The sequence below is a fragment of the Pseudoalteromonas sp. McH1-7 genome (genome assembly GCF_013366255.1).
GTDB classification, from domain to species: Bacteria; Pseudomonadota; Gammaproteobacteria; order Enterobacterales; family Alteromonadaceae; genus Pseudoalteromonas; species Pseudoalteromonas peptidolytica.
Genome location: NZ_JABWPQ010000016.1, coordinates 1 through 115343, shown reverse-complemented (window position 1 = coordinate 115343; position 115343 = coordinate 1). Strand labels below are relative to the sequence as shown.

Annotated in this window: 85 protein-coding genes (1 of these 85 running past the window's edge); 29 read left to right on the top strand and 56 right to left on the bottom strand. The window is 42.1% G+C overall.

Annotated elements, in window-relative coordinates; translation table 11 throughout:
* The 7 genes from HUZ36_RS12810 to HUZ36_RS12780 all read right to left on the bottom strand — a co-directional run.
* Positions 1-5143: the 5' end (the start) of a non-ribosomal peptide synthetase/type I polyketide synthase gene (locus tag HUZ36_RS12810; RefSeq protein WP_176033050.1), read on the bottom strand. The gene continues 11804 nt to the left of window position 1, outside the view; the window shows 5143 of its 16947 coding nt (coding positions 1-5143); the start codon lies at positions 5141-5143; the stop codon falls past the left edge of the window.
* A gap of 40 nt (positions 5144-5183) precedes the next feature.
* Positions 5184-8126, bottom strand: coding sequence for an AMP-binding protein (locus HUZ36_RS12805; protein WP_176033049.1), 2943 nt, complete (start codon positions 8124-8126; stop codon positions 5184-5186).
* A gap of 97 nt (positions 8127-8223) precedes the next feature.
* Positions 8224-16908 (bottom strand): non-ribosomal peptide synthetase, encoded by an 8685-nt coding sequence (locus tag HUZ36_RS12800; RefSeq protein ID WP_176033048.1) that lies wholly within the window; start codon positions 16906-16908, stop codon positions 8224-8226.
* 22 nt (positions 16909-16930) lie between these two features.
* Positions 16931-17950, bottom strand: a complete 1020-nt coding sequence (locus HUZ36_RS12795; protein ID WP_161972749.1) for a TauD/TfdA family dioxygenase — start codon at positions 17948-17950, stop codon at positions 16931-16933.
* 41 nt (positions 17951-17991) lie between these two features.
* Positions 17992-26046 carry a non-ribosomal peptide synthetase gene (locus tag HUZ36_RS12790; protein ID WP_176033047.1) on the bottom strand — a complete coding sequence of 2685 codons (8055 nt, stop codon included), beginning with the start codon at positions 26044-26046 and terminating at the stop codon, positions 17992-17994.
* Positions 26047-26193: 147 nt separating this feature from the next.
* Positions 26194-27525 carry an N-succinylarginine dihydrolase gene (gene astB / locus HUZ36_RS12785; protein ID WP_176033046.1) on the bottom strand — a complete coding sequence of 444 codons (1332 nt, stop codon included), beginning with the start codon at positions 27523-27525 and terminating at the stop codon, positions 26194-26196.
* A gap of 521 nt (positions 27526-28046) precedes the next feature.
* Positions 28047-30146, bottom strand: coding sequence for a winged helix-turn-helix domain-containing protein (locus HUZ36_RS12780; protein ID WP_147388744.1), 2100 nt, complete (start codon positions 30144-30146; stop codon positions 28047-28049).
* 260 nt (positions 30147-30406) lie between these two features.
* Here HUZ36_RS12780 and HUZ36_RS12775 point away from each other — a divergent pair, with 260 nt between their 5' ends.
* The 3 genes from HUZ36_RS12775 to HUZ36_RS12765 are packed head-to-tail and all read left to right on the top strand — an operon-like array spanning position 30407 to position 31835.
* Complete coding sequence (locus tag HUZ36_RS12775) at positions 30407-30598, top strand: hypothetical protein (protein ID WP_147388745.1); 192 nt, start codon at positions 30407-30409, stop codon at positions 30596-30598.
* 23 nt (positions 30599-30621) lie between these two features.
* Positions 30622-31386 carry a 4'-phosphopantetheinyl transferase family protein gene (locus tag HUZ36_RS12770; RefSeq protein ID WP_176033045.1) on the top strand — a complete coding sequence of 255 codons (765 nt, stop codon included), beginning with the start codon at positions 30622-30624 and terminating at the stop codon, positions 31384-31386.
* Positions 31383-31835 (top strand): hypothetical protein, encoded by a 453-nt coding sequence (locus HUZ36_RS12765; protein ID WP_176033044.1) that lies wholly within the window; start codon positions 31383-31385, stop codon positions 31833-31835. Before HUZ36_RS12770 ends, HUZ36_RS12765 begins: the two co-directional genes overlap by 4 nt.
* Before the next feature lie 236 nt (positions 31836-32071).
* On the opposite strand, the gene HUZ36_RS12760 is transcribed toward HUZ36_RS12765, so the two are convergent.
* The 5 genes from HUZ36_RS12760 to HUZ36_RS12740 all read right to left on the bottom strand — a co-directional run bounded on the left by HUZ36_RS12760 (position 32072) and on the right by HUZ36_RS12740 (position 39996).
* Entirely contained in the window at positions 32072-34159 is a 2088-nt protein-coding gene (locus HUZ36_RS12760) for a winged helix-turn-helix domain-containing protein (protein WP_176033043.1), read from the bottom strand.
* A 143-nt stretch (positions 34160-34302) separates the two neighbouring features.
* Positions 34303-34842, bottom strand: coding sequence for a hypothetical protein (locus HUZ36_RS12755; RefSeq protein WP_128732785.1), 540 nt, complete (start codon positions 34840-34842; stop codon positions 34303-34305).
* 10 nt (positions 34843-34852) lie between these two features.
* Positions 34853-35035 (bottom strand): hypothetical protein, encoded by a 183-nt coding sequence (locus tag HUZ36_RS12750; RefSeq protein ID WP_128732786.1) that lies wholly within the window; start codon positions 35033-35035, stop codon positions 34853-34855.
* A gap of 617 nt (positions 35036-35652) precedes the next feature.
* The gene (locus tag HUZ36_RS12745; protein WP_176033042.1) at positions 35653-38781 is read right to left on the bottom strand and encodes a lantibiotic dehydratase; all 3129 of its coding nucleotides are present in this window, start codon (positions 38779-38781) and stop codon (positions 35653-35655) included.
* A gap of 9 nt (positions 38782-38790) precedes the next feature.
* A complete protein-coding gene (locus HUZ36_RS12740; protein WP_176033041.1) occupies positions 38791-39996 on the bottom strand; it encodes a lanthionine synthetase C family protein in 1206 nt (401 codons plus the stop codon).
* 402 nt (positions 39997-40398) lie between these two features.
* Between HUZ36_RS12740 and HUZ36_RS12735 the strand changes: the two genes are divergently transcribed.
* A complete protein-coding gene (locus HUZ36_RS12735; RefSeq protein WP_147388751.1) occupies positions 40399-40599 on the top strand; it encodes a hypothetical protein in 201 nt (66 codons plus the stop codon).
* Positions 40600-40657: 58 nt separating this feature from the next.
* Here HUZ36_RS12735 and HUZ36_RS12730 read toward each other — a convergent pair whose 3' ends face one another.
* The 25 genes from HUZ36_RS12730 to HUZ36_RS12610 all read right to left on the bottom strand — a co-directional run bounded on the left by HUZ36_RS12730 (position 40658) and on the right by HUZ36_RS12610 (position 66250).
* Positions 40658-41407 carry an outer membrane lipoprotein-sorting protein gene (locus HUZ36_RS12730; protein ID WP_176033040.1) on the bottom strand — a complete coding sequence of 250 codons (750 nt, stop codon included), beginning with the start codon at positions 41405-41407 and terminating at the stop codon, positions 40658-40660.
* Positions 41400-42614 (bottom strand): ABC transporter permease, encoded by a 1215-nt coding sequence (locus tag HUZ36_RS12725; RefSeq protein WP_176033039.1) that lies wholly within the window; start codon positions 42612-42614, stop codon positions 41400-41402. Before HUZ36_RS12725 ends, HUZ36_RS12730 begins: the two co-directional genes overlap by 8 nt.
* Positions 42614-43309, bottom strand: coding sequence for an ABC transporter ATP-binding protein (locus tag HUZ36_RS12720; RefSeq protein WP_128732792.1), 696 nt, complete (start codon positions 43307-43309; stop codon positions 42614-42616). The genes HUZ36_RS12725 and HUZ36_RS12720 overlap by 1 nt, the downstream gene beginning before the upstream one ends.
* Positions 43309-43839, bottom strand: coding sequence for a hypothetical protein (locus HUZ36_RS12715; protein WP_128732793.1), 531 nt, complete (start codon positions 43837-43839; stop codon positions 43309-43311). The genes HUZ36_RS12720 and HUZ36_RS12715 overlap by 1 nt, the downstream gene beginning before the upstream one ends.
* A gap of 446 nt (positions 43840-44285) precedes the next feature.
* Positions 44286-45056: a LytR/AlgR family response regulator transcription factor gene (locus tag HUZ36_RS12710; protein WP_176033038.1), complete on the bottom strand. Its 771-nt coding sequence runs from the start codon at positions 45054-45056 to the stop codon at positions 44286-44288.
* Positions 45040-46062 (bottom strand): sensor histidine kinase, encoded by a 1023-nt coding sequence (locus HUZ36_RS12705; protein ID WP_176033037.1) that lies wholly within the window; start codon positions 46060-46062, stop codon positions 45040-45042. The genes HUZ36_RS12710 and HUZ36_RS12705 overlap by 17 nt, the downstream gene beginning before the upstream one ends.
* Before the next feature lie 26 nt (positions 46063-46088).
* Positions 46089-47231 (bottom strand): hypothetical protein, encoded by a 1143-nt coding sequence (locus tag HUZ36_RS12700; protein ID WP_176033036.1) that lies wholly within the window; start codon positions 47229-47231, stop codon positions 46089-46091.
* Positions 47232-47359: 128 nt separating this feature from the next.
* Positions 47360-49504, bottom strand: a complete 2145-nt coding sequence (locus tag HUZ36_RS12695) for a peptidase domain-containing ABC transporter (RefSeq protein WP_128732334.1) — start codon at positions 49502-49504, stop codon at positions 47360-47362.
* A gap of 17 nt (positions 49505-49521) precedes the next feature.
* Positions 49522-50766 (bottom strand): HlyD family secretion protein, encoded by a 1245-nt coding sequence (locus HUZ36_RS12690; RefSeq protein WP_125250817.1) that lies wholly within the window; start codon positions 50764-50766, stop codon positions 49522-49524.
* Between the two features lie 154 nt (positions 50767-50920).
* Positions 50921-52279: a bifunctional UDP-N-acetylglucosamine diphosphorylase/glucosamine-1-phosphate N-acetyltransferase GlmU gene (gene glmU, locus HUZ36_RS12685; protein ID WP_176033035.1), complete on the bottom strand. Its 1359-nt coding sequence runs from the start codon at positions 52277-52279 to the stop codon at positions 50921-50923.
* A 339-nt stretch (positions 52280-52618) separates the two neighbouring features.
* Positions 52619-53035, bottom strand: a complete 417-nt coding sequence (locus HUZ36_RS12680) for a F0F1 ATP synthase subunit epsilon (protein WP_147388757.1) — start codon at positions 53033-53035, stop codon at positions 52619-52621.
* Positions 53036-53048: 13 nt separating this feature from the next.
* Positions 53049-54434: a F0F1 ATP synthase subunit beta gene (gene atpD, locus HUZ36_RS12675; RefSeq protein ID WP_128732332.1), complete on the bottom strand. Its 1386-nt coding sequence runs from the start codon at positions 54432-54434 to the stop codon at positions 53049-53051.
* Between the two features lie 32 nt (positions 54435-54466).
* Positions 54467-55327 carry a F0F1 ATP synthase subunit gamma gene (gene atpG, locus HUZ36_RS12670; RefSeq protein WP_125253643.1) on the bottom strand — a complete coding sequence of 287 codons (861 nt, stop codon included), beginning with the start codon at positions 55325-55327 and terminating at the stop codon, positions 54467-54469.
* 52 nt (positions 55328-55379) lie between these two features.
* Positions 55380-56921, bottom strand: coding sequence for a F0F1 ATP synthase subunit alpha (gene atpA / locus HUZ36_RS12665; protein WP_125253644.1), 1542 nt, complete (start codon positions 56919-56921; stop codon positions 55380-55382).
* 14 nt (positions 56922-56935) lie between these two features.
* Positions 56936-57469 (bottom strand): F0F1 ATP synthase subunit delta, encoded by a 534-nt coding sequence (gene atpH / locus HUZ36_RS12660; RefSeq protein WP_125253645.1) that lies wholly within the window; start codon positions 57467-57469, stop codon positions 56936-56938.
* 15 nt (positions 57470-57484) lie between these two features.
* Positions 57485-57955, bottom strand: coding sequence for a F0F1 ATP synthase subunit B (gene atpF / locus HUZ36_RS12655; protein WP_010376882.1), 471 nt, complete (start codon positions 57953-57955; stop codon positions 57485-57487).
* Between the two features lie 49 nt (positions 57956-58004).
* Positions 58005-58238 carry a F0F1 ATP synthase subunit C gene (gene atpE, locus HUZ36_RS12650; RefSeq protein WP_010376881.1) on the bottom strand — a complete coding sequence of 78 codons (234 nt, stop codon included), beginning with the start codon at positions 58236-58238 and terminating at the stop codon, positions 58005-58007.
* A 78-nt stretch (positions 58239-58316) separates the two neighbouring features.
* A complete protein-coding gene (atpB, locus tag HUZ36_RS12645) occupies positions 58317-59174 on the bottom strand; it encodes a F0F1 ATP synthase subunit A (protein ID WP_125253646.1) in 858 nt (285 codons plus the stop codon).
* Positions 59175-59189: 15 nt separating this feature from the next.
* Positions 59190-59570: an ATP synthase subunit I gene (locus HUZ36_RS12640; RefSeq protein ID WP_125253647.1), complete on the bottom strand. Its 381-nt coding sequence runs from the start codon at positions 59568-59570 to the stop codon at positions 59190-59192.
* Between the two features lie 334 nt (positions 59571-59904).
* Entirely contained in the window at positions 59905-60843 is a 939-nt protein-coding gene (locus HUZ36_RS12635; RefSeq protein ID WP_128732330.1) for a ParB/RepB/Spo0J family partition protein, read from the bottom strand.
* Between the two features lie 15 nt (positions 60844-60858).
* Positions 60859-61644 carry a ParA family protein gene (locus HUZ36_RS12630; protein WP_147388759.1) on the bottom strand — a complete coding sequence of 262 codons (786 nt, stop codon included), beginning with the start codon at positions 61642-61644 and terminating at the stop codon, positions 60859-60861.
* A gap of 14 nt (positions 61645-61658) precedes the next feature.
* Positions 61659-62279 (bottom strand): 16S rRNA (guanine(527)-N(7))-methyltransferase RsmG, encoded by a 621-nt coding sequence (rsmG, locus tag HUZ36_RS12625; RefSeq protein WP_176033034.1) that lies wholly within the window; start codon positions 62277-62279, stop codon positions 61659-61661.
* A gap of 15 nt (positions 62280-62294) precedes the next feature.
* Positions 62295-64184 carry a tRNA uridine-5-carboxymethylaminomethyl(34) synthesis enzyme MnmG gene (mnmG, locus tag HUZ36_RS12620; protein ID WP_176033033.1) on the bottom strand — a complete coding sequence of 630 codons (1890 nt, stop codon included), beginning with the start codon at positions 64182-64184 and terminating at the stop codon, positions 62295-62297.
* Between the two features lie 421 nt (positions 64185-64605).
* A complete protein-coding gene (locus HUZ36_RS12615) occupies positions 64606-65043 on the bottom strand; it encodes a flavodoxin domain-containing protein (protein WP_147388761.1) in 438 nt (145 codons plus the stop codon).
* A gap of 409 nt (positions 65044-65452) precedes the next feature.
* Positions 65453-66250, bottom strand: a complete 798-nt coding sequence (locus tag HUZ36_RS12610; RefSeq protein WP_176033032.1) for an isocitrate lyase/PEP mutase family protein — start codon at positions 66248-66250, stop codon at positions 65453-65455.
* Positions 66251-66689: 439 nt separating this feature from the next.
* Between HUZ36_RS12610 and HUZ36_RS12605 the strand changes: the two genes are divergently transcribed.
* The 3 genes from HUZ36_RS12605 to HUZ36_RS12595 all read left to right on the top strand — a co-directional run bounded on the left by HUZ36_RS12605 (position 66690) and on the right by HUZ36_RS12595 (position 71077).
* Positions 66690-66890 (top strand): hypothetical protein, encoded by a 201-nt coding sequence (locus tag HUZ36_RS12605; protein WP_128732327.1) that lies wholly within the window; start codon positions 66690-66692, stop codon positions 66888-66890.
* A 166-nt stretch (positions 66891-67056) separates the two neighbouring features.
* The gene (locus HUZ36_RS12600) at positions 67057-67362 is read left to right on the top strand and encodes a hypothetical protein (RefSeq protein WP_176033031.1); all 306 of its coding nucleotides are present in this window, start codon (positions 67057-67059) and stop codon (positions 67360-67362) included.
* Positions 67363-67489: 127 nt separating this feature from the next.
* The gene (locus HUZ36_RS12595) at positions 67490-71077 is read left to right on the top strand and encodes a hypothetical protein (RefSeq protein WP_176033030.1); all 3588 of its coding nucleotides are present in this window, start codon (positions 67490-67492) and stop codon (positions 71075-71077) included.
* A 114-nt stretch (positions 71078-71191) separates the two neighbouring features.
* Here HUZ36_RS12595 and mnmE read toward each other — a convergent pair whose 3' ends face one another.
* Entirely contained in the window at positions 71192-72556 is a 1365-nt protein-coding gene (mnmE, locus tag HUZ36_RS12590) for a tRNA uridine-5-carboxymethylaminomethyl(34) synthesis GTPase MnmE (protein ID WP_125253657.1), read from the bottom strand.
* A 352-nt stretch (positions 72557-72908) separates the two neighbouring features.
* Between mnmE and HUZ36_RS12585 the strand changes: the two genes are divergently transcribed.
* Positions 72909-75098: a winged helix-turn-helix domain-containing protein gene (locus tag HUZ36_RS12585; RefSeq protein ID WP_176033029.1), complete on the top strand. Its 2190-nt coding sequence runs from the start codon at positions 72909-72911 to the stop codon at positions 75096-75098.
* A gap of 70 nt (positions 75099-75168) precedes the next feature.
* Here HUZ36_RS12585 and HUZ36_RS12580 read toward each other — a convergent pair whose 3' ends face one another.
* The 8 genes from HUZ36_RS12580 to HUZ36_RS12545 all read right to left on the bottom strand — a co-directional run bounded on the left by HUZ36_RS12580 (position 75169) and on the right by HUZ36_RS12545 (position 80150).
* A complete protein-coding gene (locus HUZ36_RS12580) occupies positions 75169-75906 on the bottom strand; it encodes a TlpA family protein disulfide reductase (RefSeq protein WP_176033028.1) in 738 nt (245 codons plus the stop codon).
* Positions 75906-76364 carry a TlpA family protein disulfide reductase gene (locus tag HUZ36_RS12575; protein WP_147388765.1) on the bottom strand — a complete coding sequence of 153 codons (459 nt, stop codon included), beginning with the start codon at positions 76362-76364 and terminating at the stop codon, positions 75906-75908. Before HUZ36_RS12575 ends, HUZ36_RS12580 begins: the two co-directional genes overlap by 1 nt.
* A 16-nt stretch (positions 76365-76380) precedes the next feature.
* Positions 76381-77052: a cytochrome c biogenesis protein CcdA gene (locus HUZ36_RS12570; RefSeq protein WP_125253660.1), complete on the bottom strand. Its 672-nt coding sequence runs from the start codon at positions 77050-77052 to the stop codon at positions 76381-76383.
* 160 nt (positions 77053-77212) lie between these two features.
* On the bottom strand, positions 77213-78847 hold the full coding sequence (gene yidC, locus HUZ36_RS12565) for a membrane protein insertase YidC (RefSeq protein WP_128732034.1): 1635 nt from the start codon (positions 78845-78847) through the stop codon (positions 77213-77215).
* Between the two features lie 8 nt (positions 78848-78855).
* Positions 78856-79158 carry a membrane protein insertion efficiency factor YidD gene (gene yidD / locus HUZ36_RS12560; protein ID WP_211091617.1) on the bottom strand — a complete coding sequence of 101 codons (303 nt, stop codon included), beginning with the start codon at positions 79156-79158 and terminating at the stop codon, positions 78856-78858.
* Between the two features lie 173 nt (positions 79159-79331).
* Entirely contained in the window at positions 79332-79763 is a 432-nt protein-coding gene (rnpA, locus tag HUZ36_RS12555; RefSeq protein ID WP_128732033.1) for a ribonuclease P protein component, read from the bottom strand.
* 6 nt (positions 79764-79769) lie between these two features.
* Complete coding sequence (gene rpmH, locus HUZ36_RS12550; protein ID WP_010376846.1) at positions 79770-79904, bottom strand: 50S ribosomal protein L34; 135 nt, start codon at positions 79902-79904, stop codon at positions 79770-79772.
* 84 nt (positions 79905-79988) lie between these two features.
* Positions 79989-80150, bottom strand: a complete 162-nt coding sequence (locus HUZ36_RS12545) for a hypothetical protein (protein WP_176033027.1) — start codon at positions 80148-80150, stop codon at positions 79989-79991.
* Between the two features lie 362 nt (positions 80151-80512).
* Between HUZ36_RS12545 and dnaA the strand changes: the two genes are divergently transcribed.
* The 7 genes from dnaA to HUZ36_RS12510 all read left to right on the top strand — a co-directional run bounded on the left by dnaA (position 80513) and on the right by HUZ36_RS12510 (position 90214).
* Positions 80513-81913: a chromosomal replication initiator protein DnaA gene (dnaA, locus tag HUZ36_RS12540; RefSeq protein ID WP_176033026.1), complete on the top strand. Its 1401-nt coding sequence runs from the start codon at positions 80513-80515 to the stop codon at positions 81911-81913.
* A gap of 10 nt (positions 81914-81923) precedes the next feature.
* Positions 81924-83027: a DNA polymerase III subunit beta gene (dnaN, locus tag HUZ36_RS12535; protein ID WP_176033055.1), complete on the top strand. Its 1104-nt coding sequence runs from the start codon at positions 81924-81926 to the stop codon at positions 83025-83027.
* Positions 83028-83031: 4 nt separating this feature from the next.
* The gene (gene recF, locus HUZ36_RS12530; protein WP_176033025.1) at positions 83032-84120 is read left to right on the top strand and encodes a DNA replication/repair protein RecF; all 1089 of its coding nucleotides are present in this window, start codon (positions 83032-83034) and stop codon (positions 84118-84120) included.
* Between the two features lie 12 nt (positions 84121-84132).
* Positions 84133-86550, top strand: a complete 2418-nt coding sequence (gene gyrB / locus HUZ36_RS12525) for a DNA topoisomerase (ATP-hydrolyzing) subunit B (protein WP_125253665.1) — start codon at positions 84133-84135, stop codon at positions 86548-86550.
* A 173-nt stretch (positions 86551-86723) separates the two neighbouring features.
* Positions 86724-87623 (top strand): glycine--tRNA ligase subunit alpha, encoded by a 900-nt coding sequence (gene glyQ, locus HUZ36_RS12520; protein ID WP_125253666.1) that lies wholly within the window; start codon positions 86724-86726, stop codon positions 87621-87623.
* A gap of 2 nt (positions 87624-87625) precedes the next feature.
* Positions 87626-89695 carry a glycine--tRNA ligase subunit beta gene (gene glyS, locus HUZ36_RS12515; RefSeq protein WP_128732031.1) on the top strand — a complete coding sequence of 690 codons (2070 nt, stop codon included), beginning with the start codon at positions 87626-87628 and terminating at the stop codon, positions 89693-89695.
* Positions 89696-89767: 72 nt separating this feature from the next.
* Entirely contained in the window at positions 89768-90214 is a 447-nt protein-coding gene (locus HUZ36_RS12510) for a hypothetical protein (protein ID WP_128732030.1), read from the top strand.
* Positions 90215-90242: 28 nt separating this feature from the next.
* Here HUZ36_RS12510 and tusA read toward each other — a convergent pair whose 3' ends face one another.
* The 3 genes from tusA to fadB all read right to left on the bottom strand — a co-directional run bounded on the left by tusA (position 90243) and on the right by fadB (position 94199).
* Complete coding sequence (tusA, locus tag HUZ36_RS12505) at positions 90243-90482, bottom strand: sulfurtransferase TusA (protein ID WP_128732029.1); 240 nt, start codon at positions 90480-90482, stop codon at positions 90243-90245.
* A 383-nt stretch (positions 90483-90865) separates the two neighbouring features.
* A complete protein-coding gene (gene fadA / locus HUZ36_RS12500) occupies positions 90866-92035 on the bottom strand; it encodes an acetyl-CoA C-acyltransferase FadA (protein ID WP_147390602.1) in 1170 nt (389 codons plus the stop codon).
* 1 nt (position 92036) lies between these two features.
* Positions 92037-94199: a fatty acid oxidation complex subunit alpha FadB gene (fadB, locus tag HUZ36_RS12495; RefSeq protein WP_176033024.1), complete on the bottom strand. Its 2163-nt coding sequence runs from the start codon at positions 94197-94199 to the stop codon at positions 92037-92039.
* Positions 94200-94482: 283 nt separating this feature from the next.
* Between fadB and HUZ36_RS12490 the strand changes: the two genes are divergently transcribed.
* The 6 genes from HUZ36_RS12490 to HUZ36_RS12465 all read left to right on the top strand — a co-directional run bounded on the left by HUZ36_RS12490 (position 94483) and on the right by HUZ36_RS12465 (position 101569).
* Positions 94483-96372, top strand: a complete 1890-nt coding sequence (locus HUZ36_RS12490) for a transglycosylase SLT domain-containing protein (RefSeq protein ID WP_176033023.1) — start codon at positions 94483-94485, stop codon at positions 96370-96372.
* A gap of 93 nt (positions 96373-96465) precedes the next feature.
* On the top strand, positions 96466-97788 hold the full coding sequence (pepQ, locus tag HUZ36_RS12485) for a Xaa-Pro dipeptidase (RefSeq protein WP_128732401.1): 1323 nt from the start codon (positions 96466-96468) through the stop codon (positions 97786-97788).
* Between the two features lie 67 nt (positions 97789-97855).
* Positions 97856-98473 (top strand): YigZ family protein, encoded by a 618-nt coding sequence (locus HUZ36_RS12480; RefSeq protein ID WP_147390599.1) that lies wholly within the window; start codon positions 97856-97858, stop codon positions 98471-98473.
* A 62-nt stretch (positions 98474-98535) separates the two neighbouring features.
* Entirely contained in the window at positions 98536-99987 is a 1452-nt protein-coding gene (locus HUZ36_RS12475) for a TrkH family potassium uptake protein (RefSeq protein ID WP_125253675.1), read from the top strand.
* 140 nt (positions 99988-100127) lie between these two features.
* Positions 100128-100664 carry a hypothetical protein gene (locus HUZ36_RS12470; RefSeq protein WP_241651711.1) on the top strand — a complete coding sequence of 179 codons (537 nt, stop codon included), beginning with the start codon at positions 100128-100130 and terminating at the stop codon, positions 100662-100664.
* A 221-nt stretch (positions 100665-100885) separates the two neighbouring features.
* A complete protein-coding gene (locus HUZ36_RS12465; RefSeq protein ID WP_176033022.1) occupies positions 100886-101569 on the top strand; it encodes a PilZ domain-containing protein in 684 nt (227 codons plus the stop codon).
* Positions 101570-101580: 11 nt separating this feature from the next.
* Here HUZ36_RS12465 and trkA read toward each other — a convergent pair whose 3' ends face one another.
* From trkA to def, 4 genes are read right to left on the bottom strand one after another with little or no spacing between them, the layout of a single operon-like run.
* The gene (gene trkA / locus HUZ36_RS12460) at positions 101581-102957 is read right to left on the bottom strand and encodes a Trk system potassium transporter TrkA (RefSeq protein WP_125253677.1); all 1377 of its coding nucleotides are present in this window, start codon (positions 102955-102957) and stop codon (positions 101581-101583) included.
* A 20-nt stretch (positions 102958-102977) separates the two neighbouring features.
* Positions 102978-104261 carry a 16S rRNA (cytosine(967)-C(5))-methyltransferase RsmB gene (rsmB, locus tag HUZ36_RS12455; protein WP_176033021.1) on the bottom strand — a complete coding sequence of 428 codons (1284 nt, stop codon included), beginning with the start codon at positions 104259-104261 and terminating at the stop codon, positions 102978-102980.
* Positions 104258-105205, bottom strand: coding sequence for a methionyl-tRNA formyltransferase (gene fmt / locus HUZ36_RS12450; protein ID WP_176033020.1), 948 nt, complete (start codon positions 105203-105205; stop codon positions 104258-104260). The genes rsmB and fmt overlap by 4 nt, the downstream gene beginning before the upstream one ends.
* Before the next feature lie 33 nt (positions 105206-105238).
* Positions 105239-105751 (bottom strand): peptide deformylase, encoded by a 513-nt coding sequence (gene def / locus HUZ36_RS12445; protein ID WP_125253680.1) that lies wholly within the window; start codon positions 105749-105751, stop codon positions 105239-105241.
* Between the two features lie 127 nt (positions 105752-105878).
* Between def and HUZ36_RS12440 the strand changes: the two genes are divergently transcribed.
* From HUZ36_RS12440 to hemF, 6 genes are all read left to right on the top strand, one after another.
* Positions 105879-107018, top strand: coding sequence for a LysM peptidoglycan-binding domain-containing protein (locus tag HUZ36_RS12440; RefSeq protein WP_128732397.1), 1140 nt, complete (start codon positions 105879-105881; stop codon positions 107016-107018).
* Between the two features lie 46 nt (positions 107019-107064).
* Positions 107065-108147 carry a DNA-processing protein DprA gene (gene dprA, locus HUZ36_RS12435; protein WP_176033019.1) on the top strand — a complete coding sequence of 361 codons (1083 nt, stop codon included), beginning with the start codon at positions 107065-107067 and terminating at the stop codon, positions 108145-108147.
* Positions 108148-108151: 4 nt separating this feature from the next.
* The gene (locus HUZ36_RS12430) at positions 108152-108625 is read left to right on the top strand and encodes a DUF494 family protein (protein ID WP_125253683.1); all 474 of its coding nucleotides are present in this window, start codon (positions 108152-108154) and stop codon (positions 108623-108625) included.
* 509 nt (positions 108626-109134) lie between these two features.
* Complete coding sequence (locus tag HUZ36_RS12425) at positions 109135-109701, top strand: DNA topoisomerase family protein (protein WP_125253684.1); 567 nt, start codon at positions 109135-109137, stop codon at positions 109699-109701.
* Positions 109698-110276 carry an L-threonylcarbamoyladenylate synthase gene (locus HUZ36_RS12420; protein WP_128732405.1) on the top strand — a complete coding sequence of 193 codons (579 nt, stop codon included), beginning with the start codon at positions 109698-109700 and terminating at the stop codon, positions 110274-110276. The genes HUZ36_RS12425 and HUZ36_RS12420 overlap by 4 nt, the downstream gene beginning before the upstream one ends.
* A gap of 4 nt (positions 110277-110280) precedes the next feature.
* Positions 110281-111192 (top strand): oxygen-dependent coproporphyrinogen oxidase, encoded by a 912-nt coding sequence (gene hemF, locus HUZ36_RS12415; protein ID WP_125253685.1) that lies wholly within the window; start codon positions 110281-110283, stop codon positions 111190-111192.
* A gap of 79 nt (positions 111193-111271) precedes the next feature.
* Here hemF and HUZ36_RS12410 read toward each other — a convergent pair whose 3' ends face one another.
* Positions 111272-112879: a methyl-accepting chemotaxis protein gene (locus HUZ36_RS12410; protein WP_125253686.1), complete on the bottom strand. Its 1608-nt coding sequence runs from the start codon at positions 112877-112879 to the stop codon at positions 111272-111274.
* Between the two features lie 105 nt (positions 112880-112984).
* Complete coding sequence (locus HUZ36_RS12405; RefSeq protein ID WP_176033017.1) at positions 112985-113434, bottom strand: group II truncated hemoglobin; 450 nt, start codon at positions 113432-113434, stop codon at positions 112985-112987.
* Between the two features lie 28 nt (positions 113435-113462).
* Here HUZ36_RS12405 and aroE point away from each other — a divergent pair, with 28 nt between their 5' ends.
* A complete protein-coding gene (gene aroE / locus HUZ36_RS12400) occupies positions 113463-114275 on the top strand; it encodes a shikimate dehydrogenase (protein ID WP_147391423.1) in 813 nt (270 codons plus the stop codon).
* A gap of 2 nt (positions 114276-114277) precedes the next feature.
* Positions 114278-114511, top strand: coding sequence for a DUF1488 family protein (locus HUZ36_RS12395; RefSeq protein ID WP_125253689.1), 234 nt, complete (start codon positions 114278-114280; stop codon positions 114509-114511).
* On the opposite strand, the gene HUZ36_RS12390 is transcribed toward HUZ36_RS12395, so the two are convergent.
* Positions 114497-115042 (bottom strand): gamma carbonic anhydrase family protein, encoded by a 546-nt coding sequence (locus HUZ36_RS12390; protein WP_147391422.1) that lies wholly within the window; start codon positions 115040-115042, stop codon positions 114497-114499. The genes HUZ36_RS12395 and HUZ36_RS12390 overlap by 15 nt on opposite strands.
* Positions 115043-115343: the final 301 nt, after the last annotated feature.

Sequence of the window (115343 nt, the reverse complement as noted above, 5' to 3'; positions counted from 1 at the left end):
CCTTAATGGTGAAAAAGCGCATGAGTCCAGGAACTGAAAAATCAAACCCTTGCTGTTTGTCTTCTTGCAACAAGTCAGCGAATTCATGTTCTACCTCAGTTGCACTTTTGGCACTCCAATCTAGGTGTGTCCAATCCATTTGAATTGACTCAGATACAAGCTGCAATGGTGTTTCACGATCTAACCCAACAAACGCCGTTCTTAAGATATTGTGCCGCTGGATCACGGCTAACCACGCTTTTTTAAACAGTTCTATCTCAAACTTGCCTTTAAACTCAATGTTTAGCTGATTAATATAAGAATCTTTCTCAGTATTTAATAGTCCATGATAAATCAATCCCGCTTGCATACTAGTTACAGGATATAACTCTGCGATATTGGTATAACGAGACTGTAGCGTATCTAATTCACCTTGACTCAATTGACATAAAGGGAAATCCGCAGGTGTTAGTCTTTCTACATTAGGCTGTTCACAATACGCCGATACTTCCATCAGTGCAGATTCGAAAAATGAACAAAATTTCTTAATGTCTGCATTATCAAACTTTTCTGCATGATAGTTTACTTGGAACTTCAACTCGCCATTAAACACCATGCCATTTATATCCAATAAATGACTGCGAGTATGTTGGGCACTAATATCTGCGCCGGTAAAATCCCCTGCGCCTTTGAATAGTGCTTGCTCACCAGCTTGTTGATCAAATTGTCCTAGGTAGTTAAATAAGATGCTATTTTCATGTTGCTCACACGCACGCTTAATATCTTGGTCGTCAAATATATAGCTAAGCGCACCAAAACCTATTCCATTATTTGGTACTTTTCTTAGCTGCTCTTTAACTGAGCAAATAAGATTTCCAAGTCCACCACTGGCTTTACAATCTTGGTGACTAAGCAGGACAGGATACATACTCGTGAACCAGCCCATTGTTTGAGACAAACTCACGTTTTCATGAAACTCTTCTCGCCCATGACCTTCGAGTGTGACATTGATCGCAGTAGAACCACACCAGCGGTTAAACGCAAGTGCAAGCGCACTTAGGAGCAACTCGTTCACTTTGGTTTTAAATGGTGCATTGCTCTGACCTAATAATGACTGTGTTGTTTTAGCATCTACAACAACCTCTTGATTTGCAGCTTCTGCATAAGTATCGCTGGAATCAGTATCTTGATATGGAAGTACTAGATCACCATTTTGCAATTGATGTAGCCAGTATTGCTTTTCTGATTCAAAGCGCTGCTGGCTATCTTGATTGCTTAACATCGCCGCATAATCTTTGTAAGAAGTGCCACTAGCTGTAAGAGACACACTGCCATCAGCCAAATACTGTTGATAAGCCGAATTCAAATCCTCTAATAAGATCCGCCAGCTGACACCATCCACAATAAGGTGATGGATAATAATTAATAAGCGTCTGTTTTCAGGTTCTTGGCTATCAATATACACGATATTAAGGAGCGGCCCCGATGAAATATCAAATGATGATTTAAACTCAAAGCCTATCTCTTCATAACGCGTTGCTAACTCACCATCACGAGTGTCTAAGTTTACCTGCTTAACTACCTGACTTAATTTGTCAGTATCCATGTGTGCAAACTTACCCTGCCACTTCTCATCTTGCTTTGCAAAAGTTAACCTCAACACGTCATGTCGTTGGTATAAAGCTGAAACAAATTCATCCAAAAACTTAATATCAAAATCTGTTGGTACACTCAAGCATGCGGATTGATGGAAGTGATTGTGATCTGTATGTTGTGTTGAGAAGAAATTAGCTTGGATTGGGTGAAGTATCAGTTTACCACTGCTCACCTTGCTAGCAGATACCATATCATTTTCAGCACACTTCTTCGCAAGTTCAGCGATTGTTTGTGCTTCAAATATATCCCTTGTATTAATGCTAATACCTTGTCGATTTGCTTTAGATACCAGTTGAATTGAAATAATTGAGTCACCGCCACAAGTAAAGAAATTATCATGGATCCCCACTTTCTCAAGACCCAAAATTTCTTGCCAAATTTCGCAGAGTATCTTTTCATTGGTGTTACGTGGTGCTTCAAAGTGGCTCTGATTCTGTCCTGTAAGTGTTGGCTTCGGCAGCGATTTTTTATCTACTTTTCCGTTTACTGTTAATGGGATACTTTCAAGCTCCTCAAACAGTGTTGGTACCATATAGCTAGGCAGTTTGGATTTTAAATATTTGATTACTTCGTCTAAATTACTTTCACTGTCATCACGATAAACAATATAGCCCACTAACTTTTTGTCACCAGGTTCATCTTCTCTGACGATGACAGTACTGTCTTTTAATATAGGACAAGACTGTAGTGTTGTACTGAGCTCATCTAGCTCTATGCGGAAGCCTCGGATCTTTACTTGGTTATCAACACGACCAACAAATTCAATGTTACCATCACTTAGGTAACGTACCGTATCCCCTGTTTTATAGAGCGTTGCTGCACCACTGTGATTAAAAGGGTTAGGAATGAAGCGCTCATCCGTTAAGACTTCACGTTGCCAGTATCCACACGCAACGCCATCTCCGCCGATATATAGCTCACCAACACTACCAACAGGTACAGGTTCTAACTGTGGGTTCAGTACATAACATTTATGATTGCTCAATGGCTTACCGATTGGCGCACTCGCGTAGCGGCGAAACTCATTACAGTCAAACTTAAACGCTGTCGCAAATGTCGTTGTTTCTGTTGGCCCGTAAACATGTACTAATTGCTGTGGTGATTTACCCAATAGAATGTTTCCAATCGCTTTTAGAGAGTGTGCCTCTCCCCCAAATAAAACTTTTCTCAGCGATTGGAAAGTGTCCGGTTGCTCGTCGGCAATACGATTAAACAACGCCGTAGTAACAAACATGACTGTAATCTTATCTTGTTCAATTTGCGCTTTTAAAAGTTCAGGAGAAAGTAGAGTCGTTTTGTTTACCCCACATATCATCGCGCCTTTAGTCAATGCTCCCCAAAATTCATAGGTCGCGGCATCAAAAGCGGCGTTGGATGCCTGAGCCATAACATCTGATGGTAATACTTCGATATTTTTATTGTCCTCGACAAGGCTAACGACATTATTATGTGTTACTGCCACACCTTTAGGTTTACCCGTGGAGCCTGAGGTATAGATAACATAAGCAAGCTGCTGTTCGCTAGGAAGTAACTCTGAGTGATGTAGGTTGGTACTCGGTAGCGTAGATAAATGTTGAAGATCCCACTTTTCTTCTCCAAAAGAGTCTAAGCAAATCATGGTATGTGAATTAGCTGGTAATTTTGATTGCAACGTTTTGGTGCTAATAACAAGATTTAACTGTGTGTCTTCAAACATATATTCCAAGCGTTCTTGGGGATAGTCAGGATCTAACGGTAAATACGCCCCTCCCGCTTTTAGGATCGCGGTCATTGCGATTAAAGACTCAACGGAGCGTTCTAAGCAGATACCGACTAGTTCGTTATTTTTTAGTCCCAACTCCACAAGACAATATGCCAGCTGGTTAGCTCTTGTATTTAGTTCCCCATAAGTAATAGACTCATCGTCATATTTTGCAGCAATTTTATCATGGTAAAGCTCAGCACAACGCTCAACCATAGTGTGAATATGTAAAGTACGGTCATACTCCTGTTCATGTTGATTCCACAATACTAACTGCTTTTCTTTTTCATCATTGCTCAAAAAACAGCTACTTGCATGGGGGTTATCTAGGTTTTCAACTAAGTCCTTCATCAGTCGAACGTAAACTTCCATATAACTTACAAATTGCGACTTAGATACTTTATTAAGGTTTACCTCACCAAGAAATTCTATGTTGTACTTATCGCTCGGATCCATACAGAACACAGTAGATAAATCAAAGTTGGTCTTTGATAAGTCGACATTGCTTATTTTTTCTACATTCCCCTCGGCGATTTTATCTGCCATCGAGTGAAAGTGAAGAAACCCTAAATGAGTATGAAAAACAGGCTGAGTTCCGTACTTTTTCTGGATCGCACCAAATGGGTATCGACGAAATGGTACTAGCTCTAGCTCAGACTGATGCGAAGCAAGAATAAGATCGCGCCAACTCCCCGCGGACAGATCCATGCTTACCGGCAAAGTGTTGAGGAACATTCCGCGCATTTGCTCACTGTTTTCCGCTTCTAGCCGACCATTAAATGCTAAACCAGTTGTCACATTGCTCTGACCGGTGACAATACTTAAAAACTTAAAGTGAATAGCCAGCAGAATTCCTTTGAATGGCACCCCTGTTTTTTTTACCACTTCATGCAGTTGCTTAACGATGTCACGGGGTAATTTAAATGGGTATTTATGGCTATATATGTCTACTTCTTGTGTCGCGACTTCTTTTTCTAAGAAAGGTAGCTCTGTATTAACGCATTCTTTAAGCTTTGCATCCCAAAAATCAATGGCTTCTTGAGATTTCAATATTTTCAATTCTTCGTGAATAAAATCACTATATTTCAGCGCCGGTTCTGGCAAAGAGAAGGTCTGCCCTCTTTGCAGCGCGAAATAAATATCAAAAATATCCATGACGGTTAAGTGTGTACTCCAACCGTCGGATACAGAATGAGGCTCCGTAAAGGATAGACTGATCACATCATCTTCTATTTGATGTACATGAAAACGCATCAGTGGAGCCTGAGTAATATCAAACATATTTTTATTTTCGAGTTCGATATATCTACTAATTTCAGCTTCTTGCTCTGCTTCAGACAAACCTCTAAGGTCGTCATACCCCATTTCCAAAGAGGCTTCACGATGCACTAATTGAAGCGGGATACTAAAGTTCGTTAAGTCAAAAGTAGTTCTAAGGTTATCGTGCTCCTTTACGATGATATTGATACTTTCTTGAAAAAGCGTTTTATCAAAGGCGCCTTTTATGCGCCCTCTAAAGGTAGTCAGGTTATGGTAATCAGCAGGACTTTCTTCACCATTACTCATATCCATGTGGTGAAGCATGCCCATTTGTAAGACACTGATCGGATAAGCGTCTACAACATCATCGGCAAGCAAGCTCTTATCATGGTCACTAATTAAGCTAAAAGGAGCTACCGGTTCTACGTTATGTTGGGCATTTTCTTTTAGTTTTTTTTGCTTTAGTAGTGCTAGTAATTTTTTTTTGTTGTTCGAAAGATTATTCATAATTGTTATACTTATTCTGCCTGTCCGATTACCAAACCTTTTAGCCTTCAGCCAAAAGCCTCTCCACTTCTTCTTCTGAAAGCATTTCTATTTCCGCTAGCAACTGCTCTGTTAGCTGTGCTTCATCAGCAGCCTGACGTTTCTGTCGCGTTTCAATCAAGTTGGCCAGTTTTGCAATAGTAGGCGCTTGAAAAACATCTTCAGAAGAAATTTCCAATTGTTGCTTTTTAGCACCTCCAACAATCTGTACTACTCGAATAGAATCTCCACCCAAGGAAAAAAAGTTATCGTTTATCCCTATTCGCTCAACCTTTAAGCTCTCTTGCCAAATACTCACCAACTGCGCTTCAAGGGGCGTATTAGGTTCTACATACGCAACGTTACTAAGCTTTGAATCTGCATGAGCCAACAGCTTTTGAATATCGACTTTACCGTTGGTGTTAAGCGAGAACGCATCTAAGGTTATCACTTTGTCGGGTATCATATAGTGTGGAAGAAATTCCTCTAATTGATACGGTAGCGTTTCCTCTAGATCCTGCTCTGGAGTCTCTAGAAAAGCACAAATCGACAATTTGGATAGTTGATTTTCTCGAGTAGTAACCAAGGTATTCTTACCGCTAACTTGACTAATAACGCGCTCAATCTCATCTAGCTCAATTCTATAGCCATTAATCTTAATTTGTCGATCATTACGTCCTAGAAATACTAACTCTGCACCTTGTTTCGTGCGATTTAACTTAGCAACGTCACCCGACTTATATAGTCGCTTATCCTCGCCAGCTATACGCACTGTCAAAAAGCGCTCACGCGTGAGTTGTTCTTTTTCAAAGTAGCCGGCAGCAAGTCCTGTACCACCAATATAAACTTCACCAGCAATACCATAAGGTGCAACTCGCAGGGCGTTATCTAGCACATACATTTGCATATTGTCGATTGGCAGACCAATTGCAGCGTTGCCCTTACCACCACGCTCTAATCTAGCTACACAACAACCTACAGTTGCTTCTGTGGGGCCATATTCATTGAACACCTTGATATCTGGATTGTGTTGGAACAAAGGAGCCAAATCTTCATGCTGTAAGGATTCGCCACCAACAACCAAATGGGTTATACAAAGGCTTTCCAACTCCCCTGAGGCGAGCCAGCTGTTTACTAGCTTCAGGTGTGATGGGGTAATTTTAAGTAAGTTGATATTTTTGATATCAACCAGCGCACGTTTAAAATCATCAGTCTCATCGCCCTCAACCAGCTGAACGCTGCCACCAACAAGTAAAGGAGAAAACAACGAGGTTACAGTCAGGTCGAAGCTTATGGCGGTATGAACTAAGCTGTTACCTTGATGAGATAAGTAATGCTTAGCTGCATAAGATAAATAATTTGCGAGCCCTTGACGAGTTACTTCGACCCCTTTTGGTTCACCTGTAGAACCAGAAGTATAAAGTCGATATGCAATATCAGTGTTGTCAGTGATATCTTGCAGCAAGACCTCAGAACATTCACTAATACTTTGCCATGCCGAATCAATATCAAAGACCTTCGTGTCGTGACATACACTATCTAGCACCTCTACACAGGAGTGCTTCACAAACGTGCATTTGAGACCTGTCAGCAAACGCTCTAGACGTTTACCCTTTGTTTTAGGGTCAATGGCGCAATAGCTAACTCCTGAATATATAGATGCAAGGAGAAGTACAAGTAACTCATAGCTTCGAGGCAACATCACACCTATCGTGTCGCCACGTCCGTAGCCATGGGATGTTAGAAAGGCTATACATTTACCCACATCGGAGCCTAGCGTGGCATAATCATAACTAACCTCACCATTTGTTACAGCGATATCTTTTGCATATGCAGCAAAAGAGTCAGAAAACAAACTCGTCAAGTTAGGTGTGGTAGATGGTGTAGGGTTAAGCTGTGACAGTAAGCTTTGCTCTTTTTCAGCATCTAAAAGCTGAGTCGCCAACAGTGCCTTATCGTCATCTTGATGAGACAACGCACATAAGAGCATATTAGCTAAGTCTTCAATCTGTTCTGTCGTGTATTGATCTTCTGCATAATCAAACTTGGCTACTCTTTTGCCATTTTCAAAACAAAGCAACTTTAGCACAATGCCTTGATAAGTATGGCAACAGTCTAGATCTACAATAACGAACTCAGCCCCTTCAGAAGCCTGCACATTGTGAATTTGTATCTCTTGAAAAGCAAATGCCATAGAACTACTGATCGCTTCAGGTGCATATAATTGATACGCGCTGTTCGCCTTGAGCTTATCGGCGAGTTGCAACGCAACATCTTTTACAGATTCAGTTTCACCTATGGTTAGCTGTAGAGGTAGCGCTCGCGCATACAAGCCCACCGCATCTCGAAGCTCTGGGTTCACACGACCGTCTAGTACCACATTGATAGATAATGGGTTGTTCCCCGAGTACTGAGCCAATACACCAGCCCACTGCGCTAGAACAATATTACTTTCGACTGAATCAGGTAATCCAACTTCATAATTACCACGCTCAGAAGGTGCTTGAATATCCTCGACTTCATTTTCATGATATGACCAAAATTCGGTAGCTTGATTGTCTTGTTCAATCATTTCTTGCTGCCAAAGTCCATAATCAATATATTCTGTTGAAGCCAATGAGGGAGCTTTACCATTGTACCGAGAAACTAATTGCTTAAAGATATTCTGTAAACTCTGGCTATCTGTAAACAATACTGGCACACGGATAGCTAGCTGATGTTTATCAGTCGCGAGTGCTGTTAGTGTCGCATGAACGCCGTAGCTTCCACTTGTAGGTATTTGATTATCATCACCCTCTGGCGTCTCCTGCCATATTAATTTAGGTGATACGACACTCTGTCTTGGCTGATGATACAGCTCATCATGTACCAGCTCCATACGCAGTGATTCATGTTCATTAATCACTTCATGTAAGCTGTCTCTAAGCCGCTGTCTATCAATAATACCATTGATGATTATTGACACTGAATTATACTTTTCAGTTACAACCTCCGGGCGTTGAGCCCAGAGGTTGCGTTGCTGAATTGTCATTGCATAACAATTTTCGTTCAAAATATTACCCTTAGCTTTCAAATGTGATTAGGTTGCCCATTGATACAAGAAGCTTTCTGTCACCTTTATACGGGTTTCGCCCATGAGCCATCATGACATTATCGACTAATAAAGCATCGCCGTCCTGCCAAGCAAATGACGATTCAAGCTTTTTATATAGCGCTAATAAATCTGATACAAACCCATCTTCTATTTTGTCCCCATTACCAAAATAGCAGTTACGAGGATATTCACTTTCGCTGTAAACAGTCGCTATTGATTGCCTAGTATTGTCATCCAAACAAGAAAAGTGCCAATGCTGGATTTGAGCTACCCAATAACATTTATTTTCTTGGTCTGTTACAAAAGCAGGTCTTACCGCATAAGTCCGCAGCTTGTCTTTCTCTAGCCATTCAAAGCGGATGTTTTGCTCTTTACATTTTCTTTCAACAATTGCTTTATCGGTTGTACAGAATACGCTCTCCCAACCTAAGCCTACATCATCAGTACGAGAATAATTTCGAACATACATCACACCATGCTGTTTAAACTTTTCAACAACCTCAACAGGTAAAGCTTGATAAACCGCATTCGTGTCTACCAGTGGCGTTTCTCCCCCCTCAAGGGCGGCGACTTGGCACCCAAACATAATTCGAGAAGGCCATGTGCTATTAAATGTATTTTCATTGTGCCACAACAAATGATGTTCGCTCGAGTACTGAACTGGAGTCTGTACAGTCGCGTGACCATCAACTGGATTGTGCTCGCCATTATCTTCAACTAAATCACTGATTAGCAGATTCGCTATGCTGGAGAAGTTTTCTACTGATCCAACATTGAAATTTCTAAATAGGATAGCACCATACCGTGAATAATAAGAATCTACAATAGCTTTATTGCTATTTATCCAATTCCTTAAGTTCACACCAGGCTGTGAAGCACTGATAGACATTGGCTCACTGATGTTGCTTGGGGGCGTTAATACAATCGCAGAACCGTTATTATCCGCCCCCCTGCGGCGCCCTGTTATCTTAAGTGTTGACTGTTTTTCTAGTAGTGCATTTTCTTGATTCTGCCGTTGTGTCGCAAGATTTTGTTGCAGAGAATTAATTAACTCACCTACTTTTACTGTATCTGCGCCTGCCGCAATCTGTCTTAATGCAGCTTCAAAGATTGCCAATAGTTCATCAACTCGCTTTTCGCTTATCACATTCGCATTATAGACAAGCTTACCTTTTATCGTATCTGAATACTCTAATAGACCTAGTGTTAAATCAAGACGAGCTTTGGGCTCACCGATATCTAAAACTTCACAATGCACGTTTTCTAATGCAATTTCGGTGTCTGGCGCTTGATCTAAAAATAGCTTGATCTGAAAAATCGGTGACTTTCTATTTGCTTGCGTTCCTCTTAGATGATTGACAACTTTTTCAAATGGCACCTCTTGATTACTCAACACATCTAAGGTGTTAGATTTAACCTGATCAAGAAATTCTGAGACCTTGCTGTCATGATCTACAGCATTTCTCAATGCCACCTGATTTACAAAGAAACCCATTGTATTCTCAAGTTGATAATGCTCACGATTTGCCACATCTGTCCCGATAACAATATCTTTTTCTCCAGTTAATGCTGCAAGCGCAAGATTGAATGCGGTTTGAAGCAGCATAAATGGTGAAAAGTGTGTCTGATCACTAAATCGTCTTAGCTGTGACGTCAAATCAGCGCCTAACTCATACTGTTGGGAGCCTGTAATCACGTCACCGGCTTGCGGTACAGACTTATCACTCAGTGCTAGCATCGTGTTTGGCATATCTGCCAAATACTGTTGCCAAAAGCGTAGCTGTTGGAGCTCATCTTTACGCGTATCTCTTTGCCAAACGGCGTAGTCAATATAGCTTACAGAATCGCAGGTATCTGTAGTAGATTGCTCATTATGTCCTTGCTCATAGAAGCGACACAACTCACTGATGAACAGACGCGTTGTCCAACCATCAGTAATAATGTGATGGAAGTTAAGCACCAAAATAAACTTCTCTGGTGAGAGCTGTAATAAACGAGCCCGCCATAAAGGCGCAGCAGATAAGTTAAACTGGTAAGCTTCCTCTTCGGTAACTACTTTATTGATGGCATCCGGCTGTTCAAACTCCGGTAGGTGGTGCAGCGGCTCAATTGGTAATGCAACAGTTCCAATTGCAGCCAGTTTTTGATGAGGGATGCCTTTTTCTACATCCATCATAATCGCAGTGCGCAGTACCGCATGTTTTTCCACCACACAATTGATTGCTTGCTCAAGCTTCGCAGTATTGAGCGAGCCAGTTAAGGCAATAGCTGCAACATTATTATACCTAGTGTGATGGTTATCTATTTGATCTGCTAGCCATAAGCCTTGCTGAGCAAAAGAAAGCGGCCCCTCTGTTGCTGATGTATTACGGATTATTGCCTCTTGTTTATTCCCCCCTGATGTATGCCTATCGATCAAGCTTGCCATCTGCTCTAATGAATCTGCTTCAAACAGATCTCGCAGTGAAAAGGTTACATCAAAGTGGGCCTTGATCCGTTTATACAGACTGGCCAATTTTAATGAGTGGCCTTTTAGTTTGAAAAACCCGTCTGTTTTGCTCACGTGTGAGACACCAAGAACGTCACACCACATTACCGATAGCTCTTGCTCTGTTTTAGACTTTGGTAGCTCGTATGTTTGCACCTCGTTTGCGACAGTAAACTGATTAGCTAACGCCTTTCTATCCACTTTACCACTTGGTGTTTTCGGAAGTTGCTCAAGTAGCTGAATATAATTAGGTACCATGTAATGCGGTAGCTGCTGCTTTAATATTGTTAGCAAACTTTGCGTATCAACACTTCCGCCATCAATTACCTGCACAAACGCTTCTAATGTGGTCATATCTCCTTTGCCACTAATCATAGCGACTGCTGCAGAGACATCAGCCTGTTGCTCAAGGATTGATTCAATTTCGCTCAGCTCAATCCTAAATCCACGAACTTTAACTTGAGTATCCTTTCGGCCAAGATACTGCACACTTAAGTTATCTCGTTCACCGACCCAACGGCCCATGTCTCCTGTTTTGAATAATCGACCCCAAGGTGAGTCTATAAAGCTCTGGCTATTTAAATCATCACGAGCAATATAACCAGTTGAGAGGCCGGCACCACCAATATAAATTTCTCCCTGCGCGCCTTGTGGGCTTAATGAAAGGTTCTCATCAAGAATATACAAGTCTGTATTCAAGATAGGCTGACCTAACGCAACAGACTCGTCACGACTAATTTTAGTGCAAGATGACCAAATAGTCGTTTCTGTTGGGCCGTACATATTCCAGGCATCACTCGTCACATCTAACAACTGACGCTTCAGTTGTGTTGGCATGCTTTCACCACCACAGAGCGCACGAATGCTGTTAGGGAGGTCAATACCGAAATTGAGCAATGCACTCCAAGTTGAAGGCGTCATTTGTAATACGCTGGGTTTGACATCAGAGATGGTGTTCGCCAATGACTCAATATTAGCTAACTGAGCGTTTGAGCCAATCACACAAGTTCCACCTGATACAATAGGCAAAAAGAGCTCAAGTAGCGCTATATCAAAGCTGTATGGTGTAATGGCAAGAATGGAGTCGTCACGGTTAAACCCAGGCTCTACTTGCATACTCATCAAGAAGTTTACAAAGCTTCCATGTGATATTTGAACCCCTTTAGGCTTTCCTGTACTACCCGATGTGTAAATTGCGTATGCCAGTTGCTCTTGCTCTAACTTTTTACTGGCAGCAGCTCTACTGAGATGCTCAGTTTCGCTTATACGGCATACTGTGACCTCATCTCCATACTGGCTTGCCTGAACACTTAGCGTGTCACTACAAATCACTAAACGCATGTCGCTATTTTCAACGATATATCCCAATCGCTCAGCTGGATAGGTAGGATCTAAAGGAACAAACGCACCTCCCGCTTTGATGATCCCTAACATGGTGATCAATATATTCTCAGAGCGCTCCATCAAAATACCGACAAAGTCTCCTTGTACAAACTGAGAAGACTGGAGCAGCATATTTGCCACTTGGTTGCTTCGAGCATCTAGGGTTTCATAGCTAAATTCCATCCCTTCGCATTTGATCGCCGTTTTATGGCCAGATACCTGAACTTGCTGAGCAAATAAGTCTTTCACAGATGTAGCAGCTAAATCGCTTTTCTTACCTCTACTGTGACTTAAGATAGCGTTTTTATCCGCTTCACTTAGATATGAAATATCCTTTATTGGACTTAGCCACTGCGCTTGTAGCGATTCTAATAGGTATAATAGTTGCTCACCAATTTTGTCAATTGTACTTCTGTTATATAAGTCCTGAGAATACTCGATTTGTAGTTCAAGCCCACCAGCATCCGTATTGGCAAAGTCAAAAGTTAAATCAAATTTGGCCGATATTTGTAATGGCTCTATCAGCTCGGCATCACACCCTGCAAAGTCAATATTATTATTTAGGTCAAGATAGTTAACTAATACTTGGAATAGGGGGTTTCTGCTAAGGTCTCTGTCAGGCTCAACGAGCTCTACAACCTTTTCAAAAGGCAGAGCTTGGTTGGACTGTACCTCTAGCATCTTCTCCTGTGTTGTTTCAAGAAAACGGCCAACCGAACTGTCTTGAGAAATACCTTTTAAATTAAATGCGACTGTATTTAAAAATAGTCCAACAGTATCTTGGATTTGAGATTGCTCTCGATTTGCAACCGGGATACCCAGACAAAAATCCGTTTGATTTGAATATCGTTGTAAAAGGAGATGAACCGCACTGATTAACATACTAAATACGGTTAATTGACGGCTATCACATAGAGATTTTAAGGAATCAAATTGTCCTTTGTCTAGATTGAAAAGTACTCGCTCCCCTTTACCTGACAGTACTTTAGGTCTTGGGTGATCTGTTAGCATTTCTAAGTTTTGATAGCCACTTAATTCCTTATTCCAAAACTTCACTTCATTAGCTAATGTCTTCTCGTTGATAAAGTCGCGCTGCCACTTCGCATAGTCAGTATATTGAATGGCAGGATGCACGACCTCCACATCTTTTTGTTGTACAAAATCTCTATAGCTAGACGTGATATCATCAAGAATAATATTCAGAGACAACCCATCTGCCACAATATGGTGCATACATAGTCCTAATACCCATTTATCTTCTGCAAAACGAACAAGTAATGCACGGATCAAGGGCAACTCACCAAGGTTAAATGGTTTTTCAACCCAGCTTTCTAATGTCGCTCTATAGCTTGATAGATCAGTAATATCAGCCTCTGTAGACATATCTAGCTGTTGTAATGGAAGCTGAATATGTGGCTCCACAATTTGGCAAAGTCGCTCGCCTAACTCACTAAACTTAGTTCGCAGCGAATCGTGTCTTGCTATTGTGTAAGCAATGGCTTTTTCCAAAGCCTTAGTATCAATCTGGCCACTAATCTTAACAAAGCCTGTCATATGGTACTTTGTACTTTCACCAATTTTATCAAGGAAGTACATTCGCTCTTGACCATAAGATAAAGGAATATCCTCTGTGCCGCTGAGCGGCTTAATCTCAGGCAACTGAGTTTGTTTACTCGTCGCTTTACCTTTTTTCTCATCAATAAGTGCGGCCATCGACGCTAAGCTTTCTGAATCATATATTTCTTTAATTGTCAGCTTAACTTCCAATGCGTCACGAATGTTTGCAATCATCCTCATTGCTTTGAGAGAGTTTCCATATAGCCCAAAAAAGCTACTATTGATACTCACCTTGTCTTGTGAAAAGACACTCTCCCATACCTTAGCTAATACAGTTTCTGTTTCTGTTGTTGGCGCAAGGTAGGGTCGACTTTCTTCCTTTTGATACTTATCTATTTCGCTTACCAAAGCTTTTCTGTCCACTTTTCCACTCGGTGTCATCGGAAAGCTTTCAACCTGAAATAGTGCATTGGGTATCATATAGTCCGGCATTTTGCTTTTTAGCGTGTTCTTCAGCTGCTCTACATCTATTGTGGCAGCTTCAGCCGTGAAGAATGCCATAAGCTCAACACTATCTGCATCACCGTTCGATGGGTGTCCTATAACAACCGCCTCTGTAACTCCTGCAATAGCATGTACCTGCGATTCAATCTCACCAAGCTCAACGCGATAGCCCTGAACTTTCAACTGCGCATCGTTTCGGCCTGTGAAGTAGAATAAACCATCTATGTCGTAATACCCTCTGTCACCTGTACGATACAATCGCTTCCGTTGTGAGCCAATTTCACAGGTTACAAACTTAGCACGTGTTTCTTCATCACGGTTTATATAGCCTTTAGCAAGGCTCATCCCACCTAAATATAGCTCGCCAACAAAGCCTGGGGGCAAAGGGTTCATTTTTTCATCTAAGATATAAGCCTCCCTTCCCTGTAACGGCTGCCCGATTGAGATAGCGTTACTTTGGTCGCGACCAACTTCATGCGCCAGTGCCGTTACCGTTGCTTCCGTTGGGCCATAAGCATTTATTAATCTGACAGTGTTTTCAAATAGCTCGTTCCAACTATTCGCTTTGTCAGCTACCATCCGATCTCCACCGACGATCATGAGCCTTAGGCTACTTACCTTTTCAAGTGATGGTAAGTTTTGCCAATCATCAACCACATGATTCCAATATGCTGTAGGTATATTAACCACGCTCAACTGATACTGTGCAATCTTTTCAGCTAACTCAGCAGGACTCCAAACAACGGGCCCTCTAATACATAGTGTCGCTCCACTCGCCAACGCAACATAGATTTGTTCAATAGATGGATCAAAGTTTGCTGGTGCAAATAAGAGCGAACGATCAGCTACGCTCATTTGATAGTACTCAATCATGGATAATGTATGTGCTATCACTGAGTGATGTGGTATTAAAGTCCCTTTTGGGTTCCCTGTCGAGCCAGACGTATAAATCATATAGGCATCGTCATCTTGACAATATTCATGATTTTTATTGTATGCTATTGATTCACAGGGTTTATTAACCGTAATCAGCTGTAAGTTGTATTTCTCTAGCTGTTGTTGATCATCTGCTAAACAAATAACCTTGCTGACGTTTGAATCTTCAATCATGTATTTGATGCGTTCTTCTGGGTACTCAGTATCCAGTGGTAAATAGACTGCATTTGCTCTTGAAATCCCTAACATAGCAGCGATCAGTAAAAATGAACGCGGTGCAAAAACGGCAACTACTTCCCCTTTTTCTACCCCATTGTCATCTAACTTTTGCGCAATAGCATTCGCCCAATTACCCAATTCTTGATAGCTAAGCGTGTCCGAATCATGCTCTAGTGCCACTTTATCGGGGCATTGTTTGATTTGCTCTGCAACTAGTTGGTGGATCGCTTTGTTTACTGTATTGCCTGTCGATGTTTTAACTTTGGTATTATCTAGCGCTGCTTCTTCTAACTCGAATATCGGTATATTGTGCAACCCATCAACTTGTGCTGATAACAAGTAACGCATTTGGGTAATAAACGCATTGTTTATTTGTTGGATTACTTGTTCAGTATAAGCATTACTGTCAAAGCGCCAACATAGCTCGATATTATTGTCGATGTTTACTTCGGCATGCAAAGCTAGCTTGTGTAGAGAAGGAGCCAGCTGGATATGTTTAGGGGCCCAACTTAACTCGCTGTTGGAACAAGTAAGTGTAGAGGCGCTGTTATAAAAAGCGAAACCGATATCTAACGATTCCGATGCTTCTTCTCTCCAACACTCAGGCCATTTATAAAAGTCTTGCCAACTTTGAATAGAAGTTAACTGCCTAGAAAGTTGCTTAACAAGTGGTAAAAATGATTTAAACTCAGTGATGTCCACACAAATTGGTATGTCTTTTTGAACTATACCCATGACACTTTGTAGCTGCTCATCATCTCTCCCTTCAACCCTGAATGAGACAGCTTGATTGGATTGCCCACTCATGCGTGAGACAATTAAAAGCCACATCGAGCAAAGCACGTCTTGAGCCCGCAAATCATGTTGTGAACAATACGCATTAAGCTGCTCTGTATACACACTAGGTAAGTTAACAACTTGACTGTGTTGGGTGTACGCACGCTCTGTTGTTGGCTCTTCAAGCGCAAAGCTAAAACGTGGGGAAAAGTCTTTGCAATAATTGCTCCAGAACTTGTTTCCTTCAAAAGCATCATCTGACATTTGAAGCTCATCTAACCATGCTGCATAGTCGATATACTGTAGAGGCTCCTCCAGTTCAGGACACCCTGATCCGTGTATAGCATCGTAGCAATAGGACCACTCTTTTAGCATAGTCATTACGGCTTGGTAGTCCATAGCCAGGGCATGACAGCAAAGAATGATATGATGCTTATTCTCGGCTTCTTTTACTAAAGAGATATATACTGTGCTGCTATTACCACTTTTTTGGAACTCTTCATTTTGTACTTTAGCAATCTCTGTTAGCGACGATTCACTCAATTCATGCTCGCTCCATTCGAGGTTTGCTCCCGCTAGCACTTGCAGTGGGTACTTCATCCCTGGAATAACAGTGTAATCTGTCTGAAAGATCTCATGCCTTTCCACGACAGTGCTTAAAGATTCTTTTAAAGCAGCAATATCTACACTACCTTTAAGCTCTACTACAATTTGTGCACCAGAGCGATCATGCTCAAGTATTTGAAAAAGATCCCTCTGCTGTGGTGAAGTCAGAAATCCATCAGACATAATTTTCTCCTAATTATTATTATTAAAATTCAGGTCTTGAATAAAGGTCAGCCATGGCTACACGTACTTTTCTTGGGCCTGTAAATGCCTCCCTTCCGTGAACAGAGAGCACATTATCAATAAGTAGTACATCCCCTTTTTGCCAATCAAACATTTTCTTTTCTTTTAAATATGCTTCTTTCAAGTGTCTCGCTACATCATCTGGGATCCTTGTACCGTCACCGTACAAGGTATCAAATGGTAACCCTTCTTCACCCACTTGACTTAACATGCTTTCAAGTACAAACGGTGGCAAATTTGCACGATGCCAGAAGGCAATGTGATTGAACCAACATTCTTCATTAGTCTGCGGGTGAATAATCGTGGCAGAGCGAGTTTGGCTAGTGAAGAGGCCGTCGTCTTCTTTCCATCGAAAGTCAATTTGATTCACACGGCAGTATTCTTCAACTTCACTTTTAGAACGTCCAGCGAAAGCATCTTTCCAATCATATGCCAAATACTTTCCATAATTTCGATGTAGTGTCCAGCCTACTTTTCTAAACTTATCTAATACATCTGGGTCTATATGTTGCAATATACGCTTGCTGCAACCTATTGGTGTAGCTCCCCCAGTGATCGGCTCTTCTTCACAGAAGAACCATACTTTTAATGCGAATGAAATTGACGCTGTATTTTCATTGTGTAACGCGATAGTTTCATCATCTGGGTACAATGTTGAAGTAAACACATTATTCGCGATCGTCTTTCTGGGTGAAGAACGTTCTACATATTCAATTAATTGATACTGTGAGTCTCGAACATATTCAACAAACTCCTTATCACCATAAACATCAAAGCCTCTAAACAATATTGCACCATGCTGCAAAAGTTTTTGATCAATAAAGCTTTGGTTCGTACGAGTCCAATCTTTAAGGCTAACGCCTGGAACCTGGGGGGTGATTAACAGTGCATAAGAGTCACCTTGAAACAGTTCAGTACAAGCCACTAGATCTAAACTAGAAATAGGAGCTTGACGACTTCTTGTTATTGTTCTTTTTGCCATTTTAGGGCTGCTTTTTAATTCAATCATATACAATTTCTCTACTAAATATTACTAGGTTCGCGTCTAGAAGTTCCTGTTCTAATGACTCGTTTTCGGCTTGTTGCTGAGCGCAGATTCCGTTTACGCTCATCTAGATTTTGCAAGACTTCTGTCACTGATGTATCTGGCTGGTCACATATCAGCTCTGCAAGATAATGAATATCATCCAGTAAGTTTGTAATCGCTACTCGAGAAAAGCGACGAACGTCGTAACAGAAATAAAGCTGTATATTATCTCGTGGTATTACTATCAGTGTTAATGCTGTCGGACTTTCACCATGATGTTCAATATCCTGAAGATCTATCAAAGTAGACTGTTCAAGTGTTTTATTATCAATTGGATAATTATTAACGTTCAACAGAATTTCAAATAACTGTGAGCTACTAAAGTTAGTCAATTTATATAGCCTATCTTGCTCAATATCTAAATGACCATTTTTACTGCTTTGCTCACTTTTTTGCTTCTGCAACAGGGAGTTTATTGTCTCACCTGCCTCTAATCGTTGCCTAACTGGCAGAGACTTAACAAATAGACCCGCCAACTGTTCAATCCCTTTAACTTCAGCAGGTCGGCCTGAGTATGTTTCGCCATACATGATATCCTTACTGCCGCTATGACTGGCAATGAGTAAAGTGTACAGGGTGTGCATAAAGTGATTAAGCGTTAACTTTTCCTTCGTCAAAAAGCGATGTATTTTTTCACTTTGAGCAGGTGTAAAATCTTTAGCAAAATTCTCTTTTTCTTCAAGATCTTCATCTAGTTTGGGGTCATTGTACCTATCCGCGAGCAGTGTGGTTGCCGTAGAAATACCTTTTAGATAATTAGACCAAAAACGCTCTGTTTCTTTCTCTTTAGATGTATTAGTAAGTTTAAACTCAACGTAATCTTCTAGCTTTGCAGCAACAGGTAACTCTTGTAACTCTCGACCAAGACGCTGCTCATATATAGTAAGCACTTCTTTGATAATGTTGGCCATCGACCAACCATCAAGAATACTATGGTGGAAGTTCCAGACAAATACGAATGATGAATCACTCATTTTGTATAAATGATATTGGCTCAATGGCACATCTTCTAAATTGAACCCTTTTTGCCTTTGTGCATTTAATTCATTGGCAAGATAGGTAACTTTCGTAGACGCATCCAAGTGACTAAAGTCATACTCCGTCATTGAGAATGGCTGCTCTTCATATACAACCAGCAGTGGGTTTGCACAGTTTTTATAGACAAAACCCGACCTCAATATCTGATGCCTCTCAATTACCTGTTCCCAAGCTTCTGCCCAATATTGCGCATTTAGTTTCTTTGTAAAGTTAAACTTAACTTGTTCAAAGTATAAGCTCTTGTTCAAAGAGGATAGGCAATGGAATAAAATAGACTCTTGCGTTTCAGTAGTCGGCAATATATTGCTAATTTTTTTATTAGTGCTCAGTTTTAAATCATGAATTAGTGAATTAAATTTATGCTCCGGCAGTTCAATCAACGGGAAATCGCTCGGCGTATAAAAACACGTATCTTGATCTAGACAAACACGACTAAATTGCTGTAGCTGAGTGTGAATATCGTTTACCAACTGTCGAGCTGTTGTTTCACTCAGTGTTAGCTCATCATAAAGTAACTCAATACAAAGCTGACCATCTTGTACCTTAGAAAGCACCTCTATTGGGTATGCTCTCTTGTCGGCAGGATTTCTATCGCCCTCCTCAACAAGCTGTATTTTATTAAACGCATCACTTTGTTGTAGTGAATAATCCAGCTGACCAAGATAATTAAACAAAATTGGGGCTCGATGATTTTGTTGTATGTCATTAGCTAGATAATTGATCACAGAGTAATTAAATCCTGCTTCAGGCACGTTTCTTAACCGTTCCTTCGTCTCAATTACCGTTTGCCCTAAAGCACTGGGATCAGAGATACGTAGACTGAATGGATAAATGCTTGTAAACCAGCCAATTGTTCGGCTTAAATCAATACGTTCATTGAGACTAGCGCGGCCATGCCCTTCTAAGTCAATCATAAAGTCAGAGCCACCGGACCATGAGTGTAATGCAATTCCAAGCGCACTCAGCAATATATCTTGCATCTCTGTATTGAAAGTATCCTTGGCTTTTTTGAGCAATGTCTGCGTTTCACTTTGTCCTAACTCAACCGTAACTTTCTTCTGCTCTTCATAGGTTGCTTGCATTTCGGAGCGAAACGGTAAAGCAGAGTAGTGTTTATCAATAACACCTTGCCAATATGGGATCTCTTTGGCAACCGAGTCTACGTCGCTGTAAGCATGTAATTCCGCAGCCCACTGAAAATAAGAAGTCGTATTTTTTCGCTCCGACACGACATTATTAACACGATCTAAGATTGCATGGGAGAAGTCTTCAATTAGGATCCGCCATGAAACAGCATCGACAATCAAATGATGAATAGTAATAAAAATATAATCAGGAGTGTCTTGTGAACAAATATAACTTGCAGCAACAGTATTACCGGTCTCAATATTCAGACTACCTTGTAATTTAGCTTCAAGAAGTCTGGCCTCCTGAGCAGAACCTACCGTGTTATATTCTAAAGAAGCAAGCGCATTCTCATCAAGGTAGTGTTGAGCATCACCTGAAAATCCAGTTTTGAATATTCGATGTGCTTGTATCAGCTGTTTAAATGCGGCTTGATACACCTCTTTTGAGATCCCTTCTTTCACTTCTAGCCTTAGTGACTGTGTCCAACGAGAATGGTCAACCAAATCCAACGAGAAAAACCACTTTTGAATGGCAGTGAGTGGAGCACTACGAGATTCTGTTTCACATTCTATTAAGACCTCACTTTCCTTATCACCTACTACGGCTTGCATTTCAATCGTTGGGTGCTTGAAAATATCATTTGGTGTAAGTGATAAGCCAGCCAATTTAGCCTGAGAAGATAGTTGAATAGCTAAGATTGAATCACCACCCAAAGAGAAAAAGCTATCATTTTTTGAAATATTCTCTTTCGGCACGCTCAATAGTCTGGCCCAAATATCCAGTAACTCAAGCTCCAAAGGTGTGACAGGTACAGTATCAGATTGAACATCATTGCCATGATGATAAATAGGCTCAGGCAATGCTCTTTTATTTAACTTACCATTGGCAGTAAGTGGGAGATTATCGAGCATCATGATTGATGCAGGAACCATATAATCCGGTAGGTACCTTTTCAAATGTGTAAATACACCTTTAGAATCAACCCCTTGATCTGCTACAACATAGCCAACAAGCTTTTTGCTTTCATCATGTGTCACGCACAAAACAGCGGCTTCTTTCACACCATCTAGCGCTTGAATACAGCCTTCAATCTCTCCTAATTCTATTCTAAAGCCACGCACTTTGACCTGATCGTCTGCACGAGACACATAACAAAGTTCGCCATCATGTCGCAAATACGCTAAATCTCCTGATTTGTATACTGGTAAACTTTGTTGACCAGGAAACTGATGATTAAAGAATCGCTCACTCGTTAGTGTTTCATTATTTAAGTAACCTTTGGCGACACAATCCCCTGTGAGGTACATCTCCCCGATCACCCCAAAAGGCTGTATTTGCATACTGTCATTACAGATGTAAATCCCAATATCACCCAAAGGCTGGCCGATTAAGTTACCTGTAGATTTTAATGCGGACGCTCCAATTTCTTTAAACGTAGAGTGGACGCAAGTTTCTGTAATGCCATACATGTTTACTAGTTTGGTTTGAGAGTTTGAGTTTGCTTCGAACCAAGGTTGTAATTTCTGTAGCTCTAATTTTTCTCCTCCAAAAACCACGTAACGGAGTTCATGATGATAACTTTCGAGTCCTTCAACAGCCATGAAAGGATAAAAAGCCGATGGCGTTTGAGAAAGTACAGTTACCCCATAGTGTTGCACTAAATTACGCATTGCAAAGGAATCTCGAGCAATTTCAAGCGGCATCACTATTAATTTAGCTCCTGTAAACAAGGCTCCCCACATTTCCCACACTGAGACGTCAAAGCTATAAGAGTGGAATAAAGTCCATACATCCTGATCTGAAAAAGAGTAGAGTTCACAAGCTGAGTCGATAAGTCTCATGACATTATTATGCGTTACCATCACGCCTTTAGGCTTACCGGTAGAGCCAGATGTATAAATTACATAAGCTAATGCATTGTTCTCAATATCAACTTGTAAGTTTTGGCCACTATACTCTGCCAATTTTTGTGACTCAGCATCTGCATCAATAATGAATTTTTTACCATCAAATATCGTATGTTCGGTATTAGATTCACAAATCATAAAATCAACTTGAGCATCTAATAATATCCCCTCCAAACGAGACGAAGGATTAGTCGTATTGAGCGGGACATAAGCAGCTCCAGCTTTTAATACCGCAAGAATAGCAACAACGGTATTAATGTTTCTATCAATCAACAGCGCAATCTTATCTCCAGCTCGAATGCCCTGCGCTTGCAAGTGGCGAGCGAGCTGGTTCGCTCGCTTATTGAGCTCAAGATACGTGAGTTTATCGCCATTTGTTGACTCTACAGCAATTTGCTCAGCCCCTCTTTCTACTTGCGCTTCAAATAAAGACTGAATGGTATTTGATGCGTTATTGAAGCGTCTACGAGGAGCCAGCATAGCTGCCACTTTATGCTCCTGCGATTCACTGAGTATAGCGACTTTATCTAAGGTCTCATGCTGGTTTTGTATTACTGCAAATAGCAACTCTTTAATACTGTTGAGCATATTCTCAGCTGTCGCACGCTCAAACAAGGAAGTGTTATAGTTAATTTCTAACTTTATACTCTGATCGAACTCTGTTGCTTCTAACATTAAATCAAACTGAGCCGTCGACTTATCGCGTTGCACCGGGATCAGTCTTTCATTTTCACTCAAGGCAAGTGCGCCACTATTATTGAGCAGTATATCAAGTACTTCATAGTCTTTTGCATCGGTTGTTTGGTACACAAACATGGTTTGGAACAAGGGTGCAAAATTTTCAAGCCGAGTACTTAGGGTACTATTTACAATATGTTCAAACGGTACCTGGCTATTTGCCATTGCAGACAATAGATTTTGTTTTATATCTGTGAGTAGCTGTTGGAAAGTCAGATCTCGACTTAAACTGCTTCGAATAGGGAGAGGGTTAACAAAATACCCAATTATTGAGTTAAAACAGCTAAGATGCCTACCCATACTTGGAGTGCCAACTACAATGTCATCTTGGCCTGTATATCTATATAGGAAAAGAAAATAAATAGATAGAAGCAGCTGGTTCATCGTAATGTTATTACTCACTGCAAACTGCTTAACAGCCTCTTTTTCATCGCTATTTAGCATCAACGAGGCCACTTCACCATCATAACAGTATGATTTAGGACGAACAAAGTCCGTAACTAGCTCTAGATTAGGGTTTACGTTACTTAACCTATCTTGCCAGAATTCGTGCTGCGTTTGATAGGGTTCAGAACGCTCCACTTTGCTTTGCCACAGTGTAAAGTCAACATAAGAAAATGCGTTCGTTTGTTCATACTCCTCTACTGTATTGGCTGTATAAAAGCACTTGAAGTCTTCGATTAAGATCATCATTGAGTGCATATCTGTCACAATGTGATGAAGTGTAATCGCTAAATAATTGTCTTCACTGGAACTGATTAGTTCAATTCTAATTAAAGGGCCATTCTCCAAATCAAAATGATACGAAGCGGCTTGCCGTAATGCGTCCTCTACTGCAACAGAGTTATTACAGTGTTTGTGCGTAAAATATTCACCGAGATCAGAAGAAATCTTTTGATTTAGGATGCCATCAGCAAATTGAAATTGCGTACGTAACGCCGCATGTTTGGCAATCACCTTATCCCAAGCACACTTTACCCGATCAATCTCCAAGCTTGATGACTCGAACTTAAAGGCATAGTGAATATTGTAGGCTGTTTGTAATGGCGTTCTTTGATGTAGCGACCACAAAGACCTTTGATTTGCGCTTGCAGGGTAAAGCTTACCTTCAATGATCTGTTGAGGTTCAATGGATTGCTCAGTTTTAACGTTATTTAATTTTAATAAAATGGTATCAATTAAGTCTTTGACCTTAGCAACTGCGAGTAATTCGGCAAGTGGCAAGGAAACGGAAAATGTTCTTTCTAATCTAGCTTGTAATTGCGACGCTCGCAGTGAATTCATCACTAATGACAATAAAGAACTATCATAACTCACGTTATCAATAGGCTGTTTAGTAACAGATGATATCTCAGCTTGTAAATATTCGAATAGTGTAGTGCGCTCTACAGCGTTAGCTTGTATCTGACGAGTTAATTCAAGATTATCTGCCAATTCACTTGGTGTATCCTTAAATGTTACACCATGATATTCTCCAAGATCTCCATTTAAGAATGACTCTTTTGTCGCTTGCCTTTTCACTTTGCCACTAGAGGTTTTTAAAAGCTTACCTTTGCGTACCAGCTTGATACTGTAAATATCTAGCCCTATACGTGTACTGATAGCCTCACTGATTTTATGAATAACCGAGTCTAATTCTTCTTTGATATCTTTGCTTGGGCGTAACTCTTGCACAAGCACTAACTTTTCTGTTGCTTCATCTTCTATTGAAAATGCAGCAGCATTCCCAAGAGGCAACCCTTCTAGCGCTTGTTCTGCGACAAACTCTATATCTTGTGGGTAATAATTAGTTCCGTTGATGATGATGGTATCTTTTATTCTACCCGCGACATATATTTCACCATTATAGATAAAGCCTAAATCACCTGTTCTGAGGTATTTGGCATCACTCCCCTTTGGCTGTGCACCGAATGTCTTAGCAGTTTCTTCCTCTCGACCCCAATAACCTAGCGCCACACTACTACCACTGGCCCAGATTTCACCAATCTGATTATCTGGTAAAATTTCAAGTGTTGTGGGGTCTACAATGATTGCACTATGGTCTGTATATGTTTGACCACACCCCAAAAGAGTTGTCGAGTTTACTGCTGTTGCACCAGTATCCAAGGCCTTCGCAATTCCCGCACCAAGGGACTCGGTACAAAAGTGAGTTGTTATTGCACAATTAGCACGCAGTGGTGCACTTAAGAACACTGTGATTTCAGCCATTCCATAGCTAGGATAGTAAGCTTCTTTTGAAAAGCCTGCTAATTTAAACTTATCGTGAAACTTCTCAAAAGTCTTCGCCCTGATAGGCTCTCCAGCATTGAATGCAACTTGCCAACTGCTGAGGTCTAGCTGTGATACCTGCTCATCCGTAACATGCTTACAACAATGATCAAACGAGAAGTTTGGACCACCACATATCGTCCCTTTATATTTATCAATGGCGGACAACCACGAAAATGGGTTTCTGATAAAGTCAGAAGGAGACATAATAACTGACTGGGCACCAATATAAGCAGGTAGGAATAGCGTATTTACTAACCCTAAATCATGAAACAGAGGCAACCAATTTACAAAAACATCCTTTTCACTGCTATCACTCGCTGCAATTAATGCATCTAAGTTTGCCGCGATGTTTCCATAGGTAATGATTGCTCCCTTCGGGATCCCTGTAGAACCTGATGTATACTGTAGATATGAGATGTCGTCAGCATCAATTTGGGTGTCAATTTCTATCGCATCACCTTCTAACAATGCTTCAAACGTTACGATGTTACTGTGAAAATCATAGCTGCTACTGTCAAAGTAAGCTTTTGTATTTTCAAGATTATCACTTAATGTAACTATGATAGTTGAATTACAGTTATCAACAACAGCATCGATTCTGGAGTGCTTATCTTTCGCTCTTGCGGGATAGAGGGGGACTGATACCAAGCCAGCAAACATACATGCATACATCGAGATAATATATGCCGCTCCATTTGGAAGTAGAAGTGCAACTCTATCGCCTTTCTTTCCGTTATCTAAGAGCTGCTTAGCCATTACTCTCGCTTGATGTTCCAGCTCTTTAAAAGTAAGTTCTACTTCACCTTGCGCTTCGATAAACGTGAAAGCCACCTTATCAGGATAGTTTTGACTATTCTCAATCAACTTTAGTAGCACTTTGGGAAGTGGCTTATTTTGTTGTTCAATCAACTTCTTTTCCTCTTAACTCTATGACAATCTTAGTATTAAAGCGTAGGTTCTAATTCTTCTGTTACACTTTAAACACTACTCATTGATAAATAATGATTAATTAAATTTGTATGTGATATAGCACTCCCCAATGAGTGCCATATCTTTTTATATTTCGCTCTGCTGAAAAAAATAAAGCGAATTTAAATCTAAAATTTGCGACAGGTTATCCAATGCTTCACAGCTTTCTACATATAGATTAGGGTCAGCTAAATCTTCTACACTAAGCTGATCTCTATAGTATTTTTCAATCCACTGACGAAGCTGTGCATACAGTTCAGGTGTCAGGATAACCCCTGAATGCACCGCCGCGAGCTCTCTTTCTGTCAGCTGTACACGCAAACGTAAACAAGCTGGCCCACCTCCATTTAACATGCTTTGCCTAAGATCGACATAATGTATCGACTTCACAGGGTTATCAGAGGTGATAATGCTATCCAAAAATTGTTTAACTGTTGGTTCCATACTGCATTCAATCGGAGCGATTAATGCCATATGTTCACTATTTATAGAAATAAGCTGAGAATTAAACATATACGTTTTCAAAGCCAAGTCTAGGCTGATCACTTCTGAAGGTACGCAGATAGGGTAAAAGTTTGACCTACCCCCAAAATATTCGGCTATCTTTGTTGTCAATTCATCATGGTGTATATAAGCCATTTCATGATAGAGAAAAACATTTTTATTATTTACAGCAATAGTATCGTTGTGGAAAAAACCTTTTGACACAACTTCAGGGTTTTGCATTAAGTGGATGGTTGTATCTGAGTTTAACTGATGTAATCTCCGGATACTTTCATGCGCTTGACGCGACTGTCTACCTTCATTCTCCGCAACCGTTGCACATTGGTTATGAACGAATACGTTTAAACCAGCGTCACCATACTCATTGCAAAATCGCAGTTGGTTTGCAGCGCCTTCATCTTTAAATAACTCAGCAGGAGGCAATGCTGGATGGTGCACGAATTTATCACTATCTTTAAAAATCTTCTTTAGTGCTAACTCTGTACCTTCTACTTCTAAACTCCGATGAAACTTAGATGCAAGGTTAGCAGCCGTAATGTGTAGCTTACCATCACTCGTGTCAGAGCTGGGAGAAATTGTAGCGCTATTGGCGGCCCACATTGATGACGATGAATAACATAGGCTCAGTAGTTGTGGCTCTATTTTGGAAACTTTATCAATGATATGGTGCTCACTTCCCGTAAAGCCACACCGTCTTAGCATGCTAATATCAGGCCTCAGCTGAGGCGGAAGTATCCCTTGTGTTAAACCACTATCCATCAACAACTTCATTTTTTCTAACCCTTGTAAGGCAGCTAATTTTGGGTTGGATATGCGTCCTTTATTAAATTGTGAAGCGCGATTTCCTGATGATAAACCCGAAAAGTTGTGACTTGGGCCGACCAAGCCGTCAAAATTTACTTCTATTGTTTTCATTATTTTTCCTGTAAATAGTGAACTGATACAGCCTACTGTTCATTGTGTTTCCGACTTACTTAACCAAATGTTCTATCCGCAGATAGTGAAATTTTGTTAATAACATTGAAACCACTAAGGTTTCCTGGTCCGTGCACATAAAGCACAACTTTTCGTTTTGGTTACACTTAATACCTGCACTTTTGCTAACTATCGCCTCTTTGGTATCCAACCATAGCGCTAGAGGCGTTAAATTCACTTCCAATAGCCGAGTTATTGACCCATAAATTTTCCTCGGTATCCCTAAACTAGGTAAATAATTAAGGTGAGCGATAAAGCATTCAATTAGCTCATTCCTTACATAAACCTCAGGTCAGGTGCGAGATTTTATCTTTTTTGGCGTCAGCCTTAGTTTCTCAAATTTATTGCACATTAAATGAAAGTGCTATGATGCGTCACCATGTTGCGTGAACAACACATCTCACACGTGAGACATTCATCTATTTTGTTCAGCAATTAACAAAAGAGGAAAACCGTACATACTAGCGTAACCTTTCAGCCATCACGATGTCAGACTCAACCTCTGTCATATTATTTGTATAAATAACATATTTCCCATCAAATGAAACGCTAAATCCTTTATCGACTTCACCTTTGATATTAGCAAATTGCTCTAGCTCATCATTTTCAGTATCAAACCGAAAGACAATAAACCCGTCTTTGGTATTTTCTTTATAGTAAAGGTACTTTCCTAATATTTGAAACCCGCCAGTATTCAATAGATCAATATCGGGGATCACTAACTCTTCGTTACCGACATCGATAGCGGTTCGCCAGAGCCCTTTCGCTCTAAACTTACTAAAATAAAGATACTTCCCGTCATCACTTTCGATGCCATAATACCCTCCTTTATCTGTTACTTGCTCAACTTGATTGTCGCCTACCTTATATATCTGCCAATCCAATTTATGGTCGGAAGACAGGTAATACGAACGACCTTCTCGAGCTACATCACTGAATGCGTAATAAGGTTGGTATAACTCAGTCACTTCATGCTCGCCAGTGTTTGCATTCACTGAGTATATATCTTGTTCGAATAAAAATAAAACTTTTGAATCATCTGCTGACCAAACTAAGCCTGTTGGGCGCACTTCTTCAGGTAACTTACTCGTAGAAATCACCTTACCTTGCATATTAACAACAAACACTTGCGGTGAACCATTACGATTGGAGACGAACGCAAGTAACCCTGTCTTGTTGGCAAACCTAGGGCTATAGTCGTCCCTAGAAGTGTTGAGGGTTTTAAGTAGCGCAGTTGGCACATCCTTATTATGTGAGAAAACTTCTAAATCTCTCCCTTTTATCGATTCCACCATGAATAGCAGCTTGTTATCATCAGCGAATATCTGTGGGTGCTTTATCGGAAAAGAAGCTCGATATGCAGAATGTTGTTTCGTAGTTAATAAATCAAAATAATCAAAGGAGTACTTGCTACTGGAAAACAGCGGATAACCGGCTTCGGTTAGCGTAAAATATTTGATTAATCTATCTTTTTTAAATAAGTGCGTTATCTCTTGTTTGAGAGGATCTAAGCTATAAAAATCAGTGCTCTTCTTCCAATGCTCGTTGCGGAGAAAATATAACAGACCTAAGTCATATGAATAGTTTAAACGGTAATCTCCAAAGCCACTAACGATTGGATTAGTTACTTGTACTTTTCGTCCAGTATTTAGGTTTAACTGAAAGATTGCCGCGGGCTCAGTTAGGTATGGTTTTTCATTAAAGTAGATAAGTTCGATTTTCTTATCCCAAGCAAAATCCATAGCATGGCTGAATAGTTCACAAGTATAAACGCTTTCTTCACTCCAAGTACTTTCACGCAAGCCAGCTATATAGATTTCACAAAAATCCTCTCCTATTCTATGAAATATAATTTTATCACTGGAAAATGACCATGCTGGAGCCGTAAATTCAGAAACGTCTAAGATGCGATGTACAATTTCCCTAGAAGATGACAACGATATATTGATATCCCACCTTTTCTCATCAAGGTTGAAAGATAAGTAACTAATAAACTTCCCATCCGGTGAAGCTCTAGGTGTTTTCTCAGGCCCCTCTAAACTAGTGACCGGGTGCATACCTTGAAACTTTAACGGCTTCTCTACAACATGGTTCTCTTTAACAATGGATAAGGTATCTGCGCTATAAAACACCACCAAAATAACAACAAGTGCAAATATCAATACGACTGATACCTTGATCAGTTTGATATTATTCGTACTCGTTGCCGATGTATGGCTCGTAGTTTCAGTTACCTCTTCTTTATTGCAGATCGAAACATATACCTGCTTGGGGATACGGTAACCGCGCTTGGAGATAGTTTCAATATATATTGGAATACTCTGATCTTGAGAAAGCACCTTTCTTAGTTTTGCGATACAAGATGTCACCGCATGATCACTGACGACCATACCATCCCATACACTTTCTATTAGAGCATCCTTAGACATGATATTACCCTGATTTTTAGCCAGGCATACCAATAAGTCCATCGTTTTGGGCTCTAGTTTAAATGTCTCATCGTGGATCTGCACAACGAGATCATCAACAAAGACATCCCAATTCCCACACTTAATTTCCATCGCAAACAATACCTTTACCAGAAGATTTTGTTTCCTTTTTTCTCACCGCCTTAATGCCAGCAAGAAAAAAAGCTTTAAATTCAATACCGTGACAATTCCGCGAGATTATAAATAGCTATTCCCACGATTTAAAAGTAAGAACCAAAAACATTCCGAGAGTTTTAATCATCCTACCTTGAGTACCTTGAAATGGAGCTTTAGAGAGCGACCTGAAGCCTAGTTAAACAATTCAACTATGTTCCATTATTAAGGATTAACACATGAAAAACGTAACAAAAAAATTAGCAGTAATCTTAGCAACAACTCTACTTTCTTTTAATACATATGCGAGTGAAGCTAACACAACAAACAACGACCAAGAATTACAAGCAGCTTTGCTTAGCGACTTATATACATTGGCATACTGTCGCATCGTTGATAAGTGCGAACCTTCAATTTCAAAAGACCAGTAGTTCTTTTGAATATGGAGATGCTTATGCAACAGTTACATTTTCACAACCGTAAAATATCAGAAAGCCATTGTATAAACAATGCCTTTATAGAAGCCACTGAGTCGTATACTTTACCACATTTAAAGGACATACAGCTTTATAAGTGCCAATTTAACAGTGATAACTTTAACTCAATGCAGTTTGATGAATTAGGTATCGAGTTTCCTGAATCACTTCACTCAGCGGTAAAAAGTCGCCAAAGTGAATTTTTAGCAGGCCGTTTTTGTGCATCGCAAGCTGTAAAATCTCTAAACAGGAGTTGTAAGCAAATACCTATTGGAGAAAACAGACAACCAATTTGGCCTGAAGGACTTCTAGGCTCTATCTCTCATGTTGATACAAGTGCTATCTGTGCCGCAGCAATTGAAAGTGAGTACGAATACTTAGGAATCGATATAGAACACTGGATGAAAGAAGATATATCAAATGAAATCAGAGACTTAGTAATTTCACAAGAAGAGGAATTAGCCTTTAAACATAGTAATTTTAATGACTCCGATCTAGTGACATTACTATTTTCTGCTAAAGAGAGTTTATTTAAAGCTATCTATAAATATGTGGAAAAATACTTTGGCTTTGATGCGGCAAAGTTAGTCATGTTAGACACTGAAAAACACTTGCTAGAGCTGGAAATAGTTGAAGATTTATCCGATAAGATCCGAGCAGGTAGTAAATTTACTTGCCACTTTGTACTCCATGAAGAGAGTGTTTTTACCATAGTTTGCGGGAATTTAGACGTTAAGATATGAATAGTAAAAAAGAAGACTCTAATACTGAAATTATTATCAAACTACGAAAGAAAGCAATAACAATGAACCAAGTATCGTCAATACAAAGCAACCATAAAGGCATACAGCTAGGTGTAATAGAAGATGAAATTGCAAATAAAATTATCCGACGTGATATTAGCATAGAGGCAATTAAGACACTTTTTCCGCTACAAAATGGGATCCTTGTAGGTAAAGGTGTTGCCTTAAATACAGCACAGAGAAACACCAAGCAGTGGCATCACATCAATCAGGAGATCATGCGCTTGATAAACTCATCAACACAGCAGACCTGTACTGTCTTAGGTGCCAATGCAACCGGAGAGTATAAGTTGATTTGCGGATATGAAAAACTCTTCAAATGGGTATTCAACAAAGGACGCTTAGCACCTTGTGAAGTGTATGTCGTAGAAAACAATATAAGCCATTGATTTAAAAGGATAGAAAATGAAAATAGGGTGTACCATTGGCTAATGCGTAAAACACTTACAAGAACAAAAGATGAGTGCACAAGCACAGACAAAAAGCAAATACTAGATACTATGGTAGTCGCTAATTCATAGCAACTATCAGCGAGCAGTTATTTTTAAGTTTTGATAATTCACATGATTTCTTGGATAACATTACGTAGTCATACGGTAATACATGTTGCTAGTAAAGATTTATCTTAGTGTCCAACTCGGCTAATATCTGCATAAATTAGTGAGTTTGAAGATACACTAACAATATCTAGAACCAGCTTTGAGCTACTATCAACAATGTGAATATCATTAATAAACATGTTCTTAGAAAGTTCTGATGAAATGAGTTTGGGCTGAGAACTATCCAATTCGAGTTCGTATTTAAATATGTTTTTTCCATCCGAGTGGAATAGTTCGCCTTCCTTTAACGCAAAAGAGTCTTTAAAGTAGCTTTTTGTAATATTGGCAACATTTTTAGTGCTCCCATCACTCTGTTTAATCCATACTCTGCCCTCTACATCAATATAAACATAGCTGCCGTTTTTGTAAGGAGAAAACCAACTAACCTTATCTAGAGGTAAGAGAATCATCTTCATCGCATTTAGGTCATAGAGAAAAGCTTGATTTTGTCTTAGCTTGTCGTTCTTTAGTAGGCCATAAACAACGCTATCACTTTTGAATCCGATACTTATTGGATGATTTTTTAGCGCTATATCTGCTTTCAACTCTCTAGTTATCAGGTCATAGACTTTGAACGAATCTTTATATAGTAACAGTAGCTTTTGTGACCTCTCATCAAGATCAAAGTCTAGAGCACCTCCTACCTCCCAAGGCGTGTCCTTATCTATTTCAGGCCCACTAACTATTAATTGTTTTAAACCATTATTATACCTTTTGAGATAAGCGCTGAACTGACCTTTATGGACCGCTTTAAATTCATCTTCCGCACTCACGTGTAAAGGACTGAGTTTCCAATCTTCTAAATCGAAGTTATAAATATCAAAAGAATACGGAACACTCACAGCTATGATCTTATTATTACTTAAGTTATATGCCAATGAATAAGCGCTTTTCTTTTCTAATTCTTCAACTTTGGATACTGAAAGCTTACTCAATGAAAAGTAAACTAAAGTTTGATCTATGTTATCAAACCACGATATCGAGTTGCTCTCTTTGTCGTAGCTAACTCTCCATATTCTACCTTCTGTTTTATATAAGCTTTTCACCTCCGTGCCCTCGATATCAGTCACCATTAATTCGGTAAAACCAAACTGAACTCGTTCAAAATATACCTTTTTGGCTAACTCATCGAAGTAAAGAAAGTTATCCCCAAATGAACTAAGACTCGGCGAGGTAATTTGATATTCGTCACCAGATTTTATGTCTCTGATAACGACTGTAGATAAGTTATTATTGTTTCTGTAACCAAATTTAGAATAAATTATTGTTTCGTCACTTATTCCGACCATGACGCGCTGTCGCTCGTCACAGTTCATTATAAACTTTTGAGATCTTTCTTTGTCCTCTAAGTCTATTTTCCAAATTTCACATTGGTTGTCTTTAATCTTTTTGACGAAAAGCTCACTCGACTTTAATGACCAGCCGGAGGGAGAAAGATTAACGTTTGGGTGGGCAAGCTTATTTTCTTGATTCGTCACTAGGTCTCTAACGATAACACTAGAAAACTCCTCTCCCTCTGCCGTAAATTCAAAAGCAAGAAACCGTTCAGAAGGATGTATGATAATTGAGTTATAGCTACCTTCAAGCCAAGAAATCGTTTTTTCATCAACACTAACTTCTCTCACATCTACTCCCTGTTTCTCGAATGAGATAAAGACAGATGCTAAACCCGCAAGTAACATGGTGAATAAAAAGTAGAAAATGAATATTCGGTGGTTAGATGTTTTTTTTGGCGGCTTATCTTGAGAGCGAGACTCTGAGACGTTTTCAAAGTAAATAATTTCGGGTTCGAGAAAAAAACTATAACCCTTGCTGTAGTGTGTTTTGATTACTGTGCTTTGCTGCTTATTTGAGCGTAAAATTTTTCTTAACTCAGACATCGCACGATTGATGGCGTTGTCATCAACGTAACGTTGACACCAAACATTTTCAGCAAGGTCTTGCCGAGTTACAACAGCCTCATGATTAACAATAAAGTAACAAAGTAGTTTAAAGATAAGCGGCTCTAATTCTCTGGCTACTTCGCCATCAAATATTCTTTGTGACTTGGGGTCTAAAACCCATTCACCAAATCGAACTTCTGTAACTTTCCTTGAAAAACTAACTTCGTTCATTATTTACTTTTTGCTATAAATACCCACAGAGTTATTCTACCCGATAAGAACAATAACTCAATAGTAACACAGCGCAAAAGACTATTAGTTTAAAAAACCACCAAACAACAAAGAGAACAATATATTAACTAATGCAACAAATATCATACGCAACCATGGTTATCCTCCTTGATATTTATACCAATTTTTGATTGCCATTCAAATGAAGCATCGTTAGCTACAAATGTATAATTTCCTTTTTCTTTACTCTGGATCACGATATTTGCAGACATTCCCCTATTACACAACGTTACTAATTGTCCAACCTTAAAACTTTCATCAGCGTTATCTGGCATCCTGATAACGCCATAAATTGTTTTGCTTTTCAGTTTCATAAGTAAATCTCCAGAGTTAAACCTTTGTTGAGCAAGACTATGCTGCCTTGTCCATTTGACTAAACTCGGAGATGTAGCAACTATTTTCTTTTCTTCATTTTTTTCATTGAGATATTTAATTAGAATATCCCCTTCAAAAACCTCTACATTTTCCGACGCTAAAAACTCAAAGTCTATTGCATTCTCATACGCATATACGAGTTCGATTCTAGGTGGCTCTACCTCAATAATGATGGATGGTGAAGTAGAAGCAGAAGCCATCAAAGAATACGCCGTGAACCCTCCAAATAATGTTTTTCTTACATTCATTGCTAGACTTCTAAAGCTGAGGCTTTGTTAAAGAGTTGGAGTGATACGGATCAGGCTCAGGTTGACTGATATGTGACGTAGTCTTAATACCATCAGTATTACCACCTGCAATCTTTTTAGTCATCGATCCATCGATATGAGCTTTATCGTTTAACTGTTTTAAGTTTTTCTTTATAAGTTTTAATTTAAGCATGACGTCTACACCTTTTATTTATGTTTATTTTTGTAGTTTTAGTCTCAATCAGCCTTGAACCTTTATGAGAGCCATTAAAGAGTACAAACAAAGTGTAAAAAATGGTAATTATCAATCCTTAGAAAGGCTTAAGCTAATGATACTTATGCTTTTATTCTGGTTTCAAGATAATGTTTAATATGATTTCTTTGGTGAGTTTATACAGCAATATTAATGAATATTTGCAAAAGTTAGGTTGTGTTATCAGCTTATTGTTGTGACCCTCTAACGCAACACATATTGGAACAAGCTCTATCACTACAAAAAGCATTCAGCTTAAGCTGCAAACAACTATTCCCTTTTTAATCACTGGTGTGAGCGCTAACGGTGTTGGGAACACCTTCAGTAACCAGCAGGAGTAAAGTAAAATTCATCATTACCGCAAGGTTCTCTGACTAGGCAAATTAAAGTAAATTTTGAAAAGTAATTGATTAACTGACTTTTTATCCAGCCTCAAGTTATCATCATTGAACTAGTATTGCTAAAGCTCACTTTGATTCATAGTGAAGGTAAAGCACCAACATGGTGCTTTACCTAGTGAAAAATACGAGAGAGTTGCGGCTAGACTTCCCTCTAATCTACAGACTTTTAGACTCAGAAAAATATTTTCTTCTTAGCATATCGTGGATCACAAACTCTTGCTCTCGGCCATATGCTTTGAACATACGGTTATTGTGCATATGCAGCAACGAGCTAAGCAATGAGTCCGTACTCAAATTCAGTTCACCGCTGCGCTCAAGCTCGAGGATCTCTTTTATCACCGGCTCAGCCTGTTTTTGCCAAGCTTCCAAAAGCGCTAAAATAGCTTGCTGGGTTTCATCACACTGAGCAAGTTGCGACACCTGTAACTTCACAAAGTCATCATCGAGTTGCGTTTGATGATCACGATAACGGTTCCCCAGCTGCTTTCTTAGCATGCTATTTTCATTGAACTCTTTGCCAAAGCCTGCCCTTAACGAGGAAATAAGGTTAAGCTTGCGCTCGGCATCATAGTCAAATAGCGAGAGTAATCTATCAGTACAAGCCAATGCGACACGCCAGCGAATATCTTCTCCAAACTCTTCGACTAATTGGCAGCTTTTGGCAATGAGTATACTGTCGAACATAAATAAGTTCTCAACTAACACCATAGACTGTGGACCGCCATAGCGTTCGACTTCTCGTTCATAAGTCATTAGCTCCACTTTGTGAAGTTGCGAGCTTTCGATCATTGGCGCCAGCAGCTGATTAAGCTTTGGCAGTAGCTCTCCACAAAGTACTTCTGGCTGACCATAAAAACGCAATCGTATATGCCAATCAGGATCGCCATAGCGAATGAAGAACCACTTCTCAAATAACGCGCTATTTTCTTCAATCAATGGTACTAGTTGTTCATATAGTAGCTGTTCGACAATCGTATTACCGGAATAAATCTTTAAACTCAGCCACTCTGAACCTGCACTAAAGCGCCGCGAAATAGGTGTTGCGGTAATATTTTCTAGCGGCTTTTCAATATAATGGCGATATGGTTTTGCTGTCTCTGTAAATAAAGGAACAATGATTTCATTGGCGTAGTGCCGACCTTGCTTATCGGTCACGCGGGACGTAAAGCGTGAAGTGAGTACTTCACTTAGTTCGACCACAGTGCGCCCTTTTGTCTCCATTAGCAGAATTTCGACCATGCTACTTTGATTTAAGTTCAAGGTGAGAATGTTGTCTCCAGCAGCAAAGCTTACCCAATCATCAAGGAGATACTGTGCTTTTAATTGTGCGAGTTTAGCACTATCTACTTGCTGGTTAACTAATATCGCCTCTAGTGCTTTACGTTCAACTCGCCACGTTTTTTCTTTTAAGATCAGGTTGTCCAGCATAATACGAGGTAAATAAGCTGCGCTACTCAAATTAGCTGGCATCGAAAACCTTGGAGGATCGGTTTCTTGATACTGCATCATACACAAGAATTTATAGGCACTGAGGCTTCTTGCTGAGAAGTTATGTGCACTCGAAAGCCTTGGGATCACTCGCTTATTTAGACGTTTACTCCAAAGTTTAACTTGTCTATTTTCCACCCATACATAAAGATCATGCAGAGGAATTTGGTATTCAGGGTCTAATACACTGTCCGCCATAAATACAATTTCGTATTGACGTAAGTGTGGTCGAGCGATGACGTTACCAGGACGTCCTTCAGGAACATGGACAATTTCGGCAAAAATTACGTCATCGCTATGGTTATGTTCTTGCGCTAAATGTGCGACTACCGACTTGTTTAACGTGTCATCTAGGTGACAAAAACGACCTAACAAGTTAGCCGCCGAAGGGCCATAGCAGCCATTTAGTTTGACTACTGAGTTTGACTTTTCGTCCTCAAAAAGGCTCAGCATAACCGCCATTGAGTAGGGGAATTGATAGTCGACCTTATTTTTTACTCGCTGTTTTAACTCACTGCTTTTTAGCACGATACAGTCTTTACCTAAATTACTGGGCATAGACACGGCTTGCTCAATAATAAAGTCCAACTCAGATTGGGTTTGCGTAGATGTCTGGTTACTGTTTGCTTTACCCAGCTGTAACCCCCCCACCAGCGGCGCATCATAGCCAGTCTCAGTTGAAACACTAATACCTGATTCGTCATCTAGTACCACATCTAATGGCACAAACTGCCCTTCAAATCGAGTGTTAAACTGATTGATAAACTTCTCTAGCGGATTATTTTGGCTCGTTTGACTCAAGCTTGTGATCAGCTGTAACTGCTTGGTGACTCTGCTCACCTCTTGTTGAGATAATTCGCACTCAATAAATGCACGATAAGTATCTGACTGAAAGAGTTTATTTTCCTGAACTTTGATGGGGAGTTCTGACAAGTAACGATAAATGTCATGATACTGTTGCGGACTTGCTTCCCCAGCTTCGTCCATTGCAGCCAAATCAGTAATGGCTTGTGATAATTTAGTTGTAATAGTTTCTGGTGCAAACTGCTGTAGCGCCTTTAAAAGTGCAGTGTCAGGGCTTTCACCCGTAAGCGGTAAAGGGATATTAGGCACAAGTACCCCTTCATCTATCAATGCTTCGAGATACTGAGTGACTTCCTCATACTCAGCATCAGGATAACGCAACTTAAATTGCTCAACTAACTGTGAAAAGCTCAGACCTTGCTTCGCCAAATCAAGCATCGTATTGAAATACTCGTCACTATCCACAGCGCTTAAACGATACTGCATCGCATCATCGGATAAATAAGTTTCAATATATCGGCATTGATCGGCAATAAAGTAATGTGACGGATTTGGGTGATACTGTAAGTTGTCTGATTTTGCTTCAGTGTCAGCAAGGTGTGAGCGTATTGCTGACAATAAGAACATGTCTAGGCGTGTTTTTCGTGTATCACGCTGTGCACTGTCACTGACTAAACGTGTTTCAGTACCTAGTTTGCCGGTATGGATCCCTGAAAACAATCCAAATGGTGTAGGCCTAGAAGACATACGTATTAAATATCGTAATAAGGCTAAGGCAACTTTTTTGCCTTGCTTGGAATGTGGCTTTTCACGCCATTGGTCCAACCGCTCCACCAATGACGGACTCGCCACATAGAGCGCTTCCATCACCCCAGGGGTTGCAAGCCATTGGCTTAGCATAAGGTTACTGTCTTGCTGATCAAATAATGTTTCAACTGGCAGCTTTGGTGCCCTTAATACAAAAAAAGAGTCTGTTGTTATTTTTGCTGACATCGTTATTCCTTAACTCATTAAGAGACAATCAGTCCAATCCAAGTTGTCGTCTAGCGCGCCGATGAGCGCAAGACCAATTCCGGCATAGCCCATTAAAAAACTAAAGTCTTGCTGATGATCTTGATCAACACCATTAAATGAATATAGTGCTTTAAGACCGCTTTCTTCATACTTGGCAAGGCCATAATCAAGCCATGTTTGCGCTGCTTGTAGTAATTTTGGATGTGGCATTTCTTGATTTAGGCGCTGATAAATTGTCACCAAACCAAAAAAGCCATGACAAAGGCCAGCATCATTAATATGACCTTGCTCTGCATCTCTGTCGACATTAAAAAGCGCAATCTCTAGCGCACGATCAAGATAACTGGGTTTATCCAAAGCATGCCCAGCTCTGGCCAAGGTCAGTGCAATGGTTAAATCACCGTAACACCAACCTAAACGAGATTCATGCTTGTCGCCAGCACAAGAACCAAAACAAGCAGCCCTATCTGTGGCATGCGTTTGTTGCTCTAGCAACCAATCACAGCTGTTGATAATCAAGGTTTGAGCGCGTGACTTGGTCTTCTCATCTTGTAATGCTGGAAGTAACGCAGCAATAATACCGGGTACACCGTGCGCAAGTCCCAAGTTAAATTCAGGTGCCGTCGTATCATCCTTATCAAATCGAAATACCGACTGTGCAGGTTGAGACCAAGCGGTGTGTTGCTCATTGATGTTAACAGCTACCGACTCATAACCAGTCACAACTCTGTCTAATAAAACGGTCTGAGTGGTTTGTTTTGCTCTTCTGGCAATGTAAGGAGAATATCCACCCAGCCCGAGTACCATTTCTACTTCCCCCGTCCACGGGGTGAAATCTAGAGCTGCAGCAAAAAAGCTATCAATTTCTTCGAGTAATTCGGGGTCGTACTCTTCGCTGTTAGACTGGTTCAGATACTCTAAAAGCCAGGCTTGACCTGCAAGCCCTGAGCTCAATTCGGGCGTTTGTTCAGCCAGCTCATGTTGCAACCGCTCGAGAGCCTGATGAAACTGCACTTCATCGACCCAATCGTCACAGCACTCTGATGCGCGGTACAAAAATAATAAGTGGCCAGCCAATCCACTGAGTAGCCCATTACTCATTACATTTGTTAGATCGGATTCGACCAACTTCACCAAATCACCAATAAGAGATTGTATTATATGCTTTTTTTCTAAATCTATTGGAAGCAGCATGGTTATCCTTGTTAACACAAAATGGTAGTATTATTTGTCTTCACTATAGGTAACTTAACCTGTTATGTGAATAAACTCAAATGCTGATTCTAACCACATAACTCACACCATACATACAAAAAAAACCAAAATTAAACATAAAGAACAAAATTAAAAAAACAAATCAAAAGTGTTGACAAACCCCAAATGAGGGACTAGTTTAATTTTTGACCACTCAAGTTTGAGTGATTAAAAAGGATATTTACAAAAGGATTTTTCATCTACTTAACTTGGGTTTGGATAGGACGTATGTATTTTCAGGTTCGCCTTATACGATGGCTTTATCTAGCCAAAGTACGTTTTTATTAGGCGAAGTAATAACTATTTCAAATCTAGGTTGCTAATTTTGGTAAGGAAAAACACATGAAATTACAATTAAACAAAAAAAATATTAAAGCACTTTCAAATGATGGTAAGTCAGTACCAGCAGCGATGACACCGCAAGTTGTTGGTGGAAATATGCAGCCACTTTCACCTGTTGGTAGTAACTATTGTAGTGATGATTACAACTGTTGGACAGGTAGACCTCGTTCATGTCGCGAGCACACTTGTCAAATGGAATAATCGGTCACGGTATATACAAGTAGAGGTAATCCTCTACTTGTATTTGAACTCTGGTGATTTAAAAGCGTAAATCATTGCGGATCAGTATTTGCGGGTTAAAGAATTTTTCTGCAAGAGTTATCGCTTCAAAATCTTGATACTCCACTTGGGTCATTTTATTACGCTGTACCTTATCTCTGATTAGCATGCTGCCCACCCGCTCACCTCGAGCCGTAAAATTGACCGTTTTAGCCAAACGTCCTGAACTTAAAAACATCTCTGCCTGCTTTGGAAAAAAGTTCTCTTTAGCCACTAACAGCTTAATGGTCTGATAACTCACCTTCTCATGCTTTGCTTGCAATGTCATTTCTATACCTTGGGCGTTATGATGATGTGTGACGACTTGATAATCATCACTCCAGCGCATGGTAGCGATATCTCCGATTGCAGCCTCACCGAGGAGCTTTTGCATCGGAGTGATCCGAATTGGGCGTCTACTTTTTGGTAAAAACATCCAGTAATCATTGCCCTTCATCAGTACTTTTTGGCCTAGCTCAGACTTACTTTTATAAATAACTAATGCACGCTGTTGTGACTGAGTATAAACGTCAAATTCACGGACTGTTAGAAGTTGCTCAGCTTCATACTGACTCACCTTAATCGCTACTTTCGCATTGTCATATTTACTACGAAATTGATCCGCTTGATTCAGAGCATCGGCTATAGCTTGTTTGCTAAGCGCTTGCTCACTCTCCTGCTCTTGCGCCCAACTAGTATTACTGGCACTCAATAACATCAATAACATGGCTAAAATAACTGAGTTAAACATGACTTAATGCCTCCACAATCGTATTTTTACAACCTTGATGTGCAGCTCTAAGTGCTGCCAACACCGAAATAACCAAAATTGCCACCGCACTCATCAACGCGATATGCCATGAGAATAACACCACCAGAGGATACCCCTGCTCACTACCAGGAGGGGGAGGCATCTCGATACCTAACATCATAATGACTAGACTTACTAGCCATGCAGCCACAACTCCAATCACCACGCCGATTAGTGCAATAGTGACCGCCTCCAGAGTAAAGTTGCGTAAAATTTCAGATTGATATATCCCAAGCGCTCTTAATGTGCCAATCTCTCGGGTACGCTCGGCAACAGACAGCGTCATCGTATTCGACACTGCAAACAACACTAACAACACCAGCATGACTCCAAGCAAACCAAATATACGGTTATACAGTGACTGAACCGATTGATAGTAAAACGCTTTATCCCACCAAGGTGTAAAAGCATAATCCTGTTCAAGCTGCTGATAGTGAGACATCGTTTCTGCTGTAGCCGCTAAGTCAAACAAATAGACTGACAGTGAACTTATTTTTGTTGTATTAAGTAGAGCTTGTGCTTGATCTAACGCGGCATAGAGCTGACGCTTATCAAGTTCTGGGATCCCAGTGGTGTAGATCCCAATCACTTCGAAATCAACGGCATTCAAGGCACCACTTGTCGTTGTGGTCATCAACGTGACGACATCACCTATGGAGATCTTTAGGCTTTTTGCCAACCCCTTCGCCAACAACAATTGTGGTAGCGCCTGAGGATCGGTGTACGATGATAATAACCGCCCCTCCAACAAACTGAAGATTGGCCCTTTGACCATAAACTCTTCACTGTCTACTCCAAGACCCATAAATATTAAGCTTTTATCACCGTTTGAAGCCAAACCACTAAACTTCACTCGAGGTAATGCCGCTTTTACCGCTTCATCAGCATTCAGCGCAGTATGTAGCGAGCTAATATCTCCAAGCCCATATTGCAAAGGCATGTCTTCCTCTAATTCATGGTTTTGATGCGTCACAATAAAGTTTCCCTCATCTCGCGCTGCTTTTTCTGCGAGTGACTGATAAGTAAACAACGCAAAACCAGAGGTTGTTAATATGGCAACCATCGCCACCGCTATGATAGTCACCGCCAATATTGAGCGGCGCATATTTCTAATTACATTTAACAAAGCAAAGTAACACCAGCGCATTATCCAGCCCTCCAAAACGAGTTTGTCGTAGTCACTTGTTGTAATTCACCATCTTGTAAATTGAATCGACGAGTAAAGCGATGTAGCATCCTATCGTCATGGGTTGCCATTAAAAAAGTCGTGCCATACTGCTGACCTAGCGCCGCCATCATGTCCATAACCAGGTTCGCGGTGGTGGTATCCAAATTTGCGGTCGGTTCATCTGCTATCACTAACTTTGGTCGCTTTACCAGTGCTCTTGCGATAGCAACTCGTTGCTGCTGGCCACCAGAAAGCTGATCAGGTCGTTTATTAATATGGTCTTTTAATCCTACCTGTACTGCCATTTTCGCAGCCAGTTCCAGCCGTTGTGCACTGGGCATATTTAACATCATCAGTGGCAGCTCTATGTTTTCTAATACCGTCATCACCGGCACTAAGTTGTATCGCTGGAAGATAAACCCAATATGTGCTCGGCGTATTTGTGTTAATGAATCTGCACACTTAGGAACAATTTGACCATCTAAGGACAACTCCCCTTGGTAATCGCTATCTAACAGGCCGCAAATGTTTAATAGGGTTGATTTTCCGCTACCTGACGGCCCACACAATGCCACGGACTCACCAACATTAATCTCTGCCGATACCTCTTGAAGTGCAGTATGTGGCTGACCATTATCATTATAAGTTTTATGGATCTGTGTAAATTTCAGCATTATTCACCTGCCAGCTCAGAGTCTAGTAACGCCGTGTATTGCTGAAACTTTTGCTTATTTTGGAGACGCTTCGCCCCTGCGATGGCGCATCGTATGGCTTGGCGCTCTGTCGGTGCGGCTGCTATTACCTGATCGAGTAGAAACATCCCTTGCTGATGCCGGTGTAAAGTCTCTGGTAATCTGACAAAAGTACATCCAGCAACGATAGCAATTTGCTTTTGCGCTTGTTGCGGTAATGTTTGTCCTTGTTTTAGCGCTTTCGCTACTGTACTTGCACCACGTTCAGCTTGTTGCAATTTTTGCCAAGGAGAATCTATAAACTGTGCTTTTGCTGCTTGTAAGCTGCCAAGAAGCGCCAATGTAAGTGGGCTTTGGGCTTGCTTATATACTTGCTGCAATTGTGCTATTGCGGTTTGATTTTGTAATTTATCGCCTTGTATGCCTTGGCGATAAACCGCACTGACATCGATATTCGCAAACGCTGATGTACTTGCTATTACACCCAATATTAATAGTATTTTTGTTTTCACTTTGTATGTCCTCACCTGCTGTTGATGAGGTCAGTGTATGTGGTTTACACAGTGCGGTGGGGTTGAAGTGATAAAGTGTAAAAAAAGCGGATAAATGGCAATATTGGCCGATAAGTGCATTGTCTGCTTTTATACCAACTTTCTTAATTAAGTGGTCTATTTTGAGGTGAGAAAATCTTGTCGATAACACCGCTTCCGCGTCCTGCTCACGCCGAGGTACCTACGTCCTGTAGGCAAGGCAAAAATTTTGCTATTTAGTTGTTCTAAATAAGAAATTTTTAACGCTGTTAGCGTCAGATTTACTCCTTCAAATTGAGCAAGTATTTAGTCAAATTGGTATTACCTTGTGGGTAACAAGACAAGCTAGACACTTAGGTTCGGCCGTATAATCACTAGAGAAGAAGCAGTGCCAAACCGAGGTTGGCACATGTTAGCAGGGTGTTTGCTCACATTTGTTTAAATAAGCTTTGATATTTTCGGCTCACTGCCAGCTGCGTGGGTTCATTTTTCAGGTGCACATGTACATGACCTAACTCGTCTCTTTCGACCTTATCAATTTGGCTTACCCTAACAATACAATTGCGGTGGATCCGCCAAAAGTGCTCCGCTGCTAAGCGGGTTTCTAATTCGCTGATCGGTGTCTTTATCAAATACTTCTCACCGGCACTCGACACTTCCGTATATTTATTATCGGCAATAAAATAATCCACGGCATTAATATCTAGCATGTGTATCGAGCCACCTTTATTGGCGCGGATCCATTGCAAATAATCATTCGCTGTTGGCGGCGTTAATGAGGCCAACAACTGTTGGAGCTGCACCTGTTGCGAGCTTGCTTGCAATAGCCGCTGTTTTATTCGTTCGATGGTCTTTTGTAGCCTGTCATTACTGATGGGCTTAAGTACGTAGTCTAATGCTTGATGTTCAAATGCTGAAATAGCATATTCATCATAAGCGGTCACAAACACAATAAGCGGCCGGTGCGTAGCTTGCTGATTAATCAAAGCTGCCACTTCTAAACCAGTTTTTGCTGGCATATTAATATCGAGAAATAACACGTCCGGTTGTAGTGTTTCGCTAAGAGCCAGCGCTTCCTCACCGTTGGCAGCTTGCGCAATGATATTAAGTTCAGGCCAAGTTTCTGCTAATTTTGCTTGTAAATGCGCGCGTAAGATCGCTTCGTCATCGGCAATAACGGCTTTATACTGCTGAGCCATTGAAAGGTACCTCCAGTTTTACCAAAAATGTTTCTTGTTGTTGTGAAATGTCGATATGGCCACTTCCTTGATAAATCTGTTGTAACCTACATTTTATATTATCAAGCGCTACTCCGTTGCCCGACTTTTGACTCCCCTCAGCAAGCATACTATTTTCGATAACGATGAGTAGGCGTGTACTGTCTTGGGATAGCAAACGTATGGTTATTTTTCCTCCATACGGTAGTTGCTCAATACCATGGATCACCGCATTTTCAATCAAAGGCTGCAATAACATGGGAGGAAATTGTGTTGCTAAAGAGACAGTGTCGGCAACGGTTATCTCAGTATCCAGTCGCTCGCCAAGCCGTACCGCTTGAATAGCTAAATATGCCCTGATAAATGCCAACTCATCTTCAAGTGAGACCCAAGCACGGCGAGCATGAGTAAGACTTTGCCTAAGTAACGCAGTCAAGGCATTGAGCATATCATTGGCTTGTTTAGGATCGATGTCTATCAGCGCTTGAATGGTGGCAAGAGTATTAAATAAAAAATGTGGCTCCATTTGTGACTGTAATAGCTTAAGCTCAGTCTCAGCGAGCACCTTTTCATGTTTTGCTTGGTCAAGCTCAGCTTGCAATAGCGCTTTTTTCAGTGCCATGGTTTGCTCAGTGCGGTAATAAACAAAACTAATCACCACAGTAAAAAAGCCTCCCATAGCCACTATGCCTATGTATTGGCGCAAATTATGTTGATAAACAGTTTGTGCCCATCCCATTAATAAAGGCGCGCTTCCCCACAAAACAAGCGCGATAAAGATAGCGCTGACAAACTGTACAGATAGAGGCATATTGGTATAGTTTTTACTTAACCAATAACGTGTTAGCCGGATTGTAAAACCAATCCCAACAGAAACGAATAAGCTAATTGATAAATACGCTGACCACCCCATTAGGTAGATAAGCACACCTATCATGCAGCAAATAGTAAATAACAGGCCATGACGACGCAGTAAATTTACCAACAATGATGATCCCAACATAATGATTGTTATTATAATTTTATCTCAAGGCTCAAATAAGCCACCTGCTGCTGACCTAATTGACCATAAATACTAAGCGCGCTTCCCAAATAACGGCGAGCACCGGCGCAGAACTGACGTCCCTGAATTTGAGAGTAACATAACTTACCATCGATAAACATACTGCTATCTTGGGGGTTGAGCACTGCCGTAAAACTCGGTTGCCAAGATTTATCATGGCCTCGCACATGCAGCATCAAATTATGTTGAAACAAGTTTTGTGTCGCATAGTGGCCTCGTAGTGAGGCACTTCCCATCTCCAAGACTTGACGCCATTGATGTTGCTTTGGTGCACGACCATCAAACCAGTACTCTGCAATGATGTTCACCCTCGCCATCATGCTGTGATTTACCCCAATCAGTGCCTGCAAACTATTTTCATGCCAAGTAGTTTGTGTCCACGCGTTATTCAATCCACGTTTAAATGTCGGAGATTGATAACGAGATTGCCACAATAACGAGCCATATAAAGCGGTTGCCTCACGCAACACAGTAACTGCACTGCCTCCAACTCGCCACCCCATACGACGGTCAAAATGCGCGATAAACTGAGATTCAACATTATCAAAATAATGATAATATCGACCGCCACAACCTAACGATGATGTTGTGGCTCGCCCCTTGTCTAAATATAACCGTTTGCTTTCATTACATAATAAGCTGACATTACCACGCTGTGTAAAATAATCTCCAGCCACTACATAACTACCTGGAGGAACCGCTGTATACAGCGCGAGGGACTTAGTCGGCGAAAACAGGTCCAAAGGACGAAAACCATAACCTACTCCCCAATCGACTTTCTTTTTACCTACAGAGCCAAACCACTGAGCTAACGAGAAGTCGTAATAGGCTTCTGAAATCGTAAATTTTGTTTCAGTGCGCTGCTGTTTAGTCATACTAAAGGTGGTCGCCACCCTCACACCGCCCGCTTCATAATCCACGTCTAAAGCAGCAAACGATAAATGAGCATCTGTCGTTTTAAAGAATTGACTATGATCAGCCTGGCTATATTGTTGCTGGGCTCGTAACGTAGTATTGAGCTGCGCACCAGCAAAAGCCGGATTTAGTAGACTAAGCGTTAGTATCAGAAAAAAGCATCGTTGGTATATATACATCGTTATTACCTCCAAGTTGATGGAGGTAAAATAACGCTGTAGCAGGTGAATTTGTGATCTAACCGACGAAAGGGCAATAACTCGGATAAATGGTTACCAAGCAAGATAAAGCGAGCACGGCGCTCGCATTATTCAGAGTCGGTCGTTGAGGTGTGCTCCTCATCCTCATGGTGCTCAGGTTTTTTCAGCTTTATCTCTCTATCTGCCGAGGCAATGGTTTCCTTGCGGTGTGCGATGATCACCCGAGTGATTTTCAAGCGCGAGACGGCATCATTAATATCTTCTTCCAGTCCAGTATCTAGATGACTTGTGGCCTCGTCCATAAATAAAATTTTTGGATCTTTATATAAGGCGCGAGCGAGAATGATCCGCTGCTTTTGACCGCCAGATAAACTCGACCCCATATCACCAATCAAGCTGTCATAACCCATTGGCATTTCACTAATATCGTCATGAATTGCGGCAAGTTGAGCACAGTGCACTACCTTTTCCATATTAATTGGGGAATCAAAAAACGCGATATTGTCTGCAACAGTGCCTGATAACAGCTCATCATCTTGCATCACCGCAGCTATTTGTTGGCGATATTGTCTTGCACCGATTTGACTCAGTGGCACACCATCAACCACTATTTCACCGCTTGAGGGCTTATTCAATCCAAGCATCAGCTTGAGTAATGTCGACTTACCACAACCTGAAGGCCCAGTGATCGCCACTGACTCCCCCGCATGAACCGTTAAATTTAGTTTATCAATGACGTTTGGCGTTGCATCCGAATAGGAAAATGAGACATTTTTCACCTCGATTTTGCCTTCAATATTCAGTTTTCGATACTGATCTGGCTGTAACTCTTCTTTGTCGGTTAGTGCAATGTCAGCAATACGGTCGAAGTGCAAACCAAGCATCTTAAACTCAATTAACTTCTCAATAAGGTTTGCGGTTTTATCCATAAATTGGCGTTTATACGACATAAAAGCAAATAGCATCCCTGTACTAAACCCACCAGCAATCACCAAATGCGCGGCAAGGTAAACAACGATGATATTTTCAATCCCAAACAATGCCCGGTTGATAGCATCATAGCCAATTTTAAAGTTACCCAGACGTATATTATGATTAATTGCACTGGCATAGCGGTTTTGCCATTGCCCTTCTCGTTTTACCTCAGAGCCAAATAACTTGATGGTTTGGATCCCGCGTACCGTTTCCATGAAGTTTGAGTTTTCTTCTGCGCGCGCCATGATCTCCTGCTCGCTAATATTACGAAACGGCTTATACATGGCTATCCGGATTGCGGCATAGGCAATTACAGCGACTAGTACAACGGCGGATAACATCGGACTATAAAAGAAAATCATCGCCAATGTGATCACTGCCATTAAGCCATCAATAATGGCTTCTATCACCCCGGTGGTAAGTAACTGTTTGACCTGTTGTAATGAGCTAAATCGAGAAACCACATCTCCCATATGACGCTTTTCAAAGTAGGAAATAGGTAATCGCACTAGGTGATGAAACAGATTGGCACCCAACTGAATATTCATTTGGTTACCGAAATGCAGTAATGTAAAACCCCGCAGTGCATTCGTCGCGATTTCAAACACTAGCACCAAGAAAAAGCCAACGGCAAGTACTGTAAGCAGCGAGGTATCTCCGGTGAGAATAACATCATCTATCACCAACTGAATATAATACGGTGCTGCGAGCGTAAACACTTGCAACAAAATAGACAGCATAAAAATCAGCAGCAAAGAGCGCTTCAGTCCAGTGATCCGGCTCCAAAAATCAGAAAACCTTAGGCTTGCTTTTTTCTCTTTCTTTTCAAACTCTTTTGTTGGGGTAAGCTCAAGCGCAACACCGGTAAAATGCTTCGAAGCTTCTTCCATTGTGTAAGTTTTTTCACCACCGGCAGGGTCATGTATCACGATGCGCTTTTCATTTGCTTTTTTGAGCACCACAAAGTGATTCATATCCCAATGTAAAATGGCTGGCGCTTGCAAAGCATCAAGATCTTCTAGTTCAATTCGCAGTGGCCGTGAAGTTAAATGTAGCTTTTCAGCAAAGTGCATAATATCAAGCAGCGTACAGCCTTCTATTGAGATGCTAAAGCGTTGTCTAAGGCGTGTTAAGTCAGTGTGATGACCATGATACCCAGCGACCATTGCAAGGCTCGCTAGACCACATTCAGCAGCCTCAGACTGGATGATCACAGGTAAAGATTTTCGAGACCAGAACTCTAATTTACTGGCTGCGCCTTCATGTTCCATTTCCATATCAACCCTTCTACTACTTATAACTGGCCTTTAATACTAAACACTGGATCAAACAACCAACGCAACAATGACCGCTCTTCCACCACAATATCAGCATCTAATGTCATCCCTGCTCGCAAAGCCGTGTCTTTGCCATAAGCCTTAACCGCTTGCTCGTTAAGCGCAATCACTACCCGATAGGCAGGCTCTTGAATAATACCCGGCATATTGGTTTCTTCTGGTAAAATAACACTATTGCTCAGCTCAACTATCTTACCCTTATAAATACCAAACTTTTCATAAGGGAACGCATGATACCTAAGCTTAGTTTCTTGCCCCGCTTTGATAAAACCAAATGCCGATGTTGGAATATAGACTATCGCTTGCATGTCACTATGCTCGGGAATAATAGTCAGTAAGTGCTGCCCCATTGACACATTTTTACCCAGCTTTGCCAGTAACCCTGTTACCACTCCTGCTTGAGTTGCTCGGATCTCACCGAGTCGCGCTTGTTCGATAGAAGAGATTTGAATAAGTAAATCAGCTTGCTGGGATTGTAGTTGGGAAATTCGATTCTGATGCTCAATCGGTAGTTTGGCCAATTGGTTGCTAATGTTTTTCAGTTGCGACTCAAGCGCAATACGTTCAGAGCGGATCGAAGAAGACTGCTGCTTTAATGACAGCAAGGTGTCTTTTTGACGCTGTAACTCAAGTTCGGAGATATAACCCGTCCCCTTAAGGGTAGCGATTTGGGTGACTAACTCTTGATTAAGCAACAACCGCTCTTGAAAGGTACTCGCTTGGCTTTCAAGCTCTTTTAGTTTTTCTTTTGCCGTGTTCTCTTGCTGGCGCAACTCTGCTATATCTAATTGATATTGCTCACGCAGTTGCTCAATTTGCTGAAGTAAATTTTGTTGTTGAAAGCGATATTGATTGAGTAAAGCTTGGTTTAACTCGGTTGCTTCAGTGCTGTGCTTTGCCGAAGCGATACGCAGCAGCGGCTGCCCAGCAACGACCTTTTCACCTTCTTTGACCAGTACCTCTGAGACCACCCCTTGTTGCATCGCACCAACACGCAGCAGCCCTCCACTGGGCTCAATCACGCCAGATACACTTTCCTTTCTGGTATAGCTACCGTTTGACAAAAACACGAGACTCAAAATAACCACCGCTAAAATAAGCAATCCAAGTGTTTTAAAAACAGGTGGTTGAACTAAGCTGATCGTGCCCTCTAAGCGGTGCTGTTTATGCTCTAACACCTCGCGGCGAAATAAATTTTCCATAGCACTTATCGGGTAATATTATTGTTAATATTTTTTTATTGAAAATACAATGTACCACGAGTGGTTACAGAAAGGAATGAAATAAGGCAAGTCACGCTTGCCTTATTGTTTTCACTGATAATTTAATCCTATCTCTATGATAGTTCGGATTAAATTACTTTTTCTTTGGGCGCTTCCAGCCATCCATATTACGTTGCTTACCTCTGGCTACTGCTAACTGTTTCTCTTTGACTGTCGCAGTGATCACAGAGCCGGCACCAATCGTGGCGGTACTGCCAATTTCCACGGGTGCCACTAACGAGGAGTTAGAGCCAATAAACGCATTATCACCAATGATGGTTTTGGATTTATTAACACCGTCATAGTTACAAGTAATGGTACCGGCGCCAATATTTACTTTTTCACCAACATCAGCATCACCAAGGTAGGTTAAATGATTGGCCTTTGAACCTTTGCCCAAACGAGATTTTTTCATCTCAACAAAGTTACCAATATGCGAATCTTCCTCCATTATTGCACCTGGGCGAAGCCGTGCAAATGGCCCTAAGGTACATTTATCGGCTACTTGCGCATCTTCGATAAGTGTGTTGGCTTTAATCACAACATTATTACCAATTTTACAGTTTTTAAGTACGCAATTGGGACCGATCACCACATCATCACCAAGCTCAACACGACCTTCAAAGACAACATTTACGTCAATTTTTACGTCTTCTCCTGTCGTTACTTGGCCCCGTACATCAATGCGCGCAGGATCCGCAAGGCTTGCACCATTAAGCATCAATGTTGTTGCTTGCCAAGCTTGGTAAGCGCGCTCCAGTGCCGCCAGTTGAACGCGGTTGTTTGCCCCTTCAACTTCCATTTTATCGTCAGGCTGTGCTGAGGTTATCTCTACACCCTCAGAATGTGCCATAGCAACAATGTCTGTTAAGTAGTATTCGCCTTGTGCATTATTGTTCGATAATTGCCCTAACCACTTTTTCAACAACTTGCCGTTAGCAGCCATGATCCCTGTATTAATTTCAGTGATCGCTAGCTGCTCGTCTGACGCATCTTTTTGCTCCACGATGCCAACCAACTTACCATTTTCTCTCAGCATGCGCCCATACCCTGTGGGGTTTGCCAAGTCCACAGTCAACACGGCAAGACCATTGTCAGGTGTGACATCAAGCAATCTTTGTAAGGTGCTTTTTTTTGTCAGTGGAACATCACCGTATAAAATCAACACTTTATCATCATCAGCGATGTGCTCTTTTGCAACGGCAACAGCATGGCCGGTACCTAGCTGCTCTGCTTGATGTACCCAGTTCACTTGATTATGTGCAAGGGCAGCTTGTAATTGCTCAGCACCATGACCAAACACCAAATTTGTCGAGTGGGCCCCCAGTGAAACAGCATTATCAATAACATGCTGCACCATTGGCTTGCCCGCAATCGGGTGCAGAACTTTCGGTAATTTAGAGCGCATACGAGTACCTTTACCCGCAGCAAGAATAATTGTATTTAACGGCATGAACACAGGATCCTTTTTCTTGTGTCAAAAAACAAATGTACAGTTCAATACTCTTGCCTTTAATCCAACCACTTCATTGTGCATAGGAATACTGCGAACATAGCAGCAGACAATAAGTACATACTGAGTACTAAATTGTACGATATTGTAGCGAGGAATAATGAATAAGGTAAGTACTGACTCAAGTGTAATTTATTAAATAACCTGAGCTAGGATATCATCTATCGCTCACCGGTGGTTATTGCTTATCACGATGAGTATCAGTGTGAAGCAGAGCAACCTCAGGTATAAAAAAACCCACGCATTGCGTGGGTTTTTGATAACCAGATAGGCGGCTGCTTATTTGCGCAGCTGGCGTAGAAGGCGTAGTTGAGCAAGAGCCTCTTCAAGCTGCAATGCCGCACGCTGATAATCCAGCTCGCTTGCAGTTCCAGAAGCTAATTGCGCCTGCGCTTCACGTTTAGCGTCTTCAGCAGCTTGCTCATCAATTTCATCCGCACGAATAGCCACGTCCGCAAGGACGGTAACTGTTTTCGGTTGAACTTCAAGCGTACCGCCGGCAACGTAGATAACTTCTTCTGAGCTATCTGCTTTAACCAAACGTACCATACCAGGTTTTAGGCCAGTCAGTAGTGGCGCGTGGCCAGGGTGAATACCAAGTTCACCTTCACTACCTGTCACTTGAATCGTAGCCACTTCGCCAGAGAATAAACTCTGCTCTGCACTTACTACGTCAAGGTGTACTGTCATTGCCATAACAACCTCCTAATTACATGTTTTTAGCTTTATCAACTGCTTCGTCGATTGAGCCAACCATGTAGAATGCCTGCTCAGGCATATCATCGTAATCACCGTTTAGGATGCCCTTAAAGCCAGAGATTGTGTCTTTAAGAGATACGTATTTACCAGGTGCACCTGTAAATACCTCAGCAACGAAGAATGGCTGAGATAGGAAACGCTGGATCTTACGTGCACGAGATACTACTTGCTTATCTTCGTCAGATAGCTCGTCCATACCTAGAATTGCGATGATGTCTTTCAGCTCTTTATAACGTTGAAGAACTGTCTGAACGCCACGTGCTGTGTCGTAGTGCTCTTGACCGATAACTTGTGGGTCAAGCTGACGTGAAGTTGAATCTAGAGGGTCTACCGCAGGGTAAATACCTAGAGACGCGATATCACGAGAAAGTACTACTGTCGCATCTAAGTGAGCAAACGTTGTTGCTGGAGATGGGTCAGTCAAGTCATCCGCAGGTACGTATACCGCTTGGATTGAAGTGATTGAACCAGTCTTAGTTGATGCGATACGCTCCTGTAGAACACCCATTTCTTCAGCTAGTGTAGGCTGGTAACCTACTGCTGAAGGCATACGACCTAGAAGTGCTGATACTTCAGTACCTGCTAGTGTATAACGGTAGATGTTATCTACGAAGAATAGTACGTCACGACCTTCGTCACGGAACTTCTCAGCCATTGTAAGACCAGTTAGTGCAACACGTAGACGGTTACCCGGTGGCTCGTTCATCTGACCATATACTAGCGATACTTTGTCTAGTACGTTTGAGTCGTTCATCTCATGGTAGAAGTCATTACCCTCACGAGTACGCTCACCAACACCTGCGAATACTGAGTAACCGCTGTGCTCGATTGCGATGTTACGGATAAGTTCCATCATGTTTACGGTTTTACCTACACCCGCACCACCGAATAGACCAACTTTACCACCTTTAGCGAATGGACATACAAGGTCGATAACCTTGATACCAGTCTCTAGAAGTTCAACTGAGTTGCTCTGATCTTCGTATGATGGTGCTGCACGGTGAATAGACCAACGCTCTTCTTCACCAATAGGGCCTGCTTCATCAATTGCATCACCAAGTACGTTCATGATACGACCTAGTGTTGCTGTACCAACTGGAACCTTAATTGGCTCAGCTGTACCTTGTACTGGAGTACCACGACGTAGACCGTCAGTACTACCTAGTGCGATACCACGTACCACACCGCCACCTAGCTGCTGTTGCACTTCTAGTGTCAAACCAGCTAAGTCGCCTTCTGTAACTTTTAGTGCGTCATATACGGCTGGCACGTTGTCTTGTGGAAACTCGATGTCCACAACGGCGCCGATAATTTGGACGACCTTACCTAAACTCATGTCTATTCCTCTTATTAAACTTTGCCGAAGCGTTATACGGCAGCCGAACCGCTCACAATCTCACTAATTTCTTGTGTGATTGCGGCCTGACGTGCCTTGTTGTATACCAGCTGTAGCTCATCAATCAGGCCACCTGCGTTATCTGTTGCGGCTTTCATCGCAACCATACGGGCAGCTTGTTCAGAGGCAGCATTCTCAACTACACCTTGGTAGACCTGAGACTCAATAAAGCGCACTAATAGTGTCTCTAAAATCGCCTCTGGGCTTGGCTCATATAGATAATCCCAAGCGTGAGCTGATACATCTTCTTCAGCTTTTGGCAAAGGTAATAACTGATCGATAACAGGCTCTTGTTTCATTGTGTTGACAAACTGGTTGTACACAACGAATAAGCGGTCAATTTTGCCTTCTTCAAATGCTTTAAGCATTACTTTTACAGGACCAATAATATCCTGAACTGAAGGCGTATCTCCTAACCCGGTCTTCTTGGCTTCTAGCTCACCGCCAAAACGCTTAAAGAAACCAGCAGCTTTGCTGCCTAGAGCTGCGAACGTTGCCTCAACCCCTTTGTCTTTCCACGCTTTTGCGTCTCTTACTACTTTTTTGAACTCGTTTGAGTTCAAACCACCACATAGACCACGGTCTGTAGAGATAACAATGTAACCAACTCGCTTCACTTCGCGTTCTTGTAAGAACGGGTGAGTGAAGTCAAGATTAGCCTGAGCAACACGACCGATCACTTTGCGTAAGTTTTCAGCGTATGGACGACTAGACGCTACGCGTTCTTGTGCCTTCTTCATTTTAGAAGCGGCAACCATCTCCATTGCGCTGGTGATCTTTTGAGTATTCTTGATACTCCCGATCTTGCTTTTTATCTCTTTTCCGCTGGCCATGACTCTCTCTCCGAATCTCGGTGAGTAGTTCCCTACTCACCTTAATAACACATTACCAAGTTTGCGTAGATTTGAACTTCTCTAGGAGTTCTTTAAGCTGCGCTTCGATCTCGGCGTTGTAGTTACCAGTTTCATTGATTTGAGCCATTAGCTCTGCGTACTCGCTCTTAGCAAATGCGATTAGGCTTGCTTCAAAATCAAGGATCTTGTTGATTTCGATGCCTTTTAAGAAGCCTTTCTCTACTGCAAATAGCGATAATGACATATCAGCAACAGACATTGGTGCGTACTGTTTCTGCTTCATTAGCTCTGTTACACGCTCACCGTGTTCAAGCTGTGCACGAGTTGCATCGTCAAGGTCAGAAGCGAACTGAGAGAACGCCGCTAGTTCACGGTACTGAGCTAGCGCTAGACGGATACCACCACCTAGTTTCTTAACGATTTTAGTTTGCGCTGCACCACCTACACGAGATACCGAGATACCAGCGTTAACCGCTGGACGGATACCTGCGTTGAACAAGTCAGTTTCCAAGAAGATCTGACCGTCAGTGATTGAGATAACGTTGGTAGGTACGAATGCAGAAACGTCACCACCTTGAGTTTCAATGATTGGCAATGCCGTCAATGAACCTGTTTTACCTTTAACTTCACCATTTGTGAACTTCTCAACGTAGTCAGCGTTTACACGTGACGCACGCTCTAGAAGACGTGAGTGAAGGTAGAATACGTCACCTGGGTATGCTTCACGGCCTGGTGGACGCTTAAGTAGTAGTGAGATTTGACGGTAAGCAACAGCTTGCTTAGACAAATCATCATATACGATTAGTGCATCTTCACCACGGTCACGGAAGTATTCACCCATAGTACAACCAGAGAATGGCGCTAGGAACTGAAGTGCTGCTGATTCTGACGCCGAAGCAACAACAACAATCGTGTTCTCAAGTGCACCGTGCTCTTCTAGTTTACGTACTACGTTTGCAATTGTTGACGCTTTTTGACCAACCGCTACGTACACACACTTAACGCCTGTGTCTTTTTGGTTGATGATAGCATCGATTGCTAGTGCTGTTTTACCAGTCTGACGGTCACCGATCACAAGCTCACGCTGACCACGACCAACTGGGATCATCGCATCGATAGACTTATAACCAGTTTGTACTGGCTCATCTACTGATTGACGCTCGATTACGCCAGGTGCGATTTTTTCAACTGGTTCAAAACCATCGTTATCAACAGCGCCTTTACCGTCGATTGGCTCACCAAGTGTGTTAACAACACGACCAAGTAGACCACGGCCTACTGGTACTTCAAGGATACGACCAGTTGATTTAACTTTTACGCCTTCTTTAAGGTCTGCGTATGGACCCATTACTACAGCACCTACTGAGTCACGCTCAAGGTTTAGTGCGATAGCATAACGGTTGCCAGGAAGCTCAATCATCTCACCCTGCATACAGTCAGCAAGACCGTGGATGCGGATGATACCGTCGGTAACAGATACGATAGTACCTTCGTTACGCGCTTCACTTACAACTTCAAACTGTTCAATGCGTTGCTTGATCAGTGCAGAAATTTCTGTGGAATTAAGTTGCATGCTCTTTTTCCCAATTACGATTGTAGCGACGTCGCAAGACGATCTAACTTGCCGCGAACAGAACCGTCAATTACGGTGTCACCGGCTTTAATCACTAGGCCACTTACAATGGCTTCGTCGATGCTACAATTCAGCTTAACTTTGCGTGCGAAACGTTTCTCAAGTGCCGCGACCAATTTTGCTTGCGCATCATCCGCAAGCGCTGTTGCCGAAACCACATCTACTTCGATTTCTTTGTCATAATCTGCTTTAAATTCAGCAAACAATTCTGCAACAGCTGGAATGGCAGCTAAACGCTCATTTTCGGCCATCAGCTTGATAAGGTTTTGACCTTGTTCGTTGAGTTGCTCAGCACATAACTTGATAATGATTTCAGACTGCTGTGTTTCAGTAGCAATGCTACCTAGTAGTGCCTGAACCTGCTCATCGCTGGTAACTTGACCAGCGAAGAACAGCATTTCATTCCAAGCTTCAACTGTGCCTTTTTCAACGGCAAGTTCAAAAGCCGCTTTAGCGTATGGGCGAGCGATAGTAGTCAATTCAGACATGCTCATACCCCCTGCTTAAAGCTCAGCGACAAGTTTTTCAACGATGTCACTGTGTGTGGCTTGATTGATTTCACGTTCTAAAATCTTCTCAGCGCCTGCGATAGAAAGTGCAGCGACTTGTGAACGCAGCTCTTCTTTCACACGGTTGCGCTCAGACTCAATTTCAGAGTGTCCCTGAGCAATGATTTTTTCACGCTCTTGCTGACCACGAGTTGTCTCTTCGTCAACAATTAGCGCAGCACGCTTCTTAGCTTGTTCGATGATTTCAGCCGCTTGTGCTTTCGCTTCTTTGAGCTGTTCAGCGCCTTGTGCACGTACGCGCTCAAGTTCTTTTTCAGCTTCATCAGATGCTGCTAAACCATCTTCGATTTTCTTTTGGCGAGCTTCAATCGCACCATTTAGTGGTGGCCATACGAACTTCATACAGAACCATACGAAGACCACAAATGCGATTAATTCACCTATTAGAGTGGCGTTTAAGTTCACGACCGCTCCTCCTTACTTGACAGTTGTTCGTTTCAGGTATTTTGCAATATTAAAGAGCGAACAACATGTACATAGCGATACCTACACCGATCATTGCAACGGCATCGATAAGACCAGCTAGGATGAACATTTTAACTTGTAGTGAAGGCGCAAGCTCAGGTTGACGAGCACATGCTTCTAGGAACTTACCACCCATGTTACCGAAGCCTAGTGCAGTACCGATAGCACCAAAACCGATTAGTAGTGCAACAGCGATAAGTTTAATAGCAACTGCGATTTCCATTTTTATCTCCAAAGTTTCAATAGTAAATTAAAGTTAAAGTTTAAATTTAAGTATAAAAAATCTTTATTATTCAGCTGATTAGTGACTTTCTGTACTAGCCATGCTGAGGTAAACGATAGTTAGCATCATAAATACAAATGCTTGCAGTACGATTACCATAATGTGGAATACTGCCCACACGAAGTGCAGTGGTAACTGCATTAAACCAATTGCACCGATAAGGATGAAGATCATCTCACCAGCGTACAAGTTACCAAACAAACGCAGTGCTAGTGAGAATGGCTTAGCCACTAGTGCGATTGTCTCAAGTAACAAGTTAAATGGAATTAAGATTGCCATCATTAGCTTGTTCTTAGAGCTAAATGGGTGCAATGTTAATTCTGCAATAAAGCCACCGATGCCTTTGATTTTAATTGAATAACCGATCATCAGAATAAACACACCTAGCGCCAGTGCCGCAGTCATATTTAAGTCTGTTGTAGGTACAATCTTCATGTATACATCGTGTGAGTCCATACCAAATGCTTGTTCACCAACAAAGCCGGCAAATGCAGGTAGGAAGTCAACTGGAACTAAGTCCATCAAGTTCATTAGGAATACCCAAACGAAAATCGTTAGGGCCAAAGGTGCAACTAACTTGCTGTTACCGTGATAAGTATCGCGAACGTTGGCACCAACGAACTCAACAACCATTTCGATAAAGCACTGGAATTTACCAGGAACACCTATAGTGGATTTTTTAGCGGCACTTCGGAAGATCCATAAAAATATCAGACCTAAACCGATTGACCATGCGAGGGTATCTACATGCCATGTCCAGAAACCACTATCCGCACATGCTTTGTTGAAGGCAAGACCGGCATCGGTCGAGCACATCTTGGCATTGGTCAAGTGGTGCTGAATATGGCTTGATAGAGTAACTTCTTCTGCAGCCATGTTTTATCCCAAAAGTTAATGATTAAAAAAAATCAGGACTAACCATTGTGTTAGCATCACGAGCATATACACACCAAAGAATGGCAGCATCATTACTGAAAAATGCTTAAAAATCAGTGCAAAGAGCACAACAGTTAGCAAAAATTTTAATCCATTTCCTCGTTTTATCGAGGAATATACTTGATTTGCTTTGCTCGCGCCCATAAAACGAAAAGCATAAGCAGCAAATACAAAATTAGGGAGTACTAACACAGCCCCGCCAGCTAATGCTGAAACTCCGGCTTGTACTCCCCAACCCATAAAAACGATTACTGCAGCAATTAATGCTACGATACCCTGAATCAAAACACCTTTTAATGCGGCTCGCCGATATGGACGGGCTAACGAATGAGTCACTTTATATTAACCTTAATGACGTTAAATTTTATCAGGGTATGAAAACTGGCGAAATTATACTTGTTTCTGCTTAATTTGCAACTTGACGCGATGAAATGTGACGTTTTTTGGACTCAAAATAGGTCATATTTTGTTAAGTAAGAGCACGTAGATTGGTCGCACTTCGAAGGTGATTGCTTTTACAGCGAAGCTCTGTTGTTTGGGGCTGCACAATAAACTGTAAAGACGGTAATGTGATGTCTGACTCAACACCACATTACCAGTTAGGCTAGGGGGCTTAGCTAGTTGGACTCAAACACAAAAAATAGCAGTGCTTTTAGTCAACATTTTAATCTTAATTGGCATCGTTCATCTCAGGGTTAATACGCCCTAAGATACCATCAAGTTCATCTAAGCTCGCATAAGAGATAACCAGTTTACCTTTGCCTTTTTGGTTATAGTTAATCTCAACTTTTGCACCCAGGTTTTCCTGTAGTTGCTGTTCCAATAGCTTCACATCAGGATCTTTTTGCTTAACAGCTTTTTCCTCAACTGGTTCTAGAATTGTACGTACCAGTTTTTCGGTTTCCCTAACCGTTAACCCCTTAGCAACAGCCGTTCTAGCAGCTTCTGATTGGGCTTCACCACTGAGTGCTAACAAACAACGCGCGTGACCCATTTCAATATCACCATGCTCTAACAATATTTTTACATCATCATTGAGATTGTTTAAGCGCAGTAAGTTAGTCACTGTGGTACGAGATTTACCCACAGCATCTGCCACTTGTTGATGTGTTAGCTCAAATTCATTTAATAACCTATCAAGTGCTATTGCCTCTTCCATCGCATTAAGATCTTCACGCTGAATGTTTTCGATCAATGCAATGGCAACCGCGGCTTCATCAGGAACATCTTTAACTAAGCAAGGGACTGTGTCTTGCTTGGCTAACTGCGCAGCACGCCAACGTCGCTCACCGGCGATGATCTCGAACTGTTGAGCTGACACTTTACGCACCACGATAGGTTGCAAAATTCCCTGAGATCGAATTGAGCTGGCAAGTTCTTCCAGTGCCTGTTCAGACATATCTTTACGCGGCTGGTATTTACCCGGCACTAGCCACTCTATGGGTAAACGTTGTAACTCTTGCTCGATAACTGGCTCTGCACTAGGTTCACTTTCGGCAGTCACCGGCTGCTCAGCGGCCGTAGCAGGTGCAGATGCACTTGGATTAGGTTTCGCCGAACTCAAAAGGGCATCCAACCCTCGGCCTAAACCTCGTTTTTTAACCGACATGTTCTTTTTATCCTCTTAGGCAACCGCAGCTGCTTGCTTTTCTTTGCGTCTTAGCATTTCCCCTGCAAGAGCAAGATAGGCTTTTGCACCACTGGATGCTCTATCATAATACATCGCTGGAGCACCAAAACTTGGTGCTTCCGCCAAGCGCACATTCCGTGGGATCACAGTACGATACACTTTATCGCCAAAGTGCTGCTTTAGCTGTTCGGATACATCGTTTGCAAGGCGATTACGCGGATCGTACATGGTGCGTAAAATACCTTCAATTTGCAATCCAGGATTTACCAATTTGCCCAATTGAGTGATGGTATCCATCAAGGCGGTCAACCCTTCAAGTGCATAATACTCACACTGCATAGGCACTAACACCGCATCAGCTGCTGCCATCGCATTAACCGTGAGCATATTGAGAGAAGGTGGGCAGTCAATAAATATATATTCATATTTATCTTTGACGGTTTCTAACGCATTGCGCAATCTAACTTCACGGGCAAATAACTCCATTAGTTTGACTTCAGCTGCCGTTACATCGCCATTCGCTGCGATCAAATGATACTCACCGCTAGTTTCAGTTGAGATGACTTGATCGATAGGTGACTCTTCGATCAACAGATCATACACCGTCGCCACATCACCATATTTATCGACACCGCTTCCCATCGTTGCATTACCTTGAGGATCGAGATCGATCAGTAATACTTTACGTTTTGTCGCCGCCATGGACGCGGCCAAATTCACCGCAGTGGTTGTTTTACCAACACCACCTTTTTGGTTTGCTATTGCAATGATTCTTGCCACATTGTCCTCGACAATTAATCTTTAGAAAGAATGATTAAATGGCGCTCACCGTCTAGTTTAGGCACCACTAAGCTAATATCTCGCGATAAACTCACACCGTTTGGTAGCTTTTCTAGCTCATCAGCAGGGTACTGTCCCTTAAGCGCTAAGAATACACCTTGGTCATCGATTAAATGCGAGCACCACTGGATCATATCTTGTAGTGATGCAAAAGCACGGCTGAGTACACCGTCTAATTTAACACTTGGTTGATATTCTTCAACACGAGACTGCACAGGGGTGACATTATCAATGCCAAGCCCATGTTTTACCTGCATTAAAAATCGGACTCTTTTACCAAGGCTATCAAGAAGAACAAAATTGATGTCCGGTCTAGCAATCGCTAACACCATGCCAGGTAAACCAGGACCTGTGCCAACATCAATATAATTGCTACCTGTTAAATGCGGTGCGACGACTAAAGAATCCATGATGTGTTTCACCATCATTTCTTTAGGGTCTCGAACGGAAGTGAGATTGTAAGCTTTATTCCATTTATCCAGCAGTTGGACATAGTCGACCAACTGCTGCTTTTGTTGTTCGCTGATCTCGATTGAGGTATCAGCGAGTAATTCATTCAATTGTTCTAATAACACAGTGTTCCACTGCTATTACGCCGACTTACGCAATAGCCCTTGCTTTTTCAGATACACTAATAATAGCGAAATAGCAGCAGGGGTGATACCAGAAATACGTGAAGCTTGGCCAATCGTTTGTGGACGCGCATCAGTTAGCTTTGCCACAACCTCATTTGACAGGCCACTTACCTGGCTATAATCAAAATCCGCTGGCAATACTGTTTCTTCATGACGTAGCTGTTTATTTATCTCATCCTGCTGACGCGCAATGTAGCCTGCGTACTTAGTCTGGATCTCAACTTGCTCAAGAGCAGGGATGTTATCAAACTCAGATCCTAGCCCTTCTATTGCCATGAGATCATGGTAATTAACTTCCGGGCGACGGATTAAATCTTCTAGACTGGCTTCGCGTACGAGTGGCTTTTTCAGCAGTTCGTTTACCGCATCAAGTGCTGGATGATCTTTATGGATCCAAGTGTTGCGTAAACGCTGTGCTTCTTGTTCCATGACTTCAAGCTTTTCATTGTAAGCTGCCCAGCGTTCATCATTAACAAGACCTAGCTCGCGGCCTTTTTCAGTTAATCGTAAATCTGCATTATCTTCACGTAATAACAAGCGGTACTCTGCACGGGAAGTAAACATACGATAAGGTTCTTTGGTGCCTAATGTTGCTAAGTCATCAATCAGCACACCGGCATAAGCTTCATCACGGCGAGGAGTCCATGCTTCACGACCTTGAACCTGAAGTGCCGCGTTCATACCCGCGATCAGGCCCTGAGCACCAGCTTCTTCATAACCAGTGGTACCATTGATTTGACCAGCAAAGAACAGGCCATTGATAAACTTTGTTTCTAGTGACTGTTTAAGGTCACGTGGATCGAAGAAATCATATTCTATTGCATAACCAGGACGGCAGATATGAGCATTTTCAAAACCTTGGATCGAGCGTACGATCTCTAGCTGAATATCAAATGGTAAGCTGGTGGAAATACCATTTGGATATAACTCGTAAGAAGTTAGCCCCTCAGGCTCAACAAATATCTGATGCTTTTCTTTATCAGCAAAACGTACAATTTTATCTTCAATAGAAGGGCAGTAACGTGGACCTATACCTTCAATCACACCAGCATACATAGGTGAGCGATGCAAATTATTGCGGATCACTTCATGAGTTTTTTCATTGGTATAGGTGATATAGCATGGGATCTGTTTTGGATGATCAGACACTTTACCCATAAATGAGAAAACCGGAGTAGGGGTATCGCCTGGTTGTTCTTGCATCACTGAAAAATCAACCGTTCGTGCGTCGATACGTGGTGGTGTACCCGTTTTTAGACGATCAACGCGGAATGGCATTTCACGTAAACGTTCAGCTAGGGCAATAGAAGGTGGATCGCCAGCACGGCCGCCTTTAAAGTTTTCTAAACCAATATGGATCTGACCACCCAAGAAGGTACCAACCGTTAGCACCACAGAAGAAGCACTAAAACGTAATCCCATCTGTGTCACAACACCTTTGACCTGATCCCCTTCAACAATGAGATCATCACAAGATTGTTGGAAGATCTTTAAGTTATCTTGGTGTTGTAAAATATCTTGGATCGCGGCTTTATATAATGCGCGATCTGCTTGAGCGCGAGTTGCCCGTACCGCTGGACCTTTAGATGAATTTAATGTTCTAAACTGGATCCCACCTTTGTCGATAGCCTTGGCCATTGCACCGCCAAGTGCATCGATCTCTTTTACTAAATGACCTTTACCAATTCCACCAATTGCCGGGTTACATGACATTTGGCCTAAGGTATCCATATTGTGTGTTAACAATAAGGTATTCATACCCATTCGGGCTGCTGCGAGTGCAGCTTCTGTGCCTGCGTGTCCACCACCAACAACGATGACATCAAAATGTTCATGATAAATCATTTACGGGATCCTACTTAAAACAACCGAGCAAATTTAGAAAGGATGCGTATTCTACCTAGAATTAACCAGAAGTGAAATGGTTAAACTTTAGACAGCGCAAAAAAGAGATCTCTTAAAATATATAAGGATCTTTTTAAAGATCTTTATTGATCTTACTATTACTGATCCTATGATCTGTGAATAGTTTTGTATTCCTTTTTAGATCCAACTGCTTAGCTTAGATCAATTGATGTGAATTAGATCGGATCAACAGGCTTAAAACCTTTGATCAACTTGGCACTTTATTCACAGGCTTAGATCTTGATTATTTTATCCAATGGATAAGTAACCTTAGATCTGCAGTTAGATCAGAGGTTATCCACAATGCGATCTAAAATAGACTAAATTTGTGTATAACTTCTGTGTATTTATGATCGCCTCATTAAGCGATGCTGTCGATAAACTTAGGTAGCCAAGCAATAGCGGTATCTTCTGGTAGATCAGGCTGTAATACATCGATCTTTTCCACGTCGACCAGCAATGTCGCTCCTTTCTCTTTTAACAAGGCTGCAAGATTAAGTGCTGCATAGTTAAAGGTGTCATAACTTGAGTCGCCAATCCCTATCACTGCAAAGCGCAGGCCTTGGAGATCTGTTGTATCGTTTAGGGCTGATATAAAAGGCAATAGGTTTTCAGGATAGTCTCCAGCACCATAGGTTGATGTGACCACCAGCCATAGTGTTTGTTGACATGCCTCAAGCTCTGGCTGCTCATGTAGGTTCACTGCAATGCCATGGGATTCAAGTGACTCTACTACTTGTTCTGCAACATATTCTGCTGACCCCATTTGACTACCAACGATCAGATCTAAAGTTTGCATTATTACCTTACCTAAGCTTCTAGTGCGCGACATCTTAGCGATTAACGTGAATATGTAAAGAGTAACACTTACGTTGTGGGAATTTTTTTTTGCTCAAATTCTGTTTGATTTTTTAGTTTTTTAATTATGGCTATGAATTTAAAGAAGAAAATAAAATATTCCTTATGGTTTGTAGGTGATTTACTTGTGGATAATCTATGAGCCAGTTGAGTTTAACTGTTCGTAGCCTAGGTGATGTTTTGCATTAATAAGTGGTTGATATCGCTATTATGGATGCAAGCAGTAAGGTTGTGGATTAGCGATTGTGGATAACGATCTAAATGGTTGAAGTTGATCGGTTTTTTTAGATCTATATAGTTAGATCCATATAATAAAAGAATCTAAAAAACCGGGAGATCTAGCCATTAATTTAATTTGACTGCCATGTTATGCCGACAGAGTGTTCAAATAAGAAGTCAACTGTTGCTTCTTTAAGCATCCTTTTAGTTACTGACTCCTGCTGCGCTATCACGTGATCGCTCAGTGCATTTCCGGATGAGATACGTTTGACGCCCAATTCTGTGAGCTGCTGTTTATCACTTAGTCCGGGCATCAACATTACGTTAACTGGAATCGAAAGTAGAGTAGTCAGGCGCTTTATCGTGACAAGTTCAGTTAAACCGGGAATAAAAAAGCCATCGCAACCCGCTTCTTGATAAGCGAGTGCACGTTTAAGTAATGCTGTTTCATTCCATTGTGGTTGTAAGCAAAGATCGCAACGTGCATTGATAAAAAAGTGTTTAAAACCAGCGTCACGTAATGCTTGCCTGATAGCATATAGTAATGACTGGTGTGCTTGAATATCACGTAAACCGTTCTGATGACTGGGCGTGTCTTCAATATTGATACCTGCAACACCAAGATCTGCCAATTGAATAATATGCTTGATGATCTGACTTTGATCCGCGCTGTAGCCTGCCTCAATATCAACGCTTAAGGGAATAGTGATCACCTTAAGAATGGCACTGACTATTTGTAGCACATGATCAAATGTGAGTTGTTCTCCATCTTTAAAGCCTTGGTGATTAGACATGCCCCAACTTGTTGTTGCAACTGCTTGGCCACCAGCTTGCTCAATAATAAGTGCCGATAAAGGATCCCAACAATTAGCAATAAAGAGGGGGTTGGGGTTTTGATGAAGGGCTTTAAAAATTGTTCGTTTATTCATTTTATTTCTCGTAAGTTTAAATACTTAGCATAAATATTCTTGTCAGAACAAACCGGCCACATTCGGCACTCAACATTTTTATACGTATTTTCACAAAAAAGTAAGGTGAGTCGCTTACTTGAAAAATATGTATGATTTTCATACATGTGAAGAAGTTTTCAACAATTCCCGTATTTTTATAAAATTTTATGTCATTGATAAATAAACTTTTTGTTTATTTTCTCATTATTTGTTATCCCATTCGCTTTGATGTTAATACTGATTATGAATTGTACAAAATAGCAAGGATTGCTTTGGTAAACGTTTTTACTTTTACATCAAAACTGGATTTTGCTTGGGCAATGAGATGTTTTATCGATTTATTCTCATTCCAGATAGGTCGATATACACAAGGTGCTTATTACTAGCCGTTACATAACCGTAAAGTTAAGGAAAAAACATGAAAAAATTAATTGAAAAAAGTGTGCTATCTAGTATTTCTGGTGGTAGTGGTGTTTTGGATCCATTAGACCCAGCGTCGTCTGTTTTACATCCTGTTAGACCTGAATCTTCAGTACTGCACCCAGTGAGACCTGAGTCTTCAGTATTACACCCTGTTAGACCTGAATCTTCGGTACTACACCCTGTTAAGCCCATCTAATACATAGATTTAATATCGTTGGCATATGTGTTGTTGCCAACGATATTACCTTATACTTTACTTTTTATTAATATAATTCAAAGACTTAATTTTATATGTTGTATTGACCTCATGATTAAGATTGGAAATAATGCTTTCGACTTTAAGGAACATTAAAAGGTAAAGCATGGAGAAGAAACTGCGCATCAGTGCCGCTAAAGATTGGTATTCATTTCGCATTAGCGCTTCTGGAGAGCTGGAATTTAAACGTGTTGCACTATGGGCCGCCGATAAACATGGTTCAGTAACAGGACTTATCTCTGGTACTGTGAGCAAAAAGCTCGCTAACTATTTATACAAGTCATCATACACACATGGTGGTTATATTCATTGGGATGATATGACACCCGATCAACAGAAAAAGGCAAAGCAGGACTGCCAAATAGACGTCGACAGGTTAAAAGAGCTACAAGAGGACGATACTAGCTCGTAATCGACACCCGCTGCTTTTTAATATTTACTTGAAATCACCGCAGTTTACATAACTGTGCTTCATTATTTTTTCTACTCTATAGTCCGATTAGTGCGGCTATACGTTAAATCCAATTAGAAATAACGACATGAATCAATTCGATAAAAACCAGATTATCACGCTGGATATTCAAGACCCGCAACAAATCAAATTAGCATTAACACAATATAAAGCTTTATTAGATGAGGATAGGGCTTTTAGCGATAGTCAATTTGATATTGAATTTAAGCAACGGGGAAAAGACGGTGATCGCCGCCTACAACCACAAGACAGCGGCAACAACCTTAAGTTGCTACAATCTGCATTAAACTTAGGCCAAGAAGGTGGCTCTCACCACTATAATCATCCGATAGATGATGATACTGAAACTTATATTTCTGAGGTTATTCTGTTTGCAGCTGCGCTGCAATATTCCGAAATTAAAGAGGTTGTTGTAGAAACTGCCAAAGCCATCGTCGCTTATAGTCGACGCCAAAACAATACAGATGAAATGTGGCTAGATGATATGCGGGTATTTGGCGTAGAAGCATTATATATGCTTGCAAAGACAGATATACGATATGCCTACTTGCTTGCACAGTTTTTTGTGCCTTATTGGGATGATGAACATGCCTGCGGTTACGAAAGCTATTTAAGTTCGTTACTTCATGAGCATGGCTGGCACAATGAAATAATCAAAGCATTTATATGGTGTGACAACGATAGCTTTAGATCTGGTATGTTCCAAAATGATCAATATAGTGATGATTGTAGTCACCAGCCTCTGGGGGAATATTTATGCCAGCACCCGGAGTTCTATGAACCGTTTAAAGCGTTAGTTATTGCACGTTTCAAAGCTGAACCTGCATTACTTGAGCGTATCGATACTATGTGCGATGAAGGTGAAGAAGAAGACTTAAGTGCTTATCAACCCGTCGTGTCTCTATACCAATCGCTATTCCCTCATACCTGTTTTTATGACGATGAAGAAGCCAAAGATAGCTTTATGGCAATGCCGTTTTTTGGCAATACGCTCGAAAATGAAGCGTATGATTTACAGCAAAAAGTCCAATCACAGGTTGTAGGGCCGCTCGTTAAAATAGCACAAAGTGCTATTACTGCGCGTGCAAACTATCGCGCCTATCTCGCCAGAGACGAGAGAAAATATGAGCTTAACTATGGTAGCAATTTATTGAAGCCCTTAGTGCTAGCTATGCCACAAGGTGAGTCATTGTGGCGCTATATTGAAAGTGGTGAGCCACACACCGTGTTAGAAACACTCTGTGAAGTAGATGTATTTGAATTAGCAAAAGTGCATGCCAGTGATATGGCTGAGCATTTTGTTGATCAATTGGTTAGTTTCGAGCACAACAACCAAGGCATAGCCAACGAGTTGAAATCGGTGCTCAATCTTGTACGGGGCGATCTACTGACTGATCACTTCAGTGAAGAAGTTGAATGTACACAACCAAATGGTTTGGTATTGACGCTTACGGTACGCAAAGATACAGAAACTAACTTACTACAAGCTCGTGCTCAGCAATACTTGCGCGTGATTGACGTATTTTACCATGCTCTAGGCAAACGTGAGTTTAGTAAATATATGATGGCATCACTTACCGAAGGTGATGAGGCGCTACTTTCTAGAGAAGCCTATTATCAGCGCTACACTCAACTCTCCTTATCTGATATTGAAAGCGCAGTAGAAAGTGCTAAAGCCAAAAATATTCAATCGATATTTCGCCACTTTACTAATCACGATGAATTACTGTGTCGCAAGCATCTAAAGTTGGTTGACGAGCATTTTCGCTCATCTCGTGCGCTTTGCCATCCAGAGCAGTGGCCGCAATTGGATATGGGCTTAATGACACTGGCCAGTTATCACCTTCACAGTGATTACAATCAGCGTATTGGCGATGATATTACAGAGGCACTGGTAACTTATCTTAACGATAATCATATTTGGCAACTCGCTGCCCAGCACATAATTAAAAAATGTCATAAAAAGTCAGACCGTTATAACCCCGAAAATCTGGGATTATCTGAGGAGCAAATAGCGCGGATCTGCGAACACTTTACTGCAGACACGCCGCAAGATGATTTGACCAGTATATTGGCACTAGTACAGCCACACTTGTATCGAGATGAGTGCTGTCTCGGCGACCTTTACTTAAACAAATTTAGTGAGCAGCAACCCAGCTATCAGCTTTTTAAAGATCATGATGATGACTTTCAGCGCTTTACCTTAGCCGCATTTTGGTTGCGGCAATTACCTTTACCCTTACAAAATAAAGCAGATCGTTTGTGGCAATTTATTATTGCATTGGCGCCTGTTAGGGTTGCACGCAATGTGCTTCGTGCTTATTCAGATGATCATTGGGATATAGAGTTTAACAATATACTCGATGGGATTGATGTCTATGAGCACTTAACTAAAGCTGGAATAGATAGCGGTATTCTGAATGCCTATGAAATGAGTTATCAACGTTATGACTTCGGGCGTTACGTAAATTGGATAGAGATTTACAGCGAAATAGTCAGTGATGATACCAGTATGTTTGGCAGCATGGGGCGTAAAAAAGCCAAAGCCATGGAACGGGGACTTGCGTATATTAATGAGCGCACGAAAGTTGAGTTTTTACATCATGTATCACTCAAACATCCTGAAGTTGCAGTGGACTTTGATCATGACTTGCGCCGTACAATAGATATTTTTGTGCAATTAAATCTGCACTCTTGGGAGCATGCGCTGGCACATGAGTCAGGTAAGGATTGTCTGTATTTCGGTGAAGGTGAAAAGTTACCAAAGAAGCTGTATAAAACCATTGTGGCAGATAGCCTTTCAATACATGATAAACCTTGTCATGTTGATGGTCGAAGTTGGGAAGCCAGCACTGTGTTGCAGCAGCAAGGAGACAATTACGTGATTGTGATGGCCGATCATGAGGTGCCGCTTGCTTGGTATGAAAACAGACTGCCATCGGGACCCTTATTGGTATTCTCAGAGCAGGTTGAACGTGCTGCTATTGTAAAGCGCGTTGCTGAACTTCAAGTGCAGTGCAATCGTATCAATGAGATTGTTGAACAAACGATGGCTTATCTAGATAACGAAATAGAGTTTGACGCCATGGCTGCGCTGTTCAAAGGGCAAATATTCACCGAGTTTATGCGTATCGATGCCGATGAATACCACATGTATAGTCTGCGTCAATTTGTGTGGATGCTAGATGTTAAGCGTCGCAACAAACTGGTACGTCTGCTGCTCAATCATGACTATCGCGGCTTTAAATTAATTGAAGCGCAAATGGAGCAACCTTGGTTGTTACATCAACTGGCACACAATGAAATTGATTTTGAGACTTACCTATCAACCAGCGATGAGTATGAAGGTGAAGCATCCGAGACCGGTATGGCATTTTTACTTGCCTGGTTATTTGAGATCGGCATTAAACCTGAACACTTGGTGCTGTTTTGTATTAAGCGCAGCCATTTTGATGTGTGTCGTGAGTTTATTGTGGCACATGCCCGTGGCCAATATGGCAGTTTTAAACAGAGTTTGAGCTACTTACACGCAGGTCGCCGCGCTGAACTTCCTGAAATATTAAGCCAAGAAGCAGATGCTGAAGTATTGCTAGCTCCATTGAAAAAAGACAAATCTCGTAAGGTAAAAGAAGCAGTCAGCCATTACTGTAGCTAACCTGAGTTCAGCTCATTCCTTATCCAAACCTCAGGTTAGCTAGTGTGTAACCATACGCCCGAACATCGGGCGTATGACAACTCAAATATTTGGATTATTTATCCGAAGGTCAGGTTATTTACCAATACAGAATGAACTAAAGATTTTGCCTAGCAAATCATCTGAGGTGAATTCGCCGGTGATCTCATTGAGGTATTGCTGGGTAAGGCGCAGCTCTTCTGCCAGAATTTCACCGGCAATGTGCATCTCTAGCTGAGTTTGGCCTATTTCTAGGTGCTCAGCAGCGCGTTCTAGGGCGTCTAAATGACGACGACGAGCCATAAAGCCACCCTCAGTTGCACCTGTGAATCCAATACAGGCTTTTAGGTGTTCTCTCAATAAATCAATGCCTTGAATATCCTTGGCACTCAGGCGAATAAGAGTATGGCCATCACTCGTTGTTGTGCCAATGGCTTCACCGCTCAAATCGACTTTATTGCGGATCACCGTAATCTCCATACCTTGCGGTAGTTGCTCAATAAAATCAGGCCAGATCTTCGCAGGATCGGTTTCGTGGGTTTCTGTGCCATCTACCATAAACAGTACATGATCGGCACCACGGATCTCTTCCCAAGCACGCTCTATGCCTATCTGTTCTACTTTATCTGGACTATCACGAAGTCCTGCAGTGTCGATAATATGAAGCGGCATACCATCGATATGAATGTGCTCACGCAGTACATCCCTTGTGGTACCTGCAATGTCTGTAACAATCGCGGCTTCACGGCCAGCTAAGGCATTGAGTAGCGATGATTTACCTGCGTTAGGACGACCTGCAATCACCACGCGCATACCTTCACGCATAATACTGCCTTGCTTGGCTTGTTTACGCACTTCAGCGAGTTGCTGAATAATGCTCTCAAGATCCCCTGCGACTTTACCGTCTGATAGAAAATCAATTTCTTCATCGGGGAAATCAATTGCAGCCTCTACATACATACGAAGGTGAATTACTTTTTCGACTAATGCGTTGATATGTTTAGAGAAGTCACCTTGGAGCGAATGTAGCGCACTTTTTGCAGCTTGCTCGCTGGTGGCATTGATCAAGTCTGCGATGGCTTCTGCTTGCGTTAAGTCTAGCTTGTCGTTCATAAAAGCACGTTCTGAGAACTCACCAGGCTTTGCCAAGCGCACTTGCTCGATTTGGCTTATCTCCTTTAGCAGCATATCAAGGACAACCGGACCACCGTGGCCTTGTAGCTCAAGCACATCTTCTCCTGTGAATGAGTTTGGTCCTTGAAAGAACAGCGCAATGCCTTGGTCAAGCTGTTCACCTGCTAAGGTATTGAATGGCAGGTATTCGGCATAGCGAGTTTTTGGGCATTTACCTAAGATTTGCTCGGCGACCGCTTTGGCTTTACTACCTGATACGCGAATAATACCAACGCCACCGCGACCCGGAGCGGTAGCCTGTGCTGCTATGGTGTCTTGTGCAATCATGATGACTCTTTAGACTGTCTGGTTAATAGACATAATTGTACAGCAATTGATATATCTCAGGTATAGCTGCTAGATAATATCTACAAGTGTTGGTTCCCTTGCGATTTTGTTTTTGTTCTTCGGAGTGTACTGTGGCTATAGCGTTTGACTTGTCGCTTCGTGGTTCAAGCGATAATTGAGCGATATGGATTTGACCTGGTGTTGGCAACAATCAAGTTGGAAAGGTTGGCTTAACTTCATTTTAGCAGTTAGATGACTTTGCTTAGGATTAGTCGTGTTTGTTAGTTATAGTATAGGTACAATACTTACTGGATACTTCTGGTAATAGGTTTGTATAAGGGAAATAAACACCGTGTTGTACTTCTTACATTTTCGCTTTGATCCAATGACATTGTGCTTATATCGTGATGCTGTGCAAGTTCCATTGCGGCCAAAGGTTGCACAGCTATTGGCATATTTTTTAACGCATCCAAATCAAGTTGTTGCACGTGAAACATTACTTAGCAGCCTCTGGCAACATGGCGAGTTTAGAGAAACCGCACTCACTCAAAGCATTACAGAGCTCAGGCAAGCACTGAGCGACAGTCCCCAAAATCCAACGTTTATCAAAACTATCCCACAGCAAGGGTATTTGTGGATTTGTCCTGTTGAACAGCCGCATTCAAAAAGCCTAATTTCACATGTTACTAAGCTAGGGAAGAAAGCCACAATATTGCTCACTGCGGTTGGCTTAACAGCGATTGTTAGTACAGTCAGCTTATATTTTTTATCTGCACCAAAGCCGGTTTCAAGCAAGGCTAGTGTCACATTGCCGACACTTATTATCCCACCTATGGCTAATGAAACGGGTGTACAAGCAAATGCGTGGTGGGGGTATGCGTTGGAAGCCGCACTGCGGCAACAGCTGCAATCTAGTTATCACTTAGTACCCAAAAGCCAGTATCCAGAGCTTTCTGACAGTGATAAAACTAAAAAGCTCACGCTTTCTCTTAAACCGTTACAACAACGATTTCTATTAACGGCTAGTTTAGCAAGCGAGCGCACCGAGCTGATAGTCGAACAGCTAGATGAAAACTTTACAGCTATTGCAATGCAAGTCATAACACAACTAGCACTTAAAACTGAAGCGATAGATATGGCTCCTTTTAATCGTGGCATGCGTGACTATTATCGCGGTGTCCAAGCGTTAAATGAGCAAGGTCCAAAGCTAGCTAAAGCATACTTTGAAGCGGCGGTTATGCAAATGCCAGATCATATAGAAAGTCAGCTTGAGCTTGCACAAATTTGCTGGTGGCTTGGGGACATACAGTCTGCACATAAGCAGTTTGAGCATATCTCACTGAGCACAGCATCTATCGCGACGCAGGCTCGCTATCACTTGTATTATGGCGAGTTTTTAAAAGCAACAGGACAAGCGCAGCAGGCCTTGCAACAAGCGAAATTGGCATTGGATGTGGCACAGCAAAGTCAACAGGTTGAATTAATAGCATCTGCTTATCAACTTCAGGCGGACGCCTATTGGAGCCTTCAGCGTTGGGATGAATATAAACAAGCAATGAATTCAGCGCATGTTTTGGTGGGGAGTCGCTCTTTTGCCTACAGCGAAGCGCAGCGCAGCTTTTATTTAGCTAATCCACCCGCAGCAGGGCCAATAGAAAAGACTTTACTCAACTTAGAAAAAAGTAAGCCAGTCCTTGCTCAAGCGATCACTTACTATCAGCAAACGGCACAAAAATTAAGCTTAATTAAGGCATTATTTGCTTACGGACAAAACTATTTAGTGCCTGTTAGTGAGAGTGAACCAAGCTTATTAAACGCGTTAGAATTGGCGCAACAGGGCGGCTATCACCATCTAGAAATGCAAGTACTAACTTACTTGGGGTTTTTCTATATTCAGCTTCATCAAGGGGAAAAAGCGCTTGATTACCTAAAGCAAATTACACCCGAACCACGTTTTGCCCCTAGTTATGAACAGCAGCAATTACTGATAGGCATGGCGCAAATGGATATTGCACTGCAAACGGGTGATGAAGAAGCAATGCAAAGCGCAATTTTACAATACCAAACATTGCTCAAAAGTAATGATACATCTGTCGTGACGCAGGCGAACGTTAAGTTATTACTCAGTTGGACATTGATTAAAGCAGGAGAGCTTGAGTCTGCCGAGCAACTTTCATTGGAGGCTATGCAAGCGTATCAAACACTACAACTACAGGAGGTTGAAACCTATGCGCTTTATACTCAAATGTATATACATCTTTTAAATGATGAGCCACAACAAGCACTTGATATTATTAGTTCACAGCAACACCCCAGCTCGCATCTTTTGCTACTTTATGGTGCTGTAGCCGCTGATATGGCGAAAGAGGAAGCGTTACAGCAAGACTTTTCAGATAAACTCACTGAGCTTGAAAATAGTCAATTATTACAGTTGCAGTTGCAGCAGTTACGACAGCAAAGCCGCATCGATAAACGCTTTATTGCTGAGCTTATTGATGCGCCGTATAGCGTATATTGTCAAAGTAAATGGACGATAAATTAGCTCGAGATCTCCCTAAATTTACAATCTTGTTGAGCAGCCAGTCTTCGCTCAAGCTGGCTGCGACAGGGAATTAGTCTAGGCTCGGTGGTTGATTACCGCGATATACCACTTTGCCCTGTTTGTCTTGTACCAACCAATAAGGTAATTCTCGTACATCAAAAGTACTGAATACCTCATTGTGGTGATCGAACACAATATCGTGTTTGATATTAAAGCGCTTTTGATAGGCATAAGCACTTTGCTCGTCGACGTAAAATGGCTTAATTATCGTTAGCACGGGATAATCGCTGACTGCTGCGAGGTGATTATTCATGTCAATCTTCATTTCGCATGCTGGAATATGTTGAAATGGACATAAGCTATCACTGAAAAATAGCACTCGGTATTGGCTATTAACTGTTTCAATAGAGAAAGGCGTACCGGCTAATGTTTTTAAAGGGGTGTTTGTCTGTTCTTCTTTGCTGGCAACGGTTGCCGTAGACAATTGCTCTCGTTGGATAACTTTACCGTTTTCAACGAGTATGCGCATGGGGGTTTGCCTCACTGAAAACTGCAGCATTAACTGGTTTTGCTTATCAATTTTGATATTACCGTAACTAGGGTAAGCTGCTTTAAACTGCTCTAGACTTGCATCATCAATATTGATATCTGGCTGCAACATAACTCTCGGAGCTGATGGTGCGGGTAATGAGGTTGGCTGCACATACTCATCCCAAATATTGATAAAGATATACTCTTGTGTGCTCGCCTGCGCAGACATACTTAAATAGATGGTAATGTGCACAAGTAGTAATTTGATTAGTGACATTAGTTTACTCCTTGTAGTGTGTTTAGGTGCTGCTGTAGCTCATCGGTAAATAGTGCACTGCGATAAATTTCTTTACCGTTTTCATCAATTAAGATGTGCTGCGGTGTACCTAATACTTGAAACTGTTGGGTTATCTTACCGCTTTCATCAAATACCGTTGGAAATTGATAATTATGTTTATCAAGATAGGCTTTGATACCTTTTTCTGACTGATTGAAGCCGATATTAATGGCGATAACCTGATAGTGGTCATTGGCTTGTTGGTAGCTTTGTTCAAGTAGCGGCATCTCCTCAATACAGTAAGCGCACCAAGTTGCCCAAAATTTTAAATAAGTGATCTTCCCTTTGCTTGTAATCACATTGTTGGTCAGTGTACTAGCATTCAGTATGGGGTATTCCTTAGCCGTCGATGTGGTGCTCAATAAAGTGAGTAGCAAATAAAAAATGACTCTGTTCATGGTAGTTCCTTCACTGTTATAGCCAGCTTTTGCCAGCTTGAATAAGAAAATATTGCGCCATTGCGACTAAGAGTAGTGCTGTGACTGTGGTGATGTGATTAAGCCATGCCCCTGATTTTGGCAACTTATCTAAAAATCGTGTGCTAAACCCAGCAAGCAACAGCAAGGTGCTCATTCCTAGGGCAAAACTAAATAGCAACATACCGCCCAATAAGGGCTGCTGAGCATTGGCCACGAACAATAATAGACCGCCCAGCACAGGTGATGTGCAAGGTGCTGCAACAAAGGCGCTGGCCATGCCCATGAGTAGCGGAGCAGAGGCTGTATTACTGAAGGCTGTGGAGAATGCAGGCAAGGGGAGTAACCCTTTTGATACTGCTGCAAAGTAAAGTAGCAGATTTGCAAAAATCAGTAGCACCCAAGGGTTCGTGGCAATTTGGCCGAAAAAGCTACCTGTGAGTGCGGCTACGAACCCAAGTGCTGCATAGACAGCTGCAAAGCCAATAGCGTACAACATAGGTGCAAGGCGGATATGACGTTGCTGACTCAACGTAGCAACAGTAATAGGTAAGATAGGATAGACACAGGGAGTAAAACTGGTGAGAACACCTATTAGCAAGGCGAGGGGGATTAACCACCAGCTTGTTTCCGCACTAGAAAGTGCCTGTAGTAACGTTGATTCAAACATCGTCTTCTCTTTGCGTGCTGTATTTGCAAATGAGCATGACGGATAGTGTCTATCTGACCTATCAAATTAGCATAAAATTACCATAAAATATTATCAAGTTATTGTTTTTTAGACATAAAAAACGGCTCATTAGAGAGCCGTTTTTTCTGAATACGGGGAATTAACCGCGTACTTTCATGCCTTTTTTCTCCATACCACGGTAGATAATTAGCATCTGCGCGATAGAGATAAGGTTTGAAACCAACCAGTAAAGTACTAGACCTGATGGGAACCAGATAAAGAAGATAGAGAACACAACTGGCATGTAAGTCATCATCTTTTGCTGCATTGGATCAGTCACAGTCATTGGCTGTAACTTTTGAGTAAGGAACATACTTGCGCCAAATAGCACAGGTAGTACATAGTAAGGGTCCATTGCAGATAAGTCAGTTAGCCATAAGACAAATTCAGCATGACGTAACTCTGTTGACTCAAGGAAAACGTAAAACAGCGCAAGGAAGATTGGCATTTGTAGTAATAATGGGAAGCAGCCACCCATAGGGTTTACTTTTTCCTTACGGTACATCTCCATCATCGCTTGACCGAACTTCTGACGGTCATCGCCATAACGCTCTTTTAATGCCTGCATTTTTGGTTGCAGCATGCGCATTTTAGCCATTGAAGTGTATTGTGCTTTGGTCAGTGGATACAAAGCGGTTTTTACAATCAATGTAATCGCGATAATAGCCAGACCCCAGTTACCCAAAATACCATAAAGGAACTTAAGTAGTGTGAGTAATGGCTGTGAGATAAACCATAACCAGCCGTAGTCTACAGTTAGGTCTAAGTCTTCTTGAATAGCCTCTAGCGCCTCTGTGTCTTTAGGTCCCATATAATACGTTGCTGTAATCGTTGCAGCGGTATTTGCTTGAACATTGGTCGGTTCACTCTTCATGCCAATAATGCCGTTACCGTTTCTTAGTGTTGTGTACACAGTATTATTGGTTTGCTGATCAGGAACCCAAGCGCTTACAAAGTAGTGCTGTAGAAATGCGACATAACCACCTTGGGTATTTTTATTAAGGTTTGCTTCAGCCATATCTGAGAAGCTGTATTTCTCGTAAGGCTCTTCCGCTGTACCATAGGCTGCACCAAGGTAAGTTTGGTCAACCATGCTGCCTTTATCCTGACGAGTACGCTTGATTTGTGTGTAAAGCTGCACTTGTACGGGATCTGCCGTGGTATTGTTGACATGATACTCTAGGCCAACGTCATATTTACCAGCATTGAAGATATAGGTTTTGGTGTACTGTACGCCTTTTTCATCAGTAAAAGTAAGAGGTACGCGTAATGTATCGCCTGCTAACTCATAGTGAGTTTGAGTTGACTTGTACACTGGGCGGCCTGATTTATTCGCGTCAGGGCCGTTTAAACCAATTAAGCCACTTTGTGAAATATACTGCTTAGCATCAAATTCACCAAGTAACAGGTAAGGCTGATCGCTGCCATGGGTTTCTGCATGTTGGAGTAATTTAGCTTCAACGATGTCGCCGCCTTTAGTATCAACTTTTACCGCAAGTACATCGGTAGTAATACTAATAACAGAACGTGTCGCCTGAGTTGCCACAACAGGCACATCGGATTGGCTAGACGCTGGAACATCAGTTTGATCTTCTGTTGGGGTTGAGTTCGCCACTTGATGTGCGGCGGCACTGGTACCAGTTTGAGGCTGGTTTTGTTCTTGTGTCCACTCTTGGAACAATAGGAACGAAACAAGCAACAAACCGATAAATAAAAACGTGCGTTGCGATTCCATAACAGCTCTTATTTCTCGTGTTGTTTAACTTTAGTTGACTTCACAGGTACAGGATCATCTCCACCTGCGCTCAAAGGGTGACATTTTAATATGCGTTTAACCGCTAACCAACTCCCTTTTGCAATTCCATGTAAATTAATTGCTTGAATTGCATAGCTCGAACAGGTTGGATTAAATCGACAATGAGGTCCAAGTAGGGGACTGATCCATTGTTGATAACCTCGTATCAGTAAAATAAGGAGATGCTTGGGTAGCGAACTCACTAATTTGAACTGACGCCTGATTTTGCCATGCCCTGAAGTTGAATTCATGGCATTGTAGATATCAATTTCCTCAATTTACTGCTTCAACCCAAGTGGGAAAAAACAGACTATTTTTCCATTGATATAGCTGATTAAAAGGTGAGCTAACCTTACCTTAATTGAGGTAAAATTACTACGTTGGCAAGGGTAAATGCGGCTTAAAAAGAAATGCGAAAAGCGGATTATTGCTTTTTCGCGTTCCCTTGAGGTTTTTTTGAACGCTTTTGCTGTCTTGGCTTAAAAGCAGGCTTTGGTGCTCCTGGTTTACAACGTTCATTTATTTTACGCCACATCTTAGTTAGCTGTTTTGTTAGCTCTTCATTAGATTGCTCATCAACACCGGTCTTGACCATCAACACAATATCGATGTTATCCAGTTTATGACGATTTAGACGAAAGCTTTCTCTGGCAAGACGTTTAATGCGATTTCGTTGACACGCTTTTTTACAGCGCTTTTTAGCAACTGTTAAACCGAGCCTGGGATGACCAACATCATTTGGTTTTGCAAGTAGAGTAAAATAAGGTGTAGCAGCGCGAGCTGGCTCTTGAAATATGCGGGAGTAATGCGAGGGAGTTAACAGACGTAACTCCCTGCTAAAGCTAAAGTCTTCCACTAAATATTAAGCAGAAAGTACTTTACGGCCTTTAGCACGACGACGTGCTAATACTTTACGACCGTTCTTAGTCGCCATGCGAGCACGGAAACCGTGAGTACGCTTGCGCTTAAGTACGCTAGGTTGAAAAGTTCTTTTCATAACAATTCCATCCGATCGGTTAAAAGTTAAAACATCCTATGCAGGTCGCGATCCTGGCACAGGTGCCATTGCGAGCGCGAGATATTAAAGCTGAGTACGTCTAAAGTCAATCAAAATCTGCTCTGTGTGGCTAAATATTCCACAGCAAGCGTTTTGTTGCTTTATATATAGAACAAACTGAGCAGCAGTATCGAACACACATAGATGATCCATATAAAGTAGGATCAATACGAAATCGATCTGCATAGATCTGATCCGACGGGCGGCATTATAGCATTTAGTAAGAATAGGAAAAGCTCTGGAAAACTAAATTTGATCTTAATTTTGGGGTGAGATCTGGTGGTTTTTTTGCTATGATCTTACTTGTGGGTAAAAAATAAAAATCTTTTAAAATCATGTGTTTGATTTTTTATTTTGATGAGATCTTACTTTTTCAAAAAGTCAATATTGAACTTGTGGATAAGATCACTTCATAATACCCCGCTTCCACCAGTGATTTTGTAATTATAAATAAGTATTTCCGGCGATCATCGTTTAGATCTAACTGTTCAGTTGATCTAAAACGTCTGTTTTTTATTCCCGGGAATCAAAACCTATTGGAGTTCAGAGTGTATCTGTCGGTTTGGCAAAGTTGTTTATATGTTTTGCAGGATGAATTGCCATCTCAGCAATTTAGTATGTGGGTAAGACCGCTACAGGCAGAAAGTACTGATGATACGCTAACTATCTATGCGCCAAATCGTTTTGTATTAGATTGGGTGCGAGAAAAGTATCTCCATCGTATTAATGAGCTACTCATTGAAATTTGTGGTGATGAAGCGCCAGAATTACGCTTTGATGTTGGTAGTAAGCCGGTATTGGCGGCGCAACCAAATACTGCGCAAGAAAGGGCACCGACAGTTGGTCATGCTCCAGAGCAGACTACAGCCTCACAAGGCGGACAAACTAGAGTTGCTGAGAAAGTGGAGCCGGCACCTAAATCAGCACATAAGTCCAATATTAAAGAAAACTATACCTTCGATAATTTTGTTGAAGGTAAGTCCAACCAACTAGCCAAGGCTGCTGCAACTCAAGTTGCCGATAATCCAGGATCTGCTTTTAACCCAGTATTTATTTATGGTGGTACAGGCTTGGGTAAAACGCACTTATTGCACGCCGTTGGGAATGGTATTATCGAGCAAAAACCAGATGCAAAAATTGTGTATATGCACTCTGAAAGGTTTGTTCAGGATATGGTTAAAGCATTGCAAAATAATGCGATAGAAGAGTTTAAACGCTACTATCGTAGCGTTGATGCACTCATGATCGACGACATTCAATTTTTTGCAAATAAAGAACGTTCACAAGAAGAGTTCTTCCATACGTTTAATGCTTTGCTTGAAGGTAATCAGCAAATTATTTTAACTTCTGACCGTTACCCCAAAGAAATTGAAGGGGTAGAAGATAGATTAAAATCTCGTTTTGGTTGGGGATTAACAATTGCGATAGAGCCACCAGAACTTGAAACTCGAGTTGCTATTTTGATGAAAAAAGCGCAGCAGAGTAATATCAATTTACCACATGAAGTTGCTTTTTTTATCGCTAAAAAACTTCGCTCAAATGTTCGAGAGCTGGAGGGGGCGTTAAACCGTGTGATCGCAAATGCCAATTTTACAGGTCGACCAATTTCTATCGATTTTGTAAAAGAAGCGCTACGTGACCTATTAGCGCTGCAAGATAAACTAGTCACCATTGATAATATTCAGCGCACAGTTGCAGAGTATTATCGTATTCGTGTTTCTGATTTATTGTCTAAACGTCGCAGCCGTTCAGTTGCAAGACCAAGACAAGTTGCTATGGCGTTGTCTAAAGAACTGACTAACCATAGCTTACCTGAAATTGGTGATGCGTTTGGTGGCCGAGACCATACCACCGTGTTGCACGCGTGCAGAAAAGTAAAAGAGCTTCGTGACGAAAGCCATGAAGTTAAAGAAGATTATCAAAACTTAATTAGAACGCTGTCTTCTTAAGGGTTAAATGATGCAAATAACTATTCCAAGAGAACTATTTTTAAAACCACTCGTGCAGGTTTCTGGCGCCATTGAGCGCAAGCATACACTGCCTATTCTGTCTAATGTATTACTTGAAGTAAAAAGTGGTGCGCTATATATGACAGGAACAGATTTAGAGATAGAGCTAGTTGCGTCAGTGACTTTAGAAAACAGTGTTCCAGATGCTAAGATCACGCTGCCTGCGAAAAAGCTGTTAGACATCTGTAAGAGCTTGCCGGATAACTCTGATTTAGTGTTAAGCGCCCAAGAGCATCAGTTGTTATTAACGAGCGGTCAAAGCCGATTCTCTCTGACAACGCTGGCTGCAGAAGACTTCCCTAATCTTGAAGAATGGGATGGCGAAGTTGAGTTTACGGTTACACGCTTAGAGCTTCGAAAACTCCTTGAAGCAACGCATTTCTCTATGGCTAATCAAGATGTGCGCTATTACCTAAATGGCATGTCCTTCGAAGTCGATAATAATGAAATAAAAACAGTGGCAACAGATGGCCACCGCTTGGCTATTGCGCAACAAACGCTACCAGAATCGTTAAATACACAACGACAGCTAATTATTCCGAGAAAGGGCGTGCAAGAGATAATGCGCTTGTTACCAGCGGATGATAATGCCGTTACTATTCAGTTTGGTGCTAATCATGTGCGTATTATCGATAGTGAGTTCACTTTTACCAGTAAGCTGGTGGACGGACGCTTTCCTGATTATCGTCGAGTTTTACCACGTGGTGGAGACAAGCTAGTTACGGCAAATCGTGATTGGCTACGTAGTGCATTTCAACGTGTTTCTATTTTATCCAATGAGAAATTCCGTGGAGTTCGATTAAATCTAACCAATGGACATTTGAAGATCAGTGCTAACAACCCAGAGCAAGAGCAAGCGGAAGAGGTTGTAGAGGTAGGCTATCAGGGTGATGATCTAGAGGTTGGCTTCAATGTGTCTTACCTGCTAGATGTATTGAATACTATCAAATCGGAAGATGTCCAATTTACATTATCTGATGCGAATAGCAGTGCGCTCATTGAAGCGGTTGGCGATGAAAATGCAATGTATGTAGTCATGCCGATGCGCCTATAGATATATGAGTTTAACTCATCTCAGCCTCAATACGTTTCGCAACATTGAGGCTATAACACTTTCACCTAGTCATGCCGTTAACATCATTCTTGGTGAAAATGGCAGCGGTAAAACAAGCTTGCTTGAAGCCGTCTATTTTCTCTCCAGCGGTAAATCTTTTCGTACTAACTTACAAAAGTTAATGATCAAGCATGAGGCTTCTCATTGCGTTGTACATGCTAAAAAACAACTACATAACTTGTCTATACCTCTTGGTATTAGTAAATACATGAGTGGCGAAACTAAGTTGAGAATCCAAGGGCAAGCAAGTCGGAAAGTTGCTGAACTCGCCCAAGTGCTGCCTGTTCAAGTGATAACTCCAGAAAGTTATGAGTTGTTTTTTGGTGGGCCAAAAGAGCGAAGAAAGTTTCTTGATCTAGGGGTGTTCCACGTGGAACACCAGTTTTATTCTGCTTGGAAGATGTTTAACCAAGTACTCAAACAACGAAATGCACTTCTTAAGACCAAGCCCAGAGATTTTCAGTCCCAATTAAGCTATTGGGATAAAGAATTTGTTCGACTTGCTGAACAAATAAATATACTAAGAGAAGCGTATATAAGTAGGTTTCAGGCGCATTTTTTTGATAAGATAGGGGATATAAGCCCTATCTTTAAAGGCCTTGAAATTCGCTTTCAAGCGGGCTGGAAGGGAGAACTGGCAGAAGTACTTGCCAATCAATTAGAGCGTGACATAAAACTTGGCTATACAAGTAAAGGGCCGCACAAGGCGGACTTTAACTTTTATACTCAAGGGCACAGTGTGGAACATATTTTCTCTCGGGGACAGTTAAAGCTGCTGCTGTATGCTTTAAAAGTTATGCAGAATAGTTTGATTGACCAAGAGAGTAATAAGCAATCTGTATTGCTTATTGATGATTTACCTTCGGAGCTCAGTGATGAGACTAAGGGGGCGGTATCGCGTTTACTCGCACAATGCCAGTCTCAACTGTTTATTACTGCAATTACTCCAGAAAGTATTGCCGCCGTTATTGAACCTATGGAACGTGAAATTAAAATGTTCCACGTGGAACATGGCAGCTTAATAACAAAATAATTGGAAGAAACCATGTCGGAAAATTACGATTCGTCGAGTATTAAAGTACTTAAAGGATTGGATGCTGTAAGAAAGCGTCCGGGAATGTATATCGGTGACACAGATGATGGCACTGGTTTGCATCACATGGTGTTTGAGGTCGTTGATAACTCAATCGACGAAGCACTAGCAGGATATTGTGACGATATTTTCGTAACAATTCATACTGATGGCTCCGTGTCTGTTAGAGATAATGGCCGTGGTATCCCAACTTCAATACATGAAGAAGAAGGGGTATCAGCAGCAGAAGTTATCATGACAGTACTACACGCTGGTGGTAAATTTGATGATAACTCATATAAAGTATCGGGCGGTTTGCATGGTGTAGGTGTATCGGTTGTAAATGCACTTTCTGAAAAACTACAATTAACAATTCGCCGCGATGGCAAAGTGCACCAACAAAAATACACCATGGGTGTTCCTGATGCGCCCCTAGGTATTATTGGTGAAGCTGAAACTACAGGTACTGAACTGAGATTTTGGCCAAGTGCTGAGACATTCTCTGACACAAACTTCCACTATGATATCCTTGCAAAACGTCTACGTGAACTCTCATTCTTAAACTCAGGTGTGAGTATCATTCTTAGCGATGAGCGTGAAGAGAACAAGCAAGACCACTTCAAATATGAAGGGGGTATTCAAGCCTTTGTTGAATACCTCAACCGCAAAAAGACACCAGTTCATCAAAGTGTTTTTCACTTTTCGACTGAGCGTGAAGACGGCATTAGTGTTGAAGTGTCGATGCAGTGGAATGATGGTTTCCAAGAAAATATATACTGCTTTACGAACAACATTCCACAACGTGATGGTGGTACTCACTTAGCTGGTTTCCGTGCAGCATTAACACGTACACTAAACACTTATATGGAAAAAGAGGGATTTAACAAGAAGCATAAAACGAATGCTACTGGTGATGATGCCCGTGAAGGTTTAACAGCTGTAGTTAGTGTTAAAGTTCCTGATCCTAAGTTTTCTTCACAAACCAAAGATAAGCTTGTTTCAAGTGAAGTGAAAGGTGCCGTTGAGCAAATGATGGCGGAAAAGCTCACCGAGTTCTTGCTTGAAAACCCTGGTGATGCAAAAACCGTTGTAAACAAAATCGTTGATGCGGCGCGCGCGCGTGAAGCTGCACGTAAAGCACGTGAAATGACTCGTCGTAAAGGTGTGATGGATTTAGCTGGTCTGCCGGGTAAACTTGCAGACTGCCAAGAACGAGATCCTGCTCTTTCTGAACTATATATAGTGGAGGGTGACTCGGCAGGTGGTTCTGCTAAGCAAGGTCGTAACCGTAAAAACCAAGCTATTCTACCACTCAAAGGTAAAATTCTTAACGTAGAAAAAGCACGTTTTGATAAGATGCTTTCTTCTCAGGAAGTGGCAACACTAATCACTGCGTTAGGTTGTGGTATTGGCCGTGATGAATACAACCCTGAAAAGCTAAGATACCACCGCATTATTATCATGACCGATGCGGACGTGGATGGTTCACACATCCGTACGCTGCTACTGACTTTCTTCTATCGTCAAATGCCAGAGATTATTGAACGCGGTTATGTGTATATTGCTCAGCCGCCACTATATAAAGTGAAGAAAGGTAAGCAAGAGCGTTATATTAAAGATGATAATGCACTAACAGCGTATCTAACGACATTGGCACTTAACGATGCTGCACTATACCCAGCTGAAGGTGCGGAACCAATTTCTGGTAACAAGCTAGAAAACTTAGTACATGATTATCAGAATACGATAGATATCATTGAGCGTTTAAAGCGTAAGTATCCGTCTTCAATTATGAACCGTTTGCTTTACCATCCTGAACTGACCGAAACAGACTTATCTAATGAGTCAACAGTAACAGCATGGACTGAAGGCTTAGTTGCTGATCTTGTGAAAAAAGATGAAGATGCCACTATTTTCAACGCTGAAGTTGCATTTGATGAAGAGCGTAATATGTATTACCCAGTGGTCAATATTCGCCAGCACGGGGTAGATAAAGCGCACACATTAAACTTCGATTTTATTACTTCAAAAGACTATGTCCGTATTGCAAATACAGGACGTCAAATTGGTAACTTAATTTCCGAGGGCGGTTACGTCCAGCGTGGTGAAAAGACTCAGGCAATTGATTACTTTGAAACAGGCCTTGAGTGGCTAATTTCGGAGTCTAAGCGTGGCTTGTATACACAACGCTATAAAGGACTAGGTGAGATGAACCCTGATCAACTTTGGGAAACCACCATGGATCCAGATGCGCGTCGTATGCTACGTGTGACCATTGAGGATGCCATTGCTGCAGACCAATTATTCGCAACCCTAATGGGTGACCAGGTAGAACCTCGTCGAGAGTTTATCGAAACAAATGCCTTGCGCGTAGTTAACTTAGACGTATAAATACAACCATCTAATAAAAAGGAGGGGTTTTCCCTCCTTTTTTTATGCTTTAAAGCTTAAAACCCTAAAGCGCTCGCGGTATACTGAGCATAATTTTCAATCATTGAATCTAGCGTGAGCGCGGAAAGCACAGTGTTCACACACGATAAGTACCAGATAAAAATAAGCCAACTATGCAAAAATACGATATCAAAACCTTCCAAGGTTTGATCCTGGCTTTACAGGATTACTGGGCGCAGCAAGGCTGTGTTGTAGCTCAACCTTTAGATATGGAAGTTGGTGCGGGTACATTCCACCCGATGACCTTCCTAAAGTCCATTGGTCCTGAACCAATGTCGAGCGCGTACGTGCAACCATGTCGCCGTCCGACAGATGGTCGCTATGGTGAAAACCCGAACCGTCTTCAACATTACTACCAATTTCAAGTGGTACTGAAGCCATCACCTGAGAACATTCAAGAATTATACTTAGGCTCGTTAGCTGCACTAGGTATCGATACTCTGACTCATGAAGTTCGTTTTGTCGAAGATAACTGGGAGTCACCAACTTTAGGTGCCTGGGGGCTTGGTTGGGAAGTTTGGTTAAACGGTATGGAAGTGACACAATTTACTTACTTCCAGCAAGTTGGTGGTATTGAATGCTCGCCAGTAACCGGTGAAATTACTTATGGTTTAGAGCGTCTTGCAATGTATATACAAGGCGTGGATAGCATCTATGACTTAGTTTGGACAGATGGGCCAATGGGACGTGTCACTTATGGTGATGTGTTCATGCAAAATGAAATTGAGCAGTCGACATATAACTTTGAACATGCAGATGTAGATGCGCTATTCAAACAGTTTGACCAGTGCGAAAAAGAAAGTGAAAAACTGATTGAAGCAGGGCTACCATTACCAGCGTATGAGCAAGTGATGAAGGCGTCCCATGCTTTTAACTTGTTAGACGCGCGCCATGCTATTTCTGTAACTGAGCGTCAGCGCTATATCTTGAGAGTTCGCGCTTTATCAAAAGCCTGTGCACAGGCGTACTATGATGCACGTGAAGCTCTTGGCTTCCCGCTTTGTAAGGATTAATAATGTCGACTGAAAACTTACTTGTAGAAATTGGCACAGAAGAATTACCACCAAAGGCTTTGCGTAATCTTGCTGAATCGTTTGCAGAGAATACCAAGCTGGAACTAGCAGCACTGGAACTTGGTCATGAAGGCGTTAGCTGGTACGCATCACCTCGTCGTTTAGGTATTCAAGTTAAGGCACTACAGACACAACAGGCAGACAAGGTTGTTGAAAAGCGTGGCCCTGCAATCCAAGCTGCATTTGACGCAGAGGGTAACGCTACAAAGGCTGCACTAGGCTGGGCGCGTGGTTGTGGTATTGATATAAATGATGCTGAGCGTTTAGAGACTGATAAGGGCACTTGGTTACTACACAAAGCAAAAGTAGAAGGCCAGCAGACTTTAGCGTTACTAAGTGATGTGATCAACAAAGCACTAGCTAAGTTACCTATTCCTAAGCCGATGCGTTGGGGTGCGAACAAGACGCAATTTATCCGCCCTGTACATACCGTGGCAGCACTACTTGGTAGTCAACAAGTCCAAGGTGAAGTACTAGGTAAAGCGATTGGCAATGAGCTACAAGGACATCGTTTCCATCACCCAGAGCGTGTACGTGTAACACATGCTGATGACAGCCACCAAGTATTAAAAGACGCTTATGTCATTGCGGATTATGAAGCACGTAAAGCGCTAATTCGTAGTCAGATTGAGACTGAAGCGCAAAAGCTAGGCGCACAAGTGGCGATGGATGAAGATTTACTTGAAGAAGTTACCTCACTCGTTGAGTGGCCTGTGACTTTAGTTGCATCCTTCGAAGAAGCATTTTTACAAGTGCCTGATGAAGCTCTTATCTACACCATGAAAGATGACCAAAAATACTTTCCACTGTTAGACAAACAAGGCAACTTGATCAACAAGTTCTTATTTGTTTCTAACATTGAAAGTAAAGATCCAAGTGTAGTGATCTCGGGTAACGAGAAGGTGGTTCGCCCACGTCTGGCAGACGCGCAATTCTTCTTTGAAACGGATAAGAAGAAAACGCTAGAAAGTCGTCTTGAGTCACTTGATTCAGTATTGTTTCAAAAGCAGCTTGGCACACTTAAAGACAAATCAGAGCGTATCTCTGCATTGGCAGGTTTTATAGCCGAACAACTTGGTGCCGATAAAGCCTTGGCTGAACGTGCTGGCCTACTCAGTAAAACGGATCTAATGACTGAGATGGTGATGGAGTTTACCGACGTTCAAGGTGTAATGGGAATGCACTATGCACGTATTGATGGTGAAGCCGAAGAAGTTGCATTAGCACAAAACGAGCAGTACATGCCGCGTTTTGCTGGAGATAATTTACCATCCAACCCAATCAGTTTTGCCGTGGCGCTCGCTGATAAGTTTGACACTTTAGTGGGTATTTTTGGTATTGGTCAGACGCCAAAAGGGGATAAAGACCCATTTGCACTGCGTCGTGCTGCAATTGGTGCATTACGGATCATGGTAGAAAAAGCGCTACCTCTCGATATTCAGGATATTGTCGCTAAAGCAATGACCTTATTCGGAGATAAGCTGAGCAATGCAAATGTCGCTGAGGATGTTATTGAGTTTATGCTTGGGCGCTTCCGTGCATGGTACCAAGATGAAGGGATCAGCGTTGATGTTATTCAAGCGGTACTGGCTAGACGCCCAACCAGCCCAGTTGACTTTGATCGTAGAGTAAAAGCGGTAAGCCACTTTAGAACGCTAGCAGAAGCAGAAGCATTAGCTGCTGCCAATAAGCGAGTAAACAACATTTTAGCTAAGAACAATGTTGCCTCTGAAGCTTTGGTGGATACTTCACTATTACAAGAAGAAGCTGAAAAAACATTGGCCGCACAAGTTGCTGCGTTAACTGCTGAGCTTGCACCTGTTTACGCTAAAGGCGATTATCAAACAGCGCTCACACGGTTAGCGAACCTGCGTGAAGCGGTGGACAACTTCTTTGACAACGTAATGGTGATGGCGGACGACGAAGCCATTAAGGCGAATCGTCTAGCATTATTGAGTCAGTTGAGTAAGCTGTTCTTAAACACTGCTGATATTTCAGTGTTACAAAATTAAGTGTGAATACAAAAGCCAGCGGTTGCTGGCTTTTTGTTAGTTCATCATTAGCAAGTAAAAAGGTTGTTCGCTATGATAAAAAAACAAGGGGCACTGGCATTTGCACTGTTGGCACTTACCGCTTGTAGCAGTAACTTACAGTTACCTGCTGAATCGACCTCATCAACGGTAGTTGGCAAGTTAGATAAAACACTATATTTACGTGGCGATTTTACCTTGTGGGATGCTGAACCTCAGTATCGTATGGAAGAGACGCAACCTGGGATTTATATCACCAAAGCCAAATTTATGAGCCCGGGAAAAGTATACGAGTTTAAAATTGCCGACGAACAATGGAGTGAAGGCTATAACTGTGGTTATCAAACTGAAGGGCAGCTGACACTGGGTCAGCCCTTAATTGCTGATTGCAATACGGTATATAATTACTTTAGTTTTAAGCCGAGTAAAAAGGGCTGGTATGAGATCCGTTTGGACTATCGAAACCCTAGAGTACCAAAAGTCGTCATTGTAAAATCTTAAAAAAGCGGCAACCGCCGCTTTTTTACCATTACTGACCTTTTTTAATTACATATTTATATGGCAACTCAGCCACCGCTTTAGCAATTAAGGTGTGATCCATAAATTCGCAGAAACTTGGAATATCTCTTGTTGTTGACGGATCGTCTGCAATCACTAACAAAGTTTCACCTAAGTTCATCCTTCTTACCATGCCTCTTATCATCATTACGGGCTCAGGGCAACGCAAACCTACAGCATCTAGGGTATGGTCGGTATTATCAAAACTCATTGTGGGTGGCCTTGTTGGTTACGTTATTAGTTAGGAAAACTGCTATTTTAACCGCATGTTGTAAGTAAGCTCAAGTTTGGATAACTCAAGTATGATACCAATTAGTCTTAATACTTGCTCAATTTGAAGGAGCAAATCTGACGCTAACTGCGTTAAAAATTTCTCATTTAGAACAACTAAATAGCAAAATATTTGCCTTGTTATCGACAAAATTTTCTCGCCTCAAAATAGACCACTTAATTAAGATAATTGGTATTAGCCAACCGAGGTAAGGTAATACAGGAAACAAAAAAGGCAAAACAGCTGAGCCGTTTTGCCTTGGTCACCAAGTTGAAGTTGTTTGCTGGCACTGTATAAGACAACCCAGCACCAGCTGGTTGGAGTTAGTTATCTACACGCTCGAATACGGTAGCGATGCCTTGGCCTAAACCAATACACATGGTAGCAAGGCCGTATTTTGCGTCTTTCTCTTCCATTAAGTTAATAAGCGTTGTGCTGATACGTGAACCAGAACAGCCCAGCGGGTGACCCAGTGCAATTGCACCACCGTTAAGATTCACTTTCTCATCTACTTTGTCTAATAGACCAAGGTCTTTTAGTACTGGTAGAGACTGTGCTGCGAAGGCTTCATTCAGTTCAGCAACATCAATATCATCGATGGTAATACCAGCTTGTTTCAATGCTTTTTGCGAAGCAGGTACTGGACCGTATCCCATGATTGAAGGATCGCAACCTGCAACTGCCATCGACTTAACGCGAGCACGAATTGGCAGGCCAAGCTCTCGTGCTTTAGACTCACTCATGACCAACATCGCAGAAGCACCGTCAGACAGCGCTGAAGAGGTACCCGCAGTTACTGTACCAGACGCTGGGTTAAATACCGGACGTAACTGGCCTAAGCCTTCTAGGCTTGTTTCTGGGCGGATAACTTCGTCATGCTCGACAAGTACAGGTGTACCATCAGCATCATGACCTTCCATTGGCAGGATTTCTTTGGCAAAACGTCCTTCAAGGGTTGCTGCATGGGCACGTTGATGTGAGCGTACGGCAAATTCATCTTGCTGCTCACGACTAATACCGTGCATTAGCGCTAAATACTCAGCTGTTAACCCCATCACACCGGCAGCTTGAGCAATTGATGTAGAAAGTCCAGGGTGGAAATCATTCCCATGTGTCATTGGTACGTGACCCATATGCTCAACACCACCGATGAGGTATGTGTCGCCAGCACCAGTCATGATTGCGCGAGCTGCGTCATGAAGCGCTTGCATAGATGAGCCACACAGTCTATTGACTGTTACCGCAGGCACTGTGTGTGGAATACCAGCTAATAAAGCAGCATTACGGCCAACGTTAAAGCCTTGCTCTAAAGTCTGCTGTACACAGCCCCAGTAAATGTCATCAATAGAGTCTGGTGCCACTTGCGGGTTACGCTCAAGTAAGCCTTTCATCAAATGTGCGCTAAGATCTTCTGCACGCTTATGTTTAAATACACCGCCTTTTGAGCGACCCATTGGGGTGCGAATACAATCTACGATTACCGCGTTTTCCATGTTACTTGCCCTCCACTTGATAGAACACTTTACCTTCATTAGCCCACTGTCTTGTTTGTTCAGAGACTTGGTAAATTTCACCAAGGTGAGCATACTTATCAGCCATAGCAACAAAGTTTGCTAGGCCAATTTGGTCTAGGTAGCGGAATGCACCGCCTCTAAATGGAGGGAAGCCAATACCGTAAATGAGAGCCATGTCAGCTTCTTGTGGTGAAGCAACGATGTTTTCTTGAAGACACAGTAATACTTCGTTGATCATAGGCACCATACAGCGCTCAATAATCGTTTGCTTGTCAAATTCAGTTGATGCGTCACAAATACTACTCAGTAGCTCAAGTGCGCTGTCGTCTTTACTCTTCTTCAAGCGACCTTTGCGATCTGGTGCGTATTGGTAGAAGCCTTTTTGATTCTTCTGACCAAAGCGCTCAGCACCTGCTAACACGGCGACAGGATCTTTGTCTTTACGCGCCATACGAGTAGGGAAGCCATCAGCCATCACGCCTGTACAATGATTTGCTGTATCAATACCGACTACGTCTAGTAAGTAAGCAGGACCCATTGGCCAACCGAAGACATTTTCCATGACTTTATCCACTTTTGCGAAGTCAGCACCTTCAACGACAAGTTGACTGAAGCCTGCAAAGTAAGGGAATAGTACCCGGTTAACGAAAAAGCCTGGGCAGTCATTAACAACGATAGGAGATTTACCTAGTTTTAAGGCGTAATCAACAACGGCAGCAATGGTTTCATCCGATGATTGCTCACCACGGATAATCTCTACCAAAGGCATTTTTGGCACAGGGTTAAAGAAGTGCATGCCACAGAAGTTTTCTGGTTTTTCCAGTGCGGTTGCCAATTCATCAATACGAATGGTTGATGTGTTTGAGGTGAGAATTGTACCTTCAGGTAGCTGTGATTCAAGACTCGCCAAGACTGATTTTTTGATCTTTGGATTCTCAACAACGGCTTCAACGATAATATCTGAGTCTTGCAGATCTTGGTCGTTAAGTGTTGGTTTGATTTTACCTAAAGTGGCAACCATTTTATCCATCGACATGTGGCCGCGCTGTACTTTCTTACCAAGTAATTTTGCAGCTTCGCCCATACCAAGGTCTAGGGCACCTTGCTGGATGTCTTTCATGACGATTGGTGTGCCTTTGTATGCTGACTGGTAAGCGATACCGCCACCCATAATACCAGCACCTAACACAGCGGCTTGCTTAATCTCTGTGTTGCTTTGCTTTGCTTGTTTCTTGGCTACTGTTTTGATGTATTGATCTGCCAAGAAAATACCAGTTTGCGCTGCGGCTTCTGCGGTCTTAGCAAGCTTGGCAAAGTTTTGGTTTTCAAGTGCCATTGCTTCGCTGCGGCCAAGATTTGCGGCTGCTTTGAGTGTTTGTACAGCCATCATAGGTGCAGGGTAGTGACCTTTAGTTTTGGCCATTACCATGCCTTCAGCCATACCAAAACTCATGCCTTGCTCAACACGGTTCATCTTCAAAGGTTCAAGCTTAACTTGGCGTTTTGCACGCCAATCTAGTTTACCTTCGATAGCTTGTTCTAATGTGCGAATAGCGGCTGCCATTAATTTGTCAGCAGGCACTACACCGTCAACTGCACCGACTTTCAATGCGTCGTTTGCGCGGTTTTCTTTACCTGTGGTGATCCACGTCATCGCATTGTCAGCGCCGATTAAGCGAGGAAGCCTTACGGTACCACCAAAGCCTGGCATGATCCCGAGTTTTACTTCAGGTAAGCCAATCTTGGCACTGTCTGAGGCGATACGATAATCGGTAGCTAATAACCACTCACAGCCACCACCAAGTGCTAAGCCGTTGACAGCTGATAATGTTGGGAAGGGCAAGTCTTCTATCGCATCGAAGACATCGGTTGCATCCTTAATCCAGCCAACCAGTTCTTCTTCTGGACGTTGGAAGGTAGGCAGGAATTCGAAAATATCAGCGCCAACGATAAAATGGTCTTTGTCGCTGCTAAAGATTAGACCTTGAATATCATCGCGCTTACTCAACTCGATTAGCGCTTCATGGCTTTCTTTAAGTACTTGCTGAGATAATTTATTGACTGAGCCTGGTAGGCAAAATTTAAACTCAGCGATATTGCCTTTGCAAAAATCAACTACAAAGGACTCGCGTTTGATTAACATACATGTTCTCCCGTGCTATACACTGGTACGATGAGTTGTAATTTCAATCAGTGTGGATCCTTTGGCGGCAAATTGCAATGAAAAATTTACCGCACATTTACTGAAATACCTGAGTCGGTTTGCTATGGTGGCTTAACACACCGCGTATTATGTGTAGTTTGCGAGCTGAACCGCAAATTACAAGCCAAAGTAGCCGTTGTTTTACGCCGCCTTTAGATAAGCATACTTTGGCTGTATTTCAATTTCGGTGTGAATTGTTTTTAGCAGATTGAAAAGGGTTTGCATGACACATTGGTTACGTCGCCTAGCTGTGGGCAGTTTATGTTTCGTAAGCTGTCTTGGTGCAGCTCAGAGCACTCATGATGAATTTAAACAGGCTGAGCGTATTGCTTGGTCTGGCAACTATAACAATTTTACAGCAGCCATAGCGCAGCTTGACCATCCGCTTAAGCCTTATGTGGAAATGGCATTTTATCAGCGCCATCCTAGGTTGAAATATCAACAAGAAATCCAGCACTTTCTAACTATATACGAGCACACACCACTCGAGTGGCCGGTGCGTTCGGCTTGGTTGGAGTATCTAAAGCGACACAAAAAGAAAGCGCGCTTTATCGAGTTTTACCGAGAGACAAGTGATGTGGAGCTGAAGTGTACTTATTTGTCTTATCAGCTTGATTTAGGTGCACCGAAAAAAGCAATCTTAGATCAAGTTGCCGATATTTGGACTGTTGGAAAATCCCAGCCAAGAGCATGCGATGGGCTTTTTAGGGCGTGGCAAAAAGCCGGGTATAGAACCTCAGAGCGGGTGTGGCAGCGAGTTTCTAATGCTGCACAGTCAGGGCAAACATCCCTGTTGGACTATCTTCAAAAGTTACTACCAAAGCACGAAGCCTACTTAGCCCAGCTATATAAAACGGTACGTCAAGACCCTAGTGCGGCGGCGGGCTTGTACCGCTTTAAAAAGCGCACCGTAAAAGAGTCTGAAATAGCGGTATACGGTGTCCGCAGACTGATTTGGCGCGATCCTGACTTGGCGCTGCGAGCATGGCAGAAAATGCAAAACATGTTCAGTTTCTCGCAGCAACAAAAAGACAGTGTGGCATATCGCTTTGCATTGGCGCTGGCGTCAAAAGGTCACAAAGACGCACGGTTTTGGTTGAATAAGGTGCCAAAGTCACTACAGGATAAAAAGCTCTTGCAATGGCTGATGAGCAATTTGCTAAAAGAGCAGGACTGGGAAGGTATTTCGGCGTTATTTGTGGGCCATGAGCAACTCAGTAACGCACAGCAATATTGGTTGGCTTTTAGCTTGTCAAAGCGAGGAAATATTGCTGGCGCAAATGTGATTTGGCAGCAACTTGCCAAGGAGCGTGATTACTACGGATTTTTAGCCGCTGCGCGATTGGGTTTACCCGTATCTTTAAATGAGCTGCCGCTAGAAATTGACGCTGCTATTGTTGATCAAGTATCTCAAGCGCCAGGGTTTAAACGTGCTAAAGCGTTGTATGAGTTAGAACGTTATACTCAAGCGCGAAGAGAGTGGAACTACTTAACCAATACCTCAAGTAAAGATGAAAAGCTCGCAGCATCTGTATTGGCTGCCGAGTTCGATTGGTATGACAGCACCATTTTTACGCTAGCCCAAATCAAAGCTTGGGATTATGTGGATTTACGCTTCCCGATGGCATTTAAAGACCTATTTTCAAAGTACAGTAAACGCCATCGCGTTGACCTTGCTTGGAGTATTGCGATTGCGCGTCGAGAGAGTTCCTTTGCACCTGACGCTCGCTCTAGCGCCGATGCCCATGGCTTAATGCAGTTACTTCCAAGTACGGCAAAGTACGTTAACAACCGTAAACGCGTGACAAAAAAGCGGCTTTATCAACCTGCAACCAATATCCGCCTTGGGACTAGTTATTTGGAGTACTTAAAGCGTAAAAATGCCGGTAATGAGATTTTAGCAACCGCATCTTATAACGCAGGCTACCACCGAATAAAACGTTGGTTACCTTCAGAGGCTATGCCTGCTGAGCTGTGGATAGAGCTAATTCCGTATAAAGAAACACGAGATTACGTGAAAAATGTGATGGCATATCGACAGGTGTATCACACTCGCCTTGGTCGAGATGGCAATATCTTAGCTGATATTTTAGAGATGAAAATTGTGAAGTAACCGCACATGGCTGGTATTAGACTCAGTTCGTCGTTTTTAGGTAACAGCTATGATAGACTCGAAAGCATGTGAATTTTTGAAAATGGGTAACCCATGGATAAGTTAGCAAATTTATACGCAGAGCATATTGCCACTTTGCAACAGCGTACAAAAACGATAGTAGACAGAGAAGGACTAGATGGGCTTGTGATCCACTCTGGTCAAGCTAAGCGTCAGTTCCTTGATGATATGTACTATCCGTTTAAAGTTAACCCACAATTTAAAGCTTGGTTACCTGTTATTGATAACCCGCATTGCTGGATTGTGGTTAACGGCAATGATAAACCTAAGCTTATCTTCTATCGTCCGGTTGATTTTTGGCACAAAGTGCCAGATGAGCCAAGAGACTTCTGGGCTGAGTATTTTGATATTCAGCTCTTAGTTAAGCCGGACCAAGTTGAGCAGTTATTGCCTTACGACAAAGCAAATTATGCCTACATCGGTGAGTATTTAGAAGTTGCACAAGCGCTAGGCTTTACTCAGGTGAACCCTGAGCCGGTAATGAACTTTCTACATTATCATCGTGCCTATAAAACCCAATACGAAATGGCATGTTTACGTGAAGCAAGTCGCCTAGGTGTGCTAGGTCATGTGGCTGCACGAGAAGCGTTTTTTGCTGGTGGCTCTGAATTTGAAATCCAACAAGCGTATCTCAATGCGACTCAACACATGGAAAACGATACACCTTACGGTAATATCGTCGCACTGAATGAAAACTGTGCCATCTTGCACTATACCCATTTTGAGCGTAAAGCGCCGAGTCAGCATTTATCGTTTTTGATTGATGCAGGAGCTAACTACAATGGCTATGCCTCTGACATTACGCGAACCTATGATTTCGCTAAGCAAGGTGAATTTGCCGAGTTGGTGAAAGTCATGAACGATCACCAAATTGAGTTGGGTAAAGCATTACAACCGGGCAAACTATACGGTGAGCTGCATATCGATTGTCATCATCGTGTGGCGCAAGTACTTAGTGACTTTGATATTGTTAAGCTAGATGCACAAGCGATAGTTGAAAAAGGCATTACATCAACATTCTTCCCTCATGGTCTCGGTCACCACATAGGTCTACAGGTACACGATATGGGCGGGTTTATGGCGGATGAAGCGGGCACGCATCAAGCGCCACCCGAAGGTCACCCATTCTTGCGCTGTACCCGTAAAATTGAAGCAAATCAAGTATTCACCATTGAACCTGGCCTATACTTCATTGATTCATTATTAGAAGATTTGGCGCAAACAAACAACAAACAGTACATTAATTGGGATAAAATTGATGCGCTGAAACCATATGGTGGTATCCGTATTGAGGACAACATCATTGTTCATGAAGATAGGCTAGAAAATATGACCAGAGATCTCGGTCTAGAGTGATCTGCTAGCGAGTACTAACTATCAGTATATTTGGGAGCCAATTGGCTCCCTTTTAGTTTGGAGCAGTATGTCAGAATATTTCATCCCCAGTGAAACAATTAGTCATCACGAAGAAATAAAGAAAAGCGCGTTTATTGTCCATTTGGCGCATACCCCAACTATTGAGGATGCCAAAGCATTTATTAAACACATCAATGAGCAGTATCCAGATGCGCGTCACAACTGTTGGGCGCACATTGCTGGGGCACCAGGAGGAAGTCATATATTAGGTTTTTCTGATGATGGCGAGCCAAATGGCACTGCGGGTAAGCCAATGCTAAATGTTTTGTTGGGTTCTGGCCTTGGAGAAATAACGGCAGTAACCACACGATATTTTGGTGGTATCAAGCTAGGCACAGGCGGTTTAGTAAGGGCATATGGTGGAACCCTCAATAATGCTTTGGCTATACTCAAAACAAGCAAAAAAGTACCTGCTTCTATCATTGTTGGCCAGAGTGATTACCATCTTCAGGGGGTGATAGAGCAGTTGTTACAAAGCCAATTTACGGTGCTACACAGTGATAAAACGTATGGTGCCAATATTGCGTGGCAGCTTTCTGTCGATAGTCGACAGACACAACAAATTATTGATGCTATTTATGAATTAACCAATGGTGTTGTATTATTTAAACACCTCAAGGAGTAGGCTCTACTTCTTTACATTTACTCATTAACCTCTGGTTAAATAACAAAAGTGCAGCGTACAAAATGCAATTTCGTACCATAATAAAAATTCTCGGACAATTAGTTGCCCTGTTTAGTATCACTATGGTGCCACCGGCCATTGTCTCTTTGATATACAAAGATGGTGGTGGTGTACCTTTCGTCCTAGCGTTCATCTTTAGTGTGTTAATGGGACTGTTCGCGTACTATCCAAATCGCAAGGAAAACGGCGACCTTAAGGCCAGAGAAGGGTTCTTAATCGTTGTATTGTTCTGGTTAGTACTGGGAACATTCGCGTCCTTACCTCTCATTTTCCTCGATAAACCGAATCTTTCACTTGCAGATGCCGTTTTTGAAGCCTTTTCTGGGCTAACCACAACGGGGGCAACAGTACTGACAGGTATTGAGCACTTGCCAAAATCTGTACTCTTTTATCGTCAGCAATTGCAGTGGCTAGGCGGTATGGGGATCATTGTTTTAGCGGTGGCTGTACTGCCTATGCTTGGTGTTGGTGGTATGCAGTTGTATCGAGCCGAAACGCCAGGGCCCGTAAAAGACTCTAAAATGACACCGAGAATAGCCGATACTGCAAAGCATTTGTGGTATATCTATGTTTCACTCACAGCGGCTTGTACAGTTTCCTATTGGCTTGCAGGAATGAACTGGTTTGATGCTATCTGTCATGCTTTTGCTACTATAGCGATAGGCGGCTTTTCAACCTATGATGCTTCTATTGGTTACTTTGATAACCCTCTAATTAATGTTATTTGTGTGATCTTCTTGTTGATTGCTGCAATTAACTTTTCATTGCATTACGCTGCGGTCTCAAGCCGCAACATCAAGGTCTACCTGCGAGATCCGGAGTTTAAAGTTTTTCTATTTATTCAACTCGCACTTGTGGTGATCTGCTTTGCGGTATTGTCATCAAATAATGTTTATGAAACGGGCGACGAAACTTTGGATCAGGCACTTTTTCAAGCTGTGTCAATTAGTACTACCGCAGGGTTTGCCACTGATAGCTTTTCAAGTTGGCCTTTGTTTCTTCCTATTCTGCTGATTTTTTCAAGCTTTATTGGTGGGTGTGCAGGCTCTACGGGAGGTGGCATGAAAGTGGTGCGAGTCTTCTTACTCTATTTACAAGGGATCCGTGAGCTGAACCGCTTGGTTCACCCAAGGGCTATTTACTCAATTAAACTGGGCCGTAAAGCCCTACCAGATAAAGTCGTCGAAGCCGTATGGGGATTCTTTTCCGCTTATGCGCTGGTTTTTGTCATTATTATGGTCGCATTACTTGGTACTGGTCTGGATAATATCACCGCCTTTTCTGCAACGGCTGCTTGTCTAAATAACCTCGGTCCCGGCCTTGGCGAGGTGGCAGCGCATTACGGTGATATTAGCGATTCTGCAAAGTGGATACTGACCTTAGCGATGGTATTTGGTCGATTAGAGATATTTACATTATTGGTGTTGTTTACACCTACCTTCTGGCGTGGATAGCCGACAAATAACGATGGGCTTGTACTGACAACGCCCATCTCACCTTATACCCACACCAAGTGTTTTTGCCTTACGATTTCATCCTTAAGAAAGAAAAAGTTAATAAAAATACTAAAAACTCGGATTTTCGGGGTTTTCAAATGTCAGTATTTTTACAACGATTTAACTTTGAGGTGACGACTTTGCTTGCCACACGCTTTTCAGATAAAGGGTTTAGAGTCATTGAAGGATTTGCCGCAAGCCATGAGCAAGGTTCTGGAATGCAGCTGATAGAACGAAGCGTAACACAGTTAAACAACCTGATAAGGGATATTGGTTATTTATTACAAGCGGAGCAAGACTTACCAACGGCTCCCAAGGCATATGACTTATATCATCAAATTGGTTGTGAAAGTGGTGCTCGGTTTGTTGTACAAGTTGTGTCTGAAAATGAGCTTTGGCAAAAGCGTCAAATACCCGCAATACTCGATACAATTGCGCCAAATCATACTGGTTGTTTGTTTCAACATGACGTATCCGGGATTTTATTCGTCGCAAAACGTAATAGTGAGCCAATGATGCTTTTTATTGAAGCTGAAGAATTGGCGATGCCACAAAGTTCGCTTGAGATCCAAAGCAGGATGATGACATTAAGAGACGGTGCAATGATGTTAAAAAGCCATTTTTTGATTAAGTGACCTAAGTTTGCTTTTAACACTTGTGCTGTCGCCTTGACCATAAAATGGATTTTATTGGCAAGTGCGGTGAAAGAGAGGCTACATCAATTAAGGTCAAATGATAGCTGAGAGCATTGATGGCGAACGTGTTGTAATTCACCTTAATTCAGTTTTAAATGACCCTTCGCTAAAACTGCTACAATACAAAAGCAGTAGAGTTAAACTCAGGAAGGGTTAGGATCATGTTAAGAACTCGAGAGGTTGGGCAGGAAAGTTTGCTCACAGCCATCAGCGCAGGCAGTCTCGTTGATATAGAAATTTGCTTACCGGCGAGCAGTAAAAGAATAAAAACAGAATATGTCGGTCTGCTCCAAGGAGCATTTTTAATTCTAAACCATCCCAACCCTAAGCGATTAGGCGCGGCGCTGGACTTTGTTATGGAAGGAACCACTGTCATTGTTAGAGCATTGCTCGAAAATGGTGATGGTCAGGTTATTGCTTTCAGATCGCAGATTAAGGCGGTTTCAGTCCATCCCGCGCGGCTTATTTTCCTCTATCCCCCGGAAAAGATTCAAACTTACAAGCTACGTGCGCAAAGTCGCGTACCAACGCTTATTCCTGCTCACTTTCAACACAGTAATAAAAACGAAGTAGGTGTCATCAAAGATATTTCCCTATCAGGGTTACAGCTTGATTTAACGTCAGCTGATATGCCTGATTTGCAAGAAGGTGCAAAATGTAGCGTACTGATTGAGGGCAAAGAAGGAAACCAAATTACCTTAGAGGGTGATGTGCGAAAGATACGCCAACATGATGATATTTTGTCTTTGGGTATTCACCTGACTTCGGAGCCAGGCGTGATCCGTGGTGTGTTAAAGGATTACCTGATAGATTTATCGATTTTTCAAGATCACCGCGATACGTAAACTATGGCGCTTTACACAAATAAAGCGCTGACCTGAAAGAGCTTCTCTACGACACCAATTTGTTTTTTATCGATTAAGAACATGATCACGTGGTCGCCAGATAGAATAATGGTGTCGTCATGTGCAATGAGTACATCTTCATCGCGTACGATTGCGCCTATCGTTGCGCCAGGGGGTAGCTTAATATCTCGAACCGTACGACCAACGACCTTAGAGGTGTTTTCGTCACCATGTGCTACAGCTTCAATTGCCTCTGCTGCGCCTTTGCGCAGTGAATAAACATTTACGATATCACCACGACGTACGTGTGTGAGTAGCGCTGAAATGGTGGCTTGCTGTGGTGAGATTGCAATATCAATATCACCCCCTTGAACGAGGTCGACGTAGGCACCACGTTGGATCAGCGCCATGGTTTTTTGTACTCCCATACGTTTAGCCAGCATCGCGGCCATGATATTGGCTTCATCATCATTGGTTACGGCAATAAAGACATCGACTTGCTCGATATGCTCTTCTGAAAGTAACTCTTGATCAGAGGCGTCACCACAAAACACCACAGTATTATCTAGGGTTTCAGACAGCTGGGTAGCACGCGCTTGATTACGCTCAATCAATTTAACACTATGATTCTTATCTAGTGAGCTTGCCAACCCAGCGCCGATGTTACCACCACCGGCTATCATTATTTTTTTATAGGAACGTTCAAGCTTTTGTAGCTCATTCATTACTGCCCGAATATGCTTGGTAGCGGCAATAAAGAACACTTCATCATCGGCTTCGATCACTGTTGTGCCTAGCGGTTTGATGGCTTTCCCTTGGCGATAAATTGCAGCAACCCGAGTATCGACGTTAGGAATGTGTTCCTTCAGGGCAGAGAGTGCATAGCCTACAAGTAAGCCTCCGTAATATGCTTTTACGGCAACAAGGGAGAGCATACCTTCGGCAAATTGGAGTACTTGTAGGGCACCCGGATAATCAATCAGGCGACGGATATATTGCGTGACCAGCTGTTCGGGAGCAATATAGTGGTCGACTGGTAAATCATCGTTATGAAAAAGCTTTTCTCTATACTTTAAATATTGCTCGGAGCGGATCCGAGCAATTTTCGTTGGCGTATTAAAAATACTGTAAGCAACCTGACACGCTATCATATTCACTTCATCTGAGCTGGTTACTGCGATGATCATATCTGCGTCTTCAGCTCCAGCCTGACGCAAGATATCGGGGTGTGCACTGTGTCCCGTCACGCCCTGTAAATCATATTTATCTTGTAGCTCTCTTAAGCGCTCGCCGTCGATATCAACAACGGTAATTTCGTTTTCTTCACCGACAAGGTTTTCTGCCAGTGTTCCGCCGACTTGTCCGGCACCTAAGATAATGATTTTCATATGTATTGCGTCGAGTTATATTATTTTTTTATCAACTTAGCATAATAAAACCCATCGCTCAGTCCGGGTAATAATTGCAAGCCTGGTTGTGCTTTGGTGTCTGCATCATGTAAAGGAACAAGCTCAGCATCAGGTGTCGCAGAAAGAAAGCGTGCGATCTGTTGCTGGTTTTCTTGTGGTAATACCGAGCAGGTTGCATAAACTAGTGTGCCACCGGGCTTGAGTAATGGCCAGATTTTATCAATAATTTGTGCCTGTAACGTCACCAAGTTATCAATGTCAGAAGCTCGCCTCAGCCATTTGATGTCCGGGTGTCGTCTAATAACACCAGTAGCTGAACAAGGTACATCCAACAAGATACGATCATATAATTCGCCGTCCCACCAGGCTTCAGGGTCACTAGCATCGCCCTCAAGGCATTTGGCCGACAATCCGATCCGTTCAAGGTTTTGCTCCACACGTGCTAAGCGTGCGCCATCAGCATCAATTGCGGTCACTTTAGCGTCAGCTAACTCTAAAATATGGCAAGTCTTACCACCAGGGGCGGCACAAGCATCAAGAATATTTTCACCTTTTCGTGGAGATAATAATCTTGCTGCTTTTTGAGCTGCAGCATCTTGCACTGAGCAAGCGCCAGTGGCAAATTGTGGTAAGGCATAGACATCAATTGGACTATCAAGCAGTATGCCGTCTGGGTATTCACCATGAAGCTGATAGGCGACACCCGCCTGGTCTAACATAGCTGCATAATCTGAGGTGGAAAACTGTGATTGGTTAACACGCAGCCACATTGGTGCCTGTTGTTGATTCGCTTCTAAAATAGTCTGCCACTGAGTGGGGTAAGCTGCTTTTAGTTGATTAATAAACCAGCCTGGGTGGTTGTATAAGCAAGCTGGGATCTCGGTAGCACTGGTTTCTAGCTCGACTTGATGGCGCTGGAAGTTACGTAAAATCGCATTAACCAAGCCTTTCATGCCAGGCGCTCTAAGCGGCGTTAATGCGTTTACTGTCTCAGCAACCGCGGCGTGAGCAGGGACACGCATATGTTGAAGTTGGTAAATACCCACATACAACAAAAACTGGAAAACACGTCGCTTACCTTTTAGGGGCTGATCTAACAGTTGCTGGCAGTAATGCTCTAAAGACGGTAAATATCTCAACACGCCATAGCAAATCTGTTGTAGCAAAGCTCTATCTTTACCGTCTAACTGGCTGGTGGCAAGTGGCAATTGCGCACTTAACGATGCACCTTTATCGACAACTTGAAACAGGGTTTGGGCAGCGAGTGCGCGAACATTACTCACGCTTCACCAACCTTAGCGCCAATTGCTACCCAATCAGCTCGACCATTTAAAAAGTCTTGTGCAGACATTGGCTTCTTTCCTTGAGGCTGCAAGGTGTGGATCTCTAATGCCTGTGTGCCACAGGCAATAACGATACCGTGCTTATCTGCGCGAAGTACGTGTCCTGCATCACCTTGTTCGTCAACAACCTTTGCCTGCCAAATTTTGACACTGTTACCTGCCATGCTGGTAAAGCAAACCGGCCATGAATTAAATGCGCGGATGTTACGTTCAATTTGCTCAGCGTCCATTTGCCAATCAATGTTAGCTTCTTCTTTGCTCAGCTTCTTAGCATAATTGGCTAGCGTATCGTCTTGCTTTTCTGGCGTGATCTCACCAGCAGACAAGCGTGCTAGCGTCTCGATAAGCGCATCGGGGCCGAGCAGCGCAAGTTTGTTGTATAAATCGGCACTCGTATCTGTTGCGGTTATAGGGCAGCGAGCAATATGTAGCATATCGCCAGTATCTAGACCTTCGTCCATTTGCATTATCGTCACACCGGTTTCACTGTCTCCAGCCCAAACGGCGCGTTGGATTGGAGCGGCTCCTCGCCATCTTGGTAAGATCGAACCATGTACATTAAGACAGCCTAGTCGAGGTGTATCTAAAATAGCCTTCGGAAGCAGCACACCATAGGCAACAACAATCATGACGTCGGCATTTAATGCCGCAAGTTCAGCCTGTGCCTCTGGTGTTTTAAGCGATTGTGGTTGCAATACTGGAAGGTCATGTTTTTGTGCTAACACTTTTACTTCACACGCTTTTAGCTTTTTACCACGCCCAGCAGGGCGATCTGGTGGACAGTATACTGCCACAACGTCATGGTGTGATTGAATAAGAGCGTCAAGGTGGCGCGCTGCAAAATCAGGCGTGCCTGCGAAAACGATACGCAAAGGATTACTCACGAAATACCCTAAAGTCAGTTAGTTGGTAATGGATTAGGCTTGCTTTGCAGCGAGCTTAGCTTCTTTTTCGAGCTTCTTACGAATACGATTACGCTTGAGTGGCGATAGGTAATCGATAAATAGCTTACCAACTAAGTGGTCTAATTCATGTTGAATGCACACGGCTAGTAAGCCTTCGGCGTCTATTTCATACGTTTCGCCTTGCTCATTCATTGCTTTCACTGTGACTGTTTCAGCACGGTCTACTTTTGCGTATGAATATGGCACCGATAGGCAGCCTTCTTCGCTCACGGTAGACCCATCGCGCTTGATAATTTCTGGGTTAATTAATACGCGCGGTTCATCGCGCTCTTCTGAAACGTCAATAACAACAATGCGTTGATGAATGTTCACTTGCGTAGCCGCAAGGCCGATACCATTCTCATCGTACATAGTTTCCAACATATCTTTAACGATTTGTCGTACTTCGTCATTAACCTCTGCTACTGGTTTTGCAACGGTACGCAAACGTTCATCTGGAAACTTTAAAACTTCTAATATGGCCATGATTACCCTAAATCAATTAATCGTGTAAGCTGATGTAAGCTAGTGTATGGTCTTATTTTAGCCATTCAAGTTCCCCTTTAACAGGTTTTGATGGATAATAAGCAAAAATAACCACAAGGAAGCCATCATGAAATATCCGATTGCTGCAATAATGATCGCTAGTTGTACTGTTTTTTCAGTAAAAGCAGAGCCCTTGACAGTGAAAGCTGATGCACCGCAACATTATGTGGTGAAAAAAGGCGATACTTTGTGGGATATTTCTAAAATGTACCTGCGCTCCCCATGGAAGTGGAAGCAGCTATGGCAGTGGAATCCAAATATTGCAAATCCTGATTTAATCTATCCTGGTGATAATCTTAAGTTGCAGTACGATGCACACGGAAATCCAATGTTGATATTGGATAAAGGGATAAAAAAGCTCTCTCCACATGTGCGTGTTATCAACCAAAAGTCGACGGCAATTCCAACTTTACCTCTACCAATGATGGAGCCTTTTTTGCGGTTTGAGCAAACTCTGTCTGAATCCAAGTTTGCCCAAAGCCCTATTGTATTAGGTGCCGACCGAAATGTGAAAAATGCGTCGCCTGGTCACCTACTTTATGTCAAAGCGGATTTAGTCAAAGGCGGTCATTATGCTATCTATAGGCGCGGTGATACATATCGGGCATTGGATAGTAATGAAACGCTAGGTTTAGAAGCTGTGCTAGTAGGAAGTGGTCATGTTGTTGAACAGGGTAATATGAAAGCCGGAAGACCAGCTAAGCTTCATCTCGAAGTGGCTAAACAAGAAGTACGAGCTGGTGATATTGTTTTGCCTATCGCCAGTGGGCAAAGCTATCCCGCGCAGTTTTCAATGGCCCGTCCAAAACAACAGACAAGTGGCCGTATTATTGCGAGTGACAATAAGCTTAGAGAGTTTAGTACCATGAGTGTTGTGGTGCTTGATGTTGGCAGCAAAGCGCAGCTTAAAGAGGGCAACGTGCTTGATATTGTTAGACAATCGCCTACAGTTATAGAAAGTCAACATGGACCTCGCTACATTGAAGATGCGTCTCGACTCGACAAAATGATCACCCAAATGGGGTCTTGGTTTGGTGAGGAAAATGATGACAGTAGCATCGTATGGCATATGCCCAAAGAAAAGGTAGGAGAAGTTATGGTCTTTAAAGTTTATGAAGACCTCAGCTACGCCATGGTTGTGGCGACTTCCGAACCAATAAGAGTCGGTGACTACGTACAAGCGTTCAAGGAAATGGCTGACAATTAGCAGCTCAACTTCTCCTTGAATGAAGCAATAAACTCAAGGAGAGAGTATGAAATATTCGGAACAAAGTTGTGTTCTGGCACTGGCTTTATGCCAAGGTCTTGGCGTAAAAACGGTGCTTGCTTTACTGAAAAAGTTGTCACTTAATGAGCTGTTTACCCTAGATAAACCTGAACTGTGTGCCTTAGGACTCAGTGAGCAAGTGGCGAATAACTTGCTTCATACGGATTGGTCAAAAATAGACAGTATTAGCACGTTTTGTCAAAACCAGCAGATCCATATCCTCACTATATTTTCTTCCACTTACCCAACTCAACTAAAAGAAATTTGTAACCCGCCGATTGTACTTTTTTGTAAAGGTAACGTCTCATTACTAGCGCAACCACAAGTCGCAGTGGTTGGTAGTCGTAGCTCTACTCGAACGGGACTTGAATTGGCGAGTAAATTTGCAAATGGGCTGAGTCGCTCCGGTCTGGTTGTAACCTCTGGCATGGCCAGAGGAATTGATGGTGCAGCACATCAAGGTGCTCTTGATGCTGGTGGGAGCACAATTGCCGTGCTTGGTACTGGGGTTAATGTGGTTTATCCCAAGCGTCATCAACGACTCTACGATGATATTGTTCAGCGTGGTCTGGTTATCAGTGAGTTTTTGCCTAACACCTCCGCGAACAGTACACACTTCCCGCGGAGAAATCGCATAATCTCTGGACTTGCTTTGGGTGTACTACTTGTTGAAGCTGAGATAAAAAGCGGCTCGTTAATTACCGCACGCTATGCACTGGAGCAAAATAAAGAAGTGTTTGCGATCCCAGGTTCAATTAAAAACCGATTAAGTAGCGGTTGTCATTATTTGATAAAGCAAGGGGCCAAGCTTACCGAGAATATTGAGGATATTTTGGAAGAAGTGAGCTTTTTTTGTGAAAACAGTCTATATAGTATAGAAATAGATAGGCAAAAAGAGGAACTGTGTCCTGTATTAGAAAACCTTGGCTTTGAAGTGACTTCCGTTGACACTTTAACGCAAAGGACCCAGTGGCCAGTAGAGCAGGTGGTTGCCAGACTACTGGACCTAGAACTCGAAGATAAAGTAGAGCGTGTATTAGACGGCTACATAAAACTCGCGAGGGGTTAAGAAGATGTTTGATATTCTAATGTATTTATTTGAGAACTATATTCATAGTGAAGCAGAAATTTTTGTCGAACAAAATGAACTGACCGATGAACTCCTTCGCGCAGGCTTCAATCAAGGTGAAATATATAAAGCGCTTGATTGGTTAGAGCAGCTTGCAGATTTACAACACAGTGATGAATACCCCTACTTAAATGCCAAGCCCGACCATGCCACACGTATTTACACGGATAGCGAGTGTAATATGCTAGATGTAGAGAGCAGAGGCTTTTTGATGTTTGTAGAACAAGTTGGTGTGATTGACAGTACAACCAGAGAGATGGTGATGGATAGGTTGTTTGCTCTGGACAAAACCTACATCAGCTTGGATGACCTTAAGTGGGTTATCTTGATGGTACTATTTAATGTACCAGGTAAAGAGCATGCTTATGCGCAAATGGAGGATCTTATTTTTACAGAGCCTGCATCAGTTGTGCATTAACAGAGTAATCGAACGGTTTTACTCTACCATGACAAGCAGAGGTCGTTGGATGTGCTTTAAGTGCAATGACGACCACAACCACCTATTTTGCCTGAGCCTTAGATAATTGGTATAGCTCATGTCTTTCACGCAGCTCGTTTTAGCACTAGCGACTTAGGACTTAAAAATAGTGAGTTTACTCAACTTGAACTCAGAATAATAACTTGTTCTCTAGTCGCTGTTGTCCCTTACTACTGCGTTAGATTTGTTCGTAATAGGCTAGTTACTGACGCACAAACAACGCACAAATTTGCCAGGTATTAGGAAATAACTTCTGACTAGCGTGATATTGCGCTTCTTGAGCTTAGGTATTTTTGTTGATACCGCGAGTTCAAGTTTACTCAGTTTTTACTCAGTTATTGTCCAAATCCTAAGATATTTATTCAAAGCGATTTGTTATCATTTCCTTGACCCCAAAACCAAGGTGATTATATTAAGCGCATACTTGCACAAAGGGCGGTAATAGAGCCATGAGTAAAATTGATCATGCGTTATTCAATGCAAAGAAGCATGCGTTAGAAAAAGAATATGAAGTATGCCCCGACTGTGGCTCCGAGCTGGTGATAAAAAACAGTAAAAAGGGGCCATTTATTGGCTGTGCTAGCTATCCTACCTGTGAATATATCAGGCCTTTGGCGCATCATGATAGCCATGTTATTAAAGTACTTGAAGGTGTAGCTTGCCCCGAATGTAGTAGAGATTTAGTCATAAAAAATGGTCGCTACGGCATGTTCATTGGTTGTACCGGTTATCCTGAGTGCCATTATATTGGGCATGAGGATGCGTCTGACTCGCAGGAATTACCAGATTGTCCTAAGTGTAAAAAAGGGAAGCTAACACAGCGAAAAAATAAGTTTGGTAAACACTTCTATAGTTGTAATAGTTATCCAAGTTGCAAATATACTTTGAATGCTAAGCCTATCGAGCATGCTTGCCCTGATTGCCATTGGCCGGTGCTGGTGGAGAAAACCAGAGCTGGTAAAGCTGTGTTACAATGCCCGCAGAAGTCATGTCAATCGATAGTGGAAATACCGTGAAAAATGACGATAAAGCGGAAGCTTCGATAATAACCTCGCCCGAATCAGCATTGCAAGCTGGTGAGGTGATCTGTTATCCCACCGAAGCTATTTTCGGATTGGGGTGTGATCCTGATAACGAAGAGGCCGTAGCTAAACTGCTGGAGATTAAATCGCGACCAATAGCAAAAGGTTTAATCTTAATTGCAGATAACTACGGTCAGTGTTTAGCCTATGTGGATGATAACAAAATTCCAATGGATAAACGCGCTGAGATATTTTCAGCATGGCCTGGCGCTATTACCTGGTTACTCCCTGCGAAACCAGAGACACCGCATTGGTTAACTGGTGGCCACGATACTATCGCGGTGCGTGTGACCGATCACCCTATTGTTAAACAAATCTGTCAGCGCTTTGGTAAGCCGATTGTTTCTACTAGCGCCAATATTACAGGTGAAACACCGGTAGCCTCTTTGCTGCACGCGCGCAAGCAGTTTGGCAATCAAATAGGCTATTATGTTGACGGTGAATTAGGCGCAAACCGTTCCCCAAGTGTAATTAAACATGCCATAACAGGCGCTGTTATCCGAGGATAAAACCATGAGTAAAGTAAACTTAGAGACTGTAAAAGCCTTTTTACTACAATTACAAGATAACATCTGCAAAGGCTTAGAGGCTGCTGATGGTAAGGCTCAGTTTGTTGAAGACGCCTGGGAGCGTGCAGAAGGAGGTGGTGGTCGTACCCGTGTCATCCGCGATGGTAATGTGATTGAACAAGGTGGGGTAAATTATTCGCATGTTTTTGGGGCGTCTATGCCTGCATCTGCCACCGCTCATCGGCCTGAGTTGGCAGGAAGAAGCTTCCACGCTTGTGGCGTATCCTTGGTTATCCACCCCAAAAATCCACATATTCCCACAAGCCATGCCAATGTGCGCTTTTTCATTGCAGAAAAAGAGGGTGAGGAGCCTATTTGGTGGTTTGGTGGCGGCTTTGATTTAACACCGTTTTATCCAGTATTAGAGGATGTGAAGCACTGGCACCAAGTGGCAAAAGACGTGTGTACACCATTTGGTGACGAGGTATATGGTGATTATAAGAAGTGGTGTGATGAATATTTCTATTTAAAGCATCGCGATGAAACGCGAGGTGTGGGCGGTCTATTTTTTGATGACCTCAATCAGTGGGGTTTTGAAAAAAGTTTTGCCTTTATGCAAGCGGTGGGCAGTGGGTTTCTTGATGCTTATCTGCCAATTATTGAAAAGCGTAAAGATACGCCTTATACCGAACAAGAGCGTCAATTCCAGTTATATCGTCGCGGTCGTTATGTCGAGTTTAATTTGGTGTGGGATAGAGGCACATTGTTTGGCTTGCAGACCGGTGGTCGCACCGAATCTATTCTCATGTCAATGCCACCGTTGGCGCGTTGGGAATATGATTTTCAACCCGAGGCTGGCTCTAACGAAGCAAAGTTGTATGAGTACCTCACCCCAAAGAACTGGTTATCAATGTGATAAAAAGGAGCCTAGGCTCCTTTTTATTTATCTAATCTGATGTTTGAAGAAGAGAATAGCTATCCAAACATCAGGTCCCCTAACTTAATTTAAACCCACGTACTTGGTCATCAAGGTTACGTGCGAGTGTGAGTAGCTCTTCGCTGATCTGTTTGGAACCATGGGCGTCAACAAGTGAGCGTTCAGCATTATCACTGATAGCCACGACACTACGATTTATCTCCTCCGCAGCTAAATTTTGCTGTTCTGTCGCATCTGCAATTTGTAGATTAAGAGCATTAATCTCGTGCATTTGCGTCGAAATATCTTTTAATGCTTGTGCGACTTTTTTCACTTGATTGGCACGATCATCCGCTTCTTCACAAGAAGCACTCATCGCTGCTACTGTTTGTTGCGCTTCAGACTGTAGCTTGTCTATGGTGCGCTTAATTTCATCTGTTGAGTCGTGGGTACGAGTTGCCAACGTTCTAACTTCGTCAGCCACGACGGCAAATCCTCGACCAGCTTCTCCTGCGCGAGCGGCTTCTATCGCTGCATTGAGTGCTAGAAGGTTGGTTTGTTCCGCAATGCTACTGATCACTTCTAAAACTTTACCCACTTCTAATGTCTGCGCTTGTAATTGAGAAACTTGCTCAGCGGCTTGTCGCACATCTTGCGCTAACTGGTTAATACTTTGCTCTGTGTGATTAGCAACAGCCATACTCTCTTCTGCAAGGTGATTGCTGCTATCAGATTTTTCTGATGCAAAGTGAGTGGTGTTCTTTACTTCGCTGGAGGAGCTTTCTAATTCATTAATTGCTGCAGCAACAGAGTCGGTTCCTTGCTTTTGCTCTTGAATTGCAAGTTCAGTGGTTTCTGCTGACGCATAAATAGATTCAGCGGAATGGATCAGTATTTTGGATGAATGAGATAACTGAGAGATATTATCTTTAAAGCTATCCATCATTTTATTGAAATTAGTCGCTAAACGTCCTAATTCATCATCAACATTATCGTCAATTCTCAACGATAAATCTTTATTCGTTGTCGCCAAGCGCATGGTACGGCCAAGCGTTTTTAATCTTAAAATGAAGAGCTTTCTGAACAGCACGCCTAAAATGACAAAAGTGGTGATAAATATACCTGACAACAAGGCCGTACTTAGCCAAGTATTGTTATGCACAGTATTATCAATATCAGCAAGTGAGTAGCTTATTCTTACTGCCCCGAGCACATCTCCTTCTTTTGCTTGATGACACCCTAAACAGTTTGTCCCTTTGTAATTCTCCATCGCTACCATTGGCTTGAGGTATGTCATGATGCGATTGCCATCACGTTGTTCAATGACGAGTGTTTCTTTGCCATCAAGTGCATCAAGCTCCACTTGTGAGTTTGGTGCTTGATTTGGGTTACCCGGTCCATACAGCTTATTCACAAGTTCTGCGCGAATAATGTGGGCATCTTCAATATTTGGGTGATTACGAATTTTATCACTAAGGATCTCGCGATTAGCCATGGTGCCCGTCAGCATCATGGTATTGATCGAGTCAAAGTAATTGTCAGCTAACAGCCTTATATTACTTTCGACGGTTTCTTCAGCGAGAGTTTTTTGTTGACTACTACTACTGAGAATACTAGCAATGAGGACGAGTACGCCAGTCACTGCCAGTAACGCATAAATTTTATGTTGAATAGATTTCACACGCATCGCACCTGTTCACAATTAGAACAGTGATTATGCGTCTCTACTCAAGAACAGGTTTTGACCTAGCGCAAAATTGCCGTGCAATTTAATATAACTGGTACTTTTTTATTAATCTTGATTAATCATATGTGTAGCGAGTTGCGCTAAGGATTGTCTTAGCCCCTCTCTTAATAATGGGTTACCAACCTCTAAGTCTAACGCTTTATTCATGCAGTGCATCCATTGATCCCGTAAATCTTGGTCGATAGAAAAGGGCATATGGCGCATTCTTAAACGCGGATGACCGTATTTTTCTGTAAATAAATCTGGGCCACCGAGCCAACCCGAAAGAAACTCAAAGAATACTTGTCTTATCCGGTCTAGTGGTTGTGGGTGCATGTCGTAAAGCGGTTTTGCGTAGGGATCGGTTGCCATAATATCGTAGAAACGATTAGCAAGGTCTCGAGCACCTTGTTCTCCACCAATGATTTCATACGGGGTTTTTTCTGGGGATGGAGCACTATTTATTTGTTCGGTGGTTGCATCTTTATTGAAGATGCGTTTAATTAACTGTTTCATAATAACTCTTTCAAGGCGCTCTAAAACGATGGACAAATACGCGGTATTCGGTAATCCAATAAAGCATTCTAAATCGCCAGCAATCCATGCGCAATTCGCAAAACAAAGTCAGCAGCAATTAGAATACGAAGCTATTTTGGCACCAGTAGATGCTTTTGTTCAAACTGTATCGACATTCTTTGCTGAAGGTGGAAGCGGTGCAAATGTGACATTACCTTTCAAGGAGCAAGCATTTAGTTTTGCAAATACATTGACTGAGCGAGCCAAATTGGCAGGTGCTGTGAATACGCTGATCAAGCAAAAAGATGGCAAAGTTAAAGGCGACAATACCGATGGCGAAGGTCTTGTAAGAGATCTGATCAATCATCAAGTAAAGCTAGATAGTGCGACTATCTTATTGATAGGTGCAGGAGGCGCGGCCAAAGGATGTATCTATCCACTCCTGCAAGCTGGAGTGAAGCAGGTAGTAGTGAGCAATCGTACAGAATCAAAGGCAATACAGTTGGCTAAGCAATTTGCCACCTATGGGGATGTTAAAGGCTGTGGGCTAGATAGTATTCCTGATATTGGATTTGATATTGTGATTAATTCTACCTCTTCCAGTATTACAGGAGAGGTGCCTGCGATCTGCGCATCTGTTTTTACATCTTGTTTGGTTGCTTATGATATGTTTTACAGTGAGCAACAAACAAGTTTCTTAAACTGGGTCGCACAACATAACCAAGATACGCAATTAATCGATGGTATCGGTATGTTAGTAGAGCAAGCCGCTGAAGCATTTTATCAATGGCGAGGTGTACGACCTGATACATCAAAAACGTCCAAGCTGATTAGAGGTTGAATATGAATCAAGCAATACTGTTTAATGATGACATCAGTTATCAGCAAGGTGAGTTAACTTTTACAGCAATGGCCTGTGGGCAGCTGATCCGCTGTAAAATAACAACAGAGCTTGATCTGGAAGCTGCATTAGCGCACTTTGCTCAGCATCAATTTGATTATGAAATGCAGGCTGAGCAGTTAATTGAAGATGAAGCGTTTAATGAGGCAGGAGAGGTAAGCTTAGCTTTCCTCTAAATATTCATCTTTCAACTCCACATAATTTTGAGCAGACACTTTTAAAAATTGTAGCTCTTGTTCGGTGAGGGGTCTTGCTTGTTTTACCGGACTGCCGACATATAAAAAACCGGACTCAAGGTTCTTATTAGGCGGGACAAGTGCACCACCACCAATGATAACGTCATCTCCTACGGTGACGTTATCCATAATAATTGCACCCATACCCACGAGAATACGATTACCAAGTTTGCAACCATGCAGCATGACTTTATGACCAACAGTCACATCATCACCAATAATAAGCGGGTAACCGTCAGGTACTGAAGCGCTCTTTCTTGTTAAATGCAGTACGCTGCCGTCTTGAACATTGGTTCGTTTACCTATCTTGATGTAGTTAACATCGCCTCTGGCTGCAACCAATGGCCAAACGCTGCTGTCTTCGCCAACTTCTATATCGCCAACCAAAACGGATGACTCATCAATATAAACGCCTTGTGCTAAGCGTGGGGATTTACCTTTATAACTTCTAAGCATGCCTAGATTACTCATCTCTCGTGTCTTGTGTCACTAGTGTAGAGTGTTGAATTGTAAAACTCTAGTATGAAAAAACTGCAAAAAGATAAGTAAAAGTGTCAAAAATAGACGTTTCGCTTTATTTTTGCTCGAACAAACGTTTTTTCGCAATTTTCTTCAAAAAAAGGGTTGCACTTAAATCGGATCTCCCTATAATGCGCATCCACCGACACGGAGAGCAGCGCTGAAAAGCAACGAGTCAACGAGTCGGGAGTCAAATAAAACTTGAGTTTGAATACTTCGAAAGAAAATCAAAATTAAGTGTTGACAACAAATG

Coding starts and splice junctions, on each gene's coding strand:
- atpG (WP_125253643.1), bottom strand. CDS start 55,327: ATGGCCAGCGGAAAAGAGATAAAAAGCAAGATCGGGAGTATCAAGAAT.
- HUZ36_RS12710 (WP_176033038.1), bottom strand. CDS start 45,056: ATGGCTCAGCAGTATAAAGCCGTTATTGCCGATGACGAAGCGATCTTA.
- HUZ36_RS12595 (WP_176033030.1), top strand. CDS start 67,490: ATGAATCAATTCGATAAAAACCAGATTATCACGCTGGATATTCAAGAC.
- glyQ (WP_125253666.1), top strand. CDS start 86,724: ATGCAAAAATACGATATCAAAACCTTCCAAGGTTTGATCCTGGCTTTA.
- HUZ36_RS12580 (WP_176033028.1), bottom strand. CDS start 75,906: ATGTCACTAATCAAATTACTACTTGTGCACATTACCATCTATTTAAGT.
- HUZ36_RS12760 (WP_176033043.1), bottom strand. CDS start 34,159: ATGAACGAAGTTAGTTTTTCAAGGAAAGTTACAGAAGTTCGATTTGGT.
- fadB (WP_176033024.1), bottom strand. CDS start 94,199: ATGTTAATCAAACGCGAGTCCTTTGTAGTTGATTTTTGCAAAGGCAAT.
- HUZ36_RS12720 (WP_128732792.1), bottom strand. CDS start 43,309: ATGCTGAAATTTACACAGATCCATAAAACTTATAATGATAATGGTCAG.
- pepQ (WP_128732401.1), top strand. CDS start 96,466: ATGGATAAGTTAGCAAATTTATACGCAGAGCATATTGCCACTTTGCAA.
- HUZ36_RS12800 (WP_176033048.1), bottom strand. CDS start 16,908: ATGTCTGATGGATTTCTGACTTCACCACAGCAGAGGGATCTTTTTCAA.
- HUZ36_RS12545 (WP_176033027.1), bottom strand. CDS start 80,150: ATGCAGATCGATTTCGTATTGATCCTACTTTATATGGATCATCTATGT.
- glyS (WP_128732031.1), top strand. CDS start 87,626: ATGTCGACTGAAAACTTACTTGTAGAAATTGGCACAGAAGAATTACCA.
- HUZ36_RS12410 (WP_125253686.1), bottom strand. CDS start 112,879: ATGCGTGTGAAATCTATTCAACATAAAATTTATGCGTTACTGGCAGTG.
- mnmE (WP_125253657.1), bottom strand. CDS start 72,556: ATGATTGCACAAGACACCATAGCAGCACAGGCTACCGCTCCGGGTCGC.
- HUZ36_RS12635 (WP_128732330.1), bottom strand. CDS start 60,843: ATGTCGGTTAAAAAACGAGGTTTAGGCCGAGGGTTGGATGCCCTTTTG.
- HUZ36_RS12750 (WP_128732786.1), bottom strand. CDS start 35,035: ATGCTTAAATTAAAACTTATAAAGAAAAACTTAAAACAGTTAAACGAT.
- rpmH (WP_010376846.1), bottom strand. CDS start 79,904: ATGAAAAGAACTTTTCAACCTAGCGTACTTAAGCGCAAGCGTACTCAC.
- HUZ36_RS12575 (WP_147388765.1), bottom strand. CDS start 76,364: ATGAACAGAGTCATTTTTTATTTGCTACTCACTTTATTGAGCACCACA.
- HUZ36_RS12570 (WP_125253660.1), bottom strand. CDS start 77,052: ATGTTTGAATCAACGTTACTACAGGCACTTTCTAGTGCGGAAACAAGC.
- astB (WP_176033046.1), bottom strand. CDS start 27,525: ATGAAAACAATAGAAGTAAATTTTGACGGCTTGGTCGGCCCAAGTCAC.
- HUZ36_RS12700 (WP_176033036.1), bottom strand. CDS start 47,231: ATGTATATATACCAACGATGCTTTTTTCTGATACTAACGCTTAGTCTA.
- HUZ36_RS12730 (WP_176033040.1), bottom strand. CDS start 41,407: ATGTTTAACTCAGTTATTTTAGCCATGTTATTGATGTTATTGAGTGCC.
- yidD (WP_211091617.1), bottom strand. CDS start 79,158: ATGAATTCAACTTCAGGGCATGGCAAAATCAGGCGTCAGTTCAAATTA.
- glmU (WP_176033035.1), bottom strand. CDS start 52,279: ATGCCGTTAAATACAATTATTCTTGCTGCGGGTAAAGGTACTCGTATG.
- HUZ36_RS12465 (WP_176033022.1), top strand. CDS start 100,886: ATGTTAAGAACTCGAGAGGTTGGGCAGGAAAGTTTGCTCACAGCCATC.
- atpB (WP_125253646.1), bottom strand. CDS start 59,174: ATGGCTGCAGAAGAAGTTACTCTATCAAGCCATATTCAGCACCACTTG.
- gyrB (WP_125253665.1), top strand. CDS start 84,133: ATGTCGGAAAATTACGATTCGTCGAGTATTAAAGTACTTAAAGGATTG.
- dprA (WP_176033019.1), top strand. CDS start 107,065: ATGAAATATTCGGAACAAAGTTGTGTTCTGGCACTGGCTTTATGCCAA.
- HUZ36_RS12725 (WP_176033039.1), bottom strand. CDS start 42,614: ATGCGCTGGTGTTACTTTGCTTTGTTAAATGTAATTAGAAATATGCGC.
- atpE (WP_010376881.1), bottom strand. CDS start 58,238: ATGGAAATCGCAGTTGCTATTAAACTTATCGCTGTTGCACTACTAATC.
- HUZ36_RS12765 (WP_176033044.1), top strand. CDS start 31,383: ATGAATAGTAAAAAAGAAGACTCTAATACTGAAATTATTATCAAACTA.
- HUZ36_RS12480 (WP_147390599.1), top strand. CDS start 97,856: ATGTCAGAATATTTCATCCCCAGTGAAACAATTAGTCATCACGAAGAA.
- fadA (WP_147390602.1), bottom strand. CDS start 92,035: ATGGAAAACGCGGTAATCGTAGATTGTATTCGCACCCCAATGGGTCGC.
- mnmG (WP_176033033.1), bottom strand. CDS start 64,184: ATGATTTATCATGAACATTTTGATGTCATCGTTGTTGGTGGTGGACAC.
- HUZ36_RS12615 (WP_147388761.1), bottom strand. CDS start 65,043: ATGCAAACTTTAGATCTGATCGTTGGTAGTCAAATGGGGTCAGCAGAA.
- trkA (WP_125253677.1), bottom strand. CDS start 102,957: ATGAAAATCATTATCTTAGGTGCCGGACAAGTCGGCGGAACACTGGCA.
- HUZ36_RS12775 (WP_147388745.1), top strand. CDS start 30,407: ATGAAAAACGTAACAAAAAAATTAGCAGTAATCTTAGCAACAACTCTA.
- HUZ36_RS12610 (WP_176033032.1), bottom strand. CDS start 66,250: ATGAATAAACGAACAATTTTTAAAGCCCTTCATCAAAACCCCAACCCC.
- HUZ36_RS12680 (WP_147388757.1), bottom strand. CDS start 53,035: ATGGCAATGACAGTACACCTTGACGTAGTAAGTGCAGAGCAGAGTTTA.
- aroE (WP_147391423.1), top strand. CDS start 113,463: ATGGACAAATACGCGGTATTCGGTAATCCAATAAAGCATTCTAAATCG.
- HUZ36_RS12440 (WP_128732397.1), top strand. CDS start 105,879: ATGAAATATCCGATTGCTGCAATAATGATCGCTAGTTGTACTGTTTTT.
- hemF (WP_125253685.1), top strand. CDS start 110,281: ATGAGTAAAGTAAACTTAGAGACTGTAAAAGCCTTTTTACTACAATTA.
- yidC (WP_128732034.1), bottom strand. CDS start 78,847: ATGGAATCGCAACGCACGTTTTTATTTATCGGTTTGTTGCTTGTTTCG.
- HUZ36_RS12695 (WP_128732334.1), bottom strand. CDS start 49,504: ATGGAAATGGAACATGAAGGCGCAGCCAGTAAATTAGAGTTCTGGTCT.
- HUZ36_RS12780 (WP_147388744.1), bottom strand. CDS start 30,146: ATGGAAATTAAGTGTGGGAATTGGGATGTCTTTGTTGATGATCTCGTT.
- dnaN (WP_176033055.1), top strand. CDS start 81,924: ATGCAAATAACTATTCCAAGAGAACTATTTTTAAAACCACTCGTGCAG.
- HUZ36_RS12795 (WP_161972749.1), bottom strand. CDS start 17,950: ATGGCAAAAAGAACAATAACAAGAAGTCGTCAAGCTCCTATTTCTAGT.
- HUZ36_RS12605 (WP_128732327.1), top strand. CDS start 66,690: ATGAAAAAATTAATTGAAAAAAGTGTGCTATCTAGTATTTCTGGTGGT.
- HUZ36_RS12475 (WP_125253675.1), top strand. CDS start 98,536: ATGCAATTTCGTACCATAATAAAAATTCTCGGACAATTAGTTGCCCTG.
- HUZ36_RS12395 (WP_125253689.1), top strand. CDS start 114,278: ATGAATCAAGCAATACTGTTTAATGATGACATCAGTTATCAGCAAGGT.
- HUZ36_RS12690 (WP_125250817.1), bottom strand. CDS start 50,766: ATGGAAAATTTATTTCGCCGCGAGGTGTTAGAGCATAAACAGCACCGC.
- HUZ36_RS12510 (WP_128732030.1), top strand. CDS start 89,768: ATGATAAAAAAACAAGGGGCACTGGCATTTGCACTGTTGGCACTTACC.
- atpD (WP_128732332.1), bottom strand. CDS start 54,434: ATGAGTTTAGGTAAGGTCGTCCAAATTATCGGCGCCGTTGTGGACATC.
- recF (WP_176033025.1), top strand. CDS start 83,032: ATGAGTTTAACTCATCTCAGCCTCAATACGTTTCGCAACATTGAGGCT.
- atpH (WP_125253645.1), bottom strand. CDS start 57,469: ATGTCTGAATTGACTACTATCGCTCGCCCATACGCTAAAGCGGCTTTT.
- HUZ36_RS12405 (WP_176033017.1), bottom strand. CDS start 113,434: ATGAAACAGTTAATTAAACGCATCTTCAATAAAGATGCAACCACCGAA.
- HUZ36_RS12490 (WP_176033023.1), top strand. CDS start 94,483: ATGACACATTGGTTACGTCGCCTAGCTGTGGGCAGTTTATGTTTCGTA.
- HUZ36_RS12390 (WP_147391422.1), bottom strand. CDS start 115,042: ATGAGTAATCTAGGCATGCTTAGAAGTTATAAAGGTAAATCCCCACGC.
- atpA (WP_125253644.1), bottom strand. CDS start 56,921: ATGCAACTTAATTCCACAGAAATTTCTGCACTGATCAAGCAACGCATT.
- HUZ36_RS12740 (WP_176033041.1), bottom strand. CDS start 39,996: ATGCTGCTTCCAATAGATTTAGAAAAAAAGCATATAATACAATCTCTT.
- tusA (WP_128732029.1), bottom strand. CDS start 90,482: ATGAGTTTTGATAATACCGACCATACCCTAGATGCTGTAGGTTTGCGT.
- HUZ36_RS12755 (WP_128732785.1), bottom strand. CDS start 34,842: ATGAATGTAAGAAAAACATTATTTGGAGGGTTCACGGCGTATTCTTTG.
- HUZ36_RS12745 (WP_176033042.1), bottom strand. CDS start 38,781: ATGTCAGCAAAAATAACAACAGACTCTTTTTTTGTATTAAGGGCACCA.
- HUZ36_RS12735 (WP_147388751.1), top strand. CDS start 40,399: ATGAAATTACAATTAAACAAAAAAAATATTAAAGCACTTTCAAATGAT.
- HUZ36_RS12470 (WP_241651711.1), top strand. CDS start 100,128: ATGTCAGTATTTTTACAACGATTTAACTTTGAGGTGACGACTTTGCTT.
- HUZ36_RS12430 (WP_125253683.1), top strand. CDS start 108,152: ATGTTTGATATTCTAATGTATTTATTTGAGAACTATATTCATAGTGAA.
- HUZ36_RS12600 (WP_176033031.1), top strand. CDS start 67,057: ATGGAGAAGAAACTGCGCATCAGTGCCGCTAAAGATTGGTATTCATTT.
- HUZ36_RS12425 (WP_125253684.1), top strand. CDS start 109,135: ATGAGTAAAATTGATCATGCGTTATTCAATGCAAAGAAGCATGCGTTA.
- HUZ36_RS12770 (WP_176033045.1), top strand. CDS start 30,622: ATGCAACAGTTACATTTTCACAACCGTAAAATATCAGAAAGCCATTGT.
- def (WP_125253680.1), bottom strand. CDS start 105,751: ATGGCCATATTAGAAGTTTTAAAGTTTCCAGATGAACGTTTGCGTACC.